The 112081-nt window shown below is 71.5% G+C and carries 103 protein-coding genes (1 of these 103 running past the window's edge); 54 read left to right on the top strand and 49 right to left on the bottom strand.

The window, feature by feature from the left end:
• Window positions 1-505, top strand: the 3' portion of a protein-coding gene (locus ABFJ78_RS26045) for a hypothetical protein (protein WP_436388987.1). The gene continues 479 nt to the left of window position 1, outside the view; the window shows 505 of its 984 coding nt (coding positions 480-984); its start codon lies beyond the left edge, outside the window; its stop codon occupies window positions 503-505.
• Between the two features lie 129 nt (window positions 506-634).
• Here ABFJ78_RS26045 and ABFJ78_RS26040 read toward each other — a convergent pair whose 3' ends face one another.
• The 6 genes from ABFJ78_RS26040 to ABFJ78_RS26015 all read right to left on the bottom strand — a co-directional run bounded on the left by ABFJ78_RS26040 (window position 635) and on the right by ABFJ78_RS26015 (window position 7524).
• Window positions 635-1120 carry a putative immunity protein gene (locus ABFJ78_RS26040; protein ID WP_436388986.1) on the bottom strand — a complete coding sequence of 162 codons (486 nt, stop codon included), beginning with the start codon at window positions 1118-1120 and terminating at the stop codon, window positions 635-637.
• Between the two features lie 38 nt (window positions 1121-1158).
• The gene (locus ABFJ78_RS26035; RefSeq protein WP_436388984.1) at window positions 1159-2289 is read right to left on the bottom strand and encodes an NAD(P)/FAD-dependent oxidoreductase; all 1131 of its coding nucleotides are present in this window, start codon (window positions 2287-2289) and stop codon (window positions 1159-1161) included.
• Entirely contained in the window at window positions 2286-2606 is a 321-nt protein-coding gene (locus tag ABFJ78_RS26030) for a bifunctional 3-phenylpropionate/cinnamic acid dioxygenase ferredoxin subunit (protein ID WP_400893803.1), read from the bottom strand. The genes ABFJ78_RS26035 and ABFJ78_RS26030 overlap by 4 nt, the downstream gene beginning before the upstream one ends.
• Window positions 2607-2787: 181 nt before the next feature.
• The gene (betA, locus tag ABFJ78_RS26025; RefSeq protein ID WP_436388982.1) at window positions 2788-4446 is read right to left on the bottom strand and encodes a choline dehydrogenase; all 1659 of its coding nucleotides are present in this window, start codon (window positions 4444-4446) and stop codon (window positions 2788-2790) included.
• A gap of 9 nt (window positions 4447-4455) precedes the next feature.
• On the bottom strand, window positions 4456-6024 hold the full coding sequence (locus ABFJ78_RS26020; protein WP_436388981.1) for an amino acid permease: 1569 nt from the start codon (window positions 6022-6024) through the stop codon (window positions 4456-4458).
• Window positions 6025-6057: 33 nt separating this feature from the next.
• Window positions 6058-7524 (bottom strand): aldehyde dehydrogenase family protein, encoded by a 1467-nt coding sequence (locus ABFJ78_RS26015; protein WP_436388979.1) that lies wholly within the window; start codon window positions 7522-7524, stop codon window positions 6058-6060.
• A 92-nt stretch (window positions 7525-7616) separates the two neighbouring features.
• Here ABFJ78_RS26015 and ABFJ78_RS26010 point away from each other — a divergent pair, with 92 nt between their 5' ends.
• Together ABFJ78_RS26010 and ABFJ78_RS26005 are read left to right on the top strand one after the other, a co-directional pair.
• On the top strand, window positions 7617-8195 hold the full coding sequence (locus ABFJ78_RS26010) for a TetR/AcrR family transcriptional regulator (protein WP_436388977.1): 579 nt from the start codon (window positions 7617-7619) through the stop codon (window positions 8193-8195).
• A gap of 125 nt (window positions 8196-8320) precedes the next feature.
• Window positions 8321-9439, top strand: coding sequence for an aromatic ring-hydroxylating oxygenase subunit alpha (locus ABFJ78_RS26005; RefSeq protein ID WP_436388976.1), 1119 nt, complete (start codon window positions 8321-8323; stop codon window positions 9437-9439).
• On the opposite strand, the gene ABFJ78_RS26000 is transcribed toward ABFJ78_RS26005, so the two are convergent.
• A complete protein-coding gene (locus tag ABFJ78_RS26000) occupies window positions 9436-10083 on the bottom strand; it encodes a GntR family transcriptional regulator (RefSeq protein ID WP_436388974.1) in 648 nt (215 codons plus the stop codon). The two genes, ABFJ78_RS26005 and ABFJ78_RS26000, sit on opposite strands and share 4 nt — an antisense overlap.
• 57 nt (window positions 10084-10140) lie before the next feature.
• Between ABFJ78_RS26000 and glyA the strand changes: the two genes are divergently transcribed.
• The 8 genes from glyA (at window position 10141) to ABFJ78_RS25960 (ending at window position 20674) form a co-directional block, all read left to right on the top strand.
• Entirely contained in the window at window positions 10141-11418 is a 1278-nt protein-coding gene (glyA, locus tag ABFJ78_RS25995; RefSeq protein ID WP_436388973.1) for a serine hydroxymethyltransferase, read from the top strand.
• Window positions 11415-12626 carry a sarcosine oxidase subunit beta family protein gene (locus tag ABFJ78_RS25990; RefSeq protein WP_436388972.1) on the top strand — a complete coding sequence of 404 codons (1212 nt, stop codon included), beginning with the start codon at window positions 11415-11417 and terminating at the stop codon, window positions 12624-12626. The genes glyA and ABFJ78_RS25990 overlap by 4 nt, the downstream gene beginning before the upstream one ends.
• Window positions 12627-12635: 9 nt before the next feature.
• On the top strand, window positions 12636-12914 hold the full coding sequence (locus tag ABFJ78_RS25985) for a sarcosine oxidase subunit delta (RefSeq protein WP_436388970.1): 279 nt from the start codon (window positions 12636-12638) through the stop codon (window positions 12912-12914).
• On the top strand, window positions 12911-15448 hold the full coding sequence (locus ABFJ78_RS25980; protein ID WP_436388969.1) for a 2Fe-2S iron-sulfur cluster-binding protein: 2538 nt from the start codon (window positions 12911-12913) through the stop codon (window positions 15446-15448). The genes ABFJ78_RS25985 and ABFJ78_RS25980 overlap by 4 nt, the downstream gene beginning before the upstream one ends.
• Window positions 15438-15905: a sarcosine oxidase subunit gamma gene (locus tag ABFJ78_RS25975; RefSeq protein ID WP_436388968.1), complete on the top strand. Its 468-nt coding sequence runs from the start codon at window positions 15438-15440 to the stop codon at window positions 15903-15905. Before ABFJ78_RS25980 ends, ABFJ78_RS25975 begins: the two co-directional genes overlap by 11 nt.
• The gene (purU, locus tag ABFJ78_RS25970; RefSeq protein WP_436388967.1) at window positions 15902-16744 is read left to right on the top strand and encodes a formyltetrahydrofolate deformylase; all 843 of its coding nucleotides are present in this window, start codon (window positions 15902-15904) and stop codon (window positions 16742-16744) included. Before ABFJ78_RS25975 ends, purU begins: the two co-directional genes overlap by 4 nt.
• Window positions 16745-16754: 10 nt before the next feature.
• Window positions 16755-19181 carry a GcvT family protein gene (locus tag ABFJ78_RS25965; protein WP_436388966.1) on the top strand — a complete coding sequence of 809 codons (2427 nt, stop codon included), beginning with the start codon at window positions 16755-16757 and terminating at the stop codon, window positions 19179-19181.
• Window positions 19182-19336: 155 nt separating this feature from the next.
• Window positions 19337-20674, top strand: a complete 1338-nt coding sequence (locus ABFJ78_RS25960) for a S1C family serine protease (protein ID WP_436388964.1) — start codon at window positions 19337-19339, stop codon at window positions 20672-20674.
• 4 nt (window positions 20675-20678) lie between these two features.
• Here the strand turns inward: ABFJ78_RS25960 and ABFJ78_RS25955 are convergent, their stop codons facing one another.
• Window positions 20679-21053 (bottom strand): MarR family winged helix-turn-helix transcriptional regulator, encoded by a 375-nt coding sequence (locus ABFJ78_RS25955; RefSeq protein ID WP_436388962.1) that lies wholly within the window; start codon window positions 21051-21053, stop codon window positions 20679-20681.
• Between the two features lie 86 nt (window positions 21054-21139).
• On the opposite strand from ABFJ78_RS25955, the gene ABFJ78_RS25950 reads away from it, so the two are divergent.
• Window positions 21140-22597: an MFS transporter gene (locus ABFJ78_RS25950; protein ID WP_436388961.1), complete on the top strand. Its 1458-nt coding sequence runs from the start codon at window positions 21140-21142 to the stop codon at window positions 22595-22597.
• Window positions 22598-22648: 51 nt separating this feature from the next.
• Here the strand turns inward: ABFJ78_RS25950 and ABFJ78_RS25945 are convergent, their stop codons facing one another.
• Complete coding sequence (locus ABFJ78_RS25945; RefSeq protein WP_436388959.1) at window positions 22649-23098, bottom strand: carboxymuconolactone decarboxylase family protein; 450 nt, start codon at window positions 23096-23098, stop codon at window positions 22649-22651.
• Window positions 23099-23146: 48 nt separating this feature from the next.
• Here ABFJ78_RS25945 and ABFJ78_RS25940 point away from each other — a divergent pair, with 48 nt between their 5' ends.
• Window positions 23147-24529 (top strand): PLP-dependent aminotransferase family protein, encoded by a 1383-nt coding sequence (locus tag ABFJ78_RS25940; RefSeq protein WP_436388958.1) that lies wholly within the window; start codon window positions 23147-23149, stop codon window positions 24527-24529.
• Window positions 24530-24585: 56 nt separating this feature from the next.
• On the opposite strand, the gene ABFJ78_RS25935 is transcribed toward ABFJ78_RS25940, so the two are convergent.
• Together ABFJ78_RS25935 and ABFJ78_RS25930 are read right to left on the bottom strand one after the other, a co-directional pair.
• A complete protein-coding gene (locus ABFJ78_RS25935; protein ID WP_436388957.1) occupies window positions 24586-24939 on the bottom strand; it encodes a VOC family protein in 354 nt (117 codons plus the stop codon).
• Window positions 24940-24962: 23 nt separating this feature from the next.
• On the bottom strand, window positions 24963-25763 hold the full coding sequence (locus tag ABFJ78_RS25930; RefSeq protein WP_436388956.1) for a hypothetical protein: 801 nt from the start codon (window positions 25761-25763) through the stop codon (window positions 24963-24965).
• 259 nt (window positions 25764-26022) lie between these two features.
• On the opposite strand from ABFJ78_RS25930, the gene ABFJ78_RS25925 reads away from it, so the two are divergent.
• Window positions 26023-27603 carry a substrate-binding domain-containing protein gene (locus ABFJ78_RS25925; protein ID WP_436388955.1) on the top strand — a complete coding sequence of 527 codons (1581 nt, stop codon included), beginning with the start codon at window positions 26023-26025 and terminating at the stop codon, window positions 27601-27603.
• 11 nt (window positions 27604-27614) lie between these two features.
• Window positions 27615-29357, top strand: coding sequence for a hypothetical protein (locus ABFJ78_RS25920; RefSeq protein ID WP_436388954.1), 1743 nt, complete (start codon window positions 27615-27617; stop codon window positions 29355-29357).
• Here ABFJ78_RS25920 and ABFJ78_RS25915 read toward each other — a convergent pair.
• Window positions 29351-30001: a class I SAM-dependent methyltransferase gene (locus ABFJ78_RS25915; protein ID WP_436388953.1), complete on the bottom strand. Its 651-nt coding sequence runs from the start codon at window positions 29999-30001 to the stop codon at window positions 29351-29353. The two genes, ABFJ78_RS25920 and ABFJ78_RS25915, sit on opposite strands and share 7 nt — an antisense overlap.
• Window positions 30002-30134: 133 nt before the next feature.
• On the opposite strand from ABFJ78_RS25915, the gene ABFJ78_RS25910 reads away from it, so the two are divergent.
• The gene (locus tag ABFJ78_RS25910; RefSeq protein ID WP_436388952.1) at window positions 30135-34145 is read left to right on the top strand and encodes an alpha-(1->3)-arabinofuranosyltransferase domain-containing protein; all 4011 of its coding nucleotides are present in this window, start codon (window positions 30135-30137) and stop codon (window positions 34143-34145) included.
• 845 nt (window positions 34146-34990) lie between these two features.
• On the opposite strand, the gene ABFJ78_RS25905 is transcribed toward ABFJ78_RS25910, so the two are convergent.
• Window positions 34991-36193 (bottom strand): lipopolysaccharide biosynthesis protein, encoded by a 1203-nt coding sequence (locus ABFJ78_RS25905; RefSeq protein ID WP_436388951.1) that lies wholly within the window; start codon window positions 36191-36193, stop codon window positions 34991-34993.
• Window positions 36194-36263: 70 nt separating this feature from the next.
• Here ABFJ78_RS25905 and ABFJ78_RS25900 point away from each other — a divergent pair, with 70 nt between their 5' ends.
• From ABFJ78_RS25900 to ABFJ78_RS25890, 3 genes are read left to right on the top strand one after another with little or no spacing between them, the layout of a single operon-like run.
• A complete protein-coding gene (locus tag ABFJ78_RS25900; protein ID WP_436388950.1) occupies window positions 36264-37946 on the top strand; it encodes a hypothetical protein in 1683 nt (560 codons plus the stop codon).
• Window positions 37947-37949: 3 nt separating this feature from the next.
• Window positions 37950-38132, top strand: coding sequence for a hypothetical protein (locus tag ABFJ78_RS25895; RefSeq protein ID WP_372664388.1), 183 nt, complete (start codon window positions 37950-37952; stop codon window positions 38130-38132).
• A 3-nt stretch (window positions 38133-38135) separates the two neighbouring features.
• Window positions 38136-39185, top strand: a complete 1050-nt coding sequence (locus tag ABFJ78_RS25890; protein WP_436388949.1) for a hypothetical protein — start codon at window positions 38136-38138, stop codon at window positions 39183-39185.
• A gap of 87 nt (window positions 39186-39272) precedes the next feature.
• Here the strand turns inward: ABFJ78_RS25890 and ABFJ78_RS25885 are convergent, their stop codons facing one another.
• A complete protein-coding gene (locus tag ABFJ78_RS25885) occupies window positions 39273-40412 on the bottom strand; it encodes a glycosyltransferase family 4 protein (RefSeq protein ID WP_436389028.1) in 1140 nt (379 codons plus the stop codon).
• Window positions 40413-40563: 151 nt separating this feature from the next.
• On the opposite strand from ABFJ78_RS25885, the gene ABFJ78_RS25880 reads away from it, so the two are divergent.
• Complete coding sequence (locus tag ABFJ78_RS25880) at window positions 40564-41259, top strand: class I SAM-dependent methyltransferase (RefSeq protein ID WP_436388948.1); 696 nt, start codon at window positions 40564-40566, stop codon at window positions 41257-41259.
• Between the two features lies 1 nt (window position 41260).
• Here ABFJ78_RS25880 and ABFJ78_RS25875 read toward each other — a convergent pair whose 3' ends face one another.
• Window positions 41261-42334, bottom strand: coding sequence for a DUF3068 domain-containing protein (locus ABFJ78_RS25875; protein WP_436388947.1), 1074 nt, complete (start codon window positions 42332-42334; stop codon window positions 41261-41263).
• A gap of 273 nt (window positions 42335-42607) precedes the next feature.
• On the opposite strand from ABFJ78_RS25875, the gene ABFJ78_RS25870 reads away from it, so the two are divergent.
• Window positions 42608-43096: a hypothetical protein gene (locus ABFJ78_RS25870; RefSeq protein WP_436388946.1), complete on the top strand. Its 489-nt coding sequence runs from the start codon at window positions 42608-42610 to the stop codon at window positions 43094-43096.
• A gap of 9 nt (window positions 43097-43105) precedes the next feature.
• Here the strand turns inward: ABFJ78_RS25870 and ABFJ78_RS25865 are convergent, their stop codons facing one another.
• The 4 genes from ABFJ78_RS25865 to ABFJ78_RS25850 form a co-directional block, all read right to left on the bottom strand.
• Window positions 43106-43312 carry a helix-turn-helix domain-containing protein gene (locus ABFJ78_RS25865; RefSeq protein ID WP_372664394.1) on the bottom strand — a complete coding sequence of 69 codons (207 nt, stop codon included), beginning with the start codon at window positions 43310-43312 and terminating at the stop codon, window positions 43106-43108.
• Complete coding sequence (locus ABFJ78_RS25860; RefSeq protein WP_436388945.1) at window positions 43312-43791, bottom strand: DUF2975 domain-containing protein; 480 nt, start codon at window positions 43789-43791, stop codon at window positions 43312-43314. The genes ABFJ78_RS25865 and ABFJ78_RS25860 overlap by 1 nt, the downstream gene beginning before the upstream one ends.
• A 31-nt stretch (window positions 43792-43822) precedes the next feature.
• Window positions 43823-45004, bottom strand: coding sequence for a PucR family transcriptional regulator (locus ABFJ78_RS25855; protein ID WP_436388944.1), 1182 nt, complete (start codon window positions 45002-45004; stop codon window positions 43823-43825).
• 105 nt (window positions 45005-45109) lie between these two features.
• Window positions 45110-45739, bottom strand: a complete 630-nt coding sequence (locus ABFJ78_RS25850; RefSeq protein WP_436388943.1) for a class I SAM-dependent methyltransferase — start codon at window positions 45737-45739, stop codon at window positions 45110-45112.
• 133 nt (window positions 45740-45872) lie between these two features.
• Here ABFJ78_RS25850 and ABFJ78_RS25845 point away from each other — a divergent pair, with 133 nt between their 5' ends.
• Both ABFJ78_RS25845 and ABFJ78_RS25840 read left to right on the top strand, forming a co-directional pair.
• Window positions 45873-47789, top strand: coding sequence for a glycosyl hydrolase family 28-related protein (locus ABFJ78_RS25845; RefSeq protein WP_436388942.1), 1917 nt, complete (start codon window positions 45873-45875; stop codon window positions 47787-47789).
• A gap of 515 nt (window positions 47790-48304) precedes the next feature.
• Window positions 48305-48772, top strand: a complete 468-nt coding sequence (locus ABFJ78_RS25840) for a nitroreductase family deazaflavin-dependent oxidoreductase (protein WP_436389027.1) — start codon at window positions 48305-48307, stop codon at window positions 48770-48772.
• Here the strand turns inward: ABFJ78_RS25840 and ABFJ78_RS25835 are convergent.
• Window positions 48762-49295 carry a GNAT family N-acetyltransferase gene (locus tag ABFJ78_RS25835; protein WP_436388941.1) on the bottom strand — a complete coding sequence of 178 codons (534 nt, stop codon included), beginning with the start codon at window positions 49293-49295 and terminating at the stop codon, window positions 48762-48764. The two genes, ABFJ78_RS25840 and ABFJ78_RS25835, sit on opposite strands and share 11 nt — an antisense overlap.
• Window positions 49296-49379: 84 nt before the next feature.
• On the opposite strand from ABFJ78_RS25835, the gene ABFJ78_RS25830 reads away from it, so the two are divergent.
• Both ABFJ78_RS25830 and ABFJ78_RS25825 read left to right on the top strand, forming a co-directional pair.
• Window positions 49380-49964: a YdeI/OmpD-associated family protein gene (locus ABFJ78_RS25830; protein ID WP_436388940.1), complete on the top strand. Its 585-nt coding sequence runs from the start codon at window positions 49380-49382 to the stop codon at window positions 49962-49964.
• Window positions 49965-50077: 113 nt separating this feature from the next.
• Window positions 50078-51412: a pyridoxal phosphate-dependent decarboxylase family protein gene (locus ABFJ78_RS25825; RefSeq protein ID WP_436389026.1), complete on the top strand. Its 1335-nt coding sequence runs from the start codon at window positions 50078-50080 to the stop codon at window positions 51410-51412.
• Here ABFJ78_RS25825 and ABFJ78_RS25820 read toward each other — a convergent pair.
• On the bottom strand, window positions 51406-51795 hold the full coding sequence (locus tag ABFJ78_RS25820; protein WP_436388939.1) for a hypothetical protein: 390 nt from the start codon (window positions 51793-51795) through the stop codon (window positions 51406-51408). The genes ABFJ78_RS25825 and ABFJ78_RS25820 overlap by 7 nt on opposite strands.
• A 154-nt stretch (window positions 51796-51949) precedes the next feature.
• Between ABFJ78_RS25820 and ABFJ78_RS25815 the strand changes: the two genes are divergently transcribed.
• Window positions 51950-53134: a glycoside hydrolase family 18 protein gene (locus ABFJ78_RS25815; protein ID WP_436388938.1), complete on the top strand. Its 1185-nt coding sequence runs from the start codon at window positions 51950-51952 to the stop codon at window positions 53132-53134.
• Between the two features lie 48 nt (window positions 53135-53182).
• Here the strand turns inward: ABFJ78_RS25815 and ABFJ78_RS25810 are convergent, their stop codons facing one another.
• A complete protein-coding gene (locus tag ABFJ78_RS25810; RefSeq protein ID WP_436388937.1) occupies window positions 53183-54343 on the bottom strand; it encodes an MFS transporter in 1161 nt (386 codons plus the stop codon).
• Window positions 54344-54397: 54 nt separating this feature from the next.
• Between ABFJ78_RS25810 and ABFJ78_RS25805 the strand changes: the two genes are divergently transcribed.
• Window positions 54398-54790 (top strand): MerR family transcriptional regulator, encoded by a 393-nt coding sequence (locus ABFJ78_RS25805; RefSeq protein ID WP_436388936.1) that lies wholly within the window; start codon window positions 54398-54400, stop codon window positions 54788-54790.
• Between the two features lie 51 nt (window positions 54791-54841).
• On the opposite strand, the gene ABFJ78_RS25800 is transcribed toward ABFJ78_RS25805, so the two are convergent.
• A complete protein-coding gene (locus ABFJ78_RS25800) occupies window positions 54842-54970 on the bottom strand; it encodes a hypothetical protein (RefSeq protein ID WP_436388935.1) in 129 nt (42 codons plus the stop codon).
• 202 nt (window positions 54971-55172) lie between these two features.
• Here ABFJ78_RS25800 and ABFJ78_RS25795 point away from each other — a divergent pair, with 202 nt between their 5' ends.
• On the top strand, window positions 55173-55340 hold the full coding sequence (locus ABFJ78_RS25795; RefSeq protein ID WP_436388934.1) for a hypothetical protein: 168 nt from the start codon (window positions 55173-55175) through the stop codon (window positions 55338-55340).
• A 138-nt stretch (window positions 55341-55478) separates the two neighbouring features.
• Here ABFJ78_RS25795 and ABFJ78_RS25790 read toward each other — a convergent pair whose 3' ends face one another.
• Window positions 55479-56435: a LuxR C-terminal-related transcriptional regulator gene (locus ABFJ78_RS25790; RefSeq protein ID WP_436388933.1), complete on the bottom strand. Its 957-nt coding sequence runs from the start codon at window positions 56433-56435 to the stop codon at window positions 55479-55481.
• 146 nt (window positions 56436-56581) lie between these two features.
• Window positions 56582-57004 (bottom strand): DUF5709 domain-containing protein, encoded by a 423-nt coding sequence (locus tag ABFJ78_RS25785; RefSeq protein WP_436388932.1) that lies wholly within the window; start codon window positions 57002-57004, stop codon window positions 56582-56584.
• A 100-nt stretch (window positions 57005-57104) separates the two neighbouring features.
• Here ABFJ78_RS25785 and ABFJ78_RS25780 point away from each other — a divergent pair, with 100 nt between their 5' ends.
• Window positions 57105-57923 carry a cyclase family protein gene (locus tag ABFJ78_RS25780; RefSeq protein WP_436388931.1) on the top strand — a complete coding sequence of 273 codons (819 nt, stop codon included), beginning with the start codon at window positions 57105-57107 and terminating at the stop codon, window positions 57921-57923.
• Here ABFJ78_RS25780 and ABFJ78_RS25775 read toward each other — a convergent pair.
• Entirely contained in the window at window positions 57920-60214 is a 2295-nt protein-coding gene (locus ABFJ78_RS25775) for a putative bifunctional diguanylate cyclase/phosphodiesterase (RefSeq protein ID WP_436388930.1), read from the bottom strand. The genes ABFJ78_RS25780 and ABFJ78_RS25775 overlap by 4 nt on opposite strands.
• Before the next feature lie 172 nt (window positions 60215-60386).
• Between ABFJ78_RS25775 and ABFJ78_RS25770 the strand changes: the two genes are divergently transcribed.
• Entirely contained in the window at window positions 60387-60893 is a 507-nt protein-coding gene (locus tag ABFJ78_RS25770; RefSeq protein ID WP_436388929.1) for a hypothetical protein, read from the top strand.
• A gap of 171 nt (window positions 60894-61064) precedes the next feature.
• Here ABFJ78_RS25770 and ABFJ78_RS25765 read toward each other — a convergent pair whose 3' ends face one another.
• The 3 genes from ABFJ78_RS25765 to ABFJ78_RS25755 form a co-directional block, all read right to left on the bottom strand.
• A complete protein-coding gene (locus tag ABFJ78_RS25765; protein WP_436388928.1) occupies window positions 61065-61880 on the bottom strand; it encodes an ABC transporter permease in 816 nt (271 codons plus the stop codon).
• Window positions 61870-62763 (bottom strand): ABC transporter ATP-binding protein, encoded by an 894-nt coding sequence (locus ABFJ78_RS25760; RefSeq protein ID WP_436388927.1) that lies wholly within the window; start codon window positions 62761-62763, stop codon window positions 61870-61872. Before ABFJ78_RS25760 ends, ABFJ78_RS25765 begins: the two co-directional genes overlap by 11 nt.
• Before the next feature lie 101 nt (window positions 62764-62864).
• Window positions 62865-63344, bottom strand: a complete 480-nt coding sequence (locus tag ABFJ78_RS25755; protein ID WP_436388926.1) for a carboxymuconolactone decarboxylase family protein — start codon at window positions 63342-63344, stop codon at window positions 62865-62867.
• 96 nt (window positions 63345-63440) lie between these two features.
• On the opposite strand from ABFJ78_RS25755, the gene sigJ reads away from it, so the two are divergent.
• On the top strand, window positions 63441-64334 hold the full coding sequence (sigJ, locus tag ABFJ78_RS25750; protein ID WP_436388924.1) for an RNA polymerase sigma factor SigJ: 894 nt from the start codon (window positions 63441-63443) through the stop codon (window positions 64332-64334).
• Between the two features lie 33 nt (window positions 64335-64367).
• On the top strand, window positions 64368-65000 hold the full coding sequence (locus ABFJ78_RS25745) for a TetR/AcrR family transcriptional regulator (RefSeq protein ID WP_436388923.1): 633 nt from the start codon (window positions 64368-64370) through the stop codon (window positions 64998-65000).
• Here the strand turns inward: ABFJ78_RS25745 and ABFJ78_RS25740 are convergent.
• Window positions 64997-65164 (bottom strand): hypothetical protein, encoded by a 168-nt coding sequence (locus ABFJ78_RS25740; protein WP_436388922.1) that lies wholly within the window; start codon window positions 65162-65164, stop codon window positions 64997-64999. The two genes, ABFJ78_RS25745 and ABFJ78_RS25740, sit on opposite strands and share 4 nt — an antisense overlap.
• Before the next feature lie 392 nt (window positions 65165-65556).
• Here ABFJ78_RS25740 and ABFJ78_RS25735 point away from each other — a divergent pair, with 392 nt between their 5' ends.
• Window positions 65557-66369 (top strand): hypothetical protein, encoded by an 813-nt coding sequence (locus tag ABFJ78_RS25735; protein ID WP_436388921.1) that lies wholly within the window; start codon window positions 65557-65559, stop codon window positions 66367-66369.
• Window positions 66370-66372: 3 nt separating this feature from the next.
• Here the strand turns inward: ABFJ78_RS25735 and ABFJ78_RS25730 are convergent, their stop codons facing one another.
• Window positions 66373-68823, bottom strand: a complete 2451-nt coding sequence (locus ABFJ78_RS25730; RefSeq protein WP_436388920.1) for a hypothetical protein — start codon at window positions 68821-68823, stop codon at window positions 66373-66375.
• Window positions 68824-69154: 331 nt separating this feature from the next.
• On the opposite strand from ABFJ78_RS25730, the gene shbA (ABFJ78_RS25725) reads away from it, so the two are divergent.
• Complete coding sequence (shbA, locus tag ABFJ78_RS25725) at window positions 69155-69784, top strand: RNA polymerase sigma factor ShbA (RefSeq protein ID WP_436389024.1); 630 nt, start codon at window positions 69155-69157, stop codon at window positions 69782-69784.
• A 3-nt stretch (window positions 69785-69787) separates the two neighbouring features.
• On the opposite strand, the gene ABFJ78_RS25720 is transcribed toward shbA (ABFJ78_RS25725), so the two are convergent.
• The 3 genes from ABFJ78_RS25720 to ABFJ78_RS25710 all read right to left on the bottom strand — a co-directional run bounded on the left by ABFJ78_RS25720 (window position 69788) and on the right by ABFJ78_RS25710 (window position 71430).
• The gene (locus tag ABFJ78_RS25720) at window positions 69788-70090 is read right to left on the bottom strand and encodes a cupin domain-containing protein (RefSeq protein ID WP_372664416.1); all 303 of its coding nucleotides are present in this window, start codon (window positions 70088-70090) and stop codon (window positions 69788-69790) included.
• A 20-nt stretch (window positions 70091-70110) separates the two neighbouring features.
• Entirely contained in the window at window positions 70111-70623 is a 513-nt protein-coding gene (gene shbA, locus ABFJ78_RS25715) for an RNA polymerase sigma factor ShbA (protein ID WP_436388919.1), read from the bottom strand.
• Window positions 70624-71064: 441 nt separating this feature from the next.
• A complete protein-coding gene (locus tag ABFJ78_RS25710) occupies window positions 71065-71430 on the bottom strand; it encodes an RNA-binding S4 domain-containing protein (RefSeq protein ID WP_436388918.1) in 366 nt (121 codons plus the stop codon).
• A 209-nt stretch (window positions 71431-71639) separates the two neighbouring features.
• Here ABFJ78_RS25710 and ABFJ78_RS25705 point away from each other — a divergent pair, with 209 nt between their 5' ends.
• Entirely contained in the window at window positions 71640-73178 is a 1539-nt protein-coding gene (locus ABFJ78_RS25705; RefSeq protein ID WP_436388917.1) for a GMC oxidoreductase, read from the top strand.
• A 43-nt stretch (window positions 73179-73221) separates the two neighbouring features.
• Here ABFJ78_RS25705 and ABFJ78_RS25700 read toward each other — a convergent pair whose 3' ends face one another.
• Window positions 73222-73707 (bottom strand): carboxymuconolactone decarboxylase family protein, encoded by a 486-nt coding sequence (locus tag ABFJ78_RS25700; protein WP_436388916.1) that lies wholly within the window; start codon window positions 73705-73707, stop codon window positions 73222-73224.
• Entirely contained in the window at window positions 73704-74780 is a 1077-nt protein-coding gene (locus tag ABFJ78_RS25695; protein ID WP_436388915.1) for an NAD(P)H-dependent amine dehydrogenase family protein, read from the bottom strand. Before ABFJ78_RS25695 ends, ABFJ78_RS25700 begins: the two co-directional genes overlap by 4 nt.
• Before the next feature lie 116 nt (window positions 74781-74896).
• Between ABFJ78_RS25695 and ilvD the strand changes: the two genes are divergently transcribed.
• A complete protein-coding gene (ilvD, locus tag ABFJ78_RS25690) occupies window positions 74897-76588 on the top strand; it encodes a dihydroxy-acid dehydratase (RefSeq protein WP_436388914.1) in 1692 nt (563 codons plus the stop codon).
• Here the strand turns inward: ilvD and ABFJ78_RS25685 are convergent.
• Window positions 76567-77922, bottom strand: a complete 1356-nt coding sequence (locus ABFJ78_RS25685; RefSeq protein WP_436388913.1) for a class I adenylate-forming enzyme family protein — start codon at window positions 77920-77922, stop codon at window positions 76567-76569. The two genes, ilvD and ABFJ78_RS25685, sit on opposite strands and share 22 nt — an antisense overlap.
• 14 nt (window positions 77923-77936) lie before the next feature.
• Entirely contained in the window at window positions 77937-78350 is a 414-nt protein-coding gene (locus tag ABFJ78_RS25680; protein WP_436388912.1) for an SsgA family sporulation/cell division regulator, read from the bottom strand.
• 566 nt (window positions 78351-78916) lie between these two features.
• Between ABFJ78_RS25680 and sigK the strand changes: the two genes are divergently transcribed.
• The 3 genes from sigK (at window position 78917) to ABFJ78_RS25665 (ending at window position 81165) form a co-directional block, all read left to right on the top strand.
• Window positions 78917-79513 (top strand): ECF RNA polymerase sigma factor SigK, encoded by a 597-nt coding sequence (sigK, locus tag ABFJ78_RS25675; RefSeq protein ID WP_436388911.1) that lies wholly within the window; start codon window positions 78917-78919, stop codon window positions 79511-79513.
• Window positions 79510-80190, top strand: a complete 681-nt coding sequence (locus tag ABFJ78_RS25670) for an anti-sigma factor (protein WP_436388910.1) — start codon at window positions 79510-79512, stop codon at window positions 80188-80190. Before sigK ends, ABFJ78_RS25670 begins: the two co-directional genes overlap by 4 nt.
• Window positions 80191-80490: 300 nt before the next feature.
• The gene (locus ABFJ78_RS25665) at window positions 80491-81165 is read left to right on the top strand and encodes a fasciclin domain-containing protein (RefSeq protein WP_436388909.1); all 675 of its coding nucleotides are present in this window, start codon (window positions 80491-80493) and stop codon (window positions 81163-81165) included.
• Here the strand turns inward: ABFJ78_RS25665 and ABFJ78_RS25660 are convergent, their stop codons facing one another.
• Window positions 81166-82158 (bottom strand): LLM class flavin-dependent oxidoreductase, encoded by a 993-nt coding sequence (locus ABFJ78_RS25660; RefSeq protein WP_436388908.1) that lies wholly within the window; start codon window positions 82156-82158, stop codon window positions 81166-81168.
• A 45-nt stretch (window positions 82159-82203) separates the two neighbouring features.
• Window positions 82204-82863, bottom strand: a complete 660-nt coding sequence (locus ABFJ78_RS25655) for a TetR/AcrR family transcriptional regulator (protein WP_436388907.1) — start codon at window positions 82861-82863, stop codon at window positions 82204-82206.
• Window positions 82864-82953: 90 nt separating this feature from the next.
• On the opposite strand from ABFJ78_RS25655, the gene ABFJ78_RS25650 reads away from it, so the two are divergent.
• Entirely contained in the window at window positions 82954-83934 is a 981-nt protein-coding gene (locus ABFJ78_RS25650; protein ID WP_436388906.1) for an NAD(P)-dependent alcohol dehydrogenase, read from the top strand.
• A gap of 5 nt (window positions 83935-83939) precedes the next feature.
• Here the strand turns inward: ABFJ78_RS25650 and bdeA are convergent, their stop codons facing one another.
• Both bdeA and ABFJ78_RS25640 read right to left on the bottom strand, forming a co-directional pair.
• The gene (bdeA, locus tag ABFJ78_RS25645; protein ID WP_436388905.1) at window positions 83940-84869 is read right to left on the bottom strand and encodes a bis(hydroxyethyl) terephthalate hydrolase; all 930 of its coding nucleotides are present in this window, start codon (window positions 84867-84869) and stop codon (window positions 83940-83942) included.
• A 257-nt stretch (window positions 84870-85126) separates the two neighbouring features.
• Window positions 85127-85726, bottom strand: coding sequence for a QsdR family transcriptional regulator (locus tag ABFJ78_RS25640; protein WP_436388904.1), 600 nt, complete (start codon window positions 85724-85726; stop codon window positions 85127-85129).
• A gap of 84 nt (window positions 85727-85810) precedes the next feature.
• On the opposite strand from ABFJ78_RS25640, the gene ABFJ78_RS25635 reads away from it, so the two are divergent.
• Window positions 85811-86434 (top strand): DsbA family oxidoreductase, encoded by a 624-nt coding sequence (locus tag ABFJ78_RS25635; RefSeq protein ID WP_436389023.1) that lies wholly within the window; start codon window positions 85811-85813, stop codon window positions 86432-86434.
• Here the strand turns inward: ABFJ78_RS25635 and ABFJ78_RS25630 are convergent.
• Both ABFJ78_RS25630 and ABFJ78_RS25625 read right to left on the bottom strand, forming a co-directional pair.
• Complete coding sequence (locus tag ABFJ78_RS25630; protein WP_436388903.1) at window positions 86412-86594, bottom strand: hypothetical protein; 183 nt, start codon at window positions 86592-86594, stop codon at window positions 86412-86414. The two genes, ABFJ78_RS25635 and ABFJ78_RS25630, sit on opposite strands and share 23 nt — an antisense overlap.
• A gap of 291 nt (window positions 86595-86885) precedes the next feature.
• On the bottom strand, window positions 86886-87872 hold the full coding sequence (locus ABFJ78_RS25625) for a LacI family DNA-binding transcriptional regulator (protein ID WP_436388901.1): 987 nt from the start codon (window positions 87870-87872) through the stop codon (window positions 86886-86888).
• Between the two features lie 134 nt (window positions 87873-88006).
• Between ABFJ78_RS25625 and ABFJ78_RS25620 the strand changes: the two genes are divergently transcribed.
• Genes ABFJ78_RS25620 through ABFJ78_RS25595 form a run of 6 tightly spaced genes read left to right on the top strand, consistent with a single transcriptional unit; the run spans window position 88007 to window position 96439 of the window.
• Entirely contained in the window at window positions 88007-88936 is a 930-nt protein-coding gene (locus ABFJ78_RS25620) for a carbohydrate ABC transporter permease (protein ID WP_436388900.1), read from the top strand.
• Window position 88937: 1 nt separating this feature from the next.
• The gene (locus tag ABFJ78_RS25615) at window positions 88938-89801 is read left to right on the top strand and encodes a carbohydrate ABC transporter permease (protein ID WP_436388899.1); all 864 of its coding nucleotides are present in this window, start codon (window positions 88938-88940) and stop codon (window positions 89799-89801) included.
• A gap of 28 nt (window positions 89802-89829) precedes the next feature.
• Window positions 89830-91167 (top strand): ABC transporter substrate-binding protein, encoded by a 1338-nt coding sequence (locus ABFJ78_RS25610; protein WP_436388898.1) that lies wholly within the window; start codon window positions 89830-89832, stop codon window positions 91165-91167.
• Window positions 91164-92702, top strand: a complete 1539-nt coding sequence (locus ABFJ78_RS25605) for an alpha-N-arabinofuranosidase (protein ID WP_436388897.1) — start codon at window positions 91164-91166, stop codon at window positions 92700-92702. Before ABFJ78_RS25610 ends, ABFJ78_RS25605 begins: the two co-directional genes overlap by 4 nt.
• The gene (locus ABFJ78_RS25600) at window positions 92695-94443 is read left to right on the top strand and encodes a glycoside hydrolase family 35 protein (protein ID WP_436388896.1); all 1749 of its coding nucleotides are present in this window, start codon (window positions 92695-92697) and stop codon (window positions 94441-94443) included. Before ABFJ78_RS25605 ends, ABFJ78_RS25600 begins: the two co-directional genes overlap by 8 nt.
• Before the next feature lie 34 nt (window positions 94444-94477).
• Complete coding sequence (locus tag ABFJ78_RS25595; protein WP_436388895.1) at window positions 94478-96439, top strand: RICIN domain-containing protein; 1962 nt, start codon at window positions 94478-94480, stop codon at window positions 96437-96439.
• Window positions 96440-96628: 189 nt separating this feature from the next.
• Here ABFJ78_RS25595 and ABFJ78_RS25590 read toward each other — a convergent pair whose 3' ends face one another.
• Window positions 96629-96967 carry a DUF3140 domain-containing protein gene (locus ABFJ78_RS25590; RefSeq protein WP_436388894.1) on the bottom strand — a complete coding sequence of 113 codons (339 nt, stop codon included), beginning with the start codon at window positions 96965-96967 and terminating at the stop codon, window positions 96629-96631.
• A gap of 176 nt (window positions 96968-97143) precedes the next feature.
• On the opposite strand from ABFJ78_RS25590, the gene ABFJ78_RS25585 reads away from it, so the two are divergent.
• A complete protein-coding gene (locus ABFJ78_RS25585; RefSeq protein ID WP_436389022.1) occupies window positions 97144-97863 on the top strand; it encodes an ANTAR domain-containing response regulator in 720 nt (239 codons plus the stop codon).
• On the opposite strand, the gene ABFJ78_RS25580 is transcribed toward ABFJ78_RS25585, so the two are convergent.
• The 3 genes from ABFJ78_RS25580 to ABFJ78_RS25570 all read right to left on the bottom strand — a co-directional run bounded on the left by ABFJ78_RS25580 (window position 97860) and on the right by ABFJ78_RS25570 (window position 100488).
• A complete protein-coding gene (locus tag ABFJ78_RS25580; protein WP_436388893.1) occupies window positions 97860-98798 on the bottom strand; it encodes an RNA polymerase subunit sigma-70 in 939 nt (312 codons plus the stop codon). The two genes, ABFJ78_RS25585 and ABFJ78_RS25580, sit on opposite strands and share 4 nt — an antisense overlap.
• 5 nt (window positions 98799-98803) lie before the next feature.
• The gene (locus ABFJ78_RS25575; RefSeq protein WP_436388892.1) at window positions 98804-99532 is read right to left on the bottom strand and encodes an SDR family oxidoreductase; all 729 of its coding nucleotides are present in this window, start codon (window positions 99530-99532) and stop codon (window positions 98804-98806) included.
• Window positions 99533-99609: 77 nt separating this feature from the next.
• Entirely contained in the window at window positions 99610-100488 is an 879-nt protein-coding gene (locus ABFJ78_RS25570) for a MurR/RpiR family transcriptional regulator (protein WP_436388891.1), read from the bottom strand.
• A 128-nt stretch (window positions 100489-100616) separates the two neighbouring features.
• Between ABFJ78_RS25570 and ABFJ78_RS25565 the strand changes: the two genes are divergently transcribed.
• The 4 genes from ABFJ78_RS25565 (at window position 100617) to ABFJ78_RS25550 (ending at window position 105981) form a co-directional block, all read left to right on the top strand.
• Complete coding sequence (locus tag ABFJ78_RS25565; RefSeq protein WP_436388890.1) at window positions 100617-102008, top strand: MFS transporter; 1392 nt, start codon at window positions 100617-100619, stop codon at window positions 102006-102008.
• Entirely contained in the window at window positions 102005-102427 is a 423-nt protein-coding gene (locus ABFJ78_RS25560) for a GAF domain-containing protein (RefSeq protein WP_436388888.1), read from the top strand. The genes ABFJ78_RS25565 and ABFJ78_RS25560 overlap by 4 nt, the downstream gene beginning before the upstream one ends.
• On the top strand, window positions 102424-103647 hold the full coding sequence (locus tag ABFJ78_RS25555; protein WP_436388887.1) for an amidohydrolase family protein: 1224 nt from the start codon (window positions 102424-102426) through the stop codon (window positions 103645-103647). Before ABFJ78_RS25560 ends, ABFJ78_RS25555 begins: the two co-directional genes overlap by 4 nt.
• Before the next feature lie 96 nt (window positions 103648-103743).
• Window positions 103744-105981: an NB-ARC domain-containing protein gene (locus ABFJ78_RS25550; protein WP_436388886.1), complete on the top strand. Its 2238-nt coding sequence runs from the start codon at window positions 103744-103746 to the stop codon at window positions 105979-105981.
• A gap of 644 nt (window positions 105982-106625) precedes the next feature.
• Here the strand turns inward: ABFJ78_RS25550 and ABFJ78_RS25545 are convergent.
• Window positions 106626-107849: a hypothetical protein gene (locus ABFJ78_RS25545; protein ID WP_436388885.1), complete on the bottom strand. Its 1224-nt coding sequence runs from the start codon at window positions 107847-107849 to the stop codon at window positions 106626-106628.
• A 223-nt stretch (window positions 107850-108072) separates the two neighbouring features.
• On the opposite strand from ABFJ78_RS25545, the gene ABFJ78_RS25540 reads away from it, so the two are divergent.
• The gene (locus tag ABFJ78_RS25540) at window positions 108073-111117 is read left to right on the top strand and encodes a BTAD domain-containing putative transcriptional regulator (RefSeq protein WP_436388884.1); all 3045 of its coding nucleotides are present in this window, start codon (window positions 108073-108075) and stop codon (window positions 111115-111117) included.
• Between the two features lie 324 nt (window positions 111118-111441).
• A complete protein-coding gene (locus ABFJ78_RS25535) occupies window positions 111442-111774 on the top strand; it encodes a helix-turn-helix domain-containing protein (RefSeq protein ID WP_436388883.1) in 333 nt (110 codons plus the stop codon).
• Window positions 111775-112081: the final 307 nt, after the last annotated feature.

Raw genomic sequence — 112081 nt, 5'->3', positions numbered from 1 at the left:
GGATGTCATGGGGGTTCTGGCATCGACGGACCGTGCTTCGCGGGCAAGGGGGGACGCGGAGTCGTCGCTGCGGGCGTTGGCGACGCGGCGCCGGACGTTGCTGGACGAGGAGATCCCGGCGGCGGTCGCGGCGGCGGACCAGGCCCGGCTGGCGTTGCGCGAGGCGGACGCGGTGGAGGCGCGGGTGGTCCCGCAGCTGGAGCGGGCCGAGCGAGCGTGGCACGACCTGCAGGTGCGGCTGCGGACGCGGATCACGGACGCGTTGGGGTCGAACGCTTTGCTGCCGACGTGGTTCGGTCACGCGTTGGGGGTGGCCCCGCCGGCCGGGGCTTCGGGCGACGCGTGGATCCGCACGGCGGCTTCGGTGCTGGCGTACCGGGTGACGTTCGGGATCACCGACCAGGCACTCCCGCTGGGCCCGCCGCCCGAGGACGCGGACACGACCGAGCGGCGGTGGACCTGGCGGGCGCGCCTGGAGTCGGATCTGGACGCCCTGGCCCTCTAGCAGCCCCCGCCCTCACCGGGGGTCCGGCCCCGCATCCATTCTATCGAGGGTGCCGGACGAAACTCGGCGAAGGCCGCAGCCGAGGCATGGTTGTCCACAACGCAGCCGGGCTGTGGACAACCGGCCACTTCAGCCACGCAGGGCGGACTCCAGCCGGCGGTGCAACTCGCCCAAGCGGGTTTTGCCCGGCTTGCCTGGTGGGAACCTCCGCAGGATCTCGCCCACCTCCGGCGGAGCCTGCGACAGCGCCCACTCGATTTCCGCGTCCGCCGAACCACCCGCCAGTTCACGGGCCAACGCCGCCTGCTGCGCGGGGCCGACGATGTGCTTCACCTGGTGCGGCGACTCCAACGGGTGCAGGTAAGCCGCTCCGGCCGCGCCCACGGCGGCGCGCGCGGCCGCCGCGGCCGCCGGGTCCGAAGTCTTGCTCGCCGCCAACGCCTCCCACGCCGTCGTGCGCAACGCGCGAGTGCGGGGACCTCCCGAAGCGAACTCCCGCGCCGCCGAGATCGCCGCGGCCGGGCGCGGGTCGCCGGGAACCAGCGGCACCACCCGCGCGGCGCAGTCGGCGGCCCATCCCGTCAGAGCGCGCAGTTCATCCAGACTCAGCTCCATGCGGGTGAAGCGTATCGTTGAAACCCCGGTTGAGACTTTCAGACGGCCGCCGGCCGGCGAAGGGGCCGCCGCAGCCGGTTGAACAGCTTCGCGTTGTTCAACGCGAACACCCCCACCGTCTCCCCGTTCCGCTGCCACACCGCCGCGAACGACGACGAAGCCGGATCGCCGTCGACGAACGAAAGCGCGTCGGTCGGCAACGGGTGGCCGGCCAGCTGCAGCGTCCCCGAATACTGGTCCGACCACACATACCCGCTCGGCGTGTACGTCCGCGCGGTGTGCCCGGCCAGCAGGTTCGCCACCGCGACCGGCGCCTGCTCCGACGCGTTCGTCCAGTGCTCGTGCCGCCGTCCGCCGAACCGGGCCACGTCGCCCACGGCGACCACCTGCGGCAACGAGGTCACCAGCCCCTCGTCCGTGTGGACGCCGTCGCCCACCTTCAACCCGGATCCGCTCAGCCACTCCGTCGCCGGGGTCATGCCGATGCCCGCCACGACCACGTCGGCCGGGACGAGGGAACCGTCGGCCAGGTGGACGCCCGCCGTGTCCACGGCCGTCACCGAGACACCGCACCGCAGATCGGTGCCGTGGTCCGCGTGCAGCCGGGCGCACACCGCCGCCAGCTCGGGGCCCAGCACCGGCGCCATCGGCGCGGCCAGCGCCTCCAGCACCGTGACGTCGAGGCCCAGCGACCGGCACGTCGAGGCCACCTCGGCCCCGATGAACCCGGCGCCGATCACCGCCACCCGCACGCCGGGCACCAGGGCCTCGCGCAGGGCCAGCGCGTCGTCGACAGTCCGCAGTGTGTGCACCCCGGACCAGCCGGGCACGGTCCGCGCCCGGCCGCCGGTCGCGATGACGACGCCGTCCGCGTGCACCGAACCGCCGTCCGACAGCTGCACTCGACGCGCAGCAGGCTCCAAAGCCGTCGCCCGCACGCCGAGCCGGAAGTCCAACGCCAGCGAAGCGAGGTCGCCGGCGTCGAGCAGCTCCAGCGAAGCCGCGGAAGCGGTCCCGGCGAGGAAGCCCTTCGACAGCGGCGGCCGGTCGTACGGCAGATGGGCTTCGGAGCCGATCAGCACGATCCCGCCGTCGTACCCCTGCGCGCGCAGCTCCTGCGCCGCGCGGACCCCGGCGAGCGACGCGCCGACGACCGCGATGCGCTTCACGCGGCGTCCTCGCTGGCCTCGCCTCGCACGTAGACGACGCCTTCGTCGACGACGACCGCGTACGTGCGCACCGGGTCCTTCGCCGGCAGGCAGGTCGGCATGCCCGTGCGCAGGTCGAACAGCGCCGCGTGCAGCGGGCACTCGACGAAGCAGCCTTCGAGCCAGCCGTCGGCCAGGGAGGCGTCCTGGTGGGTGCACGTGTCGCCGATGGCGTACAGCTCGCCCTCCTCGGTGTGGAACACCGCGATGGCGGGCGGTCCGGGGATCCGGACGGACTCGCCGGGGGGCAGCTCGTCCACCGTGCACGCGCGAATCATGACGCCTCCGAATGTGTTGCGCATGGGGGAACATCAACTGTGATACGCAACAAGTCTGAGTCCGGTGGAGGACGTCGTCAAGGGGGTACGCCCCGGTAGTTTTCGTTAGCGGATAACGGGTAATCCGGGCACGCCGAAGGCCCGTACCGGGGATGGCGGTACGGGCGCGACGACGTCGGGGCTAGTTCTCGCCGTGCCGGTAGAACGGCGTCTTGATCGGGGCGAGCGGGGTGTTGCCGAGGATCAGGTCGGCGGCCTTCTCGGCGGTCATCATCACCGGCGCGTAGATGTTGCCGTTGGTGATGTACGGCATCACCGACGCGTCGACCACGCGCAGGCCGTCGGTGCCGTGCACCCGCATGGTCTGCGGGTCGACGACGGACTTGTCGTCCACGCCCATCTTGGCCGTGCACGACGGGTGCAGCGCGGTCTCGGCGTCCTTGGCGACCCAGTCGAGGATCTCCTCGTCCGTCTCCACCGACGGCCCCGGCGAGATCTCCCCGTCGTTGTACGGGTCGAGCGCGGGCTGGTTGAGGATCTTCCGCGCCACCCGCACCGCTTCGACCCACTCGCGCCGGTCGTTCTCGGTCGACAGGTAGTTGAACCTGATCGCCGGGTGCTGCCGCGGGTCGGTCGAGGTGATCTTCACCGAGCCGCGGGTGTCGGCGTACATCGGGCCGACGTGCACCTGGTAGCCGTGGCCGCCCGTCGGCGCCGAACCGTCGTAGCGGATCGCCACCGGCAGGAAGTGGAACATCAGGTTCGGGTACTTGACCTCGTCGTTGGACCGGACGAACCCGCCGCCCTCGAAGTGGTTGGTCGCGGCCGGCCCGGACCGCAGGAACAGCCACTGCGCGCCGATGTACGGCCGCTTCCACTTCGCCAGCGACGGCTGCATCGACACCGGCTGCTTGCAGGCGTACTGGATGTACACCTCCAGGTGGTCCTGCAGGTTCTCGCCGACGCCCGGCAGGTCCTTGACGACGTCGATGCCGAGCTTCTCCAGCTCGGCCGCGTTCCCGACGCCGGACAGCTGCAGCAGCTGCGGGCTGTTGATCGCGCCGCCGCAGAGGATGATCTCCTTGCCGTACACCTCACCCGGCACGCCGCGGCCCTGCGTGTACTCGACGCCGACCGCGCGGGTGCCGTCGAAGAGGACCTGCGACACGAACGCGTGCGTCTTCACGGTCAGGTTGGGCCGGTCCATCACCGGGTGCAGGTACGCGCCCGCGGCGGACAGCCGCCGTCCTTTTCGGACGTTCCGGTCGAAGGGCGCGAAGCCTTCCTGCCGGTAGCCGTTGACGTCGTCGGTGCGCGGGTAGCCCGCCTGCTCGGCGGCGTCGAAGAACGCCTGGAACAACGGGTTCGAGGCCGGGCCGCGCTCCAGCTCGAGCGGACCGTCGTGCCCGCGCCACTTCCCGTCCGGCGGGTCCGCCAGGCAGTTCTCCATCCGGTTGAAGTACGGCAGGCAGTGTGCGTAGTCCCAAGTGGACATTCCCGGGTCGGCGCCCCAGCGTTCGTAGTCCATCGGGTTGCCGCGCTGGAAGATCATCCCGTTGATGCTCGACGACCCGCCGAGCACCTTGCCGCGCGCGTGGTAGATGCGACGGCGGTTCATGTACGGCTCGGGTTCGCTGCGGTAGCCCCAGTCGTAGAACTTCGACCCGATCGGGAAGGTCAGCGCGGCCGGCATGTGGATGAAGACGTCCCACTTGTAGTCCGACCGGCCCGCCTCCAGGACGAGGACCTTGTTCGCCGGGTCGGCCGAAAGCCGGTTCGCCAGCGCGCAGCCCGCCGAGCCACCGCCGACGATGACGAAGTCGTAGGTATCGGAAGTCATGCGTCCTCCTCAGCCGGGCAGCGTGTCCGGAGCGTTGTCGGGCATGTGTTCGGGGCTCGTGTGCGCGGAGCCCCAGGTGCGGCGCCGGACGTACAGCATGATCGCACCGATGATCACGATCAGCCCGGTGACGATCACCGCGCCCCACTGGAAGTACCAGTGGTCGTCGCCGTAGACCTCGGCGCGCGGCCAGATCAGGTTGACCGTCATCGCGCCGCCGTAGACGACCGCGACCAGGTTCACCAGCGTGCCCCAGCGGCCGAGCTTGAAGTACGGGCCGTGCTCGGGACGCGGCCAGTGCCCGCGCAGGCGGCGCACCAGCATCGGGCCGGTGACCATCAGGTAGGGGATGTAGAACAGGATGATCGCGGTCGAGGTCAGGATGAAGAACGCCCGCTGGTTGCCCAGGTTGATCAGCAGCACCACGACCGTGAGGCCACCGGTGAGCAGCGCCGGCAGCACCGGCGTCTTCGACCGCGGCGACACCTTCGCCATCGCGCGGCTGAACGGCAGGCGGCCGTCGCGGGCCATCGCCCACGTCATCCGGATGGCCGCGGTCTGCACGGCCAGGCAGCACACGGTGATCGCGATCGCCGAGCAGATCAGGAAGGCGTCGCCCAGTCCTTCGCCGAGGGTGCTCTTGAGCAGGTACGGCATGCCGGACGTGCTCAGCTCGTCGGCCTTGAGGTTGCCGACCGCCATCATGCCGAACAGCATGATCAGCCCGCCGACGATGAACGCCGCGGCGAGCGCCCGCAGGATCGCGCGCGGCGCGTGCCGCCGCGGCTGGGTGGTCTCCTCGGCCAGCGAACCCGCGGTGTCGAAGCCGTAGAAGACGTACGCGCTCATCAGCGACGCCACCAGGAAAGCCCCGAGGTACCCGAACGAGTGACCCTCGCCGGTGCCCGCGGTGTCGAAGACGAGGCCGGGGCCGCGCTTGATGTGGATGGCGAGCGCGATCACGAGCAGGACGCTCGCGCCGAGCTCGACCGCGACGCCGAAGTTGTTGATCTTGGCCATCAGCTTGACGCCGATGATGTTGACGATCGTGGCGAACACGACCAGCACCACGGCCAGGATGATGGCGTTCTGCGCGCCGCCGGGGGTGGACGTCAGGCCGGCGTCGGCGTCGCTGCCGACGATCTGGAACGCGGTCGAGACCTGCGGCAGGATGATCTGGTAGGCCACCGCGACGGCGCCCGCCGTCACGATCGCGCCGATGATCATGATCCAGCCGGCCAGCCACGACGTCGCGGGTTTCGCGATCTGCTTGGCCCACTGGTACACCGACCCGGCGAGCGGGAACTGGCCGGCGAGCTCGGCGAAGCACAGGGCGACGGCGAACTGGCCGAGGAAGACCAGCGGCCAGGTCCAGATGAAGGCCGGGCCCCCCGACCCGAAGCCGAAGAAGAAGAGCTGGAACACGCCGGTCAGGATGGAGATGTAGCTGAACCCGGCGGCGAAGCTGGAGAACGACCCGAGCGAGCGCTCGAGCTCCTGGCGGTAGCCGAACTTCTCGAGTTCGGAGCTGTCGTCGGCAGCAGGCCCCCCGCCCGCCGGTATTTCCTGAGTGGTCATCGCAACGTCCTCACGTGGTGGGGGAGGGAGTGTCTAGCCCTTGAACCAGTGCTGCGGAACGGGATCGATGTTCTGGTAGACGTGCTTGCTCTCCTGGTACTCGGCCAGCCCGGACGGCCCGAGCTCGCGGCCGATGCCCGACTTGCCGAAACCACCCCACTCCGCCTGCGGCAGGTAGGGGTGGTAGTCGTTGATCCACACGGTGCCGTGGCGCAGGGCCCCGGCGACCCGCTGGGCGCGGGACGCGTCCGACGTCCACACGGCCCCGGCGAGCCCGTACTCGGTGTCGTTGGCCAGCGCGATCGCGTCGGCCTCTTCCGTGAAGCGTTCCACGGTGACGACCGGGCCGAAGACCTCTTCCCGGACGACCGCCATGTCCCTGGTGCAGTCGGAAAACACCGTGGGGCGCAGGAAGAATCCGTTTTCGTACTGCGGCCCCTCGGGACGCTTGCCGCCCGCCCGGAGCGTGGCGCCTTCCGCGAGAGCGCTTTCGATGTAGCCCTCGACCTTGGCGCGGTGCTGCGCCGAGACGAGCGCGCCCGTTTCGGTGGCGGGATCGAGCGGGTCGCCGACGCGGATCTTCTCGGCGCGCGCGGCGAGGTCCGCGACGAACCGGTCATGGATCTCATCCTGGACGATCAGGCGCGCGCCCGCCGAGCAGACCTGTCCCGAATGGACGAACGCGGCCATCAGCGCGTAGTCCAGCGCGGTGTCGTAGTCGGCGTCGGCGAAGACCACGTTCGGGTTCTTGCCGCCCAGCTCCAGCGCGACCCGGCGGACGCCCTTCGCGGCGGCCGTCATGATCTTCTCGCCGGTCGCGTAGCCGCCGGTGAACGACACCAGGTCGACACCGGGGTGCTCGACCATCGCCGCACCGACCCGGCCGTCGCCGAGCAGCAGGTTGACGACGCCCGCCGGCGTGCCGGCCTCTTCCAGCAGGGCGACCAGCTTGATCGTGGTCAGCGGCGTGACCTCGCTGGGCTTGAGCACGACGGTGTTGCCCGCGGCCAGCGCCGGCGCGACCTTCCAGGACATCTGCAGCAGCGGGTAGTTCCACGGCGCGATCAGCGCGCAGACGCCGACGGGTTCGTGCACGATCCGGCTGACGACGGTCGCGCTGCCCGCGTCGACCAGCCGTCCGGCGTCCTTGTCGGCGAGGTCGGCGTAGTAGCGGAAGACGTTGGTCACGTCGTCGATGTCGATGCCGCCCTCGCCGAGCGTCTTGCCCGTGTCGAGGCTTTCGGTGCGGGCCAGTTCCTCGCGGTCGCGGACCAGGAGGTCGGCCACCTTGCGCAGCAAGGTGCCGCGTTCGGTGGCGGTCGTCTGCCGCCACGGACCTTCGTCGAAGGCCCTCCTCGCGGCTCTGACGGCGGCGTCGACCTCGGCTTTCCCGGCTTCGGCGACGGTCACGACGACCTCGCCGGTCGCGGGGTTCAGCACGTCGGAGCGCGTCCCGGTGGACGCGTCCAGCCAGATGCCGTCGATGTGGAGGTCCTTCACTCCGGCTCCTTCCGGATCGGTGGTGGCCGGTACGGGTCGAGAGTGCGTACATTTGTACGCGAAACATGTACAGATGTCCACAAGGGGGCTCGATGGCGAAGAGCGAACCCGGCGCGACGCGGCGCCGCGGTCCGAACGACCCCGAGCGGCGCGCACGGATCGCCAAGGCCGCGATCGAGGTCGTCGCGCAGCGGGGGATCGACGGGGTCACGCACCGGTCGGTGGCGGCCGCGGCCGGCGTCCCGCTCGGCTCGACGACCTACCACTTCGCGACGCTGGACGACCTCCTGGAAGTTGCCCTGCACGAGGCGGCCGAGCGGAACGTCCACGCGCTGAAGGAGTGGGAGTCCGCGCTCCCGCCGGACGCCGACTTCGCCGCGGCCCTCGCCGAGCTGGTGATGGGCTACATCAACGAGCAGTACCGCGACACCGTCGTCGAGTACGACCTGTACGTCGCCGCCCTGCACCGACCGGCGCTGCGCAAGGCGAGCGCGGCGTGGGACGAAGCGCTCATCGAGTTCTTCGGCTTGCGGACCGACCCGCTCACCGGCCGCCTGCTGGCGGGCTTGTTCTGCGGCCTGCTGATGCAGGCGGCGCTGGCCGACCCGCGCCCGACCCGCGCGGAGATCGAAACACTGTTCCGGCGGGCGATCGACGGCCCGGCCGCCTGAACCTCCTGCGGGCACGGGAAAACGCGTCTTGACAGGCGTGCGCGGCGGCAGTCACTCTGTTCCGGAGTGAGCAACAAGACGCGTTCTGCGCAACTCCCGTCCTGACCGCGGAGAGGACCACGCCGGTGACCGCAATCGATCTCCCGCCGAGCCTGCTCGCCACGCTGCCGGGCTCCGCCTACACCGACCCGGTGATCTTCGCGCAGGAGCAGGCGAAGATCTTCGAAGCGGACTGGTTCTGCGCCGTGCGCAGCGCCGACCTCGCTGGGCCGGGGGCGTTCGAGACCGTCCAGATCGGCAAGGAGAGCGTCCTCGTCTCCCGCGGGCGGGACGGCCAGCTCAACGCGTTCCTCAACGTCTGCCGCCACCGCGGCGCCCGGCTGTGCACGTCCGAAAGCGGGACCGTGAAGCGCGCTTTCCAGTGCCCGTACCACGCATGGACGTACGGCCTCGACGGCAAGCTCGTCGCCGCGCCCAACCTCACCGGCATGCCGGACGTCGACCGCACCGAGTTCGGCCTGACCCGGCTGCACCTGCGCGAGTGGCTCGGGTACACCTGGGTCTGCCTGGCCGACGAGCCGCCGTCGTTCGACGAGACCGTCGTCGGCGCGGTCACCGAACGCCTCGGCGGTCCGACGGAAATCGACGCCTACGGCATCGACGGCCTCGCGCTCGGCAAGCGCGTCGAGTACGACGTGAAGGCGAACTGGAAGCAGATCATCGAGAACTTCATGGAGTGCTACCACTGCGCGACGATCCACCCGGAGCTCACCGAGGTGCTCCCGGAGTTCGCCGACGGCTACGCCGCGCAGTACTACGTCGGTCACGGCGCCGAGTTCGGCGGCGAGATCAAGGGCTTCACCGTCGACGGCTCCGAGGGCGTCGACCGCCTCCCCGGAGTCACCGAAGCCCAGGACCGCAAGTACTACGCCATCACCATCAAGCCGGGGGTGTTCGTCAACCTCGTCCCCGACCACGTCATCGTCCACCGCATGTTCCCGCTGGCCCCGGACCGGACGCTGGTGCGCTGCGACTGGCTGTACCTGCCCGAGGTGGTCGAGTCGGGGCGGGACCTGACGCGGTCGGTGGAGCTGTTCCACCGCGTCAACCTGCAGGACTTCGAGGCGTGCGAACGCTGTCAGCTCGCGATGGACTCCCGCTCGTACGCGCGTGGCGGGGTGCTCGTGCCGAGCGAGCACCACATCGGCGCGTTCCACGACTGGGTCCGGGCGAGGCTGGCCTAGATCAACGCGCGGATGGCGGCCTCGAAGCCAGCGACGTGCTCGAGCGTCAACGCGGCGGCCTTCTCGCCGTCGCCCTCGATGATCGCGGTGAGGAGCGGGACGTGCTCGTCGACGTGGCCGGCCATCCCGGACAGCCGGGGCACGAACACGCACCAGATCCGGGTCGCCAGGTTGTCGTACCGGATCAGCGTGTCCTCGAGGAACGGGTTGTGCACGCACCGGTAGATCGCCCGGTGCAGGGCGAGGTCGGTGCGCAGCAGTTCGGCGTTGTCGCCGGCCGGGACGCCCGCGTCGAGCTGCGCGCGCAGCTCGGTCAGGGTCGCCCGGTCGGCCGCGGTCGCGCGGTCGGCCGCGGCGGCCGTCGCCATCGGCTCCAGCGTCCGCCGGACCTCGGAGATGTGCGCGAGGTCGGAGATGTTGACGTCGGTGGCGAACGTCCCGCGCCGCGGGTAGGCGACGACCAGCCGCTCGGACTCCAGGCGCTTCAGCGCTTCGCGGATCGGCGTCCGGCCCATGCCGAGTTCGCTGCCGAGCTCCTCTTCGTTGATGGGGGAGCCGGGCCGGATGTCGAGCATGACCAGGCGATCACGGACGAAGAGGTACGCCTGTTCCGCCAGCGACGGGGGATTGACCTGCGGGTGCATGGCGCCTAGCCTACATCGACGATTGATATATCAGAAGTCGACCAGACGGAGTCCTCGATGACCGCGACGATCGACCAGCACGTGCTCAACCGGTCCCTGGCCGAGTACGACCCGGCGGTGGCGGACGCGATCGGCGCCGAGCTGCACCGGCAGCAGTCGACGCTGGAGATGATCGCCTCCGAGAACTTCGCGCCGCTCTCCGTGCTGCAGGCCCAGGGCTCGGTGCTGACCAACAAGTACGCCGAGGGCTACCCCGGCCGCCGCTACTACGGCGGCTGCGAGCACGTCGACGTGCTCGAACAGCTCGCCATCGACCGGGTCAAGGCGCTCTTCGGGGCCGGGTTCGCCAACGTCCAGCCGCACTCGGGCGCCCAGGCGAACGCCGCGGCGATGGCCGCGCTCCTCAAGCCCGGCGACAAGATCCTCGGCCTCTCGCTGGCCCACGGCGGCCACCTGACGCACGGCATGCGGATCAACTTCTCCGGCCTGCTCTACGACGTCGCCGCCTACGAAGTGTCCGAAAAGGACTACCGCGTCGACATGGCCGAAGTCGAGCGGCTGGCGAAGGAGCACCGGCCGAAGGTGATCATCGCCGGCTGGTCGGCCTACCCGCGTCAGCTCGACTTCGCCCGCTTCCGCGAGATCGCCGACGAGGTCGGCGCGTCCCTGATGGTCGACATGGCCCACTTCGCCGGGCTGGTCGCCGCGGGCCTGCACCCGTCGCCGGTGCCGCACGCGCACGTCACGACGACCACCACGCACAAGACCCTCGGTGGCCCGCGCGGCGGCGTCGTGCTGACCAACGATCCGGCGCTGGCCAAGAAGGTCAACTCCGCCGTCTTCCCCGGTCAGCAGGGCGGTCCGCTCGAACACGTCATCGCGGCCAAGGCCGTCGCGTTCAAGATGGCCGCCGAGCCCGGGTTCGCCGAACGTCAGCAGCGCACGCTCAGCGGCGCGAAGATCCTGGCCGAGCGGCTGCTGGACGGCGGGATCGAGGTGCTGACCGGCGGCACCGACGTCCACCTCGTGCTCGCGGACCTGCGCGACTCCGAACTCGACGGCAAGCAGGCCGAGGACCGGCTGCACGAGGTCGGCATCACGGTGAACCGCAACGCCGTCCCGTTCGACCCGCGGCCGCCGATGGTGACGTCCGGGCTGCGGATCGGCACCCCGGCGCTGGCCACCCGCGGGTTCGGCGACGCCGAGTTCCGCGAGGCCGCCGACGTCATCGCCGAAGCGTTGAAACCCGGTTTCGACGTCGAGAAGCTGCGCGCCCGCGTGACCGCGCTCGCCGAAGCGTTCCCGCTGTACCCGAACCTGGGAGGGGCCCGATGAGCGACCTGCCGGAGCACCCCGACTTCCTGTGGGACAACCCGGAGCCGAAGAAGACCTACGACGTCGTCGTGGTCGGTGGCGGCGGGCACGGGCTCGCCACCGCGTACTACCTGGCCAAGCAGGGCATCACGAACGTGGCCGTGCTGGAGAAGGGCTGGCTCGCGGGCGGCAACATGGCCCGCAACACCACGATCATCCGCTCCAACTACCTCTGGGACGAAAGTGCCGGCATCTACGAGCACTCGCTCAAGCTGTGGGAAGGCCTCGAAGAGGACCTCGGCTACCCGATCCTGTTCAGCCAGCGCGGGGTGCTGAACCTGGCGCACAGCCTGCAGGACGTCCGCGACAGCGTCCGCCGCGTCGAGGCCAACAAGCTCAACGGCATCGACGCCGAGTGGGTGGACGCCGACGGCGTCAAGGAGATCTGCCCGATCGTCAACACCTCGCCGGACGTCCGCTACCCGGTGCTCGGCGCGACCTTCCAGCCGCGCGCGGGCATCGCGAAGCACGACTACGTGGCTTGGGGTTTCGCCCGTGCCGCCCACGAACTGGGCGTCGACCTCATCCAGAACTGCGAGGTCACCGGGATCTCCACAGTGGACGGCCGGGTGACGGGCGTCGAGACGTCGCGCGGCCGGATCGCCGCCGGCAAGGTGGCGCTGTGCGCGGCCGGGCACACCTCCGTGCTCGCGAAAATGGTCGGGCTGGACCTGCCGCTGACGTCGCATCCGTTGCAGGCGCTGGTGTCCGAGCTGCTGGAGCCGATCCACCCGACGGTCGTCATGTCGAACGCCGTGCACGTCTACGTTTCCCAGGCGCACAAGGGTGAACTCGTGATGGGTGCGGGCATCGACAGCTACACCGGCTACGGCCAGCGCGGCTCGTTCCACATCATCGAGCAGCAGATGGCGGCCGCGCTGGAGCTGTTCCCGGTGTTCGCGCGGGCGCACCTGCTGCGGACGTGGGCCGGGATCGTCGACACCAGCCCGGACGCCTCGCCGATCATCGGCCTGACCCCGGTGGAGAACCTGTTCCTCAACTGCGGCTGGGGGACCGGCGGCTTCAAGGCCACCCCCGGCGTCGGCGACGTCTTCGCGGCGACCATCGCGCGCGGGAAGCCGCACGAGTACGCCGAGCCCTTCGCCCTCGACCGGTTCACCACCGGTGCCCTCGTCGACGAGCACGGCGCCGCCGCCGTGGCCCACTAGGAGCTTTTGATGCAGCTGATCCCCTGTCCCTGGTGCGGGCCACGCGAAGAGGCCGAGTTCCACTACGGCGGCCAGGCGCACGTCGCCTACCCCACGGATCCCTCGGCACTGTCCGATGAGGACTGGGCGAAGTTCGTCTTCTTCCGCGACAACCCGAGTGGACCGTTCGCGGAGCGGTGGAGCCACTCCGCGGGCTGCCGCCGGTGGTTCAACGCCGTCCGCGACACCCGCACCCACGACCTCCTGGCGGTCTACCGCCTCGACGAGCCCAGGCGGGTGCTCTCATGACCCGGCTGTCCGGCGTTCCGCTCAAGTTCACCTTCGACGGCCGCGAGCTGACCGGTTTCCTCGGCGACACCCTGGCGTCCGCGTTGCTGGCCAACGGCATCCACCGGGTTTCGACCAGCATCAAGTACGGCCGGCCGCGTGGCATCGTCGGCGCCGGCGTCGAGGACTCGAACGCCTTGGTGCAGATCGAAAAGCCCTTTCCGGAGCCGATGCTGAGCGCGACGACCGTCGAGCTGTACGACGGTCTGGTCGCCCGCGGCCTGCCCGGGCAAGGGCGCCTGGCCGCCGAGCCCGACCCGGCGCGGTACGACGCCAAGCACGTTCACTGCGACGTCCTGGTCATCGGCGCCGGACCCGCCGGCCGCGCCGCCGCTGCCGCCGCAACCGGGCGGGTGCTGCTCGTCGACGACCAGCCCGACGGCGAAGCTCCCGAAGGCGTCCGGTTCCTTTCGCGCACCACGGCGTTCGGCATTTACGACGACGGGTTCGTGCTTGCCCTGGAACGCCGCGGCGAGCCCGCCGCGCCCGAGCGGATCTCGCGTCAGCGGGTCTGGCGGATCCGGGCGAAGCGGATCGTCATCGCGACCGGTGCGCACGAGCGGCCGATCGTGTTCCCGGACAACGACCGTCCCGGCATCATGCTCGCTTCGGCCGCGCGGACGTACCTGAACCGGTACGGGGTCCTGGCCGGAAAGCGCGTGGTCGTGTTCACCACCAACGACTCCGCGTACGACGCCGCCTCCGACCTGGCCGACGCCGGGGCCGCGATCGTGCGGATCGTCGACGCCCGCGAGGGCCACGGCATCATCGGCACCGACGGCGACCAGCACATCACTGCCGCGTACGTCGCTCCGCTGGGGTCGATGGAGGGTGAGCGCGTCGAGTGCGACCTCCTGCTCGTGTCCGGCGGCTGGAACCCGGCCGTGCACCTGTTCAGCCAGGCCCGTGGCAAGCTCCGGTACGCACCCGAGCTGGGCGCGTACGTCCCGGACGGCGACCTGCCGACGGTGAGCGTCGTGGGTGCGGCGGCGGGCGAGGGGCTGCCGGAGACCAAGGTGCTCTGGCAGGTGCCCGCGCCGGAGTCCGAAGTGGACACCCGATTCGTGGACCAGCAGCGCGACGCGACCGTGTCGGACGTCCTGCGTGCGACCGGCGCCGGGCTGCGCTCGCTGGAGCACATCAAGCGCTACACAACGATCGGCACCGCGCACGACCAGGGCAAGACGTCCGGCATGCTCGCCGCCGGCATCACGGCGGAAGCCCTCGGCGTCGACCTGGCGACGCAGCGCCCGACGACGTTCCGGCCGCCGTACACGCCGGTCTCGTTCGCCGCGCTGGCCGGGCGGAACCGCGGTGGGCTGCACGACCCGGTGCGCGTCACGACGATCCACCCGTGGCACGTCGAGCACGGCGCCGAGTTCGAGAACGTCGGCCAGTGGAAGCGGCCGTGGTACTACCCGCGGCCCGGCGAGTCGATGCACGACGCCGTCCGGCGCGAATGCCGCGCGGCTCGCAACGACGTCGCGGTGATGGACGGGTCCACTCTGGGCAAGATCGACGTCCAGGGCCCGGACGCCGGCTGGTTCCTCGACATGCTCTACACGAACATGATGAGCAACCTGCGCGTCGGTCGCATTCGCTACGGCGTGATGTGCGGCGTCGACGGCATGGTGATCGACGACGGCACCGTGATCCGCGTCGGCGAGGAGCGGTTCCTGGTCACCACGACGACCGGCAACGCGGCGATGGTCCTCGAGTGGATGGAGGAGTGGCTCCAGACGGAATGGCCGCACCTCGGCGTCTTCGCGACGTCGGTCACCGAGCACTGGACCACGATCCCGCTGGTCGGGCCGCGCTCCCGGGCAGTCCTCGGCCGCCTGGCCCCCGGCCTCGACGTGTCCAACGAGGCCTTCGGATTCATGACCTGGCAGGACGCCGAGGTCGCCGGTCTGCAAGCGCGGGTCTGCCGGATCAGCTTCTCCGGTGAGCTGGCGTACGAGATCAACGTTCCTTCGTGGTACGGGCCCGCGCTCTGGCAGTCCATAGTGGACCAGGGCGCGACGCCGTACGGCACGGAAACCATGCACGTCCTGCGTGCCGAGAAGGGCTACCCGATCATCGGGCAGGACACCGATGGCACGGTCACCCCGCAGGACCTCGGCATGTCCTGGGCGGTGTCGAAGAAGAAAGCCGACTTCATCGGCAAGCGCTCCTTCGCCCGCGCCGAGAACAACCGCCCCGACCGCAAGCACTTCGTCGGCCTGCTGCCGGTCGATCCGTCGGTGCTGCTGCCGGAAGGGGCGCAGATCATCGAATCCGAGACGGTGCCCCCGCCGCCGGTGCGGATGCTCGGCCACGTCACCTCCAGCTACGACAGCGCCGCCCTCGGCCGCACCTTCGCGCTCGCCCTGGTGCGCTCGGGCCGCGAGCGGATCGGCGAAACGCTGTACGTGCCGGTCGGCGACGAGGTCGTGCCGGTGACCGTGACCGAATCCGTGCTCTTCGACAAGGAAGGAGCCCGCCGTGACGGTTGACGCGGTCGACGAACCGTTCCGCACCCAGCTCACCGTCCGCCTCCGCGAGGGCGGCACCCTCCTCGGTGTCGACCTGCCCGGCCCGTGCCGGTACACCAGCGGCAACGGCGTGGACATCCTCTGGATGGGCCCGGACGAATACCTCGTCCTCGCCGAACCCGGCCGTCAAGCCGAACTGGAAGCGGCACTTTCACGTGAAAGTGCCGCCGTCGTGGATGTCTCGGCGCAGCGCAATGTCGTGCGGCTCGTCGGTGAGCACGCGGCCGACGTGCTGGCGCACGGCTGCTCGATCGACCTGGCGGTGTCGCCGCCGGGCACGTGCGTGCAGACCCTGCTCGCCCGCACCGGGATCGTGCTGATGGTCCGGGAAGAGGGATTCACGATCCTCGTGCGACAGTCCTTTTCGGACTACTTCAAAGCCTGGCTGGCCGACGCGAGTCTGGAGTACGTCTCGTGACCTTCACCTTGACGCTCAAGTGCCCCGAACGCTCGGGCATCGTGCACGCCGTCACGACGTTCCTGGTCGGGCAGGGCTGCGACATCGTCGAGCACCAGCAGTTCGACGACGACATCCGCGGCTCGCTGTTCCTGCGCACGTCCTTCACCTGCGCCGAAGCGACCACAGTAGACGATCTGACCCGCGCGTTCGCCCCGGTGGCCGGGGACTTCGGCATGGAGTTCGGCTTCTCCGACGGCACGCCGCCGCGGATCCTGGTCATGGTCTCGAAGTTCGGGCACTGCCTCAACGACCTGCTCTTCCGCTGGCGCGCGGGCGGCCTCGGCGCGGAGATCGCCGTGGTCGTCTCGAACCACGAAGACCTGCGGCCGATGGCCGAGGCCGCGGGCGTGCCGTTCGTGCACGTCCCGGTCACGCCCGACACCAAGCCGGAGGCCGAGCAACGGCTGCTCGACCTGGTCGGCGAGTACGAAGCGGACCTGATCGTGCTCGCGCGGTACATGCAGGTGCTGTCGAACGAGCTGTGCCAGAAGCTCGAGGGCCGCGCGATCAACATCCACCACTCGTTCCTGCCCGGGTTCAAGGGCGCCAAGCCCTACCACCAGGCCTACGACCGCGGCGTGAAGTACGTCGGCGCGACGGCGCACTACGTCACGCCCGACCTCGACGAGGGCCCGATCATCGAGCAGGAGGTGCAGCGCGTCGACCACACGTACTCGCCGCGCGAGCTCGTGACCGTCGGCCGCGACGCCGAAGCCCTCGCCCTCTCCCGCGCGGTCCGCTGGCACTGCGAACGCCGCGTCCTGCTCAACGGCAACAGCACCGTCGTCTTCCGTTAGGAGTTCCGCCATGACCGCACCGCGAGTCGTGATCATCGGCGCCGGCATCGTCGGCGCGAACCTCGCCGACGAGCTGACCGCCCGCGGCTGGACCGACGTCACCGTGCTCGACCGGGGGCCGCTGCCGCGCACCGGCGGGTCCACCTCGCACGCGCCCGGCCTGGTGTTCCAGACCAACGCGTCCAAGGCGATGACGGACTTCGCGCGCTACACCGTCGAGAAGTTCCTGGAGCTGGACTGCTTCCTCCAGGTCGGCGGCATGGAGGTGGCGACCACGCCGGCGCGCTGGGAGGACCTCAAGCGCAAGCACGGCTGGGCGACGTCGTGGGGCGTCGAAGGACAGCTGATCGACGCCGACGAGTGCGTCAAGCGGTGGCCGCTCCTGGACGGTTCGCGGATCTTCGGCGCGCTGCACGTCCCGACCGACGGGCTCGCGCGGGCCGCGAAAGCCGTCGAGGTGCTGGCCGAGCGCGCTACCGAGCGAGGCGCCCGGTTCATCGGGTCCACAAAGGTCACCGACGTCCTGCAGGAAGGCGGCCGCGTCACGGGTGTCCGGACCGACCAGGGCGACTTCCCGGCGGACGTCGTCGTGTCGTGCGCGGGGTTCTGGGGCCGCGAGATCGGTGCGATGGCCGGCATGGACGTTCCCCTGCTGCCGCTGGCGCACCAGTACGCGAAGACCGGCCAGGTCGCGGAACTCGTCGGCCGCAACACCGAGGAGGTCGAGGCGAGCCTGCCGATCCTGCGGCACCAGGACCAGGACCTGTACTTCCGCGAGCACGTCGACCGGCTCGGCATCGGCTCCTACGCGCACCGGCCGATGCCGGTCGAAGAGTCCACTTTGGACCACTCGGTGACCGAGACGGCGATGCCGTCGATGCTGCCCTTCACGGAAGACGACTTCGCGCCGTCGTGGGAAGAGAGCAAGCTGCTGCTGCCCGCGTTGCGGCAGACCAAGGTCGAGGAGGGCTTCAACGGCATCTTCTCCTTCACCCCGGACGGCCAGTCGGTGGTCGGCGAGTCGGCCGACGTCCGGGGGTTCTGGCTGGCCGAGGCGATCTGGGTGACGCACTCCGCCGGCATCGCGAAGGCCGTCGCCGAACTGCTCGTCGACGGGCATTCCGAAGTGGACACCCACGACATCGACGTCCACCGCTTCGAGGAGGTCCAGCTCGCGCCGTCGTACGTGAGCGAGACGGCGCAGCAGAACTTCGTGGAGGTCTACGACATCCTGCATCCGTTGCAGCCCAAGCTGTCCCCGCGCGACCTGCGCGTGACGCCGTTCCACGCGCGGCAGCGCGAACTGGGCGCGGTGTTCCTGGAAGCGGGCGGCTGGGAGCGGCCACACTGGTTCGAAGCCAACGCGCCGCTGCTGAAGAAGCTCCCGCACGACGCGCTCCCGCCGGCGCGGGACGCGTGGTCGGCCCAGTTCCACTCGCCGATCGCGGCCGCCGAGGCGTGGCAGACGCGCAACGGCGTCGCGCTGTACGACATGACTCCGTTGAAGCGGGTGGAGATCAGCGGACCCGGGTCGCTGGAGTTCCTGCAGTCGCTGACGACCAACCAGCTCGATAAGTCGGTCGGCTCGGTGACCTACACCCTGATGCTCGACAACGCCGGCGGCATCCGCAGCGACGTCACGGTGGCGCGGCTGGAACCGGAGCTGTTCCAGGTCGGGATCAACGGCAACATCGACGTCGACCACTTCGTCAAACACGCGCCTCCCGGGGTTCGGGTCCGGGACATCACCGGCGGGACGTGCTGCGTCGGCGTCTGGGGACCGCTGGCGCGGGACCTCGTGCAACCGCTGTCGCGCGAAGACTTCTCGCACACCGGGCTGAAGTACTTCCGGGCACGGCGGGCGCGGATCGCCGGGGTGCCGGTGGTCGCGATGCGGCTGTCCTATGTGGGCGAACTCGGCTGGGAGATCTACACGAGCGCGGACAACGGCCTGCGGCTGTGGGACGCGCTGTGGGCGGCCGGGCAGTCCCTCGGCGTCATCGCGGCCGGGCGGGCGGCGTTCAACAGCTTGCGCCTGGAGAAGGGCTACCGGCTGTGGGGCACCGACATGACCACCGAGCACGACCCGTACGAGGCCGGCGTCGACTTCGCGGTGCGGCCGGCGAAGGGGGAGTTCCTGGGCCGGGACGCCCTGGAAGGGCGGACGCCGTCGCGGCGGCTGCGGTGCCTCACGATCGACGACGGCCGCACGGTCGTGCTGGGCAAGGAACCGGTGTTCGTCGACGGCGTGGCCGCGGGCTACGTCACGAGTGCGGCGTACGGGTACACCGTCGGGCGCCCGATCGCCTACGCGTGGCTTCCGGCAGCGGCGGACATCGGCAGCAGCGTGGAGATCGAGTACTTCGGCCGCCGGGTCGCGGCCACCGTGGCCGCCGAGCCGCTGGTCGACCCCGGCATGGAACGGATCCGGCGGTGAGCGTGACCGGATCGGGAGCGACTTCGATCACGTCGGCATGCCGGCTCGCCGTCGCGGGTACATCCACGGCAAGTCCATGGAAGCGCGCCAGGAAATTCTCAGGAACGGGGCGTTTCCTGGAACGGCCGGAGGCTTGTCGAGGGCTGGAGCTGTGCATGAGCGAGTACGACCGAGGACCGCGGGGCGGCGGCGAGTACCCGTACGGCTACGGCCAGGGCGAGTACCCGCAGGCACAGGGCTATTACGACCAGCAGCCCCACTACGGTCAGCAGCAGTACGGCCAGGCCCGTGACCAGTGGGGCCGCCCGTACCCGCCGCAGTACACCCAGCCCCAGGGCTTCTACGGCCACGAGGGGTACGGCTACCCGCCGCCCGTTCCGCAGCCGCCGCGCCGGCGGCCCGTCCGCGCGCTGGCGTTCGCCGTCGTCGCGGTGGCCATCGCCGTGGTCGCCGGGCTCGGCATCGGGCACTTCATCTCGGCCTCGACCAGCCCGAGCGCGAGCGGCAACCAGAACTTCGGCTTCTCCGGGCAGCCCAGCTCGTCGCAGACGGTGCTCGACGCCGACGCCGTGGCCGCGAAGGTCAACCCGGCCATCGTCAACATCAACACCGAGCTCGGCCTGCAGGGCGCGGCCGCGGCGGGCACCGGGATCGTGCTCACCGCGGACGGCGAGATCCTGACGAACAACCACGTCGTCGCCGGCGCGACCAGCATCAAGGCCACCAGCATCGGCACCGGCGAGACGTACAAGGCGCACGTCGTGGGCTACGACCGCAGCGAGGACATCGCGGTCATCCAGCTCGAAGGCGCCTCGGGCTTGCCCACCGCGAGCATCGGCGACTCGGGCACGGTCAAGGTCGGCGACCAGATCCTGGGCCTCGGCAACGCGGGTGGCAAGGGCGGCGACCCGGTGCCGGCGCCGGGCACGGTGACGGCGCTGGACCAGTCGATCACGGCGTCCGACGAGTCGAGCGGGGCGTCCGAGCAGCTCACCGGCCTGATCCAGGTCCGCGCGAACATCGAGTCCGGCGACTCCGGCGGGCCCCTGGTCAACGCGGACGCGCAGGTCATCGGCGTGGACACGGCCGCGTCGACCGGCTACCAGCTCAACGGCCGCCGCAGCGGCGGCGCCGGGCAGGGCTTCGCGATCCCGATCAACCAGGCGGTCGACATCGCGCACAAGATCGTCGCGGGCACGGCGACGGACAAGATCCACATCGGCAAGACGGCGTTCATCGGGGTCTCGGTATCGGACGGCCAGGGCGGCGCCCAGGTCCGCGACGTGGTCTCACGCGGCCCGGCCCAGCGGGCGGGCCTGGCGGCGGGCGACGTGATCACGGCCATCGACGGCAAGCCGGTCGACTCGGCGACGACGTTGACGAACGTGATGGACACCCATCACCCGGGCGACAAGCTCACGCTGTCGGTCACGGACGCGTCGGGGGCGCAGCAGCAGCTCCAGGTGACGGCCGCCGAGGGGCCGGTCGGCTGAGGGGTCAGCGCAGGGTCTCGTTGAGCACTTCGCGGTGCGTCCGCTTGGCTGCGAGGTACTTCTCCCGGCCGGCCTCGGTGATCGTCACGAAGATGCCGCGCCGGTCGACCTCGCACAGCGCGCGCTCGACCAGGCCCTCCTTCTCCAGCCGGGCGACCAGTCGTGACGTCGCGCTCTGGCTGAGGTGGATCGCTCCGGTCAGGTCGGCCGAGCGGCACTTGAAGTCGCTTGTCGCGAGGCGCTCCAAGGCCTCGAACTCGTTCGCGCCGATGCCGTGGCGCTCCTGGAGGCGGCACTCGAGCGTGGTGAACACGGCCGAGTAGCGGGCCAGCAACTCGTGCCACTCCTCGACCAGACCTTGCTCAGCGACGTCGCTCACGACGGCCAACTTACCATGCATGAACATCAGATGCAAATGCATTAAATGCTTCGACATTAGATGCGCGTGCATGTAGTGTCGCCGCCATGAGCTCTTCCGTGTCCTTGTCCACCACTTCAACCCGGTGGGACGCACGTCTCTGGGGTGTCCTGCTCACCGTGTCGATCGTCGTCGGTCTCGACGCGCTCGACGTCTCGATGGTCGGGGTCGCGCTCCCCGCCATCCAGGCCGACCTCGGCCTGTCCACCAACGCGCTGCAATGGGTCGTCAGCGGGTACGTCCTGGGGTACGGCGGCCTGCTGCTGCTCGGCGGCCGCACCGCCGACCTGCTCGGCCGCCGCCGCGTGTTCCTCGTGGCCGTCGCCGTGTTCGCGCTGGCCTCGCTGCTCGGCGGCCTCGTCGACGACGGCGCGCTGCTCATCGCGAGCCGCTTCGTCAAGGGCCTCGCCGCCGCCTTCACCGCGCCGGCCGCGCTGTCCATCATCACCACGACGTTCCAGGAGGGCCCGGCCCGCAACAAGGCGATCAGCATCTTCGCCGTGTTCGGCGCCAGCGGCTACTCCGCCGGCCTCGTGTTCTCCGGCCTGCTGACCGAGGTCGGCTGGCGCTGGACGTTCCTGCTGCCCGCGCCGATCGCGCTCGTCGCGCTGGTCGCGGCCTGGAAGCTGATTCCAACGTACCGGCCGGAAGAGGGCAAGGGCTACGACTTCCCGGGCGCCATCACCGGCGCCGCCGGGTCGCTGCTGCTGGTGTTCGGCGTTGTCGAGGCGCCGGAGATCGGCTGGGCCGCGCCGCGCACGCTGATCACGTTCGCCGTGGCTCTCGCTTTGCTGGTGACGTTCGTGGTCATCGAAAAGCGCAGCGCCCACCCGCTGCTGCGCCTGGGGATCCTTCGTTCCGGCCCGCTGGCCCGCGCGAACCTCGGCGGCGCGCTGTTCTTCGGCGCGTACATCGGGTTCCAGTTCGTCGTGATGCTGTACCTGCAGCGGGTGCTCGGCTGGTCCGCGCTGCAGACGGCGCTCGGCTTCCTGCCGGCGGCGCTGATCGTCGCGTTCGGTTCCCCGCGCATCGAGCCGCTGATCGACCGCGTCGGCACCCCGCGCACGATCTTCGCGGGCGTGGTCGCGCACGTCATCGGCTACGCGCTGTTCCTGCGCATCGACGAGCACTCGGGTTACGCGGGCAGCGTCCTGCCCAGCATGATCCTGCTCGGCATCGGCTTCACGCTGGCGTTCTCGTCGCTGAACATCCAGGCCACGGCCGGGATCCCGGACAGCGAGCAGGGCCTGGCGGGCGGCCTGCTGAACACGTCCCTGCAGGTCGGCGGCGCGATCGGGCTCGCGGTGGTGACGGCGGTCCTGACCGCCAACGGCGGCCGTGAGGCCTCGCCGGCCGCGCTGCTGACCGGGTTGACGCCCGCGTTGAGCGTGGTCACCGGGATCGCGGTGCTGGGCCTGCTGATCGCGATCAGCGGTCTGGCCGCCCGCCGGAAGCCGGCCGAGGAGCCGGCCCCGGAGGCCGATCTGCTGGCCCTCGCCGACTGAACGCCGGGAAGAGCCACCACCGCGGGGGATGGTGGCTCTTCCCGAGGGGGCTCAGCGCTCGTCGGTGCCCGGCACCTTCGCCGTGGTGATCGCGATGCGGTTCCACGTGTTGATCGCGAAGATCAGCGCGAGCAGCTGGGCCAGCTCCTCCTCGCCGAACTGACCGGCCGCCCGGGCGTAGACGTCGTCCGGGACGCCGCCGGCAATCAGCGTGACGGCTTCGGTCAGCGCCAACGCCGCCCGCTCCTTCTCGCTGAAGAAGCTCGCGGCCTCGTGCCACACCGCGACCATGTGCAGCCGCTCCTCGCTCTCGCCGGCCTTGCGGGCATCCGAGGTGTGCATGTGCAGGCAGTACGCGCAGCGGTTGAGCTGCGACGCGCGGATCTGGACCAGCTCGACCAGCGCGGGGTCCAGCCCGGCGCGGGCCGCGGCGTCGAAGCCGATCAGGGCCTTGAAGGCCTTCGGGGCGGTTTTGGCGAAGTTGATGCGGGAGTTCGTCATGGCCAGAAATCTAGGGGCACTTTGACCCCCGGTGTAGGGTGCATTTCCGTGCCGGAATCGTGGGTCAATTCGGGGGTCGACCTCCACCTGGAGCTGACGGGCGGCGGCAAGCGGGCCGCGCTCATCACCGCCCTGCGCGACGCGGTCCGGACCGGACGGCTCGCCCCCGGCACCCGGCTCCCGCCGTACCGGGCGCTGGCCGCCGACCTGGGGCTGGCCCGCAACACCGTCGCCGGCGCCTACGCCGAACTGGTCGCCGAGGGCTGGCTGACCGCCGTCCAGGGCTCGGGGACGCGCGTCGCTTCGCGGGCGGAGCCGCTCCCGCCGGCCAGGACGCCGAAGAAAGCGCCCGTGCCGGCACCGCGGCACAACCTGCGTCAAGGCCGGCCGGACCCGACGTCGTTCCCGCGTACCGAATGGCTCGCCGCCGCGCGACGCGCGTTGAACGTCGCCCCGCACGACGCGTTCGGGCCCGGCGACCCGCGTGGCCGGCCCGAACTGCGGGCCGCGCTGGCCGGTTACCTCGCGCGGGCCCGCGGCGTGCGGACGTCGCCGGAGCGGATCGTCGTGTGCTCGGGGTTCGCGCACGCGCTGCGGCTGCTGTTCCCGGCTGTCCTGCCCGGCCCGCTCGCCGTCGAGGCGTACGGCCTGCCGTTCCACCGCTCGATCTTCGACGCGGCCGGCGTCGAGACGATTCCCCTTGCCCTGGACGAAAAAGGCGCGCGGGTCGGCGAACTGGCCGTGCCGGCCGTGCTGTTGACGCCCGCGCACCAGTTCCCCACCGGCGGCCCGCTGCACCACGACCGCCGCGCGGCGGTGCTCGACCACGTCCGCGCGACCGGCGGCGTGCTCGTCGAGGACGACTACGACGGTGAGTTCCGCTACGACCGCAAGCCGGTCGGCGCGGTGCAGGGGCTCGACCCCGAGCACGTCGTCTACGTCGGTTCGGTGAGCAAGAGCCTGTCGCCCGCGCTGCGCCTGGGGTGGCTGGTGCTGCCGGAGGCGCTGGTCGACGCGGTGCTGGCGGCGAAGGGCGAGCGCGAGGCGTGGGCGGGGGTGGTCGACCAGCTCACGCTGGCGGAGTTCCTGAAGGCGGGCGCGTACGACCGGCACATCCGGCGCATGCGCCAGCGGTACCGGCGCCGTCGCGACCTGCTGGTCGACGCGCTGGCGGAGCGGGCGCCGCACGTGGTGCCGACCGGCATCGCCGCGGGACTGCACGCGGTGCTGCGGTTGCCGCCGGGGACCGAGCAGTCGGCGGTGAAAGCCGCGGCGTGGCAAGGACTCGCGCTCGACGGCCTGGCCGCGTTCCGCCACCCGGCGAGCACCATGTCCACAATGGACGGACTGGTGGTCGGCTACGCGACCCCGCCCGAACACGCGTACCCCGCGGCGCTCGACGCGCTCTGCCGCGCCTTGCCGCCCGTGTAGTGAATGACTCATTCCTGTCGCCTGACGACAGGAATGAGTCATTCACGTCGTCAGCGCTAGGCCGGCTGCCACAGCTCGACGCGGTTGCCCTCCGGGTCCACGACCCAGCCGAACCGGCCGACGCCGGCCATCTCCTGGACGTCGTCGACCACCTCGGCGCCCTTCTCCCGCAGCTGGGCGAGCATCGCGTCCAGGTCGCGGACCCGGAAGTTCAGCATCGTCTGCTGCGACCGCGCGCCGAAGTAGTCCGTCGACGCCTCGAACGACGCGAACACCGTCGGCCCCGGCTGCTGCTGCCACACGCCGTGCGCGTCCGCGTCCAGGCCGAGGCAGTCCCGGTACCAGGCGCCCAGCGCCGCCGGGTCCGCCGCGCGGACGAAGTAGCCACCGATGCCGAGCACGCGTTCCATGCCCCGATCCTGCCAGGTCGTGCTCAGCCGACGATGTCGATCTCGAACGGGTCGGCCGCGCTGTAGTTGATGTCGGCCCACACCGCACCCGGCAGGTCGTAGCGCCGGTGGGACGTCAGCTTGTTGTTGTAGCCCGGGGTCTGCGTCGGGTTGTGGCCGACGCCCTGGTGGTCGTTGCCCCACGCGAAGATGTCGCCGACCCACATCGGCTTCGAGAAGCCGTCACCGCCGAGCCGTGGCCGGACGATGACCGCCGCGCCGGGGCTGCCGGACAGGAACACCCGCACCGTGTTCTGGTTGGCGTTCGGCGGGGTGACGGTGATGCGCTCCATGATCTCCACTCCAGTCGAGGCGGAACCGTTTCCGTCCACTCCGGGCCAGTAGTCCGCGACGGACGAGACGTCGTAGCCCGGGGCGACGTCTCCGCGGTACTGCTTGGCGATCGCGCCGGCGGGGATGGCGGGATCGCCGTTGTAGTGGGCGATCCAGTAGTGCGGCTCGGCGACGCCGGCCGACGAGAACGCCGACCGCACCGTCGGCCAGGTCGAGAGGTTGCAGTAGATCGTGGGGTCGGCGCCCGCCGCGCGGCGCATCCGGACCCACCCCGGCGCCTCGGCCGGTGTGGCGTCACCGGGTTCGACGTCCAGGACGTGACCGTCGTTGGTCGAGGCCTTCTTGACGATCGTGACCTTGACCGCGTTCGGGAAGCGGGCCCAGTCGGCGGCCGACCAGGGTTCGAGCTTGATCTTGTCGATGTAACCCGCGACCATCTCCGCGCCGGCGGGGATGTTCGCGGCCGTGACCGCGTCGTACATCGTGCGCACGGGTTGCGTCTCCGTTCGGTGCCGTTCGCCGTTTCGGGGACGGCGAAATCGTCATCGCGATCCGCCATCGTGCTGTTACCCATGTGGGACGGGCGTCAAGCGGGAATGTTACGCAGTTCGGAGCAATCACCAAAACGGCCGCATCGCGCAATTCCTTCACCACGGTTTCACGCGCCGGTGGTCACTTTCCGCTGCCGGGTCTGGCTTCCCGCTCACCCGGCTGGCAAGCTGCCAGGACTCCACGACGGAAGGCGAGTGCATGGCGGCACACCCGGCGCGGGCCCGGCGCGTCGACGCGCGGGTCGTCGTCCTGAGCGTGCTGCTCGTGGTCGCCCTGCTCGCCTGGGCGGGCGTCGACTGGCTGCGCGACCGCCTCGCCGCCGGCGGCTGCGACACCACGACCCCGGTGCGCGTCACCGCGGCGCCGGACGTCGCGCCGGTGCTCAGCGCGCTGGCCCGGACCGTGCCGGAGCCGGACTGCTACACCGTCGAGGTCACCGCGGCCGCGTCGACGGCCACCGCGGCGGCGCTGGAAGCCAACGGCGCGAACGGCCCCGACGTCTGGGTGCCGGAGTCGAGCAGCTGGCTGCTGCAGGCCCGCGACCTCGGCGCGTGGAACCTGCCCGAGTCCGGCCAGTCGGTGGCGAGCTCGCCGGTCGTGCTGGCGCTGACCGACGACGTCGCGAAACAGGCGGGCTGGCCGGGGAAGTCGCCGTCCTGGTCGGACGTCCTCGCGGGCAGCCCGGTCGGCCTGCCCGACCCGAGCCGCGACCCGGCGGCGATCGCCGCGCTGATCGGCCTGCAGCAGCTGACCAAGGACGCGCCCGATCCCGGCGCCGCGTTCACCGAGGAGATCCGCAAGGTGTCCGCGGTGAAGCAGCCGTTCGCCGCGTCACCGGCGTCGGAACAGTCGGTGCTGGCGCGCAAGCTCGTCGCCGCGTACCCGGCGGCCGGCGTGCCGAGCTTCGACTACCCGTACGTCGTGCTGCCGCGCGCGTCGGAGGCGTCGCGGTCGGCGGCCGAGCGGTTCCTGCGGCTGCTGCTCGACCAGACCGCCACGAAGACGTTCGCCGACGCCGGGTTCCGGACGCCGGCCGGGCAGCTGCTCGGCGACCGGCCCCGGGACACGCGCACGGACGCCGCGCCGCGCCCGGCCGGGCCGCCGGCGCCCGACGCGATGTACGGCGTGCTGCAGGCGTGGGCCGGGGCGAACCTCAGCGCGCGCGTCCAGGTGCTGCTCGACGTCTCCGGCTCGATGGCCGCCACCGTGCCCGGTACCGGCCGCAGCCGGATGGCCCTGACGCTGGAAGCCGCGACCCAGGGCCTCGGGTTGTTCAAGCCCACCACGGAAATCGGGCTCTGGCTGTTCTCGACCAGGCTCGACGGCGACAAGGACTACAAGGAACTGCTGCCGATGCGGCCCATCTCCCAGCAGCTCGCCGCCGGCGGCGTCGCGACGCTGCAGGCGGTCAAGCCGAAGGCCGGCGGGGCGACCGGGCTGTACGACTCGATCCTCGCCGCGTACCAGAACGCCCGCCAGAACTGGCAGCTCGGCCGGATCAACGTCGTCGTCGTGCTCACCGACGGCCGCAACGAGGACAGCGACTCGGTCGGCCTGCCCGGCCTGCTGGCCGAGCTGGGCCGGCTGCAGGACCCGCGGAAGCCGTTGCCGGTGATCGGGATCGGCATCGGCCCGGACATCGACGCGAGCGAGCTGCGTCAGGTTTCGGCCGCCACCGGCGGCGACTCGTTCACCACGCCCGACCCGCGCAAGATCTCCGACGTCTTCTACCAGGCACTGAGCAAGCTCATGTGCCAGCCGCCCGCCTGCAAGAATTGAGGACCCCCGTGTTGGTGGAGACCGAAAAGCCCGCACCACGGGTGACGCGAAGACCGTCCACTGTGGTCCTCGTGGCGTTCGTCGCCGGCGTGGTGCCGTTCGCGTTCCACGCCTGGGCGGCGTTGCACGGGAGTTTCGCGCAGGACGACTTCGTCGTCACCTACCGGGCCGCCGCGGCCGGGCCGTTCGACCTCGGCTACCTCTTCCAGGACTACCACGGGCACCTGCAGCCCGGCGGGTTCTTCCTCGCCGCGGTGCTGACCTGGTGGGCGCCGCTGAACTTCCCCCTGCTCATGGCGCCGCTGCTGCTGATGCGGGCCGTCGCGACGGTGCTGTTCTGGTGCGTGCTGGTGCGCTGCTTCGGTCGCCGGTGGGCGATCCTGGTGCCGTTCACCGTGTTCACGGCCTCGACGCTGCTGCTGGTCCCGACGCTGTGGTGGTCGTTCGGCGTCCAGCTGGTGCCGGTCGTGCTGGCCGCGGCCGGGGCGCTGCACGCGCACGTCCGCTACCTCGACGGCGGCGGCCGGTGGTGGATCGGCGCGTTCGCCTGGACGTTGTTCGGCCTCGCGTTCTACGAGAAGGCCGCGCTGATCCCGGTGCTGCTGGCCGGCGTGACCGTCCTGCTCGGACGGTCCTTCCGGGACCACATTCGCTACTGGGCGGGCCACGCCGCGTTGCTGGCCGCGTTCGTGGGCGGCTACTTCGCGTTGACGGCGAGCCAGATCGGGACCGGTGCGCAGCCGATGTCCGCCGGCACGGTCGCCGACCTGACCGGCCGGATGCTCGGCGACACGCTGCTGCCGGGCCTGGCCGGCGGGCCGTGGTCGGGCGCCGGCGCGGGCGCGACCTGGGCGGCGTCGCCGTTCGCGGTGGTCGTCGCGCTGCTCGTCGCCGCGATCGCCGTGGTGCTCGCGGGGGTGCGGATCGGCGGCCGGCGCGCGTGGGGTGCGTGGGCGCTGCTCGCGGCCCTGTTCGCGGTGGACGTCGGGCTGCTGGCGCTGACCCGGCTGCGCGAAGTCGGGCCGTCGGCCGGCGACGATCCGCGGTACGTCGCCGATCTGGTGCTGGCGGCCGCCCTTTGTGGAGCGTTCGCGTTTCTGCGACCGGGGGAAATTGCGCCGTCCGGCGGAAAGCGTGAACGGCCGATCGCGCTAGCCGTGTGCGTGCTTTTGCTCGTCAGTTCCGCGATCGGGTTCTCCGGGCTGGCGCCGGCGTTGCGCTTCGGGCATTCCGCGCAGTACCTCGGCAACGTCCGGGCCGCCGTCGCCGACGACCCCGATCTCGTTTTCTACGACACCTTCGTGCCGTCCGATGTGGTCCACGAGTGGTTCGGGGTGGACTCCCAGGCGTCCCGCGTGGCCGGCCTGATCCCCGGCACGCACTTCGACCAGCCGACGAACCGGATGCACCTGCTCGACGCCACCGGCACGCCGCACGCGATCACCGGGGTCGACGCGGTTTCCCACGGGGTGCCGGGGCCGGTGCCGAACTGCGGGTACACGGTCGGCGAGACGCTCGTGCGCGTCCCGCTGGACAACCCGGTGCTCGGCCGGCACCTGCTGAAGATCGACTACTTCACCTCGGACGGCGGCGAAGGCCTGGTCGACCGGACGCCGGTGTGGTTCCAGGCCGGGCTGCACTCGCTGTACCTGCCGGTCGACGGTCTCTTCGACCACATCGGCCTGCAGCTGTCGAGCCCGGGCGCGCCGGTGTGCGTGGCGAAGGTCGAGGTCGGGAAACCGGTTGCTCAGTAGGGGTCGTACGGACTGTCGTGCCCGAGCAGCCGCGCGAGCGGCCGCAACCGCAGGCGCAGCAGCACCTTGAGCACGACGTTGCGCACGAACCACGGCAGCTGCGCCAGCACACGCAGGCGGTCCGCCGTGGACGGTGGCGCGAGCTTGAACCGCGCCAGCGACGTCGCGCGGTCCACATAGGTGTACCGGCGTCCGAAGAGGACTTTCGCGATCGTGCCGAGCGTGACGCCGATCGAGGAAAAGCAGTCGTGCACCAGGATTTCCGCGCCCGGCGGCAGGTGGTCCGACCAGCGCAGGTCGTCGGTGTAGGTCCAGTAGTCGTGCTTGCCGTCGATGTAAAGCAGCTGTAGGGGCCGGTCCCAGTCAGGCCGCAGTTCCGTGCTGTAACCGGCGACGAGCTCGACGACGTCGTCCAGCCCGGCCTGCCGGATGTTGCGCTCGAACAGCTGCCGCGTCGGCGATCCGCCGAACAGGCGGCCGTCCACGAAGGGGTCGACGGCGATCACCGTGGCGCCGACCGTGCGCGCCGCCGCGCCGAGGACGATCGTGGATCTGCCCTGGTGGCTGCCGATCTCCAGGACGACGTCGCCCTTCTCCAGGCGGCACACCGCGTCCCAGAGCGCTTCGCCCTGCGCGCGCGTCATCCAGCCCTTGACCGGCTCGGCCAGAGCCCAGGCGTCTTCGAATTCGAAGGAGATGGCGCACCTGCCAGAAGTTCGGGGGACCCAACAAAATCGTCGGCACATGGTAGCCAGGTTTCGGCCTAGTATCTACCGGATGGTAACCGCCACCCGCGAACGGTCCCGGGACGACGCCCCGCCCTCGAGCGGTGCCCGGAAGTTCTCGGTGGGCGCGTTCTTCCGCCGGCCGAGCACCTGGATCGTGCTGGCGCTGACCACGGTGTCGTTCCTGCAGATGCCGGGCAAGACGACGTTCGACACGAAGCTCGACCTCGCCGTCGACCCGCTCGCGTTCCTCGGCCGCGCGCTGCACCTGTGGAACCCCCAGGCGACGGCGGGGGAGCTGCAGAACCAGGCGTACGGCTACCTCTTCCCGATGGGCCCGTTCTTCGCGCTGTGCCAGGCGGTCGGGATGCCGGCGTGGATCGCGCAGCGGCTGTGGGGCGCGATCCTGCTGTCTGCCGCGTTCGGCGGCGCTCTGCTGCTGGCGCGCGCGATGAAGCTCGGCACCGAACGCACGCGGCTGATCGGCGCGCTCGGGTACGCGCTCGCGCCGCGCATGCTGACCGAAATCGGCGGTCTGTCCGCGGAAATGCTGCCCGCGGTGCTGCTGCCGTGGGTGCTGGTGCCGCTGGTGCGGGCCGGGACGATCGGCTCGCCGCGGCGGGCCGCCGGGCTGTCGGCCGTCGCGGTGCTGTGCATGGGCGGGGTCAACGGCGCGATGGTCGTGATGGCGCTCGTCCTGCCCGGACTGTGGCTGCTGACGCGCAGGTGGACGCGCCACCACGTCGAACTCGTCCTGTGGTGGTTCGTCTTCGTCGTCGGCGCGACGCTGTGGTGGATCCTGCCGCTGCTGCTGCTCGGCGAGTACAGCCTGCCGTTCCTGGACTACATCGAGTCCGCGACGAACACCACCGCGCCGATGTCGCTGTTCGAGGTGCTGCGCGGGACCAACCAGTGGGTCGCCTACGTCGTGCAGGGCACGCCGTGGTGGCCGGGCGGCTGGTCGCTGATCGACAACCCGGTGCTGATGCTCGCGACCGGGCTCGTCGCCGGCGTCGGCCTGCTCGGCCTGACCCGCCGCGGCCTGCCGGAACGCCGGTTCCTCGTGCTGGGCGTCCTCACCGGGCTGACGCTGCTGACCATCGGGTACGTCGGCACGCTCGACAGCCCGCTGGCCGAACAGGTCCGGCACCTGCTCGACGGCCCGCTCGCGCCGCTGCGCAACGTCCACAAGTTCGAGCCGGTGCTGCGGCTGCCGCTGATGCTCGCGTTCGTCCACGGCATCGCGAGTCCGGGCCGGGTGAAGTCGGCGCGCCGGTTCCTGCGGCCCGCGCTGGGTCTCTTGCTGGTTCTCGTGATGGCCGCGCCGGCGTGGCTGCTGAACCTGCGCTCCGGGCCGGGCTGGGACGAGGTTCCCGGCTACTGGTACGACGCCATGGGTTACGTCGCCAAGGCCGACCCGAACGCGCGGACACTGCTGCTGCCGGCCACCGGGTTCGGCGAATACGAGTGGGGCCGCACGGTCGACGAACCCGCGCAGGCCATCGCGAGGAGCCCGTGGGCGGTGCGCAACCAGGTGCCGCTCGGCTCCGAAGGCAACACGCGGCTGATGGACTCGGTCGACGCGGCGCTGGCCGACGGCCGCGGCGACCCCGGTCTCGCGGCGTTGCTCGCCCGGTCCGGCTACCGGTTCTTGCTGCTGCGCAACGACATCGAGCGCGAGCGGACCACCGCGCCGCCGATCGCGACGTTGCGCGCCGGCCTGGCCGGCTCACCCGGCATCGGCAAGGCGGCGGAGTTCGGGCCCCTCGAGATCTACGAGGTGCGCAAGCCCGTGCCCCTCGCGACGGCGACGGCGACCACGGACGTCCCGACGGTCAGCGGCGGCCCGGAAAACCTGCTCCCGCTGATCGATTCGGGCCAGCTCGCCCCGTCGACGCCGACGGTCTTGACCGGCGACGGCGGTTCACCCGGCGGTCCGCGGCTGGTGACCGACGGCCTGCGCCGCGCCGAGCGGAACGTCGGCGGCGTGCGCGACAACCTCAGCCAGACCCTCACCGCCGGCGAGGCGTTCCGGCAGCAGCGCGCGGCGGGGGACGTGCTGCCGTTCCCGGGCGAGGAGCACCAGACCGTCGCCGCCTACCGGGGGATCCGCGCGGTGACGGCGTCGACGGCCGCGTCGTTCGCCGACGCGTTCGGCGGGTCCGACCCGGGTCACCAGCCGTTCGCGGCGATCGACGGCGACCCGCGCACGTCGTGGCGCTCGTCGTCGTTCACCGGGCCGATCGGCCAGTGGCTCGAGGTGGAGCTGGACACACCGCGGCTGGTGAACTCGGTGGACCTGGAGATGGTCGACGACCTCCGGGTCGGCTGGCCGGCCACGCGGGTCCGGATCACCACCGACAACGGCTCGGTCGACCAGCAGGTGATCCGCGGGGCCGGGCCGCACACCTACGCGGTGGCCGCGGGCGTGACGCGCAAGGTGCGGATCACGCTGCTGTCGCTGGTGGTCGGGCGGCAGGACGGCAACGTCGGCATCGCCGAGCTGAAGATCCCCGACACGGAACCGCAGCGCGCGCTGGAGGTCCCGGCCGACCTGCCCGCCGGGCCCGCGCCCGGGTTCGCGTTCACGCGGGGCGCCCAGCCGCGGTACGCCTGCCTGCCCGCCGATGGCGCGGTGCGCTGCGACGCGTCCGCGGCCCGCGACGGTGAGGAACCCGACGGCCTCCGGCGCCTGTTCAGCACCCCGGCCGAGCAGACGTTCCTCGTCGGCGGCACGGTGCTGCCCGCGGGCGGCGGCAAGAACCCGGTCGCGCTGCCGGGGGTCACGGTGGCGTCGACGTCGCAGCTGGGCGGCGACCCGGCGGCCGGCGGGTTCGCGGCGGTGGACGGCGACGCGGGCACGACGTGGCGCCCCGACGTCACCGACCTGCGCCCGGCGCTGACCCTGGGCTGGGGCGCGCCGAAGCGGATTTCGGGGCTGCACATCGGGGTCGCGCCGGCGAGCGGCGCGCGGGCGCCGAAGCAGGTGGAGCTGGTGGGGAAGTCCGGGTCGCGCACGGTCCAGCTCGACGCGAGCGGGTCGGCGTCCTTCGAGCCCCTGGACACCGACCAGCTGCAGCTCGTGCTGCCGGGCGACGACGACGACCCGGCCGCGCGGGCCGTGGTGGGCATCGGGAGCCTGGAGCTGGCCGGCACCGACGGGCTCCTGCCCGGGCCGGACCCCGCGTTCACGATCCCGTGCGGGTCCGGGCCGAACGTCCACCTCGACGGGCTGGACTACCGGACGTCGGTGCGGGGAACCCTGTCCGACATCACCGCGCACCGGCCTCTCGAGCTGCGGATGTGCCGGGATTCCGAAGGCGGGATCTCGCTGCCGTCCGGCGGCCACGAACTGCGGACGGACCGGTCGGACTCGTTTGTCGTGCAGGACCTGTGGCTGCGTCCCGCGGTGGAGTCCGCTCCGCCCGTGCACCGCGCGGTGCAGGTGGGGAAGTGGGACGCGGCTTCGCGGTCGGTGACGGTCGCCCCCGGCGCGGAGGCGGTGCTGGCGGTCCCGGAGAACGCGAACGCGGGCTGGGTGGCCACAATGGACGGACGCGAGCTGGCCCGCACCCGCGTCGACGGCTGGCAGCAGGCGTGGATCGTCCCGGCCGGCGCGGGCGGCGTGGTGACGCTGTCGTTCACGCCGGACTCGGCGTACCGCATTTCCCTGCTGGTGGGCGCGGTGGCGGTGTTCCTGCTGCTGGTGGGCGTCTGCTGGCCGGCCCGGCGGCGGTCGTTCCCGGTGCGTCCCGGCGGGGCCGCGGTGCCGGTGGTGCTGATCGGGCTGCTGGTGGCGCTGGGCGGGATGCTGCCGGTGGTGCTGCTGATCGCGTGCCTGCTGGCCCGCCAGTTCTGGGACCGGGCGCCGCGCTACCTCGCGTTCGGCGGGATGGCCGTGGCGGCGGCGGTGTCGGTGACGGGCCGGATCCTGGGCCACGGCCAGGAGTGGGCGTACGGCCCGGTGACCCAGGCGGCACTGCTGCTGGCGGCGGCCGCGATGGTGGCGACGTGCGTGGACTGGTTCACCCGCAAGGACAACCCGACCGAACCCGCGAGTTAGCCGAGGAAACTGTCGGTGCCTCCCGGTAGCGTGGAAAACGGGGGCTGCTCAGGCCGGGGACGACATGAAAGGGTCGTTCATGTCGTCCGGCGTCGGGGGCCCGGCAAAGTCGGATCGGCGCGGCCGGTCCGGCGGCCGGCGACGTCATGAACGAGTCGTTCACCTCGCCGGATGCGATGAAAGAGTCGTTCATGACCACCGAAATTCGGCATCCCGCCGAAGCACCTTCGGCCCAGCGTTCCGCGGGCGGTGGTGCCAGGCGGAGCATCGCCCGGCTGCCGGAGCCCTGGCGTCAGGTGACTTGAATGGGTCATTCATGGCGTTTGGGGCGGGGGCGGGGACAGCTGTCCTGTCGAAGCGCCTTCCGGCACCCCGAAGCTGTCATTGTGACTACGGCCGGCAACACCGCGTCAAGGCGGGAAAGATGCCTTGACCCGGCGCTGCCGGCCGTGTTCTGGCTTCGGATCGGGGTGCGGGGGAGTCTGGGTTCTCGTCGGTGTCTGTTCTCGGGGGCCTCTCGCCTTTGGCGTCGGCCTTTGTGGTGAGGCTGTGGGCAGTCAGTCGTTCAGGCGGCCTTCGGCGGATGGCATGAACGAGTCGTTCATCGCGTCCGACGCCAGGAGCCCGGCAAAGTCGGATCGGCGCGGCCGGTCCGGCGGCCGGCGACGTCATGAACGAGTCGTTCACCTCGCCGGATGCGATGAAAGAGTCGTTCATGACCACCGAAACTCGGCATCCCGCCGAAGCGCCTTCGGCCCAGCGTTCCGCGGGCGGTGGTGCCAGCCGGAGCATCGCACTACCCGGCTTTGCCGGAGCCCTGTCGTCTGGCGACATGAAAGAGTCGTTCATGTCGTCTGGCGCGCCCGCACCTCCAGAACCGCGCCGGCCACCGCCAACCCGCCCGCGCAGCAAGCCGCGACCGTCACCACCTGGGTAGCCGATCCGTGCAGCCAAGCCGTGATCAGCACCGTCTCGATCGCCACGGCCGCCCACATCAGCACCGCGACCCGGCGATCCCCGTCGGCCAACCGCGCGTACAGCAGGATCTGCACCAACGCCAGCATCGACCCGGCCAACGCGAACGGCCACACCGGCATCGTGCTCCCGGCGTACCGCGCACCGCCGATCAGCCCCAGCAACGACGGTCCCAATACCAACGAAGCCAGCAGCACGAACGCGTCCAGGAAAGCGCACACCGCCAACGCCACCGGCAACACCCGACGGCGCCCGGAAGACGCCGCGAACCGGGGCAGCACGAGCACGCCCACCGCCTGCGGCAGCCAGTACGCGATCTTCGTGACGATCGCCCCGAGCGCGTACTCCCCGGCGGACGACGACGGCAGCGTGTGCCGCGCCAGCACCAGGTCCAGGTTCACCAGCAGCACCAGCGCCAGCATCGCTTGCGCCGTATGGAGTACTTCGACGCCGTGCCGGTCGGCCCAGCGGGGCCGCGGGCGGCCGCAGACCCACCAGCCCGCCGCGACCACCGCCAGCGACCCGAGCGCCGTCCCGGCCAGCGCGCCCGTGGGCGAGCCCGACACCAGAAGACCCACCAGGGAGCCGCCGACCTTCCCCAGCCCCTCCAGCGCGATCAGGCCGGCCAGCACCGCGAACCGGTGGGCGCCCTGCAGCAGGCCGTGGAAGACACCCAGCAGCGTCAACGGCCCGAGCGCGGCCGTCACCAGCAGCGCCGGTGTCAGCGACCCCAGGTGCAGCAGGAGCACCAGCAACGGGCTGAGCGTCAACGCCGCCGTCGCGACGATCGCGCTCGTCATCAGCCCCAGGGCGAACAGCGAACCGTGCGCCCGCGACGGCGAGCGCGCGACCCGAAGGGCCACCACCGTCTGCAGCCCCATCGCCGGGACGACGCCGATGACCAGCACCGCGAGCAGCGAACTCAGCTCCCCGAAGGCCCCCGGCGCGAGGATCCGCGCGGCCGCGAGGCTCAGCACGTAACTGCCCGCGTTGTTGCCCGCGAGCGCGAGCGAGACGAGGATCGCCGCGACCCGGTTGCCGGTCCGGGCCGGCTCTTCGGTGGCTACGCTCAACGGCGGGCTCCCATTACCGGCGGGTAATTTCCAGGGACCCTAACCGCGCGGACACCGGAAAGGAAGGGCAGTGGACGCACCGGGCAGACGGCTCGCGCTCCCCGTGGTGTCCGTCCTGCTCGCGTTCGCCGTCTGCGCGCCGCTGCTCGGGCGCGGGTTCGTGCTGAGCTACGACATGGTGTTCGCGCCCCGCCAGTACTTCGTGCCGGACGCGTTCGGGATCGGCGGCACGCTGCCGCGGTCCGTCCCCGCCGACGCCGCCGTCGCGCTCGCCACGACCGTGCTGCCCGGGGACATCGTCCAGAAGATCGTGCTGCTGCTGGCCGTTTTCGCCGCCGCGCAGGGCGCCGGCCGGCTCGTCCCGACCGAACACCTCGGCACGCGGCTCGTCGCCGCGACCGCGTACGCCTGGACGCCGTACGTCGCCGAGCGGCTCTTCATCGGGCACTGGCCGTTGCTCCTGACGTATGCGGCCCTGCCCTGGATCGTCCGCGCCGGGCTCGCCGCGCGGAAGCACGAACCGAACGCGTTGCCGAGACTCGTGATCGCCTGCGCGCCCGCCGTCCTGACGCCGCCGGGTGGGGTGCTCGCCGCCGTCGTCATGGCCGTCGCCGCCGGTTCCCGCCGCCTGTGGCAGACGCTCGCCATCGCGATCGTGCTCAACCTGCCGTGGCTGGTCCCGACGTTCCTCAACGCGGGTGGCACGTACTCCGACCCGGCCGGCGTCACGGCGTTCAGCGCCCGCGCCGAAAGCTGGGGCCCCGCGCTGCTCAGCGTCCTCGGTCTCGGCGGGATCTGGAACTCCGAAACGGTTCCCGGCAGCCGGGCCATGCCGCTCGTCCCGGTGCTGACGCTCGTCGTCGTCGCCATCGCGGTGGCCGGTCTCAAGCCGCTCACGCAGCGCTGGGGCAAGGCGCCGGCGCGCTCCTTGTTCGCCCTCGGTGTCGCGGGCGTGCTGCTGGCGTCACTGGCGACGCTGCCGGGCGGGGAGGCGTTGCTGACCGCCGCCACGCGCCACCTGCCCGGTGCGGGACTCCTGCGGGACGCCCAGAAATGGGCCGCCTGGTGGGCATTGCCGCTCGCGCTGGGGTTCGCGCTCGCCATCGAGGTCGCCGCGGCGAAACTCAAGACCGAGCGCGGACGCGTCGCGCTCGTGACCGCGGCGGCCGTCTTCCCCCTGCTCACGCTGCCCGACCTGGCGTGGGGCGGCTGGGGGCGGCTCGCCACCGTGCGCTACCCGGCGGACTGGCAGGCAGTGTCCGAAGTGCTCGGTGACCGCCCCGGCGACGTGCTGACGCTGCCGTTGTCGGCGTTCCGCGGGTTCGCCTGGAACGACGACCGCACGCAGCTCGACCCGGCGCCGCGCGTCCTCCCGAGACCCGTGCTGATGGACGACACCCTCCAAGTGGGAGCCGACCGCATCGCCGGCGAGGACCCGCGCATCGGCGACGTCCGGGCCGCGACGTCCGCGCGTGAGCTGACGGAGGCGGGCGTCGGCTGGATCGTCGTCGAGCGCGGGACACCCGGCGACGTCGACAAGCGGTTGCTCGCCGACGCGACGCCGGTGTGGTCCGGTGACTGGCTGACGCTCTACCGGACCCCCGGTGTGCCGGCCGTGAAAGCGATCTCGTGGACGCCCGCCTTGGTGGCAAACGGAGTAGCGCTCGCGTCGCTGTGCGTCGCACTGTTGTGCCGCATGTTACCGATGCGTACATTGGGCCGCGGCAGGAATTCCCCGCCGCGGAAGGAGTGACACGTGGGCACGGTCATCGGCGTGGTCGCCGCCGTCATCCTCGGAGGCGGTCTCGCGACCGGAGCGGGCTTCGCCCTCACCAAGGGCGCGGACCCGGACAGCTCCGCCCAGGTGCAGGAAAAGCTGAACGCGCAGGTGAAGTACAACCCGGCCGACCACCCCGGGAAGATCTACGGGGACCGCTGACGCGTGACCCGGCTCGCCTCCGACCACGCCCACCGCGTCGTCGGGCTCTACGGCGACCCCACCGTTTCCTGGAGCATCTTCCTCGAAGCGGAACTCGGCACGGCCGCACCGGAACCGGAGAAGCTCCGCGCCCGGCTGGCGGCCGCCGTGCAGCAGTACCCGCACCTCGGTGCCGTGCCGGAAATCGAGCCGGCCACGGACCTGCCGTCCACCCGCGACCGGTTCGCTTCGGCGCCCTACGAACGCGGGGCGCCGCTCCTGCGCGTCGCCGTCGGTGAGTCGACCCTTCTCGTGGCCGCGCACCACGGCGCCCTCGACGGTCTCGGTCTGCTTTCGCTGCTGGGCATCCTGCTCGACGTCCCGGTTTCTTCGGGTGCGAAGGGGATCGGCGCACGCACCGGCGGCAAACCCTTTGTGGTTTCGGCCCTCCAGCGGCTCGCTGAGGCGCTTTTCGCGCCGCCAGGCCGGATCGCGCCGGACCGGGCCTCAACGGCGTCAGGTGACGTCTTCTGCGCCCGGCACGAGCCACGGCTGCGTCTGGGCGCGGCGGGGTTCGTCGCGGCCGCCGCCCGCGCCACCGAACGCTGGAACGGCGCGCACGGCACCCGTACCGCGCGGGTCGTGGCCGCGCTGGGCGCGTCGTGGCGGTCCGGGGCCGCGCCGGAACCGGTGCACGACAGCGCGTTCTTCCGGTTGCGGCTGCGCCCCGGCGCGGACGTCGCCGCGGTACTGGCGGCCCAGCCGCCGGAGCCCGACTTCCCGGCCCGCAGCAGCAGGCTCGCCCGGCTGGGCACGCGGCTGCTGGCGAGCCGGCTCGGCTCGACGTTCCTGGTGTCCAACCTGGGCGTGGTGTCCACGGGGGATTCCGTGCGCTCGCTGGCGTTCTACCCGGCGGCGAGCGGGCGGTCAGGGGTGGCGTTCGGCGCGGCGACCACCGGGGAGGTCACCACGGTGACGGTGCGGGCCCGTCGGAAGGACTTTGACGCGGCGGCTGCCGCGCGGTTGGTGGAGGAGTTCCGCACCGCGGTCCGGGAGCAGGCGCCGCGGCGATGACATGAACGACTCTTTCATGTCGTCTGGCGACATAAATGACCCTTTCATGTCGTCTGGTGACAGGAATGAGTCATTCACGTCGTTCGGTCACGAAGCCAGTACCCGGCCCCGTGCCACCTGACCCAGGACGCGCGGCCGGGGCGCCGGCACCCCGGAGACGTCGCGGACCAGCGCCTCGAACTGCCCGACACTCGCGTCCCAGCTGTACATCCCGGCCCGCTCGGCTCCGGCCAACCCCATCTCCGCCCGCCGCAGCCCGTCGGCGAGCAGGCCGTCCACCTGGGCCGTGAAGTCCTCGAAGTCGTCCGCGAGCAGGCCGGTGCGGCCCTCCACAATGGACTCGGCCACGCCACCGGCCGCGCGGTAGGCGACCGACGGCACGCCGTGCGCCGCCGCCTCCATGATGACGATGCCCCAGCCCTCCTTGACCGACGGGCACAGGTGCAGCCACGACCGCGCGAGGATCTCGTGCTTGGCGTGCTCGTCGACCCAGCCGTGCAGGACCACGCGGTCGGCGACCCCGCGCGAAGCCGCGTGCTCGCGCAGCACCTCGTCCCACGGCCCCTGGCCCACCACCTCGAGCTTCAGCGAAGGCCACCGCCGCGCGAGCCGCGCGACGACGTCGATGGCGTGCTCGATCCGCTTGTGCGGCACCAGCCTGCTCACCGCGACCAGTGTGGGCGTGGCGTCCCGTTCGGACGCGCACGCCGGCGGCGCGTCGAGCCCGTTCGGCACCACGGCCACCCGCGCGCGTTCGACGCCCAGCCCGGCCAGCTCGGCCTTGGTGACCTCGGAAACCGTGACGTACCGGCACTTCCGGAACAGCCACGGCGCCAGCCGCGACTCGATCCACCAGCCGACCCGGCCCAGCGTCTCGCCGAGCGCGCTGATCCACTGTTCCTTGTGGACGTGGTGCACGAGCACCAGCACGGGGCACCCGGCGACCAGCCGGGCGAAGAAGGGCATGCCGTTCTGCACGTCGACCACCAGGTCGGCGCGGGCTCGGCGAATCGCGCGCAACGCGTGGACGTACACGCCGAACTTGTTGCCGCGGCGCCGGTAGCGGACGCCGTCGCGCCACTCGCCGGCGGTCGCGCCCGGGTAGGCGGCGCACTGGATTTCGACCCGGTACCCGGCTCTCGCGAGCCCTTCGGCCATCCGCTCGACGTACCGCTCCGACCCGCCGCCTTCGGGGTGGCCGGTGTCGCGCCAGTTGACGAGGAGCACGCGAGGTCGTTCCATCGGGTTATCCAAACTGTAGCGACGATGCTAGGTTACCGGTGCGTACACAGTAGATGAACGTAATCGGGAAAGCGACGGTTCAATGGTAGGTAATTCTGTTGTCGACCGGCCGCACCGGGCCACGCTCGGCCGTTCCGTGACGCTCTTCCGCACGTTCCTCACCGAGCAGAGCGACCCGGACGGCTTCTATTCCGCGCTCGCCGCCGACTCGGTCCGGCAATTGGCGGCGCACACTCCGCTGTCCGGGCGCACGGTGCTCGACGTCGGCGGCGGGCCGGGGTACTTCTCCGACGCCTTCCGCGCGGCCGGCGCGGTCTACCTCGGCCTCGACCCGGACGTCGGCGAGCTGTCCGCGCGCGGCGAGCCCGGCGAGAACATGATCCGCGCCAGCGGCACGGAACTGCCCGTGCGCAGCGGATCCGTCGATGTCTGCTACTCGTCGAACGTGCTGGAGCACGTCAGCGAGCCGTGGGTGATGCTCGACGAGATGTGCCGGGTGACCAAGCCCGGCGGCACGGTCTTCGCGTCGTTCACGCCGTGGTTCTCCCCGTGGGGCGGCCACGAGACCGCGCCGTGGCACTTCCTCGGCGGGTACTACGCCCGGCAGCGGTATTCCCGGAAAGAGGGGAAGCAGCCGAAGAACAAATTCGGCGAAAGCCTGTTCCCGGTTTCGGTCGGCGCCGCACTCCGCTGGGCGAAGACGACGCCGCTCGCCGATCTGGTGGCCGGGTATCCGCGTTACCACCCGAGCTGGGCGATGTGGATCGTACGGATTCCCGGCCTTCGCGAAATCGCGTCGTGGAATCTGGTTCTGGTCTTGCGGAAGAAGTGACTCAGCGGTCCGCGCCGACCGGCACCCGGTGCCGCCGCTGCGGCGGGGCCGGTGGCTCGGCCGGGCGACGGCGGGCGAGCAGGAAGATCGCGACGAGGATCAGCACGCCGCCGCCGATGCCGAGCCAGAGCGGCCCGGTGCTCGACAGGAACTCCAGCTTGCCCTTGTTCGCGTTCACCTGGTCGACCATCTGCGAGATCGTCTTGCCGTTGTAGGCGAGCGTCCCGTCGAACACGACCGTCGAGCTGCCGCCCGTGCCGACGCGCAGCTCCTGGTGCTGCTGTTGCTGCTGCTTGACCTCGATCCCGGTGACCGGCTCCACCCACAGCGTGTTCACCCCGCGGTAGTAGAGGTCGGCGTCCACAGTGGACTGATCGGAGCCGACCAGCGAACCGGGCACCTTCTTCGAGTCGAGCTTGGTGTCCGGAATCTCCTGGACGAACTTGTAGGTCTCGATCCCGTTCACCGTCTCGGTGCCGGTGTAGCGCGCGGTGACGGCCGCGCCGGTGTTGTCGTCGTAGACCTTGTAGTCCTTCTGCTCGGTGCCGAAGGGGAACTTGAAGTTCAGGCCGGGCTGCGCCTTCTCGACGTTCGTTTCCGGCGGCTTCTGGCCGTCCTTGTCGGCCTTGTCCTTCAGTTCGGTGACGTAGCTGCTGTTGGCGGCGCACGACGGGTCGGTCGCGCCGCGCGGGTCGTAGCCCTCGCCGGTGCGCCGGTCGAAGCAGACCTGCCGCTTGCTCGCGCTGAGCACCGTGCCGTCGGCGTCGTCGGTGACCTGCACCGCGAGCAGCCAGACCGCGTAGTCGGTGTCCGCGTGCATCTCCGGCGCGGCGAAGTTCGCCTGCACGTGCGCCACCGCGGTCAGCTTGGCGTTCTCACGGATGTTCGAGACCGGGCCGGAGCCGTCGTCGGTCACGGCGAGGACCTTGCTCGCGGTGCCCTCGAGCACCGACGTCGAGTCCTGGTCGAGCGGCACCTTGGCGAGCTTCGGGTAGACGTAGGTGGGGAGGAGCACCGCCCCGGCGGCGGCGAAGACGCCCAGTGCCAGCAAGATCAGGCCGAAAGCACGTCGCAACGGTCCTCCTGGGTCGTCTTCGTCGACAGCACAAATTACCCGGCGGTAATCAGTGCTGCGGATAGTGGCCCGCGCCACGCCGCGCGTCAAAGTGTGACCGGCGGTCACAGACACCCGGTGCCACCGGAAGGTCGCATGTGCGCCGCCGTTCGGCGCAAGCGACCAACCAAGTTTGTTCCCGGGCACAACGGGCACGGGCCCACCATCGGACGATCCGAACTCCGCCGCGCCGGACCGCAAAGGAGAGAATCCCTTTTGCCCCAGGACCCCTCGATGGTCGCGATCGCGGCCACCGCGCGCTGGCGGGCCCGGATCGTGGCGGCGGCCGCGAGCGCGGGGATCACGCTGATCGACCCGCTGGCCGGCGTGCCCGGCATCCGGCCGCTCGCCTGCACGCTGGGCGACCTCGGCGTGATCGTGCCGAGGCTCGGCGGCGAGCCCTCCCGCGCGGCGATCGGCGCCCATTCGGACTCGATCGCCGACCGCGAGCTGCGCGACGCCGTCGCCGACGTGGCGGCGCTGCTTTCCCTGCACGGCAACGTGGTGCTCGACCTCGACGCGGGCGGCCGCCGCCCGGCGGCCCGGCCCGACGTGGTGGTTTCGGCCGGTGTGGACCGTCCCCAGTGGACGGAGCCGGCGGTGACGCTCCCGGTGGGCACGGACCGGCGCGGGGGTCCGCTCACGGTGGCGCTCACCGCCGGTCCCGGCTTCGAGGGGACGTTGCTGGAACTGGCCCGGTTGGTCGAAGCGGACGCGGCCTAGCGACCAGCCCTACTCGTCAACCCACTCCAGCAGGTCGCCGGGCTGGCAGCCGAGGACCCGGCACATCGCTTCCAGGGTGCTGAACCGCACCGCCTTCGCCCGCCCGTTCTTCAGCACCGCCACGTTGGCCGGCGTCAGCCCGACCTTCTCGGCGAACTCCCCGACGCTCATCTTGCGCTTCGCCAGCTCGACGTCGATGCGCACGACGATCGCCATCAGATGACCGCTTCCATGTCGGACCGCAGCGTAGTGGCCTGGCGCAGCAGGGCGCGCATGACCACCATCAGCAGGCCGAGCACGGTGATCCCGACCGTCACCAGGAACAGCAGCATCGGCATCCCCGGGTCGTCGGCGTTGAAGCCGACGAAGAGCAGCATCGCGACGAACACCAGCCACGCGGCGGCGATGGCCCAGACGATCAGGTCGACCCACTTCAGGGACGCGGTGGTGAAGATCCGGTCCTTCTTGACCAGCGTCAGCAGCTGCCAGGTCGCGACGAGCACCACCTGCACGCACAGCACGAGGAACACCGCGATGGCGGTCAACGGCCAGCGCAGCGGAGCGTCGTGCGGGTTCTGCTGCGTGTGGTAGGCGATCCCGCCCGGCAGCGACAGCGTCTGGAACACGACGAGGACGCCGAAGAGCACGACGAGGAACACTCTGAGCGCGCGAACGGCCCACTTCTCGAAAACCATGCGCCGACTATCGCTCGATATCTATCGAAAGTCAATCGGTCGAGTCGGGATCGAGACGTACCGACTCCAGCGCGACGTACAGCTCGCCGACGTCGACGGGGTCGGTCAGGTCGCGCTTCGTGAGGTCCTGCACGCGGCGCAGCCGGTAGCGGACGGTGTTGGGGTGCACGAACAAGCGGTCCGCGGCCTCCTTCGCCGAGCCGTGGCCGGCGAACCATGCGAGCAGCGTGTCGAGCAGGACTTTCCGCTCCGCATCCGGCAGCGCGAGCACGCCGGCCAGTGCCGAGCGCACGACGTCACGGGCCATTCCCGGCGCCGCGGCGACCAGCGTCGTCACCGGCGAGTCGCCGAACACGACGACGCCGGCCGTCCCCGACGGCAGCGAGCGGCGCGCGATCCGGGCCCGGTGCAGCGCGTCCGGGACGTCGGGGAAGCCGCTGAACGGCTTGCTCATCCCGGCCGCGACCGGCAGCGAACCCAGGACTTCGCGCAGCCGCCGGACGTCCTCGATGCGGTCGATCGCCACCAGGCCGGCCTCGCCGCCCGGCCGCCACGCCGACCGCCAGCGACGCGCCCGCAGCAACGCCTCGACCGTGTCGTGCTCGTCGGGCTCGACGCGCTCGGTGACCACCGCGACGAACATGCCCGCGGTCGGCAGGCCCAGCTCCCGGGCGGCGGCCTCCATGTCGGCCTGGCTCGCGAGCCGGCCGCGGAGCAGGTCGTCGAGCAGCCGCACGTCGGCGCGCGACGGCTCGGCCGCGACCTCTTCGTACGCCGTCGTCAGCGCGTCGGAGTAGAGGTCGATCGCCTTCCAGACGTAGGAGTTGATCTCGATCGTCCGGGTGGGGTTGAGGAACTCCGGGCCGGCCAGCTCCAGCAGGGCTTCGTAGACGAACGTGCCGCCGATCCGGAAGGCGCGCAGCACCGCCGGCAGCGGGATGCCCTGCCGCGCCTGGACGAGCCCGGTCTTGCGGGCGGCGTCGAGGGCGAGGCCACGGCCCTCGGCCAGCGCGGTCAGCGCGCGTTCGAGGTTGGCGCGGCAGACCTGCCGCAGCTCGTCCGGCGCGACGTGGTCGACCTGCCGGTAGAACTCGTCCTCTTCACTCAGCAGCCGGGCGAGGCGGTCGGCGAACTCCGGCAGCCTGGCCAGCATCTCGCGCACGAGCTCGCGGTGTTCGCGAGGTACCGGCCTGGCTGGAGCTTCGATGCCCATTCCTCACTTTAGCTCGGGTCCCCGGCCCGGGACATGCACGAACTTGAGCAAAATTCATGTCCGCCGGGTGAATCGGCCCGGTGAGGGGTTGACGCCACGATCGACTCACGAAGGCCGGCGCGCGGTGAGGTAGACGTGCGGCTCGGGCCCGGCTTCGGGGTGATCCGGGACGAACATCGCCTGCTCCTCGCGGACGATCTCCAGGCCGGCGGCGCGAAGTTTTTCCTGCAGGGTCTCGGCGTCGAAGCTGCTCGCGCGGACCGCGTGACCCATGAAGACGATGTCGACGCCGTCCACGTCGGCGGGCACGGTGGCGAAGACGAGCAAGCCGCCGGGCTTCAGCCATGCCGCCATCCGGCCGAGCATCGTCTCCTGGTCGGCGCGGGGGAGCTGCAGCATCGAGAAGAACGCCGTGATCGCGTCCCACGAGCCGGCTTCGAAGGTCAGCTCGCGCATGTCGTCGACCTCGAACCGCGCGGCCGGCACCTGGGCGCGCGCGATCTCGACCATCTTCGGCGCGACGTCGTAGCCGGTCACCGCGTAGCCCGCCGCGGCGAGCGCGTCCGCGGTCGGACGTCCGGTGCCGGAGCCGAGGTCGAGCACGGTCGCTCCGGCCGGCAGCTGCTCGGCCAGCGCGGTGAGCGCGGCCCGCTGCTCGGCGAGGTTCCGGAAGGCGTGTTCGTAGTCCGTGCCGAGGGCGTCGAACACTTCGGCGGCGGTTTCGGGGCGCGTCATGCGCCCACCCTGCCAGACAGTCGGCTTTCGCAAGGAATCGACTTGTTCTTGCAATTTCAGGGCAAAGTCTTGTTTGATCCGCGAGGGTGACTTAATCTTCCGCCGCAGTCCCTCCGGCGAAACGAGGCCCTGGATGTCGCGACGCACCTTCGGAGCCGCGCTCGTCGCGGTCACCGCCCTCGTGTCGGTGGCCGCACCGGCGGCCGCCGCCGACCGGCCGGTCGTGACGCGAGCGGCACTCGACCCCGCGCTGGTCGCCGGCCGCGGCGCCGACGTCCCGTTCCTCGAGCAGGAGGCGGAGAACGCGCGCACCGACGGCGCCGTGATCGGGCCGGACCGCTCGGCCTACACGCTGCCGTCGGAGGCGTCGGGCCGCCGGGCCGTCCGGCTGGCGCCGGGCCAGTACGTCGAGTTCACGCTGCCGGCCGCGGCCAACGCGATCACCGTCCGCTACAGCATCCCGGACGCCCCGCGCGGCGGCGGGATCACCGCGCCGCTCGACGTCACCGTGAACGGCTCGCACCGGCAGCGGATGACACTGACCTCGCAATATTCCTGGCTGTACAACCAGTACCCGTTCAGCAACGACCCGGCCGCGGACCTGCTGCACCCGGACTGGTGGATCACCGAGTGCTCGTGCGTGCCCGCGGCGACCACGCCCGCGCCGGTGCTCGCGAAACCGTTCCGCCCCACGCACTTCTACGACGAGCAGCGGCTCCTGCTCGGCTCGTCCTACCCGGCCGGCGCCAAGGTCCGGCTCACCGCGTCGGCGGGCGCGGCCTGGACGGTCGTGGACCTGCTCGACTCGGAGTTCGTCGCGCCGCCGCGTGTGCTGCCCTTCGCGGCCAACGCGCTGCTCTTCGGCGCCGACCCGACCGGCCACCGCGACTCGGCCGGCGCCCTCGACCGGGCCATCGCCTTCGCGCGGCGCGCGCACCTGAAGGTGTACCTGCCGCCCGGCACCTACCGGGTCGACCGGCACGTCGTCGTCGACGACGTCACGATCGAGGGCGCCGGCAGCTGGTACACGATCGTCAAGGGGCACGGCGTTGGCATCTACGGCAAGGCCGAGAGCAGCCACAACGTGCACCTGTCCGGCTTCGCGATCGAGGGCGACGTCCGGGAACGCGTCGACACCGACCAGGTCAACGCAATCGGCGGCGCGCTCAGCGACTCCACTGTGGACTCCCTGTACCTGCACCACACCAAGGTCGGCCTGTGGTTCGACGGGCCGATGTCCCGCACGCGGATCACGAACAACGTCATCGCCGACCAGATCGCCGACGGCCTGAACTTCCACACGGGAGTGACGGACTCGGTGGTGGCGAACAACTTCCTGCGCAACACCGGCGACGACGGCCTGGCCATGTGGTCGGAGAAGGCGCAGGACGCGCGGAACACGTTCGACCACAACACGGTCCAGACGCCGGTGCTGGCCAACGGGATCGCGCTCTACGGCGGCGTGGACAACGTCGTCTCGGCGAACCTGATCGCCGACCCGATCCGCGAGGGCAGCGCCATCCAGGTCGGCTCGCGGTTCGGCGCGGAGGCGTTCGGGGGCGGCTTGCGGATCGCGGACAACACGACCGTCCGGGCCGGGACGTTCGAGCTGAACTGGAAGATCGGGCTCGGCGCGATCTGGTTCTACGCACTGGAAAAGGACATCGCCGCGGACATCTCGGTGACCGGTGACCACTTCCTCGACAACACCTACAACGCGATCATGCTGGTCAGCGACTTCCCGGTGAAGGACAAGTACTCGATCAGCGGGCTGCGGTTCGCGGACCTGCGCGTCGACGGCACCGGGACGTCGGTGCTCAGCGCGCGGTCGGCGGGCTCGGCGTCGTTCCGGAACGTGGCGGCGCGCAACGTCGGCGCGGTCGGGGTGAACAACTGTGGGTCGTTCAACTTCCCGGCCACGGGGTCGGAGTTCGCGCTGACCGACCTCGGCGGTAATGAAGGCTGGCTGGCGCCGTGGCTCCTGCCGAACACGATCACCTGCGACGACCGGCCGCCGGTCGTGCCGCCCCCGCCGCCGTCGGGGTGGTGACCGCCGAAACGACGTGAATGACTCATTCATGTCGCCAGATGACATGAATGACTCATTCATGTCGTCTGGTGACCGGGTTCCGGCAAAGTCGTGGCCGCGCGGTCTGCCCGGCGTCGCGGCGATGTCATGAAAGGGTCGTTCATGTCGTCTGACGAGGTGAACGACCCGTTCATGACGTGCGGGCGCCCGGATCGGCCGTGCGGACCTGACTTTGCCGGAACCCAGGCGACACGAGTGACTCATTCATGTCGTCGGGTGACCGGGTTCCGGCCCCGTCGTGGCCGCGCGGTCGGCCCGGCGTCGCGGCGATGTCATGAAAGGGTCGTTCATGTCGTCTGACGAGGTGAACGACCCGTTCATGACGTGCGGGCGACCGGATCGGCCGTGCTGACCTGACTTTGCCGGAACCCAGGCGACACGAGTGACTCATTCATGTCGCCAGACGACGTGAATGACTCATTCACGTCATCGGGGCGGCGCCGGACCGGGACCGCTAGGGTTTCGCTGTGGCTGGTTTGCGGGGTGTCTTCGCCGGGTTCGGCAAAAGCAGGGCGTTCGCGGTGCTCGGGCGGGCGCTCGTGCCGGCCGACCGGGTGCTGCTGCGGGTCACCGGTGGCCGGGTCGGGGTCGGTGCGGCCGTCGGGTTGCGGACGCTGCTGCTCACCACCGTCGGCCGGCGCAGCGGTGAGCCCCGGCAGGTGCCGCTGCTCTACGTCGAGCGCGACGGCGGGTACGTCGTCATCGGCTCGAACTGGGGCGGCGAGGCGCATCCGGCGTGGTCGGCGAACCTGCTGGCCCGGCCGGCCGCGACGGTCGCGATCGGCGGCCGGACCGTCGAGGTCACCGGGCGGCTCCTGACCGGCGACGAACGCCAGGAGATGTGGGACGCCGTCGCGTCGTACTGGCCGGCGTACGACCGCTACGCCGTGCGCGCCGGCGACCGCGAAATCCGCGTGTTCCTGCTGGAGCCGGTCAGTCGATGAGGTCGGTGTGCCGGATCCGGTACACCTGCAGCCGCAGGTTGTAGTACTTCTCGGTCTCGCCGACCCACTGCATGCCGAGCCGCTTGGCGACGGCGATCGCACGCGTGTTGTTGGGCCGCGCGACGGCGAAGAGCTCTTCGGTGTCCTGGGTGAACGCCCACTCGATCAGCGCGGTCGCCGCCTCCGACGCGTAGCCCTGGCCCCAGACGCCGGGGGCGAGCTGCCAGCTGAGCTCGAGGTCCTCTTCGAACGGCGGCAGCAGGCGGATGCCGAGGCCGCCGATCACGACGCCGTCCTCCTTGCGCTCGACGGCCCAGCGCCCGCGCGGCGGCGGCAGGTTCGGCTGCGCCTCCTGCCAGGCGTTCAGCACCGCGCGCATCGCGCCGATGTCGCCGACGCGGTCCATGGCCGGGGTCAGCCAATGCGTCACGTCTTCCGCGCCGTAGATGTCGTACGCGGCTTCGGCGTCGTTCACCGTCCAGTCCCGGATCACGAGCCGGTCGGTGCTCAGCGGGGTCTCCATACCAGGACGCTACGCCGGGCGGCCCGGGATTGTTCCCGGGCAAAGTGCGCACAAGATGAACACTTAACGCCGGACGATGAGGGCATGGAGACTTTGGGTGGTTTGCCGGTGGTGGACGTCACGTCGGCGGCGGGGTGGCGCGAGTGGCTGGCGGGCGCGCGGGTGCCGGCGGCGTGGCTGGTGATCCGCCGCAAGGGCAGCTCGGCACCGGGGGTCCGGCCGGCCGAGGCGATGGAGCAGGCGCTGTGCTTCGGCTGGATCGACAGCAAGGCGCTCCGGCGCGACGCCGAGTCGACGTACTTGTGCTTCACGCCGCGGAACCCGAAGAGCACGTGGAGCCGGGTGAACCGCGAGCGGGTGGCCCGGTTGACGTCGGCGGGCCTGATGACCCCGGCGGGCCAGGCGGTGGTCGACCTCGCCCGCCGGACGGGAACGTGGGACGCGCTGGCCGAGGCCCAGGACGGAGTGATCCCCGACGATCTCCGGGCGGCGCTCGACGGGGACGCGGTGGCGCGGGCGTGTTTCGAGGGGTTCCCGCCGTCGTCGCGGCGGCTGATCCTGGAGTGGATCGCGAAGGCCAAGCGCCCGGAGACCCGGAAGCGGCGGATCGAGCGGACGGTCGAGCTGGCGCGCGAGAACCGGCGGGCCGCCCACCCGAAAGCGGCGTAGCGAGAGCGGCGGCCTGAACGCGGCGTGCTCCCGGCGCGGCCTGCGGGCGAGCCCCGAGGCGAAAACCGCCAGCCATCCCGCTCCTCGCGGCCTACAGTCGCCCTGTGGACGAACTGCGTGACCTCCTGGCCCGCGCCGCCGAGCTGGCCGCCGACCACCGGGCCGGCCTCGAAGACCGCCCGGTCGCCCGGCCCGTCGACCCGGAAACCCTCCGCGCGGGGTTCGGGCAGCTGCGCGACGCACCGACCCCGCCGGCGACCGTCCTCGAAGAACTCGCGAAAGCCGCCGAGCCCGGGCTGGTCGCCACCGCCGGGCCGCGGTTCTTCGGGTTCGTCATCGGGGGCGCGCTGCCCGCCGCGACCGCCGCCGACGTCCTCGCCGCCGGCTGGGACCAGAACGCGTTCAACGCCGTCCTCTCCCCGGCCGCGGCCGCCGCCGAACAGGCCGCCGGGGACTGGCTCAAGGAGCTGCTCGGCCTCCCCGCCACCGCGTCCGCCGGCTTCGTCACCGGCGGGCAGGCCGCGAACACCGTCGGGTTGGCTGCCGCCCGGCACCACGTGCTCGCCGAAGCCGGCTGGGACGTCGAGCGCGACGGGCTCGCCGGCGCCCCGCGCGTCCGCGTCGTCGCGAGCGAGGAACGGCACGCCACCGTCGACCGCGCACTGCGGCTGCTCGGGTTCGGCACCCGGGCCGTCGTACCCGTCAAGGCCAAAGCGGACGGTGCCATCGACATCGACGACCTCGCGGCCAAAGTCGACGGACCCACCATCGTCTGCCTGCAGGCGGGCAACGTGAACACCGGCGCCTGCGACGACATCCGGGCCGCCCGCGCGGTCGCGGAGAACGCGTGGATCCACGTCGACGGCGCCTTCGGCCTGTGGGCCGCCGCCAACCCGAAGACCGCGAGCCTCCTCGACGGCGTCGAGCTGGCCGACTCCTGGGCGTGCGACGGCCACAAGTGGCTGAACGTCCCGTACGACTCGGGTTTCGTCTTCTGCGCGCGCCCGGACGTCCACGCCGAGACGATCGCCTACCGCGCCGCCTACCTGACCGGGGCCGGCGAGGTGTCCGGCATGGGCGACCTGACGCTGGAGTCGTCGCGCCGCGCCCGCGGCTTCGCGGTCTGGGCCGCGCTGCGGGAACTGGGCCGCGACGGCGTCGCCGAGCTCGTCGACCGCTGCTGCCGGCTGGCCCGCCGCTTCGCCGCGGCCCTCGCCGACGGCGGTGCCGAGATCGCGAACGACGTCGTCCTCAACCAGGTCCTCGTGTCCTTCGGGGACGACACCGACACGATCATCGACCGCGTTCAGCGCGACGGCACCTGCTGGCTCGGCGGAACCACCTGGCGCGGCCGCCGGTACCTGCGGATTTCGGTGTCCGGCTGGACGACGACGGAGGAGGACGTCGACCGCTCGGCCGCGGCGATCCTCCGGCTGGCCGCTCAGTAGCCTTCGCGCACCGAAAGCGGGTCCGTCCGCCAGCCGATCCGCTTCTCCGCGCCGGTCGGCCAGCTCGACGACAGCCGCCGCCGGACGCTGCCGAGCGCGCCCAGCCGGACGAGGTCGACCCGGGAACCCTGCGCTGCCAACGATGTCACCTCGGCCGGGGTGAGCGGGACGAAGTCGAAGTACTGCGCGTCCTCGCCGGACCGGTCGACGAACTCCGTGAAGATCGCGGCGAACCCCTGGCGGCACTCCGGACATTCGCGCAGCGAGATGCCGAAGTGGGACTGTTCGACCAGGCGGTGGGTTTCGCGCAGCCGGGTCGTGCAGAAGGCCAGCGCGGTGAGGGCGTCTTCGCCGGAGCAGCGGGCGCAGCCGAACTCGGTCATCGGCCGATCATGCCACGCCGTGAATTCGCGCCGGGCCGCGGTGTCATCGCGAAACCTTTGACCACAACGTTTCGCCCTGGTCCCCAGTGGTCTGGACCTGTTAGCCTCAGCGCGCCACCCAGTCCGCAGGCCGGAAGGGAAAGTCGTGCTCCGCATGAGAAAGAGCGTCGCTGTCGCCGCACTGGCGCTGGCCGCCGCCGGCGTCGTGGCGCCGTCCGCCGAAGCGAGCCAGCCGCAGGGCAAGGTGATGGCCTACTTCGCCGATTGGGACGTCTACGCCCGCAACTACCACGTCAAGGACATCGAGACGTCGGGGTCGGCGGCGAAACTGACCCACATCAACTACGCGTTCGGCAACGTCACCGGCGGCGGGTGCGCCGTCGGCGACCCGTGGGCCGACCACGACATGCCCTACGACGCCACCATGAGCGTCGACGGCCAGGCCGACAGCGGCCCGCTGCACGGCAGCTTCAACCAGCTCCTCCAGCTCAAGAAGCTGCACCCGAAGCTGAAGGTGCTGTGGTCGTTCGGCGGCTGGACCTGGTCGGCCGGCTTCCCGGAGGCGGCCAAGAACCCCGAGGCGTTCGCCGAGTCCTGCTACAACCTCGTCAACGACCCGCGCTGGGCGGGCGTCTTCGACGGCATCGACATCGACTGGGAGTACCCCAACGCCTGCGGCGACACCTGCGACACCAGCGGGCCCAAGGCGTTCACGACGCTGGTCAAGGCGTTGCGGGCGAAGTTCGGGCGCCAGCTCGTCACCGCCGCGATCACCGCGGACGGCTCGAGGGGCGGCAAGATCGACGCCACCGACTACGGCAGCGCGAGCCGGTACCTCGACTGGTACAACGTGATGACCTACGACTACTTCGTCGCGGGCGGCCAGCCGGCCGGGCCCACCGCGCCGCACTCGCCGCTGCGGTCCTACCCGGGCATCCCGCACGCCGGGTACTACGCCGACGCCGCGATCCAGAAGCTGCGCCACCAGGGCGTTCCGTCGGCGAAGATGTTGCTGGGCCTCGGGTTCTACGGCCGCGGCTGGGACGGCGTGACGCAGAAGCAGCCCGGCGGCACCGCCACCGGCCCGGCGCCGGGCACGTACGAGGCGGGCGTCGAGGACTACAAGGTCCTCAAGACGACGTGTCCCGCCAACGGCAAGGTCGCCGGTACGGCGTACGCGAAGTGCGGTTCGCAGTGGTGGAGCTACGACACGCCGGAGACGGCGTCGGCGAAGGCCGGTTACGCGAAGTCCCAGGGGCTCGGCGGGATGTTCGCCTGGGAGCTCTCGGGCGACACCGCGAACGCGGAACTGCTGCGGGCCATCGCCGGCCGCTGCTGACCCGAGCTGGAGGGCCCGGGCGCGAACCCGCCCGGGCCCTTCGTCCACTCAGGACGACGCCGGGAAGCCGTGCCGCCGGGCGCCCAGGACCACGGCGAGCACCGGCAGCAGGAGCAGCAGCAGCGTCCAGGGGAACGACGCGGGACCGGCGGCGTCGAGCAGGACGCCGCCGAGCACGCCGCCCGCGGCCATCGCCGCGTTCCACAGCGTGACGAGCATCGCCTGCGCGTTGTCCGCCGCGTCGCCGCCCGCGTTGCCGGCGGCGGTCTGCAGGAGCGTCGGGACACCGCCCCAGCCGAGGCCCCACAGCGCGACGGCGGCGTAGACCAGCGCCGGGCTGCCTGACGCGGTCGCGAGGACCGTCGCGGCGACGGCGACCAAGATCGTGCTGAGGATGGTCAAGCTGCGGAGTGCGTGGTCGATCCGCGCGCCGACGACCCAGATCCCGGCCATCGACGCGACGCCGAAGACCAGCAGGACGACGTCCACCGCGTCGCCCATCCCGGCGTGGCCGAGGAACGCGGCGACGTAGGTGTAGAGCACGGTGTGGGCCAGCACGAACACCAGCGTCACGGCCAGCACGGGGGCGACGCCGGGCACCGACAGCGTGCGCCGGACCGGTGTCCGGCCGCCGGTCTGCCCGGGCTGGTCCGGGACCTGGCCGGCGATCCAGGCGAGGAGGACGACGGCGATCGTCGACATGACGCCGAACGCCGAGCGCCAGCCGAGCAGGCCGCCGAGGAACGTCCCGGCCGGGATGCCGAGCGACAGCGCCAGCGGGATGCCCGCCATCACGACGGCGATCGCCTTGCCCTGGTCGCCCGGCGCGAGCCGCCGCGCATACCCGGCCAGCAGCGCCCAGACGACGCCCGCGGCCACGCCGGCGACGAACCGGGCGACCATGGTCAGCGGGTAGTTAGCGGACAGCGCCGTCACGGTGTTGGCGACGGCGAATCCCGCCACCCCGGTCAGCAGCAAGCGTTTGCGGGACCAGGTCGCGGTGGCCGCGGAGAGCGGGATCGCGGTGAGGGCCGTGCCGAGTGCGTAGATCGTCACGGCCTGGCCGGCCGCGGACTCGCCGACGCCGAGGCCGGCGCTCATGCCGGGCAGCACGCCGGCGGGCAGCGCCTCGGTGAGCACGGTGACGAACGCGGCGGTGGTGAGGGCGAGGAGGGCGGGGGTCTGTCGGCGGACTTCGGTGCTCGTCATGCCGCTATGCTCGAACCCTCACATACGTGTGAAGGTCTACGTGAGGTGGGGCACATGCGGATCGGCGAGCTCGCGGAGCGCACGGGAACGTCTCGGCGGCTGCTCCGGTACTACGAGGAGCAGGGCCTGATCATCGCGTCCCGCGGGGCGAACGGCTACCGCGACTACGACGAGCCGACGGTCGACCGCGTGATCCAGGTCCGCGGGCTGCTCGACGCCGGGCTGCCGACGAGGATCATCAAACAGATCCTGCCGTGCCTCGACAAGCCCCGCGCGATCTACTTCCCGGACGCGACCCCGGAGATGATCGCGACGCTCGAGGAGGAGCGCGACCGCATGGCGAGGCGGGCGGAGTGCCTGCTGCGCAACCGCGACGCGATCGCCGAGTACCTCGACGCGGTGCGCGCGTACCACCCGGCCCAGTGTCACGCGTCCGAGGTTCGTTGACGGGGCGGCGAGTGCGATCTTCGGTCAGGGTTGCCCACGCGTCGAACGGCACTAGTCGGGTTCGTCGGGGGTCCGCACCCAGTGCAGGGTGTCGGGTTCGGGCCACCAGCCGGCGGGTTCCGGCCGGGGACGCGCCCCTTCCTCGGCCCACCAGCGCGGCGGGGGCGCGTCCTCACCCATGGGGTCGACGGTAGGAGGGGAGCGGGGGCGAGCACACCGGTCAAGGGCGGCCAACGTCCGGTTTCGGCCGGTTCGGCGGGCGGCGGCGGAGTGGTCGCGGGTGGCCGGAAGCGGACAGTGGCCGAACCCGCCCCTGCCGATGCTCGGCGGCCCGGCTTTAGGTTGGGGACGGGAAGAAGATCACTTCGCGGGGAGAAGCAGAATGATCAAGCGAGCGCTGGCGGGACTTGCGGTGGCAGCGGCGATCGGCACGCTGTGCGCGCCCGCCGCGACGGCCGCGACGGGGACCGGCGACCCGACGATCCGGCCGCCGGGCGTGTGCGTGTGGATCTGGACCGAAGGCCCGCCGGAGTGCCGCAAGCTGGAGTAGCCCGGTAGCGGCCCGGGGAGGAGCGCCCCAAGGCGGCCTTCGGTGCTCCTCCCATGCCCCCGCCGCCGCCCTCAACGGAGGCGCTTCGCGCCGCAGTGCTTGTTCAACGCAACCAAGGCCGCCTTGGGGCGCTCGGGCTCAGCCCAGCCAGCCCAGCCGGGTCGCCGCGAAGACCGCCGCCACCCGGTTGTCCGCCTGCAGTGCCTCCAGCAACCCCTGCACGTGCCGGCGAACCGTCCGCTCGCTCACGTCCAGGTGCCGCGCGATCGCGCCGTCCGTCATGCCCGTCGCCAGCAGGTCCAGCACCTTTCCCTGGGTCGGCGTCAACCCGTGCCGGGGCCGGGACTCGGGGCCGTTCACCGCCACCGCCTGGCCCCACACCAGCTCGAACAGCATCCGCAGCGCCGCCACGATCGTCGGGCTGCGGATGAACAGCGCGCCGTCCATGCCGCTCGGGTCCAGCGGCACCAGCGCCGAGTGGCGGTCGGCGATCACCATCTTCATCGGCAGCTCCGGCGCCACCCGCATGGTCCAGCCGGCCGCGACGCTCGCGTCGACGACCTCCTTCGCCCCTTCGAACTCCAGCGCCGCACGCTCGTACACGTTGCGCAACGCGACTCCGCGCTCGGTCACCGCCTCGGGCAGGCGCATCACCGTGCCCGCGTCCGGCTTGCGCTTGAAGTGGTGCGTCGTGAACGTCAGGAAGTCCTCGCGCGCGGACAGGCACAGCTCCAGCGACAGCGAGCCGATGCGTCGCGGGTCCGTCAGCACCTCGACGGCCGAGTCGCCGCCCGAACCGTTCGCCGCCCGGTACACCGCCTGCAGCACGTCCAGCTGCTGGCGCGCGGCGACGATCTGCCGCTGCTGCTCCAGCAGCTGCTGCTGCGCGCCCAGGATGGCGTGGTCGACCGCGCGCACCGGCTCCATCGGCGCGATCACCGGGTCTTCGCGGTAGTCGCGGCGCACGAACCCGCGGTCGAACAGCTCCCGCATCTCCGGGCTCTCGGCCCGCGGGTCGTCCAGCGGTAGCGGCCCGGTGCGCACCATCGTGTCGTACAGCGCGCCCGCGCCGGGTGTCAGCAGCCCCTCGAGCATCCCGTGTCCCTTTCCGGCAGCGCGAGCGAACCCGGCCGGATCCGGACACGACCGCTCTGCCGCCTACCCCACGCGCCGGACGGGGGAAAGGATTAGGCCGGTCGCGAAAAAAGGGCCGGACCCGTCGAGGGGGCGGGTCCGGCTCGTCACCAGCGCCGCGACGGGTCGATCACGTGGACGGCCGCTTCCTCCGCCGAGGCCGCGCCGCCGTCGATGCCCGCGTCGGACGCGTACAGCTCTTCGTCTGAGTCTTCGCCGAAGCCCTCGTCCGTCGCCACCAGCCGGCCCGCGCGGACGTCGCCGACCTCGTCGTCGATCAGCTCGCCGTCGGTGTCTTCGCTGTCGCCGAGGCCGTCACCTTCGTCGGCGGCCAGGTCCGGGACCTCGCGCGCCAGCCGACCTTCCCAGCTTTCGCCCTCGGCGGTCTCCCGCGCGGTCGTGCCCCACTCCTCGGTCTCCCGCGGGCGTTCCGGCGGCGAGTAGCCCTCCGCCAGCTCGTCACGGTCGTCCAAGGTGTCCTCCGGGTCGAGGATGCCTTCGTCGGCGTGGTCTTCGATGTCGTCGTTCATGCGTCCATCCTCGCTCAGCTCCTTGGCCCCGCGCGGCTCGGGTGATATCACCGAGCAGGCCGCACCGTACGGGCGGTGTTCCGGTGAAAGGTGATCCCCAATGCCGATGAGACGCAGGGTGCTGGCCGCGGGCCTGGCCGGGGTGTTCGGCGCCGCGCTGTCCGGGCGGACCGCCCAGGCCGCGACCGCGCCGCCGGTCCGGCTCGACCAGCTGAACCTGGTGAACCTGTCGCACGTCAACGATCCCGCCACGACGAACGTCTTCCCCGGCGACCCGGCCTTCGAGCTGGAAACCATCGCCACCATCCCGGACGACGGCTACTACCTGCAGTTCGTCCGCGAGGGCGAGCACACCGGCACGCACTGGGGTGCGCCCGGCCACTTCAACACCGGCGAGCCGCTCGCCGACGACATGGACCCGGCGGATCTATTCCGGCCCGCCGTGAAGATCGACATAAGAGCGAAGGCCGCGGGCAACCCGGACTACGCCGTGACGGTCGACGACCTCAAGGCGTGGGAGAAGCGCCACGGCCGCATCCCCGACGAGTCCGTCGTCGTGCTCTGGACCGGCTGGGACGCGAAGTGGGGCACCCCGGCCTACCCGAACACCGACGCCGACGGCGTGCTGCACCAGCCCGGCTTCTCGATCCCGGCGGTGCAGTGGCTGATCGACACGGGACGGCTGGGCCGCCGCGGCGGGACGGGCACCGACACGTTCAGCCCGGACGTCGGCACCGACGAGACGTACACGGTGTCGAAGCTGGTCTACCGGCGGCACCGGATCAGCCTGGAGATCCTGGCGAACCTGAAGGCCCTCCCGGCGACGGGGGCGTGGGTGCTGGCGGGCGGCCCGATCAACCGGCGGGGAGCCGGCTCGACGGCGACGATCTTCGGCGTCCTCCCACCCGGCGGGCACTAACCCGCGGGGATCGCCGACAGTCTCAGCGCGGACAGCGGCGCCGGGCGGCCGTACAGGTAGCCCTGCGCCGTCGTGCACCCTGCCCGCGTCACGAGCGACGCCTGTTCGGCCGTCTCGATCCCCTCGGCGACGACGTCCAGCCGCAGATCCGCGCACAGCCCGACCAGCGACCGGCACAGCGCCGCGTCGCGGTCCGGCTGCACCCCCGTCGTCAACGCCCGGTCCAGCTTGATCAGGTCGACCGGCAGCGCATGCAGCACCGTCAGCGAGCTGTACCCCGCCCCGAAGTCGTCCAGCGCCACCCGGACGCCCAGCTCCTGCAGCCGCCGGATCGCCGCCGCGCCCGCGGCCAGGTCGGGGACGGGGACCGTCTCGGTGATCTCGACGACCAGCCGGGACGCCGGCAGCCGGTAGCGGTCCAACGCGGACCCGACGCTCTGTTCCAGCGCGGCCGCGCCGAGGCGGCTCGCGCACACGTTGACGTGCACCGTCAGGTCCAGCCCGGCGGAAGTGATCTCGCGGCACGCCAGGTCCAGCACCAGCGCGTCGAGCTCGGCCCCGAGCCCGGCGCCCTCGGCGGCGCGGACGAACGTCTCCGGCGACACCGCCGTGCCGTCGCGCGTGGTCCAGCGGGCGAGTGCTTCAACGGCTACCGGGGTCTCGTCGTCCAGCCGGACGATCGGCTGGAACACCAGGCCGAACCCCTCCGGGATCCCGCCCGACGCCCGCCGCAGCGCGGCCGGGAAGTCCGGCGGGCCGTCCTGCGACGGGCGGTAGACGACCGTCGTGTCCTTGCCCAGCCGCTTGCCCGCGTACATCGACGTGTCCGCGCGGCCCAGCAGCACGTCCGACGTCACCAGCGGCTCGGCCGGGTCCGGCACGACCAGGCCCATGCTCGCGCGGACCGGGACGAGCGTGCCGTGCACCGCGAACGGCCGCCGCAGCGCGCCCTGGATCCGGTCGGCGACGGCCTGCGGCGCGTCCAGCTCGCCTTCGAGGAGGATCGCGAACTCGTCGCCGCCGAGGCGCGCGACGGTGTCGCCCGCGCGCACGCAGCTCAGCAGCCGCTGGGCGACGGCGTGCAGCAGGACGTCCCCGCCGGCGTGCCCGAACCGGTCGTTGACCTCCTTGAAGTCGTCGAGGTCGACGAAGATCAGCACGAGCGGGTGGCCGGTGGACTCGACGGCGCGGTCCAGCCGGTCGGCGAAGAGCGCGCGGTTGGCCAGGCCGGTCAGCGGGTCGTGGTAGGCCTGGTGGGTCAGCTGCTGCTGGCCCTCGTACACCCGGCGCAGCAGCAACCTGTTGTCCAGCAAGGAAAGCAGCTGCCGGGCGAGCACGAGGAACACCACGAGCACGCCGACGAACACCTCGACGCCGTCCGGGCCGGCGCCGGCCAGCAGCTGCCCGGTGATCAGCAGCGCGACGGCGGTGACCGGGACGTACGGCAGCGCCAGCTGCCACCAGTCGACGCCGGCCGCCGGGCCCGCGTCCTCGCGGTGCCGCGGCCCGGGCGTGGCCAGCAGCGCGAACGCGATGAACAGCGGCCCCAGCACGAACCCGCCGTCCGACCACGGCTTCATGCTCTCCGCGCCGATGCTGACGAGGTAGGCGAAGACGCTGTCGGACGCCGCCAGCGCCACGATCCCGACCGCGGCGAGCAGCAGGTTCGCCCGGTAGGGCCGGTCCACCCGGTCGAACACGACCAGCAGCACGGCGACGACCACGATCACCAGGTCCGACAGCGGGTAGGAGATGGCGACGGCCCAGGTCAGCTTGTCCGGCGCGGTGGCGCGCACCAGCTGCCCGAGCGCCGCGGTCCAGGTGAGGATGAACAGCGAGCCGGTGACGATCAGGCCGTCGAGCACGACCGCGACGCCGAAGTGGGCGGTCCACTGGGCGGGCTGCCAGCGTTCGCGGTCCGGCCGGACCCGCGCCCGCGCCAGGACGAACAGCGCGGCCAGCGCGAACAGCGGGAAGCTGAGGTAGCCGACATCGGCCACGGACGGCGACGGCAGCCCGCGCCCGTCGATCAGCTGGTAGTACGACCAGGCGCACTGGCCGAGCGACCAGCCGGCCATCCCGATCGCGACGAGCACCCGCCACCAGCGCTGGTGGCCGCGGGCGCGGCGCGCGGCCAGCACGCCGCAGACGACCGCGCCGACCCCGGCGCTCAGCTGCATGGCGTCGTCGATCCAGAGGGCGAAGGTGTCGCCCCAGAACGCGAAGCCGTTGACGACGACGAGGGCCACCGTGAGGAAGACGAGCAGGGCCGCGACTGGGTACCGCCGCACTGTCATGGCACCTCACGTGGGTCACCCGCCGGTCGGACCGGCAAACACTACACCGCGCGCACGGCCGCGCCGGGGCACCGCACCGGTGGCCGGGATTACCGCATCAGGCGATGTCGCGGCGGTGCAGCAACCGGCCGCCGAAGGCGACCAGGCGGGCGATACCGTCCGAGGCATGCAGGTCTACGTCGGGATACTCGGCGGTGCGCTGGGCGGCGTCCTCGGCGGGCTCGTCACCTTTCTCGCGACCCGGACGAAGGCGCGGCTCGAGCTGCTGCAAGCGCACGACCTCGTCTTGCAGACGGAGCGTCTTGCCCGCTACCAGCGGCTCTTCCACCTGTCGGGCCGGCTGCCCCGCTATTGGCGTCCGGGGGAGGCGCCGGGCCGGCAGGACCTCGCCGCGCTCCGCCAAGATCTCCACGACTGGTACTTCGGAGAAGAAGCCGGCGGGTTGTTTCTCACCCAGCATGCCAAGACCCGTTACCTGAAGCTGCAGAATGCCCTGGCCGAGGCCATGGACGCGGGCGCAACGCCGCCGTCCGAGAACGAGATGAAGGTGTTGCGCCACCTCGCCGGCGAGCTCAGGCACCAGCTGAGCGCCGACATCGGGGCCGCCAACCCGCTGCGGATCAAGACCAGGAACCTCGGTCCTACGCTTCCGCCACCGGAGCGTTACCGCTGATCCGGGACCCCCGCAGGCAAAGTCAGGCCAGCGCGGCCGATCCGGTCGCCCCACGTCATGAACGGGTCGTTCACCTCGTCAGACGACATGAACGACCCTTTCATGACATCGCCGCGATGCCGGTCAGACCGCGGGGCCACGACTTTGCCGGAGCCCTCCGGGACCCCCACATCAGGCGATGTCGCGGCGGTGCAGCAGCCAGCCGCCGAGCACGGCGAAGGCGACCAGGTACGCGGCCAGCACGGCGGTGGCCTGCCCGGATCCGACGATCGGGTCGACGCCCGGCGCGTTCGCCCCGAACGCCGCCGCCAGCGCGCCCGCGTTCGGGCCCGGCAGCGCCTTCTGCAGCTGCGCGACCCAGTCCAGCAGGGGCGCGGCGATCGACGCGAGCAGGTTCTGCACGGCCAGCAGCCACACCAGGCCGAGCCCGATCGGCAGCGCGACCGAGCGCAGCCCGACGGCGAGCAGCACGCCGAGCGCGCCCCACATCGTCGTGACCAGCCAGCCGGCGCCGAGGCCGAGCAGGACGTCGGAGACCGCCGGCCAGTTCGGCGGCTGGTCCTTCAAGGACGCGACGAGCACGCTCGCCCCCGCCGTCGCCGCGAACAGCGCGAGCACCGCGGCCAGCGCTCCCACCGCGACGGTGACCAGCTTCGCGGCGAAAACCGCGACGCGCGAAGGGTGTTGCACCAGCACGGTTTTCCACGTGCCGTAGCCGTATTCGCTGCCCGCCACGAGCACGCCGAAGATCAGCGCGAGGGCGCCGACGAAGATCGGCAGCCCGCCGAGGGCGCTGCCGACGAACGCGCCGGGCAGCAGCGCGTCCAGGCCGCGCCCGGAGCCCGGTGGCCCGGCGGCGCCGCTCAACCCCGCGTAGGGAACGGCGTAGCCGAACGTCAGCGAGAGCACGACGGCGACGGCGAGCAGCAGCCAGCTCGCCGGGCGGCGGGCCTGCTTGGTCAGTTCGGCGCGGATGTCACGCAGCATGGCCGGTACCTCCGGTGAGGGTGAGGAAGGTCTGTTCCAGGTCGGGTTCGCGCCAGCGCAGCTCGGTGACGGTCAGCCCGGCGCCGACGAGCTCGGCGTTGACCCGTCCGGCTTCCGCGCGGTCGACGTCGAGTTCGAGGGCGTCCCCGTCGACGCGGACGTCGGCGTAGAGCCGTCGCAAGTGGTCACGAGCCCGGTCGAGCGGATCGGCGACGACGCGCAGCGCGCCGCCCGCGCGCAGGTCCGCGACCGTGGTCTCGGTGACCAGGCGGCCGTGGTCGAGCACGCCGACGCGGTCGCAGATCTGCTCGACCTCGGCCAGCAGGTGGCTGGACAGCAGCACGGTGCAGCCCTCGGCGGCGAGCTTGCGGAGGGTGACCCGCATGTCGGCCATGCCGGCCGGGTCGAGGCCGTTGGTCGGCTCGTCGAGCACGACCAGTTCGGGCTCCTTCAGCAACGCCGCGGCGAGCCCGAGCCGTTGCTTCATGCCGAGCGAGTACGCCGCATACCGGTCCTTCGCGCGGTCGGCGAGGCTGACGACGTCGAGCACGGCGTCGACGCGGGTGCGCGACACCCCGGCGTGGTCGGCGAGGACGCGCAGGTTGGCCCGGCCGGACAGGTACGGGTAGAAGGCCGGGCCTTCGATCAGCGCGCCGACCCGGGCGAGGCTGCCGGGTCCCGGTTCGGCGCCGAGCACCCGGACGCGGCCGGCGGTCGGCCGGATCAGGCCGAGCAGCATCCGCAGTGTCGTGGTCTTGCCGGCGCCGTTCGGGCCGAGGAAGCCGTAGACCTCGCCGGCGTGCACCGAAAGGTCGAGCCCCTCGACGGCGGCGGTGGCTCCGTAGCGCTTGGTCAGTGCGGTGGTTTCCACCGGCTGGATCATGGGTCGCCTCCTTCGTGGCGCTTCCCATGGTCGGGCGCCCGGCGGCCGCGGTCGTCCGACGGCGTACGGCAATCGCCGCTACGCCGGCGGACGTACGCGGGCTACTTCGGGTAGTTCTTCCCCAGCGGCTTCCCGGGCACCGGCTTGGCGATCAGCGCGACCGGGAGGAAGTAGCACATCTGGCTCAGCGCGAGGGCGAGCGTCCAGAGCGCCTTTTCGTCGTAGTGCGCGGACGCCCGGGCGAACAGCTCGTCGGAAACGCGCTCGCCCAACGGGTTCGCGGTCAGCACGGCTTCGGCGAGCTCCAGCGCGACGCGTTCGGCGTCGTCGAAGTACGGGGACGTCGGCCAGGACGCCACCGAGTCGAGCTCCTGCTGGGTCGCGCCGGCTTTGCGGAGCAGGTCGGCCTGCCGCACCGTGTGGTACGTGCTGCCGGCCAGCTGACCGAGCCGCAGCTGTACCAGGTGGACGGTCTTGCGCGGGATCGCGCCGTTCATCGTCACCCTGGTCATGGCGCCGGCCAGCTCGCCCATCTCGGGGAAGAGGTCGGCGGCGTCGGGCAGGCGGGACTTGTCGGACATCGTGGTTCCTTCCGGTCGGGTTCGCCTGCCCGACGACACAAGGCGATTCCCTGTGAGGTCGTGTCACAGATCGCCGGCCCGGCTCGTCAGGGTGGGGTGAGCGAGAACGACGTGCTGACCGAGCGGCCGCAGCTGCTCGGGATCGCCTACCGGCTGCTGGGTTCCCTGAGCGACGCCGAGGACGTCGTCCAAGAGGCGTACGGGCGGTGGTTCGCGCTGTCCGGGCGGCAGCGGGCGGCGATCGAAAAGCCGGGGGCGTGGCTGACGACGGTCGCGAGCCGGATCTGCCTGGACCTGCTGGGCTCGGCGCGGGTCCGGCGGGAGCGGTACGCGGGCGAGTGGATCCCGGAGCCGCTGCCGCCGGACTGCCTCGCGGACCCGGCCGAGGCGCTGGTGCTCGACGAGTCGGTCACGATGGCGTTCCTCGTCGTCTGCGAGTCGATGACCCCGGCCGAGCGGGTCGCGTTCGTGCTGCACGACGTGTTCGGCTACCCGTTCGCCGAGGTGGCGTCGGTCCTGGGCCGGTCACCGGCGGCGTGCCGCCAGCTGGCGTCCTCGGCCCGGCGCCGCGTCCGGCCCGCGCCGGCTCACGCTGGTCCGGCGGACGCGTCGGTCGTCCGGGCGTTCAAGGCGGCTTGGGAAGCGATGGACATCGCCGGGCTGATCGGACTGCTGGACCCGGCGGCCGTCGCGGTCGCCGACGGCGGCGGCCTCGCCACCACGGTGCTGCGCCCGGTCGAGGGCGGCGAGAACGTGGCGCGGTACACGATCGAGATCACCCGCCGCGTGCCGGCGATGACGCTGGTGGAGCGGGTCGTGAACGGGCGGCCGGGGCTCGTGGCGGAGCGGGACGGCGTGGTCGAGTCGGTGCTGGCGTTCGACGTCGCGGACGGGGTGATCCGGCGGATCTGGGCGGTGCGGAACCCGGAGAAGCTGCGCCCCTGGCAGGCGTCTGTCAACGAGAAAATGGTCAACTGCCCGATAGACTGAACCCGGCAGCCCCCGACGGGACGGACGGTGCAGGTGACTGAGGCGAAGGAGCGGACCCGCGACCGGATCTCGCGCCGGCAGGTGGACAAGTTCGCGGACCGCCGGGCCCAGCTGGCCGAGTCGGCGCTGCAGACCCTGGCCGAGCTCGGCTACGCGCGCACCAGCCTGCGGGAGATCGCGCAGAACTCGGAGTTCTCGCACGGCGTCCTGCACTACTACTTCGCCGACAAGGTCGACCTGCTGACCCACTGCGTCCGGCGGTTCGAGGAAGTGTGCGTCACCCGGTACGACGAACTCGTCGCCCGCGCCCGGACGGCGGCGGAGCTGGAGCGGGACTTCGCGGCGGCGATGGCCGCGACGCTGCGCGCGGACGCCAAGATGCACCGGCTCTGGTACGACCTGCGCAACCAGAGCCTGTTCGAGGAGTCCTTCCGCGCCGACGTGCTCGAGATCGACCGGCGCCGCGAGGAGATGATCCACCACGTCGTCGCGCGCTACGCCGAGCTGGCGGCGGTGCCGGCGAGCGTGCCGCAGGCCGTCGCGTACGCGCTGTTCGACGGCCTGTTCCAGCAGGCCCTGCTCCGGCACCTGGCCGGTGGCGAGGACGCGGCGGCCGAGCTCGAACGGGCGGTCCCGGCCGTGCTGGCGCGCGTCGTGGCGGCTTAGGGGCCCAGGCGCTCGTGCGGGGTCCGCGGCGCCGGCACGACGAACGCGATCACCGTCGCGACCACCCCGACGAACAGGGACAGGTGCGCCGCGGCCGGCACGGCGCTGAGCAGGAACAGCCGCAGCGACCCCGAGATCAGCAGGCGCCACATCTTCGGGTTCATGATCAACAAGTACCCCGGTCCGTCCGCGGTGACGCCTTCGTCACCCGCCGGGGTGGCGCGTGGACGTTCGACACTTTCGACACCCGGGTGTGGCGTTCAGTCACACCGGGGGCGCGGCGATTTCCGCGTGAAATCGGTGCGACCCGCCAAGAATGCGGCGGATAACGATCCGTTTGCCGCAGCTTGATCGACTGGACATCGGCGTCGGCGCTGACGAATATTGATCCCCGTGCGGTAAGGGTGAGGGAGGAACGGTGGACCTCAGTGCGGCGGACGTGGTCGGTGAGCTGAAGGTTCTGCGCAAAGGGCGGGGAATTTTCACCACACCCCTCGCGGATCGCGTCGGACCCGCTTTGCGCGCCGCATGCGGCATTGTGGAAGATGACGACTCGGTGGCGGTGCGGCGTAAACTCACCGACCGATTGCGGCCGCTCGTCGAGTCGTTGCCGGACGACCTGAAGATCGCTTTGCGGGCGGCGTTCGCGCTGGACGAGCGGGCGCGAAAACCGTTCTACCAGGAACGGGTGCATTGGGCGGCGATCACGCTCGACCGCGACGACCGGACGGTCCGGCGCCGGATCGACGAAGGAATCGAGCAGGTCGCGGCAATGGCCGTCGCGGCGGGCGGACCGGATCCGCGGCCGCGCTATCCGAGCCGCAGTTGGCACACCGAAGAACTGCGCGTGACGCTCGCTCTCGACCAGCCGGTGGCCGAGGCGTTCGAATTCCGCCGGGTCGTCGCCGACGCCGACGAAATCGCCGAGCTGGACCTGGCGCTCACGCTCACCTCGCCCGCCGAATCCGGCGATTCGGTGCGGGAGTCCGATCTCGACGTCGACGTGTTCCACGGCGGCGCGCTCGCCGGCCGCGCGATGGAGTCGAGTGACCGGATCGGGCTGGCGTTGCGCTTGCCGGAGCCGCTGCGGCGCGGCGAGCGGCACGACATCGGACTGCGATTCCGGGCGAACATGCGGCAACCGCACTACATCTGCGTCCCGCGGCACCCGTGCGACCTGTTCGACCTGCACGTCCGCTTCGGCGACCGGGTGCCGAGCCGGATCGTGCTGCTGGAGAAGGCGTTCCAGAACGACACGCGATCGCCCCGCGGGGCCGTGCTGGAGCCCGACGACGTGGGCGAGGTGCACGTCCGGTTCCGGCACCTGGCGCCGGGTTTCGCGTACGGGATCCGCTGGCAGTGCGGGTGACGCTCAGGGCCGTTCGAGGGCGGGCAGCCGGACGATCTCGCTGGCGGCCCGAGCTTTGGCGGCCAGCGGGGCGCCGGCGTCCTGAGCGGCTTCGTCGACCATCGTGGTGGCTCGATCGAGCGGCCCGCGGCCGCTGAGGGCGAGCGCGAGCCCCAGGTCGAGGCGGGTTTCGACGGTTTCCGGGTGCGTCCGGCCGAGGAGCCGGATCTGGGCCCCGAGGACGTCGTCGAGCAGGTCGGCTTGGCGGTCGAACTCGCGGAGCCGGGCGTGCGCGAGGCCCATGGCGTGCCGGAGCCGGTGGTGCAGCGGGTGGTCGTCGCCGAGGACCACCCGGACGGCCGGTTCGATCCGGTTCAGTGCGTGCCGGGGCCGGTGTCGCGCCCGGGCGGCGTGGACGGAGGCGGTCAGGGTGAGGGGGCTTTCGATGCCGTATCGCTGCGCGTAGGCCTGTTCGAGGTCGGCGGGATCGTGCTCGACGAGGGCGGCTTCGGCTCGGATCACGTCCGCGTCGGGGCTCTCGAGTGCTTGGGCGACTTCTTGTGCTTGCCGCGCGTGGCCGGCTTGGAGGAGGTTGCGGGCGTACTCGATGGCGAGTTCGCCGGGCGCGCCGAGTGCGGGTTCGAGGAGGGCGATGGCTTCTTCGGGGTGGCCGCGCAGGCGCCGGGCTTTCGCCGCGTGGAGCCGGTCTTCGGCCGTGGTGGGGTGGTGGGTGTGCCAGAAGAGCCGGTCGGCTTCGGCGTAGTCGCCTTGGCTGTCGAGGGCCTGGGCGACGACGCGGGCGGCGGGCTGGTGGCCGGCAGCCAGGGCTCGACGTGCGTGGGCGAGGGCTTCGGGGATCAGTCCGCAGGCGAGTTCGACCCGGGCGGCGGCGGTGAGGTCGGCGGGGGTCGCTTCGCCGGTGGCGAGGATGGTGGCGTGGATTTCGCCGGAGGTGGCGGGGTCGCCGAGGGTTTCGTAGGCGGCCGCGACGGGCCGCAGCAGGGCGACGCGATGGGCGGGACTGTGCTCGGCGAGCGTTCGGGCGTGCTGGATGAGGTGCGTGTGGGTGATGGTGGGCGGTGAGCCGGTGGCCGCGCTCGGGTGGTCGGGCGGCGAGGGGGCAGCAGGGTTCGGCTGGCCGGGTGAAGAGGCGTCGCCCGCGCTTGCGTGGCCAGGTGGGGAGACCTCGGTCGGCTCGGGAGTGCTGCCGTGCTCGGGTGGGGAGGCGATGCATAGTCCGGCAGCGCTCGCCTGATCGAGCGCCGAGGCGTTGCTGACTTCAGCTGTGCTCGGCGGGGCGTCGGGCGGTCCGTCAGTGCTGCCGTGACCTGAAGCCGAGGCGTTGCCGAGTCCAGCCGCACTCTTGCCACCGGCCAACCCGCTCAACACCGCCCCCACCGCCCCACCGGCAGCCGACGCCCCGAACTCCCCGCAAGCCACCTCCACCGCCAACCCCTGCAGCCGCAACCCGCCGTCCACCAGCGCCGCGAACCCCCGCGCCACCAACTCCTCCACCGCCGCTTCGAACTCCCCGCCGGCCACCGCGCGACGCGCCACCTCGACCGGGATCGGCGAAGGCGCCAGCACCGACCCGAGCCGCAGCACTTCACACGCCGGCCGCCCCGACCGCAGCAGCACCTCGCGGATCGCATCCGGCGCCGTGTCCGGCACGTCAGCCGGCGGCACACCGAGCCGCAGCAGGAACTTCGCCGCCCGGAGCGTCATCGGGTGGCCGTCGCAGCGGGCGATGAACCCGGCTCCGGACGGCAGCAACCGCAGGCCCTCGGCGACCGTCAGCCCCGGCACCTCCACCGTCGCCCCGGGCCAGCCGGCCGCTCGGCTCGTCAGCAGCGTGCGGACCGCCGGCGCCGGCAGCAGGACCCGGGCCAGCTCGTCCGGGGGCACCCCCGCCGGGACGTCGTCGACCAGTACCAGCACCCGCGAACCCGCCGCCTCGATGCGGGCCGCCAGCCGCGCTCGCAACCGGTCGAACCCGCCGCAGGACGTGCCCGCGGCCGCCGCCAGCGCGAGGTGGAACTGGGGGAGGAAGTCGTCCGGGTCGAGGTGGCCGAACGGCCCGGTCCGCAGCACCCGGCCGCCGAACCGGCCGGCCAGGCTCGCGTACCGCTCGGCCAGCGTCGTCTTGCCGGCGCCCGGCAGGCCGTGGACCAGGACCGCCCGCCGCGCGACGAGTGCACTGTGGACGGTCCACGGCAGCACGCTCCCGGGGCCGGCGGCGGCCGCGCGGACCCGCCGGACCAGGTCCGCGAGCGATTCCCCCGGAACCATCGTCAGCACGCGATCGGAAAACGCGGCGGAATGGTCGGCGAGCAGCACGCGGGACGCCGCCAGTTCCGGCGCGATCTCGTCGAAATCGTCGAAAGGTGAACCTCGGAAAACACGCAGCCCGTCGGCGCGCAGGGCTTTTTCCACGCTGCCGGCGGCCGCGAGGCACAGGAAAACGTCGGCGGTCAATGGGTGATCATGGCTTCGGTTCCCGGAAGGTCGAGTTCGGTCACGCGCCAAGGATCGGACCGGGCCGCGAATTCGCTACGGACGGCAGGATCTGTCCACTATCTGTCCCGCCCGGCGGGCATGACCGCCCGGTAAGCCCGGTGGGCCGTTTCTGGTTAACGGACAATATCTGGACAAGAACCACCCTGCTGCAACGTTGCTGGTCAGCGCCTCGATTACTCCGGTTGTCGGACCGGAAAACGGCGGATGCGGACGCAGGACCAGTGTGGTCCCTTGTGGCCGACGGTGCCCCGGTCCGGTGGACGATGCGAGGAGGGAACCCGTGGACACCATGTTGGCGGAGACGGCGGTCGACGGCTACGTCGTGCTCGAGGAGCTGCCGCGCCCGGACGGGAAGCTGACGAAGGAGCAGCTCGACCCGGTCGTGGCGGCGGCGCGCGCCGGCGACCCGGACGCCGTCCAGGCCCTGCTGCGGCTGATCAAGCCGACGGTCGTGCGCTACTGCCGCGCCCGGATCGGCGGGCGCGACCTGTCCTACCTGTCGGCCGACGACGTCGCGCAGGAGGTCTGCCTGGCCGTGCTGAAGGTGCTGCCGGGCTACCAGGACCGCGGCGGCTCGTTCCTCTACCTGGTGCGCGCCATCGCCGCGAACAAGGTCGCCGACGCCTTCCGCTCGGTGGCGCGGGACCGGTCGAAGCCCGTGCCGGAGCTGCCGGACCGGCCGCTGGGCGGCAACGAGCCGGAGAGCCACGTGCTCGACCTCGACCTCGGCGCCCGGCTGGGCAAGCTGATGGCGTCGCTGCCGCCGCTGCACCAGGAGATCCTGTCGCTGCGGATCGTTGTCGGCCTGTCGGCGAACGAGACGGCGGAGGCGCTGGGCATCTCCGCGGGCAACGTCCGCATCACGCAGTACCGCGCGCTGACGAAGCTGCGCGGCATGATCCCCGACGGCGGGTTCTGAGCGTCACTCCAGCCATTCGGTGATGAAGTGGTCGCTTTCGTGGATGTGCACGGCCTCGTAGACACCGGGGCCGAGCACGGCGAACTTGTGCGGCGTGCCGGCCGGGACGACCAGCACGTCGCCGGCGCCGCCGTCGCGTTCGGTGTCGCCGACGGTGAACCGGGCCCGGCCCCGGATGATGACGAACGTCTCGGTGTAGGGGTGCCGGTGCAGGCGCGGCCCGGACCCGACGACGTCGGTGCTTTCGCGGATGACGGAGATCCCGGACCCGACATCGCGGCCTTCGAAGTTCTCGCTGTCGCTCACCCGGTCAGGGTAGCGCCGGTTCAGCCGCCGACGACCTTCCGCAGCTGGCTGAGCGCCCGGTGCTGGGCGACGCGGACGGCGCCCGGCGTCGACCCCACCACCTCCGCCGTCTCCTCGGCCGACAGCCCCACCGCGACCCGCAGCACCAGGATCTCGCGCTGCTTCTCCGACAGGACCTGCAGCAGCTTCGCCATCCGCTCGCCCAGTTCGCGGCGCAGGGCGTGGTGCTCGGGGTCCAGCGAGGCGTCGACCTCGTCGGGCAGCTCCGCCACCGGCTCGTCCCACTGCCGCGCCGCCGCCTTGCGTGCGGCCGCGACCTTGTGCCGGGCGATGCCGCACACGAAGTTCGGGAACGGCCGGTCCGGCGGCCGGGTGGTCAGTGCCTTGAACACGGCGACGCAGACGTCCTGCGCGACGTCGTCGGCCGAGCGCCAGGTGTCGGGCCCCGCGCCGAGCCGGGCACGGCAGTAGCGCACCACCAGCGGCCGGGCCGCGGCGAGCAGGCGGTCCGGGGCTTCTTCCGCGGTTGTCATGGTTCCCCTCCATCCGGCGGGGGGACTACCCGTTTTCGCCCGGAACGGACCCGAACCGGGCGAAGTCCCCGGTATCCCCGGCGAACCCCGCCCGCGACGGCGATTCCGATGGTCATCGGGCGAGATGACCATCGGCCGGGCGGCGCCGACCGCGCCCTTGGCCCGGCGTGACCGTCTGCCCGGCGTCGCGGCGATGTCATGAAAGGGTCGTTCATGTCGTCTGACGAGGTGAACGACCCGTTCATGACGTGCGGGCGACCGGATCGGCCGCATGCCCCGAGAACTCGTCGCCTCCCGGCCCCCGGGACCAACCCCGCCCGGATCCGACTGGCCTCCGCGGGGCGTTGTGTTGCGAACGACCCCCTTTCCCGGCCGCGTGTAGTGAATGACTCATTCCTGTCACCTGGCGACAGGAATGAGTCATTCACTACACGGCGAGGTTCACGACTCCTGTTGCCGGAACGCGTCCAGCACGCGGCGCTCCCTTTTGGTCGGACGGCCCGCGCCGCGATCGCGCCGGGCGACCGGGATCGCGGTCTCCGGGGGTGGCTTCGGCGTCCGGTCCACGTAGCACGTCACCGCGTCCGGCGCGCCCACGCGTTTCTGGATCACCCGTACCACGTCGAGGATCCTGGTCGTCCCGCCGATGCGCAGGCGGACTTCGTCACCCGGCACGACGGTCGTCGCGGGCTTGGCCGGCTTGTCGTTGACGCGCACGTGCCCGCCCCGGCACGCCGCTGCTGCGTCCGGTCGGGTCTTCGTCAGCCGGACCGCCCAGAGCCAGCGGTCCACTCGGGTCGACTCCACAGTCGTCCATCATGGCCCATTCAGCGGAATCCTCGCGCAACCCGGGGAGGTTACTCGCGGGTATATGTCGACTTGTCTGCACCGCTGAGTTATAACCTGTTCTAATATACCTCAACGGTGAGGACCATCAAATGCGTGACGAATCCGTATGGAGAACAGCTTCTGGGCAAGTTTCCCGTCGTCTTTTCATCGCTGGAACTGGTTCTATCTTGGCGGCCGCGGCTGTGGGGAGCCGGGCGGCCGCCGCCACCATCGCCGACGCGGCGCGCGTGCCCGCGCTGGTGATCGGGTCGGGGTACGGCGGCTCGGTCGCCGCCCTGCGGCTCGCCCAGGCCGGCATCGACGTCCAGCTCGTCGAAATGGGCATGGCCTGGGACACGCCCGGCTCGGACGGCAAGATCTTCGCGAACACGACCACCCCGGACCAGCGCTCGTTCTGGTTGCGCACCAGGACGAAGCAGCCGCTGTCGAACTTCCTCGGGTTCCCGATCGACAAGGACATCCCGAAGTACACCGGCATCCTCGACGCGGAGGAGTTCGGCGGGATCATCGTGTATCAGGGCCGCGGCGTCGGCGGCGGCTCGCTCGTCAACGGCGGCATGGCCGTCACGCCGAAGCGGGAGAACTTCGGCGCGATCCTGCCGACGGTCAACGCCGACGAGATGTACAGCACCTACTACCCGCGAGCCAACGCCGGTCTCGGCGTCGGCCTCGTCGACCCGGCGTGGTTCGACTCCGCCGAGTGCTACCAGTACGCGCGCGTCGGCCGGAAGCAGGCGCAGCGGTCCGGGTTCCCGTTCGTCTTCGTCCCGGACGTCTACGACTGGAACTACATGCAGCAGGAACAGGCGAACACGGTGCCGCGCTCGGCGCTGGCCGGGGAAATCCTGTACGGCAACAACTACGGCAAGAAGTCCCTGCAGAAGACCTACCTGCCGCAGATCAAGGCGACCGGCCGGGTCACCATCTCGCCGCTGCACCGGGTCACGTCGGTGACGCCCGCGGCCGGCGGCGGCTACGCCGTGACGCTGGAGCAGCTGAACACCTCGGGCGCGGTGATCGCGACCAAGGGTGTCACCGCCGACAAGGTGTTCTTCGCCGCGGGCAGCGTCGGCACGAGCAAGCTGCTGGTGAAACTCAAGGCCACCGGCGCGCTGCCCAACCTCAACGGCGAGGTCGGGAAGGGCTGGGGCGACAACGGGAACGTGATGTGCGGGCGCGCCAACCACATCTGGGACCCGACGGGCAGCCTCCAGTCCTCCATCCCCTGCGGCGGCATCGACAACTGGACCGCCGGCGGCGCGTTCGCCGAGGTGGCGCCGCTGCCGACCGGGATCGAGACGTGGGCGTCGTTCTACCTGTCCATCACGAAGAACCCGAACCGGGCCCAGTTCTCGTGGAACCCCGCGACGCAGAGCGTGGACCTGAACTGGCAGACGGCGTGGAAGCAGCCGTCGATCGACATGGCGAAGTCCATCTTCGACAAGATCAACGCGAAGGAGGGGACGATCTACCGAACGGACCTCTTCGGCGTGTACAAGATCTGGGGCGACCACCTGACGTACCACCCGCTCGGCGGCGCGGTGCTCGGCAAGGCGACCGACAACTACGGCCGGCTGGCCGGCTACCCGGGCTTGTACGCGATCGACGGCTCCCTGATCCCGGGCAACACGAGCGTCAACCCGTTCGTGACGATCACGGCGTTGGCCGAGCGCAACATCGAAAAGATCATCGCCACCGACTTCTGACGCTGTCGTGAGTGGTGATTCGGGTTAGAACCCGAATTACCACTCACGACCGGTGGGACGGCAGGACGCAGACGGTGTCCAGGCCCAGGACGTGGTTCAGGCGCCCGAAAGCCAGCCACGACCCCAGGCTCATGGACAGCTCGACGATCTCCTTCTGGCTGTACTGGGCGGACATCCGCTTCCAGAAGTCGTCGTCGAGGTTGTGGTGGTCGGTCGCGTACCGCTCGGCGTACTCCGCCGCGAGGCGCGTGCGCTCGTCGAAGAGTTCGGTGGTGCGCCACTCCGCCACCGCGTCCGCGAACTCCGGCTCGACCTTGACGCCGTCGCGTTCCGTGCGCCAGTCCAGGCAGAAGACGCACCCGTTGATCTGGGCGATCCGCAGCCTCGCGGCCTCGAACTCCCGCAGCCCCAACGTGGTGTGCGAATACACCGCCAGCGAGAACTGCGACGCGGCGATCCCGATGCCGGGCACCATTTCGCCCCACACGTACCCGATCGGGTCCTTGCCTTCGGGGATGTCGATGTTCACGAGCGCCTCCTTCCGAGCTTGCCGGCTGCCGGGCGCAGCGGGACGTCGAGTGCGTCGTAGAGGCCGGGTTCCGCCTCGGCCAGCCAGTCGATCGCGCCGACGAGCCGGCCGACGGCGGTCGCGTTGCCGCCCGCGGACCGGTTCTCGCCTTCGTCCGAAGCTTCGACGCTGACCTCGATGCGCGGCCGGCCTTCGATGATCACGCGGTGGGCGCCGTCGCCGCAGGGCGGCGTCGGCCAGTCCGGCGCGCACGACGGGTGGATGCGCGTCACGTGCTCGATGACGATCCGCGGCTCGCCGCCGACGATGCCCTGCACCTCGAACCGCACCGCGCCCTGCGTGCCCTTTTCGAACTCGCCCATCGTCCGCGTGGCGACGGTTTCCTCAAGGGGACGCCGCTGCAGCGTCTCGCGCAGCTCGTCGACCTCGACGCCGAGGCCGCGCGCGATCAGCCGGACCTGCCCGCCCCACACCATCGACGGCACGCCGGTCATCAGCATCGGCGGGTCGTAGTCCATCGGCTGGCCCATGCCGACCAGGTACCGGACGGAGTCGGGCTGCTCGTAGGTCGAGTAGTCGAAGATCTCCTGGCAGCGGATGACGTCGACGTCCGTGCCGAGCCCGCTGATCAGCAGCGGCAGCACGTCGTTGCCCCAGCCGGGGTCGACGCCGGAGACGAACAGCGAGCCGCCGCCTTCCTTGATCGCCGCCAGCACCGGGTCGCGCAGTTCGGGAGGTGCGTTGCGGTGGTCGTAGAGCGGGTAGAGCGCCGGCGTCACGACGACCGCGCCCGTCCCGACCGCGCGGACGATGTCGGCGAGCGCGTCGTCGAACCGGACGTCTCCCGAAGCGGCGTACACGATCGCGCGCGGGCTTGCGGCCAGCACGGCGTCGATGTCGTCCGTCGCGGCGACACCGAGGTCGCCGACGCCCGCCAGCGCGCCCGCGTCCTTGCCGACCTTCGCCGGATCGTGCACCAGCACGGCGGTCAGCTCCAGCGCCGGATGGGCGTCGACGGCCCGGATTGCCGCACGGCCGACGTTGCCCGTGCCCCACACGACAGTGGCGATCATCTCGCCGAGTCTTCGCCGGTTCGCCTGACTCCGGGAAGGGATTCGTTCCGGCCAGCGGACCGCGCCGAGCCGAGTAGGCTGCAGTGCGTCCGAACGTCGTACCGGAGGGCCCCGCGATGACGATCGATCCGAAACCCCGCAGCCGCACGGTGACCGACGGGATCGAGGCCGCGCCCGCGCGCGGCATGCTCCGCGCCGTCGGGATGGGGGACGGCGACTGGCGCAAGCCGATCATCGGCGTCGCCAGTTCGTGGAACGAGATCACGCCGTGCAACCTGTCGCTCGACCGGCTCGCGCAGGCGTCGAAGGAGGGCGTGCACGCGGCCGGCGGCTACCCGCTGCAGTTCGGCACGATCTCCGTGTCCGACGGCATTTCCATGGGCCACGACGGCATGCACTTCTCGCTCGTGTCCCGCGAAGTCATCGCCGACTCCGTCGAGACGGTCATGCAGGCCGAGCGGCTCGACGGCTCGATCCTGCTGGCCGGCTGCGACAAGTCCCTGCCCGGCATGCTGATGGCGGCGGCCCGGCTCGACCTCGCGTCGGTGTTCCTCTACGCGGGCACCATCGCCCCCGGCTGGGTGAAGCTGACCGACGGCACCGAGAAGGACGTCACGCTGATCGACGCCTTCGAGGCGGTCGGCGCGTGCCGGGCCGGGCGCATGGAGACCGGCGACCTCGACCGCATCGAACGCGCCATCTGCCCTGGTGAGGGCGCCTGCGGCGGAATGTACACCGCGAATACGATGGCCTCGGCGGCCGAGGCGATGGGGATGAGCATGCCGGGGTCGGCCGCGCCGCCGTCCGCGGACCGCCGTCGCGACCACTACGCGCACCTTTCGGGGGAAGCCGTCGTCGGGCTGCTCGAAAAGGGCATCACCGCGCGGGACATCCTCACGCGGGAGGCGTTCGAGAACGCGATCACCGTCGTGATGGCCCTCGGCGGCTCGACCAACGCCGTGCTGCACCTGCTGGCCATCGCGCACGAGGCGAAGGTCGAGCTGACGCTGGACGACTTCAACCGCGTCGGCGACCGCGTCCCGCACCTGGGCGACCTCAAGCCGTTCGGCAAGTACGTCATGAACGACATCGACCGCCACGGCGGCATCCCGGTGCTGATGAAGGCGCTGCTCGACGAGGGGCTGATCCACGGCGACGCGCTGACCGTCACCGGCCGGACCGTCGCGGAGAACCTCGCCGAGCTGGACCCCGACCCGATCGACGGCGAGGTCCTGCGCAGGCTGGACAACCCGCTGCACCCGACCGGCGGCATCACCATCCTGCGCGGTTCGCTCGCGCCCGACGGCGCGGTCGTGAAGTCCGCGGGCTTCGACACGGCCAACTTCGAAGGCCCGGCGCGCGTGTTCGAGCGCGAGCAGGAGGCGATGGCGGCGTTGAACGAGGGCCGGATCGAGGCCGGCGACGTCGTCGTCATCCGCTACGAAGGCCCCAAGGGCGGCCCGGGCATGCGTGAGATGCTCGCGATCACCGCGGCGATCAAGGGCGCCGGGCTCGGCCGCGACGTCCTGCTGCTGACCGACGGCCGGTTCTCCGGCGGCACGACCGGGTTGTGCATCGGCCACGTCGCGCCCGAGGCGGTCGACGGCGGGCCGATCGCGTTCGTCCGCGACGGCGACCGGATCGCCGTCGACATCAAGGGCCGCAGCATCGACCTGCTGGTCGACGCCGCGGAGCTGGCCCGCCGCCGCGAAGGCTGGGAGCCGCTGCCGAACAAGTTCCCGGAAGGGGTGCTCGGCAAGTACGCGAAGCTGGTCCGGTCGTCGTCCTACGGGGCCGTCACGAGCTGAGCCAGGGCGCGCTTGTCCACCTTGCCGACCTCGGTGAGGGGGAGTGCGGCGACGAAGTCCACCTTCGCCGGGACGTAGTGCTCCTGGCCGAAGGTGGCTCTGGCGTGCGCTTTCAGCTCGTCTTCCGACACTTCGCCCGAGGTGACGACGACGGCGCGCAACAGCTCGCCCTGGCCGAACACGGCGGCGCTCCGCACCGCCGGGTGCGTCTCCAGCGCGTGTTCGACGACGGTCGTGGGGACCTTGGTGCCGTGCTCGCCGGTCACGACGACGTCGTCGGCGCGGTCGAGCAGGTAGAGGTAGCCGTCGTCGTCGAAGCGGCCGAGGTCCCCGGTGCGCAGCCAGCCGGCGCCGACGTCCGGGCCGCCGAGGTAACCGTCCATCATGGACAGTCCGCGCACCTCGACCTCGCCGTCGTCGGTGATCCGGGCTTCCATGCCGGGCACGATCCGCCCGACCGAGCCGAGCAGTCCGGGACGCGCGACCAGCTCGGCGGCCGAGATGCTCGCGATCATCGGCGCTTCGGTGAGGCCGTAGCCCTGGCCGACGACCGGGCCGAAGACGTCGAGCGCCTGGGCGAGCCGGTGCGGCGGCAGCGGCGCGGCGCCGAGGGACAGCGAGCGGACGCTGCTGAGGTCGGTGTGCTTCCGTCTGGGGTGATCGAGGAGGGCGGCCAGCCGCGGCGGCGTCAGGGAGAGCGTGTCGATGCGGTGTTCCTGGATCGCGTCGAGGACGGCGCCCGCGTCGAAACCGTCGTGGACGACGAGGGTGTCGCGCCGGAGCAGCGTGCCGAGGACGGTGGCGTTGCCGGTCATGTGCGTCATGGGCGCGACGAGCAGCGTGCGGCCGGGGCCGGCCGGGTCCGGCGCGAAGATGTGCGCCATGCCGTCGTAGATGCCGCTGTGGCGGATGAGCTTGGGGGCGCCGGTGGTGCCGCCGGTGGGGAAGAGGAGGTGCACGGTGTCCGGCGGGTTCAGCGGCCGGGGCTCGCCGTCGAGGTCGGCGAGGGTCCTGGTGTCGGCGCCGGGCCAGTCTCGGGGCCGGTCGGTGACGACGGTGGCGCCCTTCGCCGCGGCGAGCCGGTCTTGCGTGGGTGCGGAGGCCGGGACCATGAGCACGGTCGCGCCGTGCAGGAGGGCGGAGAGCTGGACGAGGACCGTCTCGGGCCGGTTGCGCAGGTCGACGGCGACGGTCTGGGTCGTTCCAAGGCCGCCGTGCAGGCGGCGGAGGCGGTCGCGGGCCTGGTGGTAGGTGGTGACGCCGTCTTGGACGAACAGCGGACGGTCACCGCCGTCCTCGAGCGCGGCGAGGACCTTCGTCAGGAAGAAGCTCACCGCGGCGACGGTACTCAGTCCTGGTACGAGAGCTTCTCGAGTTCCTGGTCGAAGTCGAACCAGTCGCTTTCGCTGCCGGCGGGGACGACGTCGTAGGTCCGGTCGAGGAAGGCGGCGATCTCCTTGGCGGGCGCTTCGAGCACGGCGGCGCCGTCGGGGGAGGTCAGCTCCACGACGATCAGGGCGGGGTCGCCGGCGGGCCCGACGCGGACGTCACCGTCGCCGCAGCGGGCGAGCAGGCCGTCGGCGAGCAGGTCGCGCCCGAAGAGCCACCGGACGGCGCTCGCGCCGGCGTGCAGCACCACGGCGACCGCGTAGGGATCGCGGGTGTCGTACTCCAGCTCGGCGGGCACCGGCCGCGGCCCGGCCCCGAAGGTGCGCAGGGCGAAGTCGATGCTGGCGCTGGTCACGTTGTGCGGGTCGGCCATCGGGACTGCCTTTGCTACTCGTCGGTTAACTTCGTCTTGTTCCAGGGATAACCCATGGTGAGTTCAACGCCCAGCGTTCCGAAAAACTTTCACACTCTGGGGTGATCAAGAAGTGTCCGAGGTCACCGCCGGCGTGACCTTACGGGCAGTTTCCTCACTCAGGGTGAGTAGTCGTTCGGAGTCCTTGCTTAGGTGCAGTCGTTTCACCTTCGACGTCGTTACGTCGCCGCAGTGGCTGCGGAGTGGAGTCACTGCATAACTGAAGTGACTCAAGTTTCGGAGTCGATACACTGCTGAAGTCACTCCGACATTGGAGTCGTTGCGTCAGGCTTTCGAAGCCACTCTGCTCCAGGGCGGGTTGCGACGCCGGCGCCCACGCCGTTGCCCGCCCGCCCGAGCGCCGCCGACCGGCCTCGACACCAGACTTTCGGAGCCCTCCCGCCTCCGGATGGGTCCCGGCGCCGGAGTTGCACCGTCCGGGTGGGAAGCCTCACCGCACACCAGTCCGCACCGCCGTCCGGCCGCGAACGCCTCGCACAACCAGGGTGAGGCGGAGGGTGCCGGGCATGGGTGAGCGAGGGCGGCTGCGGCTGCAACCGGACGGAGCGCCGGTGCCCGCGGCGGACGCCGAAGAACTCCTGAGACGGGTCGCGGCGGGCGACGAACCCGCCTTCGCGGCGCTCTACGACGTCATCGCCGGGCCGGTGCTCGGGTTGGTGACGCGCGTGCTGCGCAACCACGCCCAGGCCGAGGAAGTGGCGCAGGAGGTGCTCGTGGAGGTGTGGCGCAAGGCCGCCCGGTACGTCCCGGACCGGGGGAGCGCCCTGTCGTGGGTGCTGACCATCGCCCACCGCCGGGCCGTCGACCGCGTGCGCTCGCACCAAGCCGTCCTCGACCGTGAGGAGAAAGCCGGCCGGATGGACGTGCGGCGGCCGTTCGACGAGGTCACCGAGTCCACTTTGGCCACGCTCGACCAGCAGCGCGTCCGGCAGTGCCTGGCGCAGCTGACCGATCTCCAGCGTGAGTCGATCGTGCTGGCGTACTACAACGGCTACACGTATCCCGAGGTCGCCGAGGTGCTGAAGGTGGCGCCCGGGACCGTCAAGACCCGCATCCGGGACGGCCTGATCCGGCTGCGTGACTGCCTGGGGGTGGATCGATGACCGCCGAGCTGCACACGCTGACCGGGGCCTATGCGCTGGACGCATTGTCCGATGTGGAGCGTGCCGGGTTCGAACGGCACCTCGGCCGATGCCCGGCGTGCCGCCGGGAAGTGGCCGAGCTGCGCGCGACCGGCGCTCGCCTGGGCGCGGCCGACCCGGTGACCCCACCGGCCGAACTGAGGCTCCTCGTGCTGGCCGACGTCGCCCGCACGCGGCAGCTGCCGCCGAGGATCCCGGTCCAGCGGGGCGGCGAAGTCAAGCGCGGCAAGGTTTTCCGGCTGCGCGTCGCGCTGGCCGGGGCCGCCGCGGCGGCCCTCGTCGCGGTCGGCGTCGGCGTCGTCACCTCGACGCCGCCGGCCCCCGTCGACTCCGTGCTGTCCGCGCCCGACGCGTCCGCGATCCAGGGCACCGGCGAGGGCCACGCGACGCTGGTCGTCTCGCGCAGCCGGAACCAGGCCGTGCTGCTCGCCTCGGACCTGCCCGCGCTCGATGCCGGCCACGTCTACCAGGTGTGGCTGATCCGCGCCGGCGAAGCGCACTCGGCCGGGCTCCTCCAGCCGCGGATGCTCATGTCCGACATCCCGCCCGGCACCGACCGGATCGGCATCACCGTCGAACCCGCGGGCGGATCCGCGGGCCCGACGACCCCGGCGGTCACCCGGATTTCCTTGGCCTGACCCCTGATGGGAGGGCAATGAGCACTGGCCGCGGCGATGGGTCACCGTCTCGAAGTGACGACTTGGCAGGCTCATCAGGCGTACTGGCGGAAACGGGCCGGCGCCGGGAAAAGACGGAATCGCGGATCGACACGCCCAAAGGTTTGAACCGCGCCTTCCGGAAAGGGCGCCACCGGGTGGCAGATCATCAATTTCACCGCGCGGTGACCCACACCACCCGATCGGGCGCCAAGCTGTTTTCCGCGTAGCCCCGAATACCCCGTAAGAAGAAAGTTCACAGCCGCTTTTGGAGTGATTTTCGTGACCAAGCTTCGTGTCGCCGGAATCGGTTTCGCCGCCGTGGCCGCGCTTTCGCTGACCGCGTGCAGCGGCAGCGACACCGCTTCTTCCGGGAGTTCCAGCAGCGCCCCGGCTCCCGCGCCGTCGTCGTCGATGGCCGCGCCGTCGTCGAGCATGGCCGCCGGGGACGGCGTGACGACCAACGCCGACGTCTTCGGCCCCGCCTGTTCGCAGCTGCCGCAGGGTTCCGCGCCCGGTTCGCTGGACTCGATGGGCCCGCAGCCGGTCGCTTCGGCCGCGTCGACCAACCCGCTGCTGACCAAGCTGGTGGCGGCAGTCAAGGCCACAAACCTGGTCGACACGCTCAACAGCCAGCAGGCCATCACCGTGTTTGCCCCGGCCGACCCGGCGTTCGCGGCGCTGGGCGACGCGAAGTTCGCCGAGCTGGCGGGCAAGCCGGCCGAGCTGGCGCCGATCCTGCAGTACCACGTCGTCGGCAAGCGCTACGACGCCAAGGGTCTCGAGTCGGCCGGCACGCTGGAGTCGCTGAACACCGCGGGCGGGCCGCTGAAGATCGAGGGCTCGGGCGACAACCTGACCGTCAACGGCGCGAAGATCCTGTGCGGCGACATCCCCACGAAGAACGCCACGGTCTTCGTGATCGACAAGGTGCTGACCCCGGGCACCAACAAGTAGTCAACGGCCGAGCAGCGGACCGAGGCGTTCCGCGATGTCGGTGAGGATCTGCACGTAGTCTTCGTGGTCGAAGGTGAACGGCAGGGCGAAAGCCACCTCGTCGATCTCGCGGAACGCCTCGTGCGCGTGCAGCCGTTCGGCGATTTCCGCGGAGCTGCCGACGAAGTCGGGGGAGAACAGCATCCGCGCCGGACCCTGCGGTTCCGCGGTGCGCGGCAGCCGTTTCTCGGCGTAGGCCTCGTACTTCGCGCGCTGCTCCGGCGTCGCGGTGTCCGTCGGGATGACCACCAATCCCTGTGAGATTCGGCCGGCGGGGTGGTGCTCGCGGAAGGTCCGGATGTGCGACAGCTGGATCTCGGCGAAGTCCGTGCTCTCGCCCTCGGCCTTGACCACGCTGCTGGTCAGGAAGTTCATCGCGTGCTTGCCGGCCCACTCGGCCGAGCGCAGGCTCGCGCCGCCGTACCAGAGGCGGTCGCCGAGCCCGGGCGCCTGCGGCTGGACGCGGTCGGAGAAGACCTCGAAACCCTCGGTGCCGCTGAAGCCGGTGGCGGGCTTGCCGCGCACGAAGTCCAGCAGCCGGCGCACGCGCTCGTAGGAGAAGTCCTCGGCGTCCGCGGTGTCCGGGTAGAGGGCACGCTTGACCTCGTCGTAGCGCATCGGCGGCCCGACGCTGATCCCCGGGTTGAGCCGGCCGCCGGAGAGCAGGTCGACGGTGGCGAGGTCTTCGGCGAGCCGCAGCGGGTTCTCCCAGGCGAGCGGGATGACGGCGGTCCCGAGCTCGATCCGTTCGGTCCGCTGCGACGCGGCGGCCAGCACGGCGACGGGCGAGGAGATGCCGTGCTGCAGGTGCCGGTGCCGCACCCAGGCGCTGTCGAACCCGAGCTGTTCACCGAGCTCGATGATCTCCAGCGTCGACTCGTGCCCCCGCCGCGGGTCGGCGGGGTCGAAGAGGCCGATGGTCAGGAAGCCGAGCTTCCGCAGTGGTCGCGACACACCGCCGATTCTGCTCCGGCGCGCGGCGGTGTCCCACGTGCTGGACTACCGGCCCCGCAGCCGGTCCAAGCCGGCGAGGATGAGGTCGAGGCCGAACTCGAACTCGGCCTGGTCGTCGCACCAGCCCAGGGTCGAGTCCGGGTCGTCGTGGGCGAGATCGCTCAGCATCCCGGCCAGGTTCGGCAGCTGCGCGGCCAGGTCCGCCGGGAGCTCGGCCGACGCGCCCGCGTTCGGGTCGAACACCTCGTGGCTGAACCCCAGGGCCCGGCTGCCGAGCGCGTGCAGCGCGTGGTGGATCCGGTCGTGCGTGAAGCCGCCCTCGCGCATGACCCCGACCAAGGCGTCGTAGTACTTCAGCACCGCGAGGCTCGTCGACGACCGCGTCTCGAACAGCGCCGGCGCCCAGCGGTGGCGCAGGAACACCTGGCGGGCGGCGAGGATGCGCCGCCGCGCCGTCTGCCGCCAGTCCGGACCGGGCTCCAGCCGGGCGACGGCTTCGTTGATCTCCTGCGCGACGACGTCGACGATCCCGTCGAGCAGGTCTTCCTTCTTGGCCACGTGGTAGTAGAGCGACATCGCCTCGGCGTCGAGCTCGTCGGCGAGCCGGCGCATCGTCACCGCGCGCAGGCCGTGCTCGTCGGCGAGCGCGACGGCCGCGCGCAGCACGCGCTCCCGGCTCAGCGGGGTCCGGGCGTCGGTGGTCACGCACAAGATCGTACAACGTAAGGCTCCTTGACCCGGCGCGTGCTCCAGAGCTACCTTACAACGTACGACTTACAACGTAAGGGAGATGTCGTGAAGGCTCTGGTTCAACGTGTGTACGGCCCGCCCGAGGCTTTGACCTGGGAAGACGTGCCGGATCTCGTCCCGGGAGACGGCGAAGTGCTCGTCCGCGTGCACGCCACGTCGGTCAACCCGTACGACTGGCACTTCCTGAGAGGCGAGCCCCGCGTGGCCCGCCTGATGACCGGGGGCTTCGGTCTGCGCCGTCCGCCGGTCGGCGTCCTCGGCTGCGACCTGGCCGGCCGGGTCGAGACCGCCGGGAAGCGGTTCTCGCCGGGTGACGACGTCTACGCGCTGCTGCCGAGGGGCGCGCACGCCGAATACGTCTGCGTGCCCGAAGACCTCCTGGCGCCGATGCCGGCGAACCTGTCCCACGAGCAGGCGGCGGCGATCCCGATGGCCGCCGTGACCGCGCTGCTTTCCCTGCGGGGTGTGGAACCGGGGCACCGGGTGCTGGTCAACGGGGCTTCCGGCGGTGTCGGCACCTTCGCCGTCCAGCTGGCGAAGGCGCTCGGCGCCCGAGTCGACGCTGTGTGCAGCGCCGCCAACGCCGGCCTCGTGCGCTCGCTCGGCGCCGAAAACGTCGTCGACTACCGGTCCGAAGACTTCACGCGCAGCGGGCGCCGCTACGAGTTCGTGCTGGACGTCGCCGGTGGCCGGTCGCTGTTCGCCTGCCGCCGGGTGCTGGAGCGCGACGGCACGTTCGTCGCGATCGGTGGCCCGGCCGGGCGCTGGCTGCAGCCCGCCGGGCACGTCTTCGCCGCGCTGGCCGCCGGGCCGTTCGCACGGCGGCGCGTGGTGCTCGCGGACGCGGTCGCCTGCCCGGACAAGAAAGCGGTGCTGGGCGAGCTGACCGCGTGGGTGGAGCGGGGCGCGGTCACGCCGGTGATCGACCGGACCTACCCGTTCGACGACCTGCCCGCCGCGTTCGCCTACCAGGAAGCCGGGCACGCCAAGGGAAAGGTGTCGGTCACCCTCGGCGTGCCCGGCTGAGGCGGTCAGCCGTTGTGCGGGCAGTTGCCGCGGTAGTCCGAAATGGACAGGCTGGTGTTCGGGATCGGGCACAGGAACTGTTCGTAGCGGGTGTCGTTGTCGATGAACCGCTTGAGCCAGGAGAGCGTGTACTTCGCGATCGTCGTGTTCGACGAGTTCGGGGCGAAGTGGCTGGCACCGCGCAGTTCGAGGTACGCCTTGTCCAAAGAGGACGGCAGGCTGGTGTAGAACGGGATCGAGTGCGTGGCCACCGGGGCGACGGTGTCCGCCTCCGCTCCGACGACGAGCGTCGGCACGCGCAGGGTCGACCAGTTCTTGGTCAGGTTCCAGCCGGTCAGCGGGATCGCGGCCTGCAGCGACGGCCGGGAGCGCGCCGCTTCGAGCGTGCCGCCGCCGCCCATCGAGTGCCCGACCACGCCGAGCCTGCTGCTGTCGATGCGGGACCGGACGCTGCTCTGCTGGGTGAGGTAGTCGAGGGAGGCCAGCAGCTGCCGGCCCCGGCTGTCGGGCTGGTCGCTGGTGGTCAGGGTGTCGATGGTGAACACGACGAACCCCTGCGACGCGAGCCGCGGGCCCAGCCAGGCGATGCTCGACTGGAGCGCGGTGAAGCCGGGCGCGATCGAGATCGCCCCGAACGTGCCGGCGGTCGTGGTGGTGGGGTAGTAGATCGTCCCGCCGCCGAAGCCCGAGACGGCGAGCCGCGACACGGTGACGGTGCTGGTCGCGAAGCTGCCGCGGCTCGCTTCGATGCTGGCGGTGGTCGGGGCGGGCCCCCGTTCGTAGGGGTTGTCGGCGGCGGGTGCCGGCGAAGCGACGACGGTGGTGACCGTCAAGGCGGCCGCGAGGACCCCGGCGGCCTTGGCCCGCCACGAGCGGCGGCGGGAAATTTTCTCACCCGAGTCTGACGACGTCGGCGGACTGGTGAGTACGGACATGGATCGCTCTCTTTCCCCGGGCAGGGCGAAGCGCGCCCGGACACGGACGGGCGGACCGATGGAACCGTTGCACGGCAACGGAGGGCGTGCCGCGTGCGGGCTGCGGGGTAACCGCTTTCCCGTGGACTCATGAAACACTTCGCCCAAATGTTCCACAACACCCGAACGGGTGAGTAGTTGACCGACTGTGCGCTTGCTCAGTGAGTCGGGGAGGGGTGGCACTCACGAGGGTGAGTAAAAGTGAACGCCGCTTCCCGTCAGCGGGCCGCAGTCGGCTCCAAGGCTCCGCGCACCAACGTGTCCAGCAGCGTCGTCGCGACCTTCAAGTCGACCGTCCGCGCGGCCAGCACGTCCGAGTACAAGAACGACTCACCCAGCCGGACGACCGCGAACGCCAGGTCCGGCAGTCCGACCAGCGGCGTCAGCCCCGCCGCCGAGGCGTCCGCGCGGAACAGTTCCACGTGCGCGTCGACCAGGGCCGGCTGGACCGCGCCGCGCGGGTCCGTCAGCACGCGCAGCGCCACCGTCGACTCCGCCTCGATCAGCTTGCGCATGCCCTCGTTGGCCGCGACCTCGCGGCGGTACTCCTCCATCACCCACAGGCATCGCAGGCGCCCCTCGGGGGTGCGGACGGAGGAGCCGTGGGAGGCGTGCCACCGATCCAGCGCCCGCTGCCACGTGCGGTCGGACAGCAGCCGCAGGCCGGCGCCCATCAGGTCGTCGCGGTTGCCGACGCGGCGGAAGAACGTCGTGCGCGAGATCCCGAGTTCGGTCGCCATCCGGCCGAGGTCGAGGCGGGTTCCGGCGAACAGCAGCCGCGCCGCGTGGCGGACGATGTCGTCGGTCGAGACGGTCACCGGGCCACCCTATCCACAGGTCCGGGACGGTTACCTTGAAGTGCGTGCCACCGGCTGGGTTAGCTTGGTTGCGTGCGTGTTGACATCTGGTCCGATCTCGTCTGTCCCTGGTGCTACCTCGGCAAGCGCCGCTTCGAACGGGCGGTCGCCGAAGTCGGCGCCGACGTCGAGGTGGTGCACCACTCGTTCCAGCTCGACCCGTCGTTCCCGCGCGGGACGTCCCGGCCGACGCGCGAGGTGCTCGCCGAGAAGTACGGCCGGACGCTCGAAGAAGCCGACGCGATGGAAGCGCAGATGGAGCAGCGCGCGGCCGCCGACGGTCTCGAGTACCACCTGGCCGGTGTCCACATGGGAAACACCGTCGACGGCCACCGCCTGGTGCACCTCGCCGGCGAGCGCGGGCTGGCCGACGCCGTCGTCGACCGGTTCTACCGCGCGCACTTCACCGAACGGCGGTCGCTGTTCGACCGCGAATCGCTGGTGGAGCTGGCCGCGGAAGCGGGGCTCGACGCCGGCGACGCCCGCGCGGTGCTCGAATCGGACGCCTACGAAGCCGAAGTCGCGGCGGACGGCGAACAGGCCCGGGCGCTCGGCGCGACGGGGGTGCCGTTCTTCGTGCTCGACTCGCGGTTCGGCGTCGCGGGCGCCCAGTCGCCCGAGGTGTTCGCCCAGGTGCTGCGGCGGGTCAGCGACGCCGCCGCCGGCTGAACCGCGACCGGTCGGTGGCGACGCCGGCCAGGTGCAGGGCGACGCACAGCAGCCCGGCGGTGGTCAGGGTCCCGGACGTGATGATCGGCCCGAGGCCGAACCCGGCGAGTTCCATGAGCAGGGCGAGCCCGAAGAGCACGGCGGCGAGAATGGCGAGCATGACGGCCTCGTTTCTGCGGCGGTGGGCCGAATGGTCCACACCACTGCGACGTTCGCTTGACCGGGGGATCCGGCTTGGTGGCCGGTAATGCCCGCGGGTCGGCGCGCTCAAACGAGGTTCGTGTGCTGAGGGGCGGCGGGTGCCCGGCGAGGTCGCGAACGGCTCATTCGCGGCCTTGAGGGTTCCGGATGCGGCATTCGCGACCTTGCGGGTTCGTGTCCCGAGCCCGCCCGTTCTCTACTTTACCGGCGGGCACCGACAATTCCGGACCACCGCCGCGGCACCCCCAGCTCAAGCGGGCGGCGGCGCGGTGCTCGAACGGACCACCAGCTCCGTCGGCACCGACACCGGCTCGCCGACCTCCGCGCCCGTCTCGATCTCCGCCAGCAACGCCGAAACCGCGTGCCGGCCGACGGCCTCGAACGATTGGCGGATCGTAGTCAACGGGGGCCAGAAATGGGCCGACTCCTCCATGTCGTCGAACCCCACCACGCTGACCTCCGCCGGCACCCGGCGCCCCGACTCGTGCAACGCCCGCAGCAACCCCAGCGCCATCTGGTCGTTGGCCGCGAACACCGCCGTCACCGAAGGGTCGCGAGCCAACGTCAACCCCGCCTCGTAACCCGATGACGGAGACCAGTCGCCCGGCAAAACCGGAGGCACGAAAGCCCCCGCCATTTCCAAAGTGGCCCGCCACGACTTGCGGCGCCGCTCGGCCGAATACGACTGCGGTGGTCCCGCGATGTGCCACACCGTCGCGTGCCCCAGGGAAAGCAAGTGCCGCGTCGCCGTTGCCGCGCCGTCGGCCTGGTCCGTGTCCACCACCGGGTAGTCGTAGCGCGCGCTCGAGTCGATCACCACCACCGGCAACCCGTGCGGCAGCTCGATCTCGCTCTGGTCCAGCTGGTGCTGCTCGATCAGGATGATCACGCCGTCGACGGCCTGCTCGTTCAGCTTGCTGAACGCGCCCGTCACCTCGCCCTGCGTCGGGCGCGTCACCGGCATCAGGATGATCGAGAACCCCTCCGGCACCACCGCCGCCGCGATCGCGTCGAGCGTGCGGCTGTTGCCGAACGTCGGCAGCGCCGAAATGATCACGCCGATGCTGCGGAACTTGCCGTTGCGCAACGCCCGCGCCGCGCTGTTGGGCCGGTAGCCGATCCGGCGCATCGCCGCGAGGACGCGTTCGCGCGTGGCGTCGTCGACGTTCGTCCTGCCGTTCGCGACCCGGGACACCGTCTGTCCCGACACGCCCGCCTCGCGGGCCACGTCCGCCATCGACGGTCCACGACGGGGGGATGCAGCCGGCACGAGTGTCTCCTCGGGAGTGTCCTGGACATGTTTACGTCAACACGTTACCCTTCCGCGCAGAAATGTTGACGTAAACATCCGTACGAAACCCCGGAGGGACGATGACGTCCACAGCGGCACCGCCCGTCGCGGCACCGGCTCGCCCGGCGCCGTCGGCCCGCCGCCCCCGGCGGAACTGGCGGGGCTGGCTCTTCGTCGCCCCCTTCATGCTCGTGTTCGCGCTCACGTTCATCGCGCCGGTCGGCTACGCGTTCGTCCTCAGCCTCTTCCGCGACCAGGCCTTCTTCGGCGGCACGGTGTTCGTCGGCGCCGACAACTACGCGCAGGTGCTCGCCGACCCGAAGTTCTGGGAGGCCTTCCGGCGGGTGCTGGTGTTCCTCGCCGTGCAGGTGCCGATCATGCTGGTGCTCGCGCTGATCGCGGCACTGGCGATCGACAGCGCCCGGCTGCACGCCGCCGGGTTCTTCCGGGTCGTGATCTTCCTGCCGTACGCCGTGCCCGCCGTGGTCGCCGCGCTGATGTGGGGCTTCATCTACGGTGACCACTTCGGACTCGCCGCGGACCTCAACCACCTGTTCGGCACCGACGCGATCAAGCCGTTGTCCCAGAACTGGTTGCTCGCCTCGATCGGCAACGTCGTCACGTGGGAGTTCGTCGGCTACAACATGCTGATCTTCTACTCCGCGCTCAAGGTGATCCCCAAGGAGCTGTTCGAAGCCGCCTCGATCGACGGCGCCGGCGCGTTCCGCACGATCCTGTCGGTCAAGCTGCCGGCGATCCGCGGGGCCATCGTGATCGCCACGATCTTCTCGATCATCGGCAGCTTCCAGCTGTTCAACGAGCCGAACATCATGCGCAACCTGGTGCCGAACGTGATCGGCACGTTCTACACGCCGAACATGTACGCCTACAACCTCTCCTTCGCCGGCCAGCAGTACAACTACTCCGCCGCGGTCGCGATCGTGATGGGCGTGATCACCGCGGTCATCGCCTACGTCGTGCAGCTGCGCGGCTCCCGGAAGGGGATGTGACGTGGCGACCTTCTCGGTGACGCGGCCGCGCAAGTCCCGCGTCCTCACCGCGGTCATGGCGCTGTACCTGCTCTACACCCTGGTGCCGCTGGCCTGGCTGCTGATCAACGCGACCAAGACCCAGGACGCCCTGTTCTCGACGTCGGGCCTGTCCTTCGGCGGTTCGTTCGCGCTGTTCGACAACATCGCCCAGACGTTCACCTACAACGGCGGGATCTTCTTCCGCTGGCTGGGCAACACCCTGCTCTACGTCGTGGTCGGCGCCGGCGGCGCGACGATCCTCGCCACCGCGGCGGGTTACGGCCTGGCCAAGTACCGCTTCCCGGGCCGCCGCGCGGTGTTCGCCGTCGTCCTCGGCGCCGTGGCCGTCCCCGCGACGGCGCTCGCCGTGCCGACGTTCCTGATGTTCAGCAAGCTCGGCCTGACCAACACACCGCTCGCGATCATCATCCCGTCGCTGATCAGCCCGTTCGGCCTCTACCTGATCTGGGTCTACGCAGCCGACGCGATCCCCGACGAGCTCCTGGAAGCGGCGCGGATCGACGGCGCGGGCGAGCTCCGGATCTTCCTCACCGTGACGCTGCGTCAGCTCGTCCCCGGGATCGTCACGGTCGCGCTGTTCACGATGGTGCAGACCTGGAACAACTACTTCCTGCCGCTGATCATGCTCAGCGAGCCCAAGTGGTACCCGCTGACCGTCGGGCTCAACCAGTGGAGCGCGCAGGCGAACGGCGCCGGCGCCCAGCCGATCTTCAACCTCGTGCTCACGGGGTCGCTGCTCACGATCATCCCCCTCGTCCTCGCTTTCCTGCTCATGCAACGGTTCTGGCAATCCGGGCTGAGCGCGGGCAGCGTCAAGCAATAGCCGTCACACCGTCGTGAAGGGACACCCGATGTCACGCATCCGCAGTCGCGCCAAGGCGTTCGCCGCCGTGGCGCTCGCCGCCGCACTCGCGGTCGGCTGCTCGTCCGGGAGCACGTCCGGCCCCGCCGCCGCCACCGGCAACCAGGACGCGGTCGACGCCGCGCTCAAGGCGGGCGGGACGATCACGTACTGGAGCTGGACCCCGTCGGCCAAGGACCAGGTTGCCGCGTTCGAGAAGGAATACCCGAACGTAAAGGTGAACTACGTCAACGCCGGCACCAACAAGGAGGAATACACCAAGCTCCAGAACGCGATCAAGGCCGGCAACGGCGCGCCGGACGTGGCGCAGATCGAGTACTACGCGCTGCCGCAGTTCGCGTTGACCGATTCGCTGGTCAACCTGGATCAATACGGCTTCGGAGCGTTCGAAAAGGACTACAGCGCCTCGACCTGGGCGCAGGTGAAGAACAGCAACGGGCTCTACGGCCTGCCGCAGGACTCCGGGCCCATGGCGCTGTTCTACAACAAGGAAGTCTTCGACAAGAACGGCATCGCCGTACCGAAGACGTGGGACGAGTACATCGCGGCGGCCAAGAAGCTGCACGCCGCCGACCCCACCAAGTACATCACCTCCGACACCGGCGACCCCGGGTTCGCGCTGAGCATGATCTGGCAGGCGGGCGGCCGTCCGTTCACCGTCGACGGCAAGAACGTGAAGATCAACTTCGCGGACGCGGGTGTCAAGAAGTGGACCGCGGACTGGGACCAGCTGATCCAGGGCAAGCTGCTCGCCCCGGTCAAGGAGTGGTCCGACGACTGGTTCCGCGCCCTCGGTGACGGCACCATCTCGTCCCTGGTCACCGGCGCCTGGATGCCCGGCAACTTCATGTCCTCGGTGGCCGCCGGCAGCGGGAAGTGGGCCGTCGCGCCGATGCCGACCTACGACGGCAAGCCGGTGACCGCGGAGAACGGTGGCAGCACGCAGTCCGTGGTCAAGCAGAGCGCCAACCCGGCGCTGGCCGCGGCGTTCGTCCGCTGGCTCAACCACGGCAACGGCGTGCAGCCGTTCATCAAGAGCGGCGGCTTCCCGTCGACCACGGCCGACCTGACCTCGCCCGCGTTCGTCGACCAGGCCGTGCCGTACTTCGGCGGGCAGAAGATCAACCAGGTGCTGACCCAGGCGTCGAAGGACGTCGCGCCGGGCTGGACCTACCTGCCGTACCAGACCTACGCCAACAGCGTCTTCAGCGACACCGTCGGCAAGGCCTACCTGAACGGCACCGGGCTCGACGCCGGCCTCGCCGCCTGGCAACAGGCCCTGGTCGACTACGGCAACCAGCAGGGCTTCACGGCCAGCGCCGGATGAGCGTCCACATCGAAGGCGACGCGGGCGAGGTGATCGGCCCGGTCCCGCGCCGCCTCTTCGGCTCGTTCGTCGAGCACATGGGCCGGTCCATCTACACGGGACTGTACGAACCGGAGCACTCCACATCGGACAGTCGAGGGTTCCGCGGCGACGTGCTGGAGCTGGTCCGGGAACTCGGTCCGAGTGTGATCCGCTACCCGGGCGGCAACTTCGTTTCCAGCTACCGCTGGGAGGATGGCGTCGGCCCGCGGCGGCCGCGCCGGCTCGACCCGGCCTGGCACAGCGTCGAGTCCAACCGCTTCGGCCTGCACGAATTCGTCGCGTGGGCCGAAGCCGCGGGTGCCGAGGTGATGTACGCCGTCAACCTCGGCACCCGCGGCATCCAGGAAGCCGTCGACGTCCTGGAGTACTGCAACCACGCGGGCGGCACGGAGCTGAGCGAGCGGCGCCGCACCAACGGCGCCGACCGGCCCTTCGGTTTCAAGCTGTGGTGCCTCGGCAACGAAATGGACGGCCCGTGGCAGATCGGCCACAAGACAGCCGACGAGTACGGCCGCCTGGCCGCCGAGACCGCGCGGGTCATGCGGATGATCGACCCGGACGTCGAGCTGGTCGTCGCGGGCAGCTCGCACGCGGACATGCCGACGTTCGGCTCGTGGGAGCGCACGGTGCTGCGCCACACCGCCGAGCTCGTCGACCACATTTCGCTGCACGCCTACTACCAGGAGCTGCACGGCGACACCGACAGCTACCTGGCCAGCGGCGCCGCGCTGGACCGCTTCATCGGCACCACCGGGGGGATCATCGACGAGACGCTCGCCGAACTCGGCCTGGACAAGAAGATCGGGATCAGCGTCGACGAGTGGAACGTCTGGGACCTGCGCCGCTGGAACGAGGTCGACCAGGCGCGGCTCGCCGAGGGCGGCTGGCGGGAGCACCCGCGGATCATCGAGGACGACTACACCGTCACCGACGCGGTCGTCGTCGGGTCGCTGCTGAGTTCCCTGCTGCGCAACGTCGACCGCGTCACGATGGCGAACCAGGCGCAGCTGGTGAACGTCATCGCGCCGATCCGGACCGAGCCCGGCGGGCCGGCGTGGCGGCAGACGACGTTCCACCCGTTCCAGCGGGTGGCCGCGCTGGCGAGCGGGGCGAGCCTGCGCCTGTCCGTCGAGGGCGACCGGCTCCGCACCGCGCAGCACGGCGAGGTCGACCTCGTCGACGTCGCCGCGACGGCGGGGGAATCCGGGCGTGGGGCGGTGTTCCTGACCAACCGCGCCACCGCGTCGCACACGGAAGTCCGGATCCGCCTGCGCGGCGCGCGGTACGGCTTGTACGCCGCGGAAACGCTGACCACGCCCGAAGGCGGGACGCGCCACACGACCAACACCGCCACCGCGCAACCGGTCCGGCCGGTGCCGCTGCCCGGCGCCGCCGCGACGTCCGACCCCGGGGGGACGACCATCACCGTGACACTGCCACCGCTGTCCTGGACCGTGCTCCAGCTGAGCCCGGAGGCGGCTTCGCATGCCTGAGTTCGCCATCGGGGAGACCGACTTCCTGCTCGACGGGCAGCCGTTCCGGATCCTTTCCGGTGCCCTGCACTACTTCCGCGTGCACCCGGACCTGTGGGCCGACCGGATCGACAAGGCGCGGCGGATGGGCCTGAACACCATCGAGACGTACGTGCCGTGGAACGCGCACGCCCCTTCGCCGGACACGTTCGACCTGTCCGGCGGGCTCGACCTCGACCGCTTCCTGCGGCTGGTCGCCGAAGCGGGGATGTACGCGATCGTCCGGCCCGGCCCGTACATCTGCGCGGAGTGGGACAACGGCGGCCTGCCGGCGTGGCTGTTCCGCGACCCGGCGGTCGGGGTCCGCCGGTACGAGCCACGCTACCTCGCGGCGGTGCGCGAATACCTGACGCGCGTCTATGAAGTCGTGGTGCCGCACCAGGTCGACCGCGGCGGGCCGGTGCTGCTCGTCCAGGTCGAGAACGAGTACGGCGCGTTCGGCGACGACAAGCGGTACCTGCGGGCGCTGGCCGACCACACGCGCGCGTCCGGGATCACCGTGCCACTGACCACAGTGGACCAGCCGGACATGCTCGAAGCCGGCAGCCTCGACGGGCTGCACCGCACCGCGTCGTTCGGCTCCGGCGCGCGGGAGCGGCTCGCGATCCTGCGCGCGCACCAGCCGACCGGGCCGCTGATGTGCAGCGAGTTCTGGAACGGCTGGTTCGACCACTGGGGCGCGCACCACCACACGACGCCGGCCGCGGACGCCGCGGCGGAGCTCGACGCGCTGCTCGCCGCGGGCGCGTCGGTCAACCTGTACATGTTCCACGGCGGCACCAACTTCGGCCTCACCAACGGCGCGAACGACAAAGGCGTGTACCAGCCGCTGGTGACGTCCTACGACTACGATGCGCCGCTGGACGAAGCCGGCGACCCGACGCCGAAGTACCACGCGTTCCGCGACGTGATCGCGCGCTACCACAAGGTGCCGGACTCCGTCCCGCCGCCGGCGCGGCCCGCGCCGACGGCCCACGCCGTGCTGCGCGACCCGGTCCGGCTGCTCGACGCTCCGGACCGCTGGGGCACCTGGGAGTTCCACGAGGAGCTGCCCGCGTTCGACGACCTGACGCCGATGCCGCGCCTGGCCCTGCTGCGCACGACCGTTGCGGGCGACCGGCCGGGCGTGTTGACGTTCGGCGAGGTCCGCGACCGCGCGACCGTGTTCTTCGACGGTGACCCGGTCGGCACGCTGCACCGCGACCACCACGAGCGGGCGGTCGCGCTGCCGCGGGCGCACGGCGAGCTGCTGGTGCTGGTCGAGGACCAGGGCCGCGTCGACTACGGCCCGCGGATCGGTGAGGCGAAGGGCATCATCGGCGGCGCGGCGCTGCACGGCGAGCCGCTGACCGGCTGGGACGTCCTGCCGCTGGAGCTGGACGCGCTCCCCGGGCTGCGGCCGGCGGCGCCGTCGCTGGTCGCCGGGGCGGTGGCCGGGCCGGTGCTGCTGCGCGCCGAGGTCGACGTCGACGCGTCCGCTGATCTCTTCCTCGACACCGGCGAGTGGGGCAAGGGTCTCGTGTGGTTCAACGGGTTCCCGCTCGGCCGGTACTGGCGGCGCGGGCCGCAGCGGACGCTGTACGTGCCGCGCCCGGTGGTCCGCGCGGGCGCCAACGACCTCGTCGTGCTCGAACTGGACACGATGCTCGACCCGGCGGCCCGGTTCGTGCCGCGGCCGCTGCTGGGCCACACGGAGGCCTGAGGAAGTCCCCACCGAACGAAGGGCAAGTTCGACGATGAACCTGCGGCGTTTGCTGACCGTCCTTTGTGTACCTCTGGTGGCGGCGGGGGTGGCCGCGGCACCCGCGGAAGCGGCCACCGCCGTCACCGTCCGTCCCGACCCCGCGTACCGCCAGCAGCCGTTCGAAGGGTGGGGGTCGAGCCTGGCGTGGATGGCCGAGGCGACCGGCGGTTACCCCGATTCCGTCCGGAACCGCTTGGCGGACCTGGTCTTCGGTCCCGACGGGCTGAACCTCAACATCGCCCGGTTCAACATCGGCGGCGGCAACGCCCCGGACGTCCCGGCCTACCTGCGGCCCGGCGGCGCGGTCCCGGGCTGGTGGAAGGCGCCCGCCGGGACCACCCGCGCGGACAAGGACTGGTGGACGCCGGGCGACCCGGCCGAGTTCGACGCCGCCGCGGACCCGAACCAGCGCTGGTGGGTCGACAGGATCAAGAAGCGCGTCACGAAGTGGGAGGCGTTCAGCAACTCGCCGCCGTACTTCCAGACCGTGTCGGGGTACGTCTCCGGCGGCTTCAACGCCACCGACGAACAGCTGCGCCCGGAGAAGATCGGCGACTTCACCGCGTACCTGGCGCAGGTGGTGCGCACGCTGGAACGCGCGCACGGCATCGAGTTCTCGTCGGTGGACCCGCTGAACGAGCCGAACACGAACTACTGGAAGACCACCCTCGGCGCCGACGGCAACCCGACCGGCGGCCGCCAGGAGGGCGCGCACATCGGGCCGGCCGTGCAGTCGCGGCTGATCCCGGCGATGGCCGCGGCGCTGCCCGGGAAGGTGGTCTCCGCGCCCGACGAGACGAACCCGGACATCTTCGCGGCGGACTGGGCGGGCTGGTCGGCCGAGGCGCGGGCGGCGGCGGGCCGGCTGAACGTGCACACCTACGGCACCGGCAACCGGCCGATCCCGCGTGACCTGGCGAAGGGCGCGTCGAAGCCGTTGTGGATGAGCGAGGTCGGCGGGAGCTGGCTGGACCGCCAGGACTTCACCAGCATGGACCCCGGGCTCGGGCTGGCCGGCCAGATCACCGACGACCTGCGCCTGCTGGAGCCGAGCGCGTGGGTCAGCTGGCAGCCGATCGAGGACTACGACAACATGAAGCCCGGCGGCGAGTCGGCGGCCGGGATGAACTGGGGCGAGATCCAGGTCCCGTTCGACTGCACCACTTCGGACTGTCCTATTCGGACGAACACGAAGTTCGACACGATGCGGAACTTCACCCACTACATCCGGTCGGGTGACCGGCTGATCGCGTCGGACGACACCGCCTCGACGGCCGCGATGCGCGGCGAAGACCTGTCTTCGGTGGTCCACGTCAACTCGGGTACGGCGGAGCAGGACGTCACGCTGGATTTGGCGGGCTTCGGGTGCGTCCGGCCGGGCGCGTCGGTGACGCCGGTCGTCACCGACGTCACCGGTGCGCTGCGCCGCGGCAAGCCGGTGCGGGTGACCTCGGCCAAGGCGACGCTGCGGGTCCCGGCGCGGTCGGTGACGACGTTCGTGGTCGACGGGGTGTCGTCGACGGCCGCGGGCACCGGGCTGGGTTCGGGAAAGCCGTTCACGTTCACCGGCGTGCAGAGCGGCAAATCGCTGTCGGCGGAGAACGGCGGGCTGGTCCAGCGCACGACGGACGCGTCGGCGGCCGCGCAGCGCTGGACGCTGACCGACCGCACCGGCCGCTACGGCAACCGCGACCGGTTCTCGATCGCGTCGGCGGCGACGGGCGAGGTGCTGAGCACATCGGGCGGCGCGGTGACGCTCGCCCCGCTGGGAACGTCGGACCCGGCGGCGCAGTGGACGCTGTCGACAACGGGTGACGGCACGTGGACGTTCGTCAACGCGGCGAGCGGCCAGCTGCTGGACGTCACGGGCGAGTCCCGCGACGACGGCGCGCGGATCGGGCTGTACCGGCCGACGAACGGGCCGAACCAGCGCTGGCAGGCCGTGGCCCGCTGACCAGCGCCCCAATGTGGCCTTCGGTGCGTGAGACGCACCGAAGGCCGCCTTGGGTGCGTGAGACGCACCGAAGGCCGCCTTGGGGCGCTTTACTCGCGCTGTGGACAACCCGGGCCGCCGCGCTCGGAGGGCGCCGATTTTCGTCGGTGCCCTCCGCTAGCGTGGAAACCGGGGGCTGCTCAGCCCGCCTCAGCCCGCCGGCTTGAGCGGGTCGTGGCCGATCGACATCAGGCGGTGCCGCCAGTGCGGTTCGCCCGCCGTCGGCTCGAGGTCGTCGCGGCGCTGGGCGTGCACCCGGTCGATCACCTTCCGCATCACCTCGGCGTCGCGGGAGTCCGCGTCGCCCCGGCGCTTGCGCAGCACCGCCAGCACCTGGTGGCCGGTCGGCGGGCCCGCCTCGTCGGGCAGCGGTTCGGCCTCCGGGCCCGCGTCGCGCGTGCGCAGCCAGTCCTCCAGCTCGCGCGACGTCATGTTCACCACCCGGTGGAACTCCGTCCACAACTCGTCGTCAACTGCCGTGTTGCTCATTTTCCGGGGCTACCCGGCGCGGCCCTCGCCAAACCGGACCCGCGCGGCCGGTAGAGTTCTCCCGGACCCGTTGAAACGCCAGCGGTGGTCTCGGTTGACGCTGCTGGCGAGCTCTTTCCCATTGCTCGCCGCTTGACGCATGGGAGGGGTGGATCTTGCCGACCACTGGCGACGCCATGGCGGAGCGGGTCGACGAGCTGAACGCCGTCCTGTCCGATCTCGTCGGGGTCCTCGAATCGGTCTCGGACACGCCAGGCTTGCTGGACGCGGTGTGCGGCGAAGCCGTCCGGGTGGTGCCCGACGCGGACCTGGCGAGCATCGTGGTGGTCCGCGACGGCGTGACGCAGACCGCGGCCTTCACGGACGAGCGCGCCCGGCGCATCGACGACGTGCAGTACGCGGCGGGTGACGGTCCCGGCCTGTTCGCGGCGCTCACGGGCGAGGTGGTGCGGGTCGCCGTCGGCGACACCGGCGACCGGTGGCCCGAGTTCGTCCTCGCGGCCAAGGACCTCGGCGTGGGCAGCTACCTGGCGGTCCCGCTGCGCGTGGACGACACGCTCGTCGGGGCGATCACGCTGTTCGGCTTCGGCGCGCACGGCTACCACGAGTTCGACACGAAGGTGCTGCGGCTGTTCACGTTGTGCGTGGAGACGGTCCTGCGGCTGACCCGCCGCTACCGGGAGGCCCGCCGGCTCGCCGACGAGCTCCGCAACGCGATGGAGACGCGGGCGGTGATCGAGCAGGCCAAGGGCATGCTGATGCTCATCCACCGCGCGAGCGAGGACGCGGCGATGCAGCGCCTGATCGTCGAATCGCAGCACACGAACACGAAGCTGCGCGACGTCGCGGCCCGCTTCACGAAGAGGATGAGCTCCACCGACGGCGGCCGGACCTAGGCGTCGGCGAGGATCGGGGCCAGGCCGAACACGCCGACGAGCGCGGCGTCGTTGAACGCGGTGATCCGCGCGACCCTGGCCCCGACCACCGTCAGCACCTGCACCCCGTGCGCCACGAACCGGTCACCCTCCTTCGCGTACTCGATCAGCGCCGGCTGGCCGTTCGCCCGCGACGGCACCAGCCGCCAAGCCTCCGGCCGCAGCACGCGGCGGCTCAGGAACCCGGCCACCGCGTCCCGGCCGGTGAACCACGTCGGGATCGGCGGCATCTCCAGCTCGACGTCGGCGCGCAGCAGCGTCACCAGCGCCCCCGGGTCGGCGCGGACGAACGCGTCCACGTACCGGTCGAGCAACCGGCCCTGCCCGGCCGGCTCGGCGAGGTCCTCCTGCACCGGGCCCGCCTCGGCGAGCCGGCCGCGGGCCCGGCGCAGCGCGCTGTCGACCGCGGCGGGTGTCGTACCGAGCATCTCGGCGACCTCGGCGGTGCCGAACGCCAGCACGTCGCGCAGGGTCAGCACCGCCCGCTGCCGGGCGGGCAGCAGCTGCAGCGCGGCGACGAACGCCAGCCGCACCCCGGCGCGCCCGGCCACGACCGCCGCCGGGTCGAGGAGCGCGTCGGGGATCGGCTGCAGCCACGGCACCGACGGATCCGCGGCCGCCACCGCGACCCGGTGGTCGTCGGCCGGCGCGCCCAGCCCGGACGGGAGCGGCCGCCGGGCCCGGGTTTCCAGCGCCGTCAGGCACGCCGTCGTGGCGATCTTGTACAGCCAGCGCCGCACCGACGAGCGGCCCTCGAACCCGCCGAACGCGCGCCACGCCCGCAGGTACGTCTCCTGCACGAGGTCCTCGGCGTCGTGGATCGAGCCGAGCAGGCGGTAGCAGTGCGCGAGCAGCTCGGGCCGGAACTGCTCGGTGCGCGCGGCGAAGTCGGTCATGGCAGTCAGAGCGTACGCAGGCCGGTGCCGCTGACCTGGTATTCCGCGGCGTCGCCGTCGATGACCTCGAGGACGGCCTTGGCGACCTGCTCCGGCGTCAGGACCGATTCCATCTTCGCGACGAAGGTGTCGCGGTCGACGCCGTTGCGTGCGGCGTAGCCCTCGACGCCGGCCGTGCCGAGGCCGGTGAGCGGGGTCAGCTGCGGCAGGAGCGTGGCGAACCGGAGGCCGAGCCCGGCGCGGTCCGACTCGTCGGCGGCGTACGCGCGCAGGTACCGGATGGCGGCTTTCGCGCTGGCGTACCCACCGCTGAGCGCCGATCCGCCGATGGCCGCCCCGCTCGACATCGAGACGACGACGCTGCCCTTCCGGAGCGGCTCCCGGAGTGCGGCGCGCGTCCAGGCGAAGACGTGCCGGGTGTCGACGTGCCAGTTGCGGCTGAAGGTCTCCCAGGTCTGTTCGTGCACGGGCGCCATGTGCGGCACGGCGCCCGCGTTGAGGACGAGCAGGCCCGGCCGGTGTTCGCGCAGGACGCTTTCGGCGAGGGCGTCGTCGGTCGCGTCGGCGGCGACGGGGACGAAGCTCGCGCCGAGCTCATCACGCACGGCGTCGAGTTCCGCCGCGCTGCGGGCGATGCCGACAACGGTGCGGCCGCCGGCGACAAGGGCGGCGGCGATGGCACGCCCGAAGCCGCGGCCGGCCCCGGTGACGACGGCGGTGGACTGGGTGGACATGGGCACTCCCGAGGTGGTCGACGCGGACCGGATCGAGACCACCGGGGGAGCGGAAAACCGTCGGTGCGTGACGCGAGTCACACGGGCTTGGCCGACGGGCGGCGGTGCAGGAGGTCGAACCGCGACCACATCGCCTCCGCGGCCTCGATCGACTCGCTCGTCCGCGCCGGGTCCACCGCCGCCAGCTGGGCGACGATCGCCTGGACCAGCGCCATGCCCGCGGTCAGCGACGGGAAGAACGTCACGCCCTCCGCCGGCACCATCAGCACCTGCTCGACCGCGCCCGCCAGGGCCGGGCTGGCCGCGTCCGTCACGGCGAACACCCGCGCGCCGCGGCTCTTCGCCTCACTCGCCGCCAGGACCGTGCTCTCGTACAGGCGCCAGAAGCTGATCGCCACGAGGACGTCGTCGGAGGTCAGCTTCGCCGTCTGGTTGGCGAGTTCCGCGTCGCCCGCCGTCACCGCGTGGACGTCGTAGCCCGCGAGACGCGCGTTGTGCGCGAAGGCGATACCCACCGCCGCGTAGCTGCCGTCGGCGATCACCAGCGTCCGGCGGGCCGCCGCGATCGCGCGGGCGACCTCACGGATCACCTCTTCGTCGAACCGGCGGTTCAGCAGGGCGAGGCTGTCGAGGTCGCGGCGCAGCGACGCCGACCCCGGCGAGTCGACGCCGCGGTGCTCCTCGGCGACCTGCGGCGCGCTCAGCGACGACATGTACCGGGCCCGCAGCTCCTGCTGCAACGCCGGCCAGCCGGCGAAGCCCAGCGCCTGCGCCGTGCGCGTCACGGTCGCGACGTTGACGCCGGCGAGCTGGGCCAGCTCGGCCGTCGAGCCGAAGGACGCCCGCCTCGGCTGGGAGACGAGGACCTCCAGCACCGCGGCCGATTTCGGCCGCAGCCCGCGCTCGGGCAGCCGGTCCCGCAGCCACGCCTCGAAACCGTCGTCGGTCTCCGCCACTCGTCCCCTCCTCGGTCGCGTAAACCGTAACGCAGGGAAGTCGACTTGCAATGAACGTTGCAAAATTCGGAAAACGCAGTATACGTTGTCCGCACTCCCCGGCGCCCGGACACGGAAGGCGTTCCCCCATGACCCTGCTGGCACGACTGGATCGGCTGCCGCTCAGCCGGCCCCACTACAAGCTGCTGCTCATCGGCGGGCTCGGCTACACCTTCGACGGCATGGACTCGGCGGTCGTCGCCTTCCTGCTGCCCAGCGCCAAGGCGGCGTGGGGCCTCGACAACGGCCAGCTCGGCCTGATCGGCTCCGCGACGCCGTTCGGCTTCCTCTTCGGCGCGATCGCGGCCGGCCTGCTCGGCGACCGCATCGGCCGCAAGAAGGTCATGATGTACGCGCTGGCCTTCTACGCGGTGTTCTCCGTCATCGCGTCCTTCTCGCCCAACTACGAGGTCTTCCTCGGCGCGCGGGTGCTCGCGGGGGCGGGCGCCGGCGCCGAAAGCGCGATCATCGCGCCGTTCCTGTCCGAGTTCGTGCCGGCCAAGCGGCGCGGCTGGTTCGTCGGCGCGCTCGCCGGGTTCTTCTCCTTCGGGTTCGTCGCGGCCGCGCTGATCGGGCGGTTCGTCGTGCCGTCGTTCGACGAGGGCTGGCGGGTCGCGCAGCTGGTCACCGCGCTGCCGATAGTGATGCTGCTGTGGTGGCGCCGGTCGCTGCCCGAGTCGCCGCGGTTCCTGCTGGCGCAAGGCCGGGTCACCGAGGCCGAAAACGTCGTCGCCAAGATGGAGCGCGACGTCGAGAAGGCCACCCGCACGGCGCTCCCGCCGGTGCCGCCCGCCGACGCGGCGCCGGCCACCGAGACGCCGAAGGTCAACCTGTTCAGCGCGCTGAAGTTCCTGTGGAGCCCCGCGATGCGGCGCCGGACGGCGGTGATCTGGACCGTCTGGTTCGTGATCACGTTCTCCTACTACGGCTTCTTCTCGTGGATCCCGACGCTGCTCGTCGAACGCGGCATCACGGTCACCAAGAGCTTCGAGTTCTCGATCATCATCTACCTGGCCCAGGTGCCCGGCTACTTCTCCGCCGCGTGGCTGTCCGAGCGGCTCGACCGCAAGCACACGATCGCGCTGTACCTCGCCGGTTCGGCCGTGAGCGCGTTCTGGCTGAGCCAGACGAGCGCGCCGTGGTCGATCACGCTCGCCGGTGCGGTGCTTTCCTTCTTCCTCAACGGCACCTACGCCGGGGTGTACTCCTACACGCCCGAGGTGTTCCCGACCTGGATCCGCGCGAGCGGCACCGGCCTGTCCAGCGCGTTCGGCCGGGTCGGCAGCATCCTCGCGCCGACGATCATCGGCCTGTCCTCGGCGAGCCTCGGGTTCGCCGGCGTCTTCGGCATGACGACGGCGGTGCTGGCGGCCGGAGTGCTCTGCGTGCTCGTCTTCGGCCTGTCCACCGCGGGCCGGTCCCTGGAAGAACTGACCGAACACGGCGCCCCGAAGGCCGCCGCGAAGGAGATGACGAAGTGAGTTTGTCCACTGTGGAGGAACGGGTGCGCGACGCGATCGGCGTGCGGCTGTTCACGGTGCTCGCGTGGGTGCCCGAGCGGCACGCGTTGCGACGCGTGCACAGCAGCCACCCGGCGGAGTACCCGGTGGGCGGGGAGAAGACCGTCGAGGTGGCGGCCGGTTGGCTCGATCGCTGCATCACCGCGCAGGAGCCGTACTTCGGGCGCGATCGTGCGGCGGTGCGCGAGATCTTCGCCGACCACGAACTGATCGAAAGCCTCGGCTGCGGCTCGATCATCAACGTGCCGGTGGTCGACGGCGGCCGGACGCTCGGGGTGCTCAACATCCTCGACGCGGAAGGCCACTACGACGACGATGCGGTGGTGGTGGCGCAGTCGCTGGCGCCGCTGGCCGTGTCCGCGCTTCTGGAGGAACGATGACCGGATCACTGCTGCTGCGCAACGCCCGGCTGCTCGACCCGCTGTCCGGCGAGTACACCGAAGGTGACCTGCGTGCTGACGACGGTCGCATCGTGGAGGTCGGCCCGGGCCTCGCGCCGGCCGACGTGCCGGTGCTCGACGTGCGCGGCGCGGTCGTCATGCCCGGGCTGATCGACGCGCACGTGCACGTCACGGCGTCGACGGCGGACCTGGGGTCGCTGCCGTCGTCGTCACCGTCCTATGTGGCCGCTCAGGCGGCGCGGACGATGAGCCGGATGCTCGACCGCGGGTTCACGACGGTCCGCGACGCGTCGGGCGCCGACTACGGCCTGGCGGACGCCCAGGCGGACGGGCTGTTCCGCGGCCCGCGGCTGCTGTTCTGCGGCCGCGCGCTGAGCCAGACGGGCGGCCACGGCGACAGCCGCACCCGCGGTACGCAGGTCAAGGACGACCACCCGTGCTGCGCGGGTCTCGGCCGGGTGGCCGACGGCGTCGACGCGGTCCGCGCGGCCGCCCGCGACGAGCTGCGCAAGGGAGCGCACCACATCAAGGTGATGGCCTCGGGCGGCGTCGCGTCCCCGACCGACCGCATCGACTCGACGCAGTACTCGGCGGAGGAGCTGAGCGCGATCGTCGAAGAGGCGACGGCGGCGAACCGTTACGTGGCGGCACACGCGTACACCGCCCGTGCGGTCAACCGCGCGCTGGAGCTGGGCGTCCGCTCGATCGAGCACGGCAACCTGCTGGACGACCGGAGCGTTTCGCTGTTCCTGTCCCAGGACGCGTACCTGGTCCCCACGTTGGTGACGTATTGGGCGCTGAAGGAGGAGGGGCGCGAGCACGGGTTGCCGGAGGCCAGCTGGCGCAAGGTCGACGACGTCCTGGGCGCGGGCATGGCGGCGTTGGAGCGAGCGGCCCGAGGTGGCGTGAAGCTGGTCTACGGGACCGACCTGCTGGGTGGCATGCACCGCCACCAGAACCACGAGTTCCGCTTGCGTGGGGAAGTCCAGACACCGTTGGAGGTCATCCGTTCGGCAACGTCGACAGCGGCGGACTTGCTGAACCTTACGGGTGAAATCGGGACATTGGCCGCGGGCGCGCACGCGGACCTGCTGGTGGTGGACGGAGATCCACTGGCGGACCTCGGTGTTTTGGCGGACCCGAAGCACTTCCGCCACATCGTCCAGGCGGGCGAGGTGGTCGCCGGAACGGCGATCTGAGGCCGGCGCTGTCGGCCAATTCACGTGCGCGCCCACTGACTTTTCCGTGCCCACCCTGTAGACAGGGAAGTTCCGGGTACGTCGGGGGGTGTTCGGGTGAACGGCGTCAGCGAGGGTGGACGCGGGGCGGCGAAGGGCGCGGAGGAGCGGGACGCGGGCCGGTCGCCGGGGACGGCGCGGTTGCCGGGCGTGCCGGCCCAGCACGGTGCCGCCGACCCGGAGGCCGCCGCCACGGTTCCGGGCGCCGGGGCGTGGGGCGGGCGCGGTGCTGCCGACCCGCAGCGCGGCGCAGCGGTGGGGCCGGGCCGACCCGGCGCGGAGCCCGCCGCCGCCGTGCCGGGCAGCCCTCGCCAGCTACCCCCGCCGCCGGCGCACTTCGTCAGCCGCGCCGATGAACTCTCGAACCTCGATGCGCTGACCGGGTCCGGGCCCGGCTCCCGCGCGCAGGTGGTCGTCGTGGTCGGCCCCGGTGGGGTCGGGAAGACCGCGCTGGCCGTCACGTGGGCGTCCGGCCACGCCCACCGCTACCCCGACGGCCAGCTCTACACCGACCTGCGCGGGTTTTCCGCGGACACGGCCGTGGCGCCGGAGGAGGTACTGGGCGTCTTCCTGCGTGCGCTGGGCGTCGCGCCGGAACGGGTGCCGGCCGGGCTGGCCGAGCAGGTCGGGCTCTACCGGACGGTGACCGCCGAGCGCCGGTTGCTGGTGGTGCTGGACAACGCCGTGTCGACGGCGCAGGTGCGCTCGCTGATCCCGGCCTCGGCCGGGTGCGCGGTGGTGGTGACGAGCCGGCTGCGCCTGGACGGGCTGCTCGCCGACGGCGCCCGGTTCGTGGACGTGGCGCCGCTGCCGCGCGAAGACGCGATCGCGCTGCTCACCCGGACGGTCGGGCCGAGCCGTGCCGGCGCGGAGCCGGCGGCGGTGGCGGAGCTGGCCGAGCTGTGCGGCCGGTTCCCGATCACCCTGCGCGTCGCGGCGGCCCGGCTGGCCGCGCGGCCGCGCTGGCCGGTGTCCCGCGTGGTCGCGCAGCTGCGCGACGAGCGGTCACGGCTCGCCACGTTGTCCCGGCTGGCGGGCGCGGAGGATTCGGCGACGGCGGCGTTCGACTGGTCCTACCGCGAGCTGCCGGAGCACGCGGCGGTGCTGTACCGGCTGACGGCCGAGGTCCCGGTGCCGGAGTTCACCGCGGGGCTGGCGGCGGCGGTCACCGGCATGCGGGACCACGACGTCAGCGACGCGCTGGAAGTGCTGGTCGACGCGAGCCTGCTCGAAGAGGCCGACCTCGACCGCTACCGGTTCCACGACCTGGTCCGGCTGCACGCGCGGGCCCAGCGGGACGAGGACCGGTTCGAAGCCGTGCCGCGCGCCGCCCGGTGGTACCTGCGGGAGCTGACGCGGGCGAACCTCGTGGTGATCCCCGCGCGCTGGCGCGTGAGCCCGGTCGCCGAAGAGGTGTCGGCCGAGCCGGCGTCCTTCGCCGACGACGGCGAGGCGCTGGACTGGCTCGCCGGCGAGCTGCCGAACGTGCTGCCGCTGCTGGAGGAAGCGGTGGCCGACCGGCACGACGAGCTCGCGTGGCAGCTCTGCGAAGCGTTGTGGGAGCTGCTGCTGTACCGCAAGCACTATCCGGAGTGGCTGCGCTCGCACGAGCTGGGCATCACCGCGGCCCAGCGCTGCCACGACCGGGTGGCCGAATCGCGGCTGCGGTGCCAGCTCGGGCGGGCCCACCTGGACCTCGGGCAGCTCGAGCCGGCCGAGCGCGAGACGCGGTGGGCGGCCGAGCTGGCGCGGGAGGCGCACGACCGGCGGAACGAGTCCGCGGCCCTGGAGCAGCTGGGGATGGTGGTGCAGGGCGGCGGCGACGTGGACGCGGCGGTCGTGCTGTTCGCCGACAGCCTGCGCATCGAGGAAGAGCTGGGCATCGACCGCGGGGTGGCTGCTCGGCACCGCCGGATCGGCGAAGCGCTGCTGCAGGCCGGTCGCGAGGCGGGCGCGGCGCGGCACCTGGAGGCGGCGTCGCGGCTCTTCGAGGAGCTCGGCGACGACAAGGGCGTGGCCCGGGTGGCGCTCGGGCTCGCCCGGATCGACGCGCGATCCGGGCGGGCCGAAGCGGCGGTCCACCGGCTGCGGCGGGCGCGGGCGGTGCTGCGCCGGTCGGGTTCAGCGGTGTACGAGGCGGAGGTGCTGCTGGCATTGGCCGAAGTTGCCGAGTCCGACGACCAAGTCCGTGCGTACCTCACCGAGGCGGTCGAGCTGCTGGCCGACGTCGGCGGGGCTTCGCTGGACCGGGCCCGGGCGGCGCTCGATGCGCTGGACGGCGGCGAGGGCCGGTAGCCGTCGCCCGGCGATCAGCCAGAGGCAGGCGGCGGCCGCGGCCAGCTCACGGTCTCCGGTGCTGAGCAGGGTGGCCTCGCCGGTGCGGTCGCCGAGAAGGAGGCTGGACGCACCGATCGGGACGGCGGCCACAGTCAGCCCGGGCAGCCGGCCGAACAGCGCGGCCAGCGCCCCCCGGCCGTCGGCGTTGCGGGGGCGGGGTTCGGTGAGTACCGCGTCGGCGAGGGAGAGTCGGCCGGCGAGCCGTGGGCCGCGCAGAGTTCCTTCGTCGGTGTGGCGCGGGCGGGTCTCGCCGAGCGGAAATCGGTCGGGTGACGTGTCGGTGAGCCCGGTGCCGCGCCGGTTGTCCCCGTCGGAGTGCCATGCCTGGGGCGCGCCGGGAACGGCGCCGGCGGGCGGAATCCTGCCGGTGCCCCTTGTGCCGCGGCGGTTTTCCCCGTCGGTGTGGCGCGGGCGATCTTCGCCGGGCGCGGTGTCGGCGTGCGGAAGGTGATCCGGTGGCGGGCTGGTGACTGCTGCGCCGCGGCGGTTTTCCCGGTCGGCTCGGCATGGGCGAGCCTCGGCGAGCCAAGGCCGGCCGATCTGCGCGCCGGTCACCACCGCGGTTCGCCGGCCTTCCCAGCTGCAGTACCAGCGAGTGAGGCTCATGCGGCCACCGGCTTCGGCAGCGGCACCGGCGAAACCGGCACCGCACGAGCCGGCTCCGGCAGACCCAGCAGGCGATAACAAGTCCGGCGCAGGATCCGCCCGGCCCGCCCGGGCCGGGAAGTGAGCAGCCTCCGCACCAGCTCGGGCAGCCCGGCGGCATCGCGCGCGTCGGCCGCAGCGCGCAACTGGAGCGGCAACGGCTCGTCCGGCCGCCACCGGGGTGCGTGCCGGGCGAGGACCTCGCTCGGTGTTCCCGGCAGGAGCGGCCGGTCCCGGCTTTCGGCGAGCAGGACCGCCGCGCCCGTCGCGGCGCCGTAGCCGGTCACGGATCCGTAGTCGCCGAGGACGTGGTCGGCGGCCGCCAGCGCGGCGCGCCACCCCTCGTCCGGCGGGACGAGCGTCAAACCCATGCGCATGGCGTCGGCGAGCCAGGACCGGACCTGCCACGCGCCGTGGTGGGCCCAGATCTGCGGGTGCAGCGCGCCGACGACGTGATAACGGTCCCGGGGCAGCTGGGCCAGGACGCGGTCGAACAGGTCCGGGTGGCGGCCGAACGCCGACTGCGGCGACCAGGTGGTCGAGACCACGACGACCTCCTGCCCGTCGGTGGCGCCGAGGGCCCGCCGGTACCGGTCGCGGTACGGCAGGCTGGCGGTGAGGCGGTCCAGGGCGATGTCGCCGGCGACGACCGCAGCGGGCAGCGCCGCCGGGCAGACCTCCGCGAGGAGCTCGTGCTCACGGTCGTGGACGAGGACGATCGCGTCGGCGCGGACGCGGCCTTCGCGCATCAGCTGGTCGGGGCCGAGCCCCGTCTGCGGCCGGTGGGGCCGCGCGGTTCCCGGCGGACGCCACGGCCGGTACTGCCCGAAACCGCCGCCGTGCGGCACCAGCACGGCCGGTGCGGTCAGGTCGTCGAGGCCGCGGGTGCTGCCGGCGAGGACGAGGTCGACGTCGGCGCGGCGTGCCTGCGCCCAGGGAAGCACCGTCCCGCCGTGCGCGCGGAGGAAGTCGTGGGTGGCGGGCCAGCCGTCGCCGTCTTCGGGATCGGTGAACACGACCTGGACGCGGTGGTCGGCTTCGAACAGCGGCAGCAGGTCCAGCAACCGGGTACCGGCCACGATGTGCGGCACGAGCACGAGTACGGATTTCGTGCCGTGCCGGGTGGCGAAGTGCGCGTCGGCGGCTCCGATGGGACTGCGTACCCAGGTGTGCTCGGCCATCGCGGTCCTCCTGAAGTCGTGTCCAGTTGTTGTCACGAATGTCGTGGACCCGGTTGAGAAATGGCTTTCGGCCTGTGCTTTCGCTGCTTGACAATGGATCAACGATGACCGTCAGCGGGCTTTTCGCACCGTTCTGACGTGGTTCTTCAGTGGAATCAATGGGAAAGTGATCGTGGAGGAGCGGGCGGTGGGCGGTGTTCACCGTGGGGAAAGGGGGGGTGGCGTGGAATTGGTGTTCGGAATTCTCGGGCAAACGGCCTTGCTGCTGCACGGGAAAGTGGATGTGAAGTGGGCCCAGCCCCGGTCGAGGCAGGTGCTCGCCGCCTTGCTGACGCGGCCGAACCACCGGTTTTCCGTCGACGACGTCGTCGAGTGGGTGTGGGCCGACGACGAGAACGTGCCACGGGGAGCGCTCGCGACCCTGCACCAGAACGCCGCGCACCTGCGGCACGCCTTGCAGGCGAAGGGAGTCGACGCGCGCGTCGCGGTCGGCAAGACCGGCTGCGTGGTCGAGGTCGACCCCGGGCTCGTCGACCACGTCGCGTTCGGCCGTCTGCTGGCGCCGGCGCGGCAGCTGCGCGACCAGGGCGACCACCACCGCGCCCACGTCGAGGCGCAGGCAGCGATGCGGCTGTGGCGCGACGAGCCGCTGGCCGACCTGCGGACGCGCCGGGCCGCGGGCTGGCGCGCGCAATGGCTGCGCAGCCAATGGCTCCCGGCGAACGCGTTGCTGGTGGCCGAACTGCTGGCCGTCGGGCAGGCCGACGTCGCGCTCGGCAGGCTGATGGAGCTCGAACAGGCGCACCCGCTGGAACTGAGCCTCGCAAAACTGCGGATCCGTGCGCTGGCCGCGGCGGACCGCCCCGGCGAGGTGACCGAGTTCTACCTCGCGATGCGCCGGCAGTACCACGAAGCGGGAGAGCTGCGGGCCGCGGACGAACTACGCGCGGTGCATGAGGAGGTGCTCGCCGGCGACGGCGCTTTCCCGCGCCAGGTGGTGAAGATCCCCGCCGTCGCGGAGGAACCCGACAGCCCGCCCGTGTGGCACGTGCCACCGGACTGCGACGAGCTCGAGGGGCGGGCCGGGCTGCTCACGGAGCTGGACGCGTTCACCTCCGACTCGAGCGGCGCGCCCCGCCCGGGCGTGGTCGTGGTGACCGGCGGACCGGGCGTCGGCAAGTCCACCGCGGTGGTGCGGTGGGCGCACCGGGCGCGGCGGCGGTTCCGTCACGGCGTCGTCCTGCTCGACCTGCGCGGCGACAGCCAGGCGACGGCCGCGGACGCCGGCGAGGTCGTCGACACGTTGCTGTCGTTGCTGGACTTCCCGGTCGACCAGGTGGTGAACCCGGTGGCGCGGGCGGCGAAACTGGCGGCGCTGCTGCGGCGCCGCCCGCTGTCGGTGGTGCTCGACAACGTCCGCAGCCGCGAGCAGGTCGCCCCGCTGCTGGGCGTGCTCGCCGCGTGCACGGTGCTGGTGGTGTCGCGGTGGCGGCTGCCTTCGCTGGCCGCGACGGTGTCCCCGCCGGTGGTGACCGTGCGACCGCTGGCCGTCGCGGACGCGACGGCGATGCTGGCGCGCCGGATCGGCCGGCGCGCCCGGGACGACCGCCGCGGCGTCGCGGAGCTGGTTCGGCTGTGCCGGGGCAACCCGCTGGCGCTCACGCTGGTGGCCGACCGGGCGCTGGCGCGCACGGGCATGGTGCTGCCGACGCTGGCCGGGTTGCTGCGCGACGCCGATATGCTGCTGGACCTCGGGCACGAGGGCGACTGGCCGCAACGCAGCCTGCGTGCGGCGTTCACCGTGTCCTACCAGGCGCTGGCCGCGGACGAGCGGCGCGCGCTCGCGGTGATCGGGGTGCACCCGGGCGCGGAGATCACGGCCGAAGCCGTCGCGGCCGCGGACGGGCGGCCGCTGCGGGCGGTGCGCCGCTCCCTCGACGTGCTGGTCTCGGCGCACCTGCTCGAGCACCCCGGCGACCTCGACCGCTACCGCGTCCACGACCTCCTGCACGCCTACGCCGCTTCGGTCGCTTCGCAGCTGGAAGACGTCGCGGCGGTGCGGCGCCGGCTGTTCGAGTTCTACCTGCTGATGGCCTGGGACGCGCACTGCCTGGTGTTCCCGCACAAGCCGCCGCCGCAGCTGCCGGCTACGACCCTGGAGTGGCGGGGTGCCGGGTTCGGCGGCGCGACGGCGGCGCGGCAGTGGGTGATCCGGGAGAAGAGCCTGCTGGCCGAGGTCGTCGCCGGCGCCGCCGCGGCGGGACTACACGAGATCGCCTACCACCTCCCGGCGCTGTTCGCGGAGTTGTTCGTGGCCAAGGGGTACTTCGCCGACGCGATCAGCTGTCTCACGACCGCGGTCGGCAGCGTCGAAGCGGCGCTCGCCGTGGCCGGCGACGAGCAGGAGCGGCTGCGGCAGCTGCTGGGGTCGCACCTGAACGACCTCGGCGTCGTCCTGATGCACCGCGGGGAGGAGAAGCGGGCTGAACAGCACCTCCGGCGCGCGCTGGAGCTGGCGGAGGCGGACGGCTTCCCGCTGGGCCGGATCGCCTCGACGCTGAACCTGGCCCGGTGGCACCTGCGGTCCGGCCGCGCGGCGGAAGCGGCGGTCCTGGGCCGGCTGGCGCTGGAGATGGCCTACGAGCTGGGCGAGCCGTCGTTGCGCGCGGTCGCCGCGCACCGGCTCGCGAACGCCCTGGTGGCGGCGGGCGGGTTCGAGCAGGAGGCGGCGGAGCTGTACGTCGAGGCCCTGGCCGACCTGCGCGACACAGCAGACGTGACGACGCGGCTGGAGATCCACACCGCGTGGGCGTCCCTGCTGACCGACCAGGGCCGGCTGGCCGAAGCCGACGACCAGTGCCGGCGAGCTTCGGAGCTGACGTCCGCGAGCCTGAGCCTGCCGTCGGTGATGAAGCTGAACACGGTGCTGGCCCGGCTGCGGCACGAGCAGGGCAACGCGCGCGCGGCGTTGTGGTACGCGTACCGGGCCGTTGAACTGGCCGACCGCACCGGCCACGCCACCGGGCAGGCCAGGGCGTTGTCGGCGTTGGCGGCGATCCTGCGCGAGCGCGAGAACCGGGCGGACGCGCGGGCGCTGTGGTTGCAGGCGGCGGAGCTCTACCGGGGACGGGAGCGTGGCATGCGGGTGGCGGAGCTGAGCGAGTTGATAGCCGAGCTCGACGCGTCGGAGCCGGCCATCCCGGCCGCACGCGACGGTGAGCGTGACACGGTGGCGATGCTTCCACCGCGGTTGCAGCGAGAGCGGTAGTCCGGGAATCCCACTCGGCGTGATCGGGGTTCGCGCTGCGGCGGCGATGATCCGGGGCGTGACTGTCTACAGTGGATTCACTCGGTGTGACTTTGGTGTCCGCCGGCCAGGACACCGAAGCTGGGGTCGTGGCGTCGGTTACAGAATCTCCGATCCGCGTCATCATTCCCGGCCGCGGTCGTTCCACCAGGGCAGCGAGGGGAGCGGCCATGTGCAGGGAGCGACCGGGCACCACACTCGCGGCGGTTTACGCGCCCGCGCCGATGCCGTTGGCTGGTCGTGTACGGCGTGCCCTGCACCCGGACCAGCTGGGCGGTTGATCTCGTGAGCGAGGACCACAGAGCCGAGCCCGCACCCGTGCCCGACGACGTGGTGCGGGAGCTGGTCGAACACTACGCGGCCGGGGAGACGCTCGAGGGGCTGGTCGCGCGGTACCCGTACAGCTACCGCAAGATCCGGACGGCGTTGCTCGACGCCGGAGTCACCTTGCGGCCGCCGCGCATCCCGCTACCGCCGACCCCGCCCGGTCTGGTCGACGCTTATCGCGACGGGCGGTCGATCCGCCAGCTCGCGACGGCCTACGGCATGTCGTACAACCAGACCAGGAACCTCTTGCTGGCCGAGGGAGTGGAACTCCGGCGGCGCGGTCAGCCCTGAGGATTTCGCGCTGCCGGGCTTCGCGGGAGCTGCGAAGCCCGGCGCCATGCGGTCGCGGGTCAGTTGGCGCCACGCATGATGATCCACCACAGGGGCAGCATCATGGATTCCTCCTTTTTCGTGCGGGGACCGGCGCGGCGCTCACGTCACAGGTGGACGAGGGCAAAGATCCGACCTCATCCGCCATGGGGACTTCACGAGTGGGCCTCTTTCGGCGGTCATTCGATGGGGTGGGTTGCGCAAAGAGTACGCGCTGGATGGAAGCCAATCTTAGCGGGGTGGTCACCCGGCTGAACGACACCGTCGG

Source organism: Amycolatopsis sp. MEPSY49 (assembly GCF_051337345.1).
Taxonomy (GTDB): Bacteria; Actinomycetota; Actinomycetes; order Mycobacteriales; family Pseudonocardiaceae; genus Amycolatopsis.
The sequence above is the reverse complement of the archived record's forward strand: the minus strand, read 5'-3'. Positions and strand labels throughout refer to the sequence as shown.

What these genes read in the sequence shown, in the direction of transcription:
- ABFJ78_RS26020 (WP_436388981.1), bottom strand. Translation starts at nt 6,024, where the DNA reads ATGACCACTCAGGAAATACCGGCGGGCGGGGGGCCTGCTGCCGACGAC.
- shbA (WP_436389024.1), top strand. Translation starts at nt 69,155, where the DNA reads ATGTTGGCGGAGACGGCGGTCGACGGCTACGTCGTGCTCGAGGAGCTG.
- ABFJ78_RS25670 (WP_436388910.1), top strand. Translation starts at nt 79,510, where the DNA reads ATGACCGCCGAGCTGCACACGCTGACCGGGGCCTATGCGCTGGACGCA.
- ABFJ78_RS25785 (WP_436388932.1), bottom strand. Translation starts at nt 57,004, where the DNA reads ATGAACGACGACATCGAAGACCACGCCGACGAAGGCATCCTCGACCCG.
- ABFJ78_RS25600 (WP_436388896.1), top strand. Translation starts at nt 92,695, where the DNA reads ATGCCTGAGTTCGCCATCGGGGAGACCGACTTCCTGCTCGACGGGCAG.
- ABFJ78_RS25960 (WP_436388964.1), top strand. Translation starts at nt 19,337, where the DNA reads ATGAGCGAGTACGACCGAGGACCGCGGGGCGGCGGCGAGTACCCGTAC.
- ABFJ78_RS25625 (WP_436388901.1), bottom strand. Translation starts at nt 87,872, where the DNA reads ATGGCGGACGTGGCCCGCGAGGCGGGCGTGTCGGGACAGACGGTGTCC.
- ABFJ78_RS25985 (WP_436388970.1), top strand. Translation starts at nt 12,636, where the DNA reads ATGCAGCTGATCCCCTGTCCCTGGTGCGGGCCACGCGAAGAGGCCGAG.
- ABFJ78_RS25605 (WP_436388897.1), top strand. Translation starts at nt 91,164, where the DNA reads ATGAGCGTCCACATCGAAGGCGACGCGGGCGAGGTGATCGGCCCGGTC.
- ABFJ78_RS25755 (WP_436388926.1), bottom strand. Translation starts at nt 63,344, where the DNA reads ATGTCCGACAAGTCCCGCCTGCCCGACGCCGCCGACCTCTTCCCCGAG.
- ABFJ78_RS25680 (WP_436388912.1), bottom strand. Translation starts at nt 78,350, where the DNA reads ATGGCCGACCCGCACAACGTGACCAGCGCCAGCATCGACTTCGCCCTG.
- ABFJ78_RS25820 (WP_436388939.1), bottom strand. Translation starts at nt 51,795, where the DNA reads ATGACCGAGTTCGGCTGCGCCCGCTGCTCCGGCGAAGACGCCCTCACC.
- ABFJ78_RS25790 (WP_436388933.1), bottom strand. Translation starts at nt 56,435, where the DNA reads ATGCTCGAGGGGCTGCTGACACCCGGCGCGGGCGCGCTGTACGACACG.
- ABFJ78_RS25945 (WP_436388959.1), bottom strand. Translation starts at nt 23,098, where the DNA reads ATGACGAACTCCCGCATCAACTTCGCCAAAACCGCCCCGAAGGCCTTC.
- ABFJ78_RS25950 (WP_436388961.1), top strand. Translation starts at nt 21,140, where the DNA reads ATGAGCTCTTCCGTGTCCTTGTCCACCACTTCAACCCGGTGGGACGCA.
- ABFJ78_RS25865 (WP_372664394.1), bottom strand. Translation starts at nt 43,312, where the DNA reads ATGGCGATCGTCGTGCGCATCGACGTCGAGCTGGCGAAGCGCAAGATG.
- ABFJ78_RS25740 (WP_436388922.1), bottom strand. Translation starts at nt 65,164, where the DNA reads ATGAACCCGAAGATGTGGCGCCTGCTGATCTCGGGGTCGCTGCGGCTG.
- ilvD (WP_436388914.1), top strand. Translation starts at nt 74,897, where the DNA reads ATGACGATCGATCCGAAACCCCGCAGCCGCACGGTGACCGACGGGATC.
- ABFJ78_RS25910 (WP_436388952.1), top strand. Translation starts at nt 30,135, where the DNA reads ATGGTAACCGCCACCCGCGAACGGTCCCGGGACGACGCCCCGCCCTCG.
- ABFJ78_RS25870 (WP_436388946.1), top strand. Translation starts at nt 42,608, where the DNA reads ATGGTCGCGATCGCGGCCACCGCGCGCTGGCGGGCCCGGATCGTGGCG.
- ABFJ78_RS25800 (WP_436388935.1), bottom strand. Translation starts at nt 54,970, where the DNA reads ATGGGTGAGGACGCGCCCCCGCCGCGCTGGTGGGCCGAGGAAGGGGCG.
- ABFJ78_RS26000 (WP_436388974.1), bottom strand. Translation starts at nt 10,083, where the DNA reads ATGCACCCGCAGGTCAATCCCCCGTCGCTGGCGGAACAGGCGTACCTC.
- ABFJ78_RS25810 (WP_436388937.1), bottom strand. Translation starts at nt 54,343, where the DNA reads ATGACGAGCACCGAAGTCCGCCGACAGACCCCCGCCCTCCTCGCCCTC.
- ABFJ78_RS25990 (WP_436388972.1), top strand. Translation starts at nt 11,415, where the DNA reads ATGAGCGACCTGCCGGAGCACCCCGACTTCCTGTGGGACAACCCGGAG.
- ABFJ78_RS26030 (WP_400893803.1), bottom strand. Translation starts at nt 2,606, where the DNA reads ATGATTCGCGCGTGCACGGTGGACGAGCTGCCCCCCGGCGAGTCCGTC.
- ABFJ78_RS25805 (WP_436388936.1), top strand. Translation starts at nt 54,398, where the DNA reads ATGCGGATCGGCGAGCTCGCGGAGCGCACGGGAACGTCTCGGCGGCTG.
- ABFJ78_RS25965 (WP_436388966.1), top strand. Translation starts at nt 16,755, where the DNA reads ATGACCGCACCGCGAGTCGTGATCATCGGCGCCGGCATCGTCGGCGCG.
- ABFJ78_RS25575 (WP_436388892.1), bottom strand. Translation starts at nt 99,532, where the DNA reads ATGTCCACCCAGTCCACCGCCGTCGTCACCGGGGCCGGCCGCGGCTTC.
- ABFJ78_RS25620 (WP_436388900.1), top strand. Translation starts at nt 88,007, where the DNA reads ATGACGTCCACAGCGGCACCGCCCGTCGCGGCACCGGCTCGCCCGGCG.
- ABFJ78_RS25780 (WP_436388931.1), top strand. Translation starts at nt 57,105, where the DNA reads ATGCCGATGAGACGCAGGGTGCTGGCCGCGGGCCTGGCCGGGGTGTTC.
- ABFJ78_RS25630 (WP_436388903.1), bottom strand. Translation starts at nt 86,594, where the DNA reads ATGCTCGCCATTCTCGCCGCCGTGCTCTTCGGGCTCGCCCTGCTCATG.
- ABFJ78_RS25935 (WP_436388957.1), bottom strand. Translation starts at nt 24,939, where the DNA reads ATGGAACGCGTGCTCGGCATCGGTGGCTACTTCGTCCGCGCGGCGGAC.
- ABFJ78_RS25590 (WP_436388894.1), bottom strand. Translation starts at nt 96,967, where the DNA reads ATGAGCAACACGGCAGTTGACGACGAGTTGTGGACGGAGTTCCACCGG.
- ABFJ78_RS25545 (WP_436388885.1), bottom strand. Translation starts at nt 107,849, where the DNA reads ATGGCCGAGCACACCTGGGTACGCAGTCCCATCGGAGCCGCCGACGCG.
- ABFJ78_RS25770 (WP_436388929.1), top strand. Translation starts at nt 60,387, where the DNA reads ATGCAGGTCTACGTCGGGATACTCGGCGGTGCGCTGGGCGGCGTCCTC.
- ABFJ78_RS25845 (WP_436388942.1), top strand. Translation starts at nt 45,873, where the DNA reads ATGTCGCGACGCACCTTCGGAGCCGCGCTCGTCGCGGTCACCGCCCTC.
- ABFJ78_RS25815 (WP_436388938.1), top strand. Translation starts at nt 51,950, where the DNA reads ATGAGAAAGAGCGTCGCTGTCGCCGCACTGGCGCTGGCCGCCGCCGGC.
- bdeA (WP_436388905.1), bottom strand. Translation starts at nt 84,869, where the DNA reads ATGTCCGTACTCACCAGTCCGCCGACGTCGTCAGACTCGGGTGAGAAA.
- ABFJ78_RS26010 (WP_436388977.1), top strand. Translation starts at nt 7,617, where the DNA reads ATGGCGAAGAGCGAACCCGGCGCGACGCGGCGCCGCGGTCCGAACGAC.
- ABFJ78_RS25695 (WP_436388915.1), bottom strand. Translation starts at nt 74,780, where the DNA reads ATGATCGCCACTGTCGTGTGGGGCACGGGCAACGTCGGCCGTGCGGCA.
- ABFJ78_RS25830 (WP_436388940.1), top strand. Translation starts at nt 49,380, where the DNA reads ATGGAGACTTTGGGTGGTTTGCCGGTGGTGGACGTCACGTCGGCGGCG.
- ABFJ78_RS25565 (WP_436388890.1), top strand. Translation starts at nt 100,617, where the DNA reads ATGACCCTGCTGGCACGACTGGATCGGCTGCCGCTCAGCCGGCCCCAC.
- ABFJ78_RS25585 (WP_436389022.1), top strand. Translation starts at nt 97,144, where the DNA reads ATGGCGGAGCGGGTCGACGAGCTGAACGCCGTCCTGTCCGATCTCGTC.
- ABFJ78_RS25980 (WP_436388969.1), top strand. Translation starts at nt 12,911, where the DNA reads ATGACCCGGCTGTCCGGCGTTCCGCTCAAGTTCACCTTCGACGGCCGC.
- ABFJ78_RS25850 (WP_436388943.1), bottom strand. Translation starts at nt 45,739, where the DNA reads ATGACGCGCCCCGAAACCGCCGCCGAAGTGTTCGACGCCCTCGGCACG.
- betA (WP_436388982.1), bottom strand. Translation starts at nt 4,446, where the DNA reads ATGACTTCCGATACCTACGACTTCGTCATCGTCGGCGGTGGCTCGGCG.
- ABFJ78_RS25555 (WP_436388887.1), top strand. Translation starts at nt 102,424, where the DNA reads ATGACCGGATCACTGCTGCTGCGCAACGCCCGGCTGCTCGACCCGCTG.
- ABFJ78_RS25765 (WP_436388928.1), bottom strand. Translation starts at nt 61,880, where the DNA reads ATGCTGCGTGACATCCGCGCCGAACTGACCAAGCAGGCCCGCCGCCCG.
- ABFJ78_RS25925 (WP_436388955.1), top strand. Translation starts at nt 26,023, where the DNA reads ATGGCGGCACACCCGGCGCGGGCCCGGCGCGTCGACGCGCGGGTCGTC.
- glyA (WP_436388973.1), top strand. Translation starts at nt 10,141, where the DNA reads ATGACCGCGACGATCGACCAGCACGTGCTCAACCGGTCCCTGGCCGAG.
- ABFJ78_RS26040 (WP_436388986.1), bottom strand. Translation starts at nt 1,120, where the DNA reads ATGGAGCTGAGTCTGGATGAACTGCGCGCTCTGACGGGATGGGCCGCC.
- ABFJ78_RS25580 (WP_436388893.1), bottom strand. Translation starts at nt 98,798, where the DNA reads ATGACCGACTTCGCCGCGCGCACCGAGCAGTTCCGGCCCGAGCTGCTC.
- ABFJ78_RS25860 (WP_436388945.1), bottom strand. Translation starts at nt 43,791, where the DNA reads ATGGTTTTCGAGAAGTGGGCCGTTCGCGCGCTCAGAGTGTTCCTCGTC.
- ABFJ78_RS25595 (WP_436388895.1), top strand. Translation starts at nt 94,478, where the DNA reads ATGAACCTGCGGCGTTTGCTGACCGTCCTTTGTGTACCTCTGGTGGCG.
- ABFJ78_RS25795 (WP_436388934.1), top strand. Translation starts at nt 55,173, where the DNA reads ATGATCAAGCGAGCGCTGGCGGGACTTGCGGTGGCAGCGGCGATCGGC.
- ABFJ78_RS25835 (WP_436388941.1), bottom strand. Translation starts at nt 49,295, where the DNA reads ATGGAGACCCCGCTGAGCACCGACCGGCTCGTGATCCGGGACTGGACG.
- ABFJ78_RS25915 (WP_436388953.1), bottom strand. Translation starts at nt 30,001, where the DNA reads ATGACGCGCGCGCAGGGCGAAGCGCTCTGGGACGCGGTGTGCCGCCTG.
- shbA (WP_436388919.1), bottom strand. Translation starts at nt 70,623, where the DNA reads ATGACAACCGCGGAAGAAGCCCCGGACCGCCTGCTCGCCGCGGCCCGG.
- ABFJ78_RS25610 (WP_436388898.1), top strand. Translation starts at nt 89,830, where the DNA reads ATGTCACGCATCCGCAGTCGCGCCAAGGCGTTCGCCGCCGTGGCGCTC.
- sigK (WP_436388911.1), top strand. Translation starts at nt 78,917, where the DNA reads ATGGGTGAGCGAGGGCGGCTGCGGCTGCAACCGGACGGAGCGCCGGTG.
- ABFJ78_RS25760 (WP_436388927.1), bottom strand. Translation starts at nt 62,763, where the DNA reads ATGATCCAGCCGGTGGAAACCACCGCACTGACCAAGCGCTACGGAGCC.
- ABFJ78_RS25855 (WP_436388944.1), bottom strand. Translation starts at nt 45,004, where the DNA reads ATGGGCATCGAAGCTCCAGCCAGGCCGGTACCTCGCGAACACCGCGAG.